Below are 115343 nucleotides of genomic sequence, written 5' to 3'. Positions count from 1 at the left end.
GTACGATCATTGCCAAGGGAGACAAGAAGGATCACGGTAACCAAATGGCTGCCCTTCTGGTCTCCCAGAAATACGGTGTCGCGCCCGACGCAACGTTATACACCTATCAAGCCGGTGGGTGGCCAGATGACACAACCGGTTGTGAAACAGCTACAGATTATCGAGCAAACCTCGATGTCCTCATCAACCAAGCCATTGATGACGGTGCGCAGATCATTTCGATTTCCGCGACCAGCGAAGATCGGTCACCAAGCCTCATGTGGGCAGTGGCTCGCGCCATGAATGAAGGAGTCATCATCATGGCAGGCGCGGGAAACAACGGAGCAGAAGACACCGATAGCTTAGGCCGCTGGTCAGGCGTCGTAGGAGTATCCGCAATCAACGCTGATAGGTCTTTTGCCACCTACTCCTCCTACGGTCCTGGTGTTACAACCGCAGCGTTCGGAGGCCCCATCAATGTTCGCAGCGTGGACACCGGTGCCATCACCACCACTCAGGGAACATCTAACGCTACCGCAATAGCTGCCGGATTCATGGCCATGGCACGACAGAAATGGCCCAACGCGAGCACCAATCAGCTGCTCCAACTCCTCGTGAAGAATAGCCTCAACCCCAACCATGACTGGAACCAGTACACCGGCTACGGGGCAATTGATGGCGCTTCCTTGATGAGAACAGACCCGTCACAGTACCCCGATGAGAACCCCTTAGCTGACAAAGGCACGGGTAGCCGTCCTACACCCAAGGAGCAATTGGATCTCGCAGACGCAGTCATTAACCCCCTCGGTGTGAACATGGCCGATTCCTACGTCTACCGCGGATTTGATGAGTCAGTTGCATACGCCTCTGCTCTATCCAACGTACCGCACATTGGAACCAGTCCCCGATACCACCAGAAGTAAACGCGTGACGCACCGAGTGCCGCGCAGCCGGATGTCCGGCCACGCGGCACTCGTGCCGTTTGTGCGGCTACTTCGCCGTGCGCAGGCGCAGCGAGTTGAGGACCACGAACACGGACGAGCACGCCATCGCGGCGCTCGCAAGCATGGGGGAGAGGAGCCCAGCGATCGCGAGCGGCACCATGAGGACGTTGTAGAAGAACGCCCAGAACAGGTTTTCCTTGATGATGCGCAGCGTCCGGCGCGACACTCGGATCGCGGTCGCCGCCGAGGTGAGTGACGAGTTCATGAGTGTCATGTCCGCGACCTCGATCGCCACGTCCGTGCCCGAGCCCATTGCGATGCCCAGGCCCTTCGCGCTGGCCTGCGCGAGGGCGGCCGCGTCGTTCACGCCGTCGCCCACCATCGCGACCGTGCGCCCCTCGGCTTGTAGATCGGCGACGGTGTCGCGCTTGCCGTCGGGCAGGACGCCCGCGATGACGCGCTCGATGCCCACCTGACCCGCGACGTGGCGGGCCGCCGCCTCGTTATCGCCGGTCAGCAGGATCGGCTCGATGCCAAGCTCGCGCAGCTGGGCGATCGCATCCGCGGAGGACTCCTTGACCGTGTCGCGCACGACGAGTGTGGCAATCGCGCGGCCCTCGACGCGCTCGGGGATCACCAGGGACGAGGCCGGGGCCCCCTCGCGCTCGCCCGCGCCCGGGGTGGTGCCGGGCTGGGTGGGGGTACCGGTATCCCCACCCGCGTTGCCGCCAGCCGCGGGTGCGCCGTCGGAGGATGCGGCCTCAGAACGGGAGGTAACCGTGCCGTGGTAGCCGGCGGCGTTCACGACGGCCTCGAGCTCTTCGTCGCTGTGCGGGGCGGTGAGCGTGATGCGCGCGGATTCGGTGGCCAGGTTGACCTCGGCCTTCACGCCGTCGAGCTTGCCGAGCTTGCGCTCGACGCGGCGCACGCAGGACGCGCAGGTCATGCCGCCCACGCTCATGGTGAGCGTCGCGAGGGGCAGCTCGGCGTCGGGGCCGGGCAGTGTGATGGATGCGGGCGCCTCGGGCGTGGCGGCTGCCGACTCCGGGGAGGAGGATGCAGCGGAACCCAGGTTTGGCGCGAGCGCCGCGACGACGGCGGAGGCACCCGAGGCCTCGGCCTCGCGTACGGCCTCGAGAAGGGAAGCGGGCACGTCGATGCCCAGGGAAGCCAGCCACGACGGGCGACCGACCAGCACGCCGCCCTGGGCGGTGATGCCGACGACGCCGAGTCCGGGCTGATTCGCGAACGCCGTCACGGGCTCCAGTGACAGGCCGCGGTCCGATGCACCCGACGTGATCGCGCGGGCGACGGGGTGCTCGGAGAGGGACTCGACGGAGGCTGCAAGGGACAGGGCCGAGTCCTCGTCCACCTCGGGGGAGCTTCCCGCGCCGGGCGCGACCGCGACCGACTCGAGGGACATGACGCCCGTGGTCACCGTGCCCGTCTTGTCGAGCAGCATCGTGTCGATTGAGCGCGTCTGCTCGAGGATTTCCGCGTTCTTGATGAGGATGCCGAGCTGCGAGGCGCGCCCCGACCCGACGAGGATTGCGGTGGGCGTGGCCAGGCCGAGCGCACACGGGCACGCCACGACCAGGACGGCGACGGCCGCCGTGAACGCGGCCTGAACGCTGCCGCCCGCAAGCAGCCAGCCCCCGAGGGTGAGCAGGGAGACGGCGATGACGATCGGGACGAACACGCCCGAAATCTGGTCCGCGAGGCGCTGGACGGGGGCCTTGCCGGCCTGGGCCTCGGCGACCATGCGCCCGATCTGCGCGAGCGTCGTATCCGAGCCGACGCGCGTGGCGCGCACCAGCAGGGACCCCCACGTGTTGACGGTCGCGCCAGTCACCGCGTCGCCGGGGGCGGCGTCCACGGGCACGGACTCGCCCGTCAGGAGCGAGGTGTCCAGGGCGGAGGAACCCTCGACGATGACGCCGTCGGTTGCCACCTTCTCGCCCGGGCGCACCGCAAAGAGGTCGCCGACCTGCAGGGATGAGGCGGGCACGACCGTTTCCGTGCGCTCGCCGGTCGCGGGATCGACGCTCACGAGCGTCGCCTCCTTCGCGCCCATGCGCAGCAGCGACCGCAGCGCGTCGCCCGCGCGGTAGCGTGCGCGTGCCTCCAGGTAGCGGCCCGTCAGCAGGAACACGACGATCATGCACGCGCCCTCGAAGTAGATTTCCGCGTGGCCGGCGTGCGCCGCGCGCGGGATCAGGCTCATGTGCATACGCATGCCGAGCATCCCGGCACCGCCCCACAGCAGCGCCCACCAGCTCCACAGAGTCGAGGAGATGACGCCGAGGGAGACCAGCGTGTCCATCGTTGTCGAGCCGTGGCGACCCGCCGCAAAGGCCGCCCGGTGGAAGGGCCACGCGCCCCACGTCACCACCGGGATCGAGGCCACCGCGACGACCCACTGCCACCCCGTGAACTGCCACGCGGGAACCATCGACAGAATCATCGCGAGGATGCCCAGCGGCGCGCAGACGATGAGGCGTCGGCGCAGGTCGGCGGCGTGGGCGCGGGTGCCCTCGCCGACCTGGGGAGCGGGGGTCGAGGCCGGGGTGGCCTCAAGGGAAGAAGGGGCGGCCGCGGAAGTAGTCGTCACGGAGTCAGTGGACATGGGTACCCTCCGGGGGTATGTATCGGGTGAAAGGAAACGAGGCCGGGGAGGTGCCCCGGCCTCGTCGGTGAGGCGTGGGAAACCTCAGAAGTCGCGCGAGATGCCGACCAGCTTGAAGCCGGCCTCGGACACCGCGTCGCTCAGCGCCGCGTCGTCCAGGGGGGTGTCGGTCAGGACCGTCACCTTGGAGGTGGCGCCCGAGTTGAGGATCACGTCAACGTTCTTCACGCCGGGGATCTCGCTCAGCTCTTCGCTGACGCTCATCACACAGTGGCCGCAGGTCATGCCGTCGACGGACAGCTCAATGGTGCGATCGATCTCGGTGGTCATGATGTCTCCTTGTTATTAGGACTTGATGAGGCGCGCGATGGCCGCGGCCGCCTCGTCGACTTTGGCCTGCGCGGCCTCGTCGGATTCGCGCGCCGCCGTGACGACGCAGTGGTTCATGTGGTCTTTGAGCAGGTTGACCGCGACCGAATCGAGTGCGGACTGGACGGCCGAGACCTGCGTGAGGATGTCGATGCAGTAGTCACCCTGCGAGATCATGCGCTGCAGGCCGCGGACCTGGCCCTCGATGCGGCGCAGGCGCGCGAGATGATTCTCGGTGTTGCCGTGGTAGCCGTGTTCGTTGCTCATGGAAATGATAGTACCCCTAGGGGGTATGGGTGTCAAGGGGGTGCCGTCAACGAGCGCTGTGGGGGTGGCGACACGCATCCCTCAATGAGGCGCGCCCAGGCCCGGCCCGCCGTAGGGTGGAGGCAGCACTAAGGTGAAGGAGGGGACATGAAGCGACGCCCGCGTCGGCGCTACCGCGCGATCCGCCGCGTCCCCCAGGCCTACCCCGGCCTCTACCTGCGCCTTAAAGTCGCCCCCGTCGTGCCCGCCCTCGCGGCCACGGTCGCCGTCGGCGCGCTCGCGGAAATCTCCGCCCTGCCGCAGGATGTTCGCACCCGCGCGCGTTCCCTCTCCGACGACATGGGCACAGCGATCAGCGAGAAATCGCAGCGCATCTTCTTCGATAACCCCGGCCTCGACACCCTCCTCATCCGCTCCCTCTCGCACGTCGCTCGGCGCACGGCGACCGTGGGGCGCGCCTGGGCGCAAGCCGTCGTCGCCGTCGGCGCGGACAGGGACGGGCGCATGGCCCGCATGCTGCCCCTCATCCCCAGGCGCGGATACGACGCCCTCATGACCGGAATGCTGACGATCGGCACGGCCGTGGGTGCCCTGCGTGGCGGCGAGGTCCATGTCGCTCTGCTGCGCGACTCCGACGCCGACCCTGCGTTCCAGGACCCGCTGCCCGGCCACCCCGAGGCCCAGATCCGCCGCGTCGATCCGCCCGCGCTTCTCTCCGACATGTGCGCCGACATCGACGAACTCTACTGGTCGCGCACGATCGGCCCGGCCGTGAAGATCACCCGCGTCGGCGAGGGCGAGGCTCGCCGTTGGCTTCTCTCCTTGGTCGGCACCGAGTCCATGACGTGGCGCTCCACGAACAACCCGGCCGACGCCGAGACGAACATCCGACTCATGCTCGGCCTGGAAAGCGCGATGAGCGTCGGCGTCGTGCGCGCCCTCCACGCCGCCATGGAACGCGACGGCGTGCCCGCCGATCGATGGGCGCGCGAACCCGTCCTCATCTGCGGCCACTCCCAGGGCGGGATCGTCGCCGCCGCCCTCGCCTCCGTCCCACCCGACGAGGCCGGGGTCAACGTCGGCGGCATCCTATCCACGGGCGGCCCGAACCGGCGCATCCGCGTGCGCCCCGACGTGGTGACCGTCGCCGTCTACCACGACCAGGACGTCATGCCGAGCCTCGACGGCTCGCCCGACCGTGCCCCCGACCGGCGCGTCACCGTCGGACGAAGCCTCGTGAGGCCTCGTACCCGCCCCCTCTACTACGCGCACTCCTCCTCGACCTACACCGAGACCGTCCGTCTCCTCGAGCGTAAGGTGCGCGTGACCCCGTGGGGTCGGCTGGCCTCGTCAATGGCGGCCCTGCAGGATTTCCTGCCCACCCCGGGCGAGGACACCCGCGTCATGCACTACGAGATCTGGCAGGACATCCTGACCCCGACCGCTGAGGGCACGTGGGACACGGTTGCCGCACTCGAACGCGCCAGCTCCTACGAATCCGCCACCTATCCGATCGACTACGCGGTCACGGCCCCCCGCCTGCCCCGCGTCGCCCGAGCCCGGCGCCGCGCGGCCCTCCCGGCGCGCATCGCTTCCGCCCTCTCCTCCCTGAGAAAGGACAGGTCATGACCGACCCCAACGCCCCCCTGCGCGAGGTGCGCCGATGGATGCGCGTCTCGACCCCCGTCAACAAGGCAGCCTCCTCCGGCCTGCGCGGGCGGCTCCCGCAGATCGCCGGTCCGCTCATGATCGGCGCGCTCGGCGTGGGCGCCCTGGGCGCGGGCATCGCGTGGCGCGCCCTGTCCTCGACGAGGGGCACCGGGCGCACACAGCGCTTCGTCGACCTGGCGACCGCGGCGCTCGACTCCGGCTTCCCTGTGCGTGCGCACGACGCCGATGCAGGTGAGGCCCGCGCGCCGCGCCGCGTCGTCCACGTCGAGGTCGGCGAGGGCTTCGGGCGCCCCTCCCTCGTATCCATCGACGTGGTCGTGGCCTCCTCCGATTTTCTGTCGGAGCATGAGGCTGCCACGCGTGCCCTCGACGCGATCACCCGCGCGACCTGGAACAATCCCGAAATGGCGCCGGTCAGCGTGCGCGCACGAGTTCTCCTTGCCCACGACGAGGCCGGCGACCTCGAGGCCCCCGGCGCGCAGACCGACACCGTCGTCGACATGAGCGCCCTCGGCTTCGCCGACGAGATCGCGCGCCCCGACGAGCTCTACGACCGCTACGGCGCGCCCGAGTGCGACCCCGCCTGGAGGCCGTGACCTTCGTTGGCCCCGGCCTCGTTGAGGTCGGGAAATAATGGAAAAGGCGGCGAGGCGCGGACCAACCGCGCACCCGCCGCCCCAACCGCTAGAGCTCAGGCCTCCCAGCGCGCCAGGCGCTCGGACAGGCCGATGTAGGTCGCGGGGGTCAGCGCAAGGAGGCGCTCCTCCACCTCGGCCGGCAGACCCAGGCCCGCGATGAACTCACGCATGTCTTCCGCGCCCACCTCGTGGCCGCGCGTCAGCTCCTTGAGGCGCTCGTACGGGTTCGCCATGCCAGTCGCGCCCGCGATCGCGGCGGCGCGCATCGCCTGTTGGACGGCCTCGCCGAGCACCGCCCAATTCGCGTCCAGGTCGGCCGCCATGCGCGCTGCGTTGATCTCGATGCCATCCAGGCCGCGCACCAGGTTGTCGTAGGCCAGCACAGCGTGACCGAACGCGACGCCCACGTTGCGCTGCGTCGTCGAATCCGTCAGGTCGCGCTGCATGCGGCTGGTCACCAGCGTCGCACCCAGGGAATCCAGCAGCGCGTTCGACACCTCCAGGTTCGCTTCCGCGTTCTCGAAGCGGATCGGGTTGACCTTGTGCGGCATCGTCGACGAGCCCGTCGAGCCCTGCGCCGCCAGGTTCTGGTGGAAGTAATCCATCGAAATGTAGGTCCACGCGTCCGTCGCCAGGTTGTGGGCGATGCGGCCCGCGCGCGCCACGTCCGCGTACAGCTCGGCCTGCCAGTCGTGCGACTCGATCTGCGTGGTCAGCGGGTTCCACGTCAGGCCCAGGCCCTCCACGAAGGAACGCGCCAGCGTCGGCCAATCCGCGCCCGGCACCGACACGACGTGCGCGGCCCACGTGCCCGTCGCGCCGTTGATCTTGCCCAGGTACTCAGTGGCCTCGACGCGCTTGATCTGGCGGGACAGGCGGTGCGCGAACACAGCCATCTCCTTGCCGACCGTCACCGGCGTCGCCGGCTGGCCGTGCGTGTGCGCCAACATCGGAACGTCCGCCCCGGCCTCGGCGAGGCCACGCAGGCGATCCAGGAGCGCGCGGATCGCGGGCAGCCACACCTGCTCGGTCGCCGCCTTGATGGTCAGCGCGTACGCCAGGTTGTTGATGTCCTCGGAGGTGCAGAAGATGTGGACGACCTCGCGCAGGGACGGCAGATTCGTGCCCTCGCCCAGCTTGCTGGCCGCAGCCTCGAGGTATTCGCCGATCAGGTATTCGACGGCCTTGACGTCGTGGCGGGTGACGGCCTCGAACTCGCCCAGGCGTTTGATGTGGTCGGCGCCGAAGTCACGCGTGAGTGCGCGCAGGTAGTCGCGCTCGGCGTCGGTCAGCGTCGGGGCGCCGGGCAGGACCGAGTTGTCGAGCAGGAAAATCAGCCATTCGATCTCGACGTGCACGCGCGCGCGGTTCAGGCCCGCCTCGGACAGGTAGTTCGCCAGGGGCGCGGCGACCGCGCGGTAGCGGCCGTCCAGCGGGCTGAGCGGTTCACCCCCGCCCGCCAGGTCCGAATAGCCGTGGGCAGTGGAGAACAGTGTCATCGTGTCGCTCATACCCCTATCTTCCCAGAACGAGGGGCCATCGGGACGCCCAGTCCGCTCGGCGGTTCGTGGCGTGGGTAACGTACGAGGCCGGGGCTGGCTAGGGGTTTAACCGGTATGCGTGAAGATCCTCGGGCGTAATTTGCTCTGACGGCACAAGCTGATAGTGTTCCTCGCGCCTGATTCGAAGCTCGCCGTCCTGAAGAGCAAGCTCGAACAAAGCAATCAAGCCGTCATCCGCAAACTGAGCAGCAATCGGACGTGCGATCATGGATGGCCACCTGTCAGCGCACACAGCGAGGTCTTGTTCCGCCTGCGTCACGCCAATCTCATCCTTGCCGCCCTTCGCCTGTACCGGCAGGATGTACTGCCTGCCGCCACCGTCGACGCCAACATAGATCTCATCAATTTCCACTTGCCCGATACCCGGCGCTGTTGTGCGTAAGTGGTTCTGGAGGGAGTAGGTAGTGATTCCCAAGAAGATATCAATGAGTCGGTTGTAACGAACCAAGGCGAGCAGAGCCTGCTCATCACCGAGCGCAGAGGAACGAATAATTTGCGGAGTTGCGTCCGGAATTTTGATGCGGGCGAGAGAAGGATTCGGAATGATGCGAACCTGTTGTTTCACGAGCTCAAACTGGTACTCAGCTCGCCCTTTTCCTCGAATAATCCACTGCATACCCTCCGGAGCCGCTGCGCGTATGCTTTCAGGAAGCGTGCGGCGATAGCGGAAAGCGTAGATGAGATCTCCGAGGTTTTTAGGTGCTCGAACATCGAGTTCGTTCGCTGCCTCAAGGAGCTCATCCCTCTTCCAGATAGAGGTTGCGCCATCGTGGAAGTGTTTGAAGAAGACCCGTTCCAAGATGAGTGAATACAGATCTGATGAGGCTTCTTTGACCATCAGCTATTTCCTATCACGTTGGGGGATGACGCGTTCTTCGATCCCGTAGTACTTTTCTGCTTCGCTGGCGTTCATTGACAGAAGCGCCGGGTCGCCGAGTTCGACGGTCGCACCGCGAGTAGGCGTGACGTTATCTGCCTTCAGAAGTGCTGAACCAATGGCCCGCCCGAGGCGTGCCGGAACAGAATTGCCGATCTCGCGGAAGCCATTCCACTTCGTGACGTGGAACCGGAACCAATCGGGATAGCCGTGAAGACGAGCCGCTTCTCGGACGGTAATGACGCGGGGATATGTCGGGTGGATCGGACGAGGCGCCGTAAAAGCGCCTCGATCAGAGGCAGTACCGGCGCGCAGCGTGTTGCAGATTCCCTCGGGGTTTAGTCGAAGGAAACGCGAGACAGGCTCAACATCGCCCGGTGTTGTCGCATCGAAACGTTCAATTGACGTGCTCGTGTGGTTCGTCCGATTCGACGAGGTCAACACGGAACGGTCGAAGCGGCGAGGGTGCGAAAAATCGTCTGCGGCAGTTGTTATGCCGCGCAGCTCTGCCGCGTAGTCCGAAGGGGTGCCGTAAACGACATTGGACGCGGTGTCTCCATCGAGGAGCTCATCGATGGAGTGAGCGTCGGGTATATCCGAGAGTGCGTCATTGACGGAGGGACCAAAGGGCAGCACAGGATCGCTCGGGAGAGGCTTGTTTCGAATAGGTCGAGGTGTGACAAGCGGTTCCGGATAGTGCGGTAGCGGCACGTCCTTGCGGGCGCCCAAAAGGATGAGGCGCTTACGAGACTGCGGCGTACCGTAGTCCGCGGCCTGCAAAACGCGATAGGGGGTGAGTACCTGATACCCACCATCAGACAGAAGATCGATCACTTCTGTGAGCAGCTGACGGTGCTTGCCGACAGTCAGACCCGCAACGTTTTCCATGAGGAAATGACGGGGCTGCAGTTCGAGAACCAAACGCACATATTCTTTCAACAGTGCGTTTCGAGGATCATCGATAGCGCGGCGGCCAATGAGGGATATTCCTTGGCACGGCGGGCCGCCGGCAACCAGGGCAATCTCCCTGTCTCCAATCTCGGATTTGCTGCGAATCTCAGTGCCGGTGATGCCTGTAACATCCCGAGCGAAGGTCTTTCCGTACGGGAAGTTGTACTCGTGGACCGCCGCGTGAATGGGATCGTACTCGACTGCGGCCGCGATTTCGTATCCGGCCTGTTCGAGGCCGAGAGATAGTCCTCCTGCTCCTGCAAAGAGGTCGACGGCGAGCGGTCGTGTGTAGTCGAGTGGCATGCTCCGATGCTACAACGGTGCACCTTCATCAGCGGTTCAGGTCGCTATCGCGTTGTTCATCTTCTGCGTGGATGTCTTGGGCGTGTCATCCACAGGGGTGCTGGGTGCTGGGTGGTTATCCACAGGGAGTGCCGCGCGGCTGGTGGTGGGGGAGTAGGGCGGCGTAGCGTGCAAGGACAACAACGCATCGTCCACCGATGGGAGCCCCTCATGATCCCCGAACCCCTCAGCCCCGGACTGTCCCTGCACGCCGCCCACGGCCTCGTCGAAACGCTACGCTCGGCCATCGCGTGCGCGTCGTGCCCGCAGTGGACTGGCGTCGCGGGAGACTCCTATCGGAACCAACACGGCGAGGTGCTCGCCTGCGCGCAGGGCGTCCTCGACCAGATCCAGGCTGCCCTGAGCCTTGTCCCCGCCTTCGACGAGGAGCGCAACCACGCCTTCGCCCGTAGCCTTGCCGAGGCCGCCGTCTCCCAGCCCGAACTCCTCGCATTGGGAGCGTGGTGATTATGGCATTCGACCCGCGCCGAGACGTCACAGTTAGCTCCGGGGCATTCAGCGTCGACGTCGACCAACTGTGCGCAGCACACACCCTCATCACCGGCGAGGCAATGATGGCGGTCGTGCCAGCGCGGCTCGCCCTCGACGCCGCCCTCGGCGAGGCAGAGGCGGTATCCGGCCTCGTCCCGGAGGCCTCCGCGCACCTTGCCTCCGCGATCACGGGCGCCCTGTCCGCCCTTGACTTTCTCGAGGGCGAGATCGACTCCCTGCGATGGAAACTGCAGGACGCGGCCCTCACCTACACGAATGCCGAGAACGGCTCTTCCCTGTGGGAGCTTGTCCCCGGCAGCCCGATGGGTCCGCAGCTGAGCGCGTCGGGGCTCGGCGCAATGGTCATGGGTCCCGGTGGCCTTGTACTCAATGGAGCCTCGGCGCTCGTACACGGTGCGCAAGACGCATCCGCGCGCGCCGGCGTGCCCTGGCTCTCCACCCTCCTCATGCCCGGCCTCTCAGCGTTAGTCGCAGACAAAGATCTGTGCGACACCGTGATCGACGGACTGCTCTTCAAGTACCACGCGGACGAGGCCTCTGGTGCCCGCTTCCAACGCGACCTCGGCAGGTTCGCCCTGGACGTCAACTCCTCGCCCGTCTACCGAGGGGTTGCAGGGGCTCTGGTGGGGCTGGGAGTCAGCCAGGACCTCAACTCGACGTCCACGCAATCAGCGTCCGGGGTGGCCGCGCTCGCTGCGCCCTTCCTCGCGTACCTGGGGCTCGTTGACTTCCACTGGGGCCACGGAGTCAGCTGCGGGGTCATCGTGCGAGGCGCGGACGGGAATGCGCACGTCCATCACAGCGAGGCCGCCGCACGTATTCCGTCCGGTGCCCTCGACGCGCGGACACAGGCCGCGCTCGCGGCCATGCCCGACGCGGCACCCGACACCCACTACACAGGCGTCACCACCAGCGCCGACGCCATCGAACACATCACGCAGATGCATGGGGGAGACGCCGACAACGGCGAGATCGCCATCGAGGAACACGTGACGCTCGGGGATGACGGGGTGACGACGCGCTCGTGGACCGTCGACATCCGGGGCACTCAGTCCTTCTCCATCGGGCAAACAGGACCCCAGGACATGACCACCAACCTGCAAGGCGTGGCCGGTATGACCTCGGACCAGCTCGACGCTATCAAGGAAGCCATGAACGCGGCGGGCATCGCACCGGGCGAGGCCGTCGAATTCGCCGGACACTCACAGGGAGGCATCATGGCGGCTCAGCTGGCCGCGGACCCTTCCGTGCGCGCCCGCTACAACGTCGTCTCCGTCGTCACCGCCGGTTCGCCCACGGCGACGATTGCGCCCAGCGATGTGCCCGTCCTCGCCTACGAAAACTCCGGCGACATCGTTCCCGGCCTGGACGGAAATGCCACGCGCGGGGACAACGTCACGACCGTCATGTTCCGCGACTACGAGGCCACGTGCCACGCCGACGATCCCGTGCCCTGCTCGCACAGCGCACCCCTGTACGTCGATGAAATCCGGAGCACCCTCGATGCGGCCCACACCTCGTCCGACCCCGGCCTCGGAGCTCTGGCAGCCGCCGAGGCCAGGCGCACCCAGGCGCTCGGCCTTACCCACAACACGCAGACCACCGTCCACCACTATCAAACGAGGCGCATCACCCAGGGGTGATACGCCTCGAGAGAGAGCGGGGATACTCAGTCTTTCTTGTCCTTCTTGTCGCGCAGAATACCCGAGACAAGCGCGGACACGATGGAGGTGATGATCGCACCCACCAGGCACGACCAGAAGCCGCCCGTCGTCATGGGGAATCCGAGCGACGTGGACAGCCACCCCGTCAGCGCGAATAGCAGAGAGTTCGTCACCAGGGCAAACAGGCCGAAGGTCAGGAGGTACAGGGGGAATGCCAGCGTCGTCACCACAGGCTTGATGATCGAGTTCACCGCAGTGAACACCAGGGCGACGACGGCCAGAACAATCACGGTTTCCGACGCCGACGAAGAGTCGATCGAAATCGACGAGACCACGTGGGTCGTCACCCACAGGCCGGCCATCGTGGCCAACAAACGTGCAATGAAATCCATTTCTTCATTCTTGCTCAGTGGGACGATGCTTGCACGGTCCAGTCCCATGGGATAGGACTACACGCATGACCAACCTGCGCATTCGCCCCGCCGTCGCCGCACTGCCGCGCTACGTGCCGAGCAAGACGGCCCCCGACGCCGTTAAGATCTCCTCGAACGAAATGCCAAGCCCGCCCAGCCCCGCGGTACTCGAGGCGATCGCCCGCGAACTCGAGACGATCAACCGCTACCCCGACCTGACGGCCGCACCCCTGCGCGAGGCCCTCGCGGGGCGCTTCGGCGTCGGCGCGGACCAGGTGTGCGTGGGCACCGGTTCCTCGGCGATCCTCGTCGCCGCACTGTCCGCCGTCTGCCAGCCCGGCAGCCAGGTCGTCTACCCCTGGCGTTCCTTCGAGTCCTACCCGATCGCCATCCCTTCCGTGGGAGGCGACCCCGTGCCCGTCGAGCTCCTTCCGGACGCCACCCACGACCTTGACGCGATGCGCGCAGCGATCACGCCCGACACCGTCGCCGTCATCGTCTGCTCGCCCAACAACCCGACCGGCCCCGCCCTCACCTACGAGGAGATCGCCGGCTTCGTCGCCGACGTCCCCGACGACGTCATGATCATCGTCGACGAGGCCTACATCGACTTCGCGACCAAGCCCGGCGTACGCACCGCGGTCCCCCTCATCGAGGACCACCCCAACGTCATCGTCATGCGCACCTTCTCCAAGGCTCACGCGCTGGCGGGCGTGCGCGTCGGCTACGCCATCGGCGATCCTGAGGTGATCGGCGCGATCCAGGCCCTCCTCGTGCCCTTCGGCGTTAGTTCTCTCGCCCTCGCCGCGGCCCTCGCCTCCCTCAAGGATGCCGAGGGCGTGCAGCGCGCGGTCGCCGAGATCATCGCCGAACGCGAGCGCATCATCCCGGCGCTGCGAGACCTCGGCTACGACATCCCCGACAGCCAGTCGAACTTCTACCTGATCCGCGGCGACGTCTACGGCCTCGTCGAGGCATGCGCGCGCGTCGGCCTCATCGTGCGTCCCTTCCGTGTGGGCGTACGCGTCTCGGTCGGCTCGCGCGAGCAGAACGACCGTTTCCTGTCCGTGGCCGCCGAGTTTGTGCGCACCGCGGGCATTGGCGCGTAGGGTTAGCATGCCAATGGGCGCGCCCGACGAAACGGACGCGCCCGTGACCCCATCGGGGTGCCGCGATTTACGGGATCAGCAGCGAGGCGATGAGGAGAAGTGACCAGCCGAGCTCGCTGAATCCGATGAACTTGGGGGAGAAGGGACGCGTGCGGGTCCGGTTCAGCGTCGGCATGACCCACGCGCGCGCGGTCAGGCACGCCCACATGAGGACGGGCCAGATCTCAAGCGCACCGAACCACCACGCCACGGCCGCGCACAGCGTGAACGCCGCGTGCAACAGCGTGGAACCTACTGCCCAGCGTGGATCCTTGCGGCCGCGGATCATCGAACGAACCAGGGGAACCGTGCCGATGTAGTGCAGGCCGAACGCGGCGCACGTCGCCCACGCCTGGAGCGTCACCGCAGCCGGTGAACCGTCCGCCGTCGCCAGCGAGAACGCCACGGGGCCCATGATGTTGCCCGCCAGGATTGAAGCCGCGCGGGCACCCAGGGAGCGCTCGCGGCCCTTCCATACGAGGTAGAGCGCCGACGAGGCGAGGGGCGCGAAGGCAATCGCCCACCACAGCAGCTGCGGGCGCACGGCCAGGAGGGTGGCGCCGGGGAGCGCCGCGAGCACGGCGTAGGTCAGGACCGCGGGGGCGATGCGGCCGCGGCGCTTGGCGGGCGTTTTGACCCATAGGCATACCGCCGAGAACATCTGGAAGGCCATCGCCCACGCCACCAGCATGAGGACGACCGTCCAGGAGAAGGTAAAGGACAGCGCCCACCCGAGCAGCGGCGGGAAAGCCATCATCGTCCACGCGCCGTGCTGGTCAGAGATCCAGCCGTCGCGGGCAAGCTTACGCATGCGGGGATTGTTGTGGTGGCGTGGCTTCGGGCGCCCCGGTGCGCGATTGGTGACGCCATCCGCGGTGCGTTCGGGCGTTGTGTGAGTCTGCGGCGCTGCACTGTGCATAGCCTTAGCTTAGTGAAGTACGCCTGTGAGGCTCAATACTGGGAGGGTCACAACGTGAGACTGAAGCGGGCATATTTCAACAATCGGTGAAATATGGTGGCATGTCCACATCAGACGCAGTTACAACTCAATCTCCCTCTCTTTCCTCGGAAGACCGCAGCGCGCGCATCGCCGTCACGGTCTTTCCCCTGCTGATCCTGGCGGCCTTCGCGATCGCCATGATCACGCCCGATACCTTTAAGCCGCTGGCTCCCGGCGTCAGCTGGGCACTTGGCGTCATCATGTTCGGCATGGGCCTGACCCTGACGATTCCCGACTTCGGGCTCATCGTGAAGCGCCCGCTACCCGTTCTCGTGGGCGTTGTCGCGCAGTACCTCATCATGCCCCTCGTCGGCTGGGCCCTGTGCTACGTGTTCCGTCTGCCCAACGAGGTTGCGGTCGGCGTCATCCTCGTCGGCTGTGCGCCCGGTGGTACCGCCTCCAACGTGATCTCCTATCTGGCGAAGGCAGACGTCGCTCTGTCGGTTACGATGACCTCGATCTCGACGCTGCTCGCGCCCCTCATGACGCCGCTGCTCACCGCCTGGCTGGTGGGGTCGCGCATGCCGGTGAACGGTGCGGCGATGGCGCAGAATATCCTGCTGATGGTCCTCGCCCCCGTGCTCGGCGGTTTTGCCGTTCGCTTCATTGCGGGCAAGTACGTGGAAAAGGTCCTGCCGATTCTGCCCTGGATCTCGGTGCTGGGTATCTGCTACGTGCTGCTGGTCGTCGTGTCGGGCTCGGTCGACAAGATCCTGACCTCCGGCGCCCTCATCATCGCCGTCGTCATCTGCCACAACCTGCTCGGCTACCTCTTCGGCTACCTGGCCGGACGTGTCGGCGGCGGCTCGGACAAGGCCTCGCGCACGACCGCAATCGAGGTCGGCATGCAGAACTCGGCGCTGGCTGCGACGCTGGCGAAAACCCACTTCGCCTCCACCCCGGAGACCGCGCTCCCGGCTGCCGTTTTCTCCGTGTGGCACAACCTGTCCGGCGCGCTGCTGGCAGCCTTCTTCCGTCGCTGGAAGAACGGCGGCCAGGCCTGAATAGGAGAGGCCGGGGCGGGGTGAGCGCTGATCCCCAGTTCCGGCCCTCGACTGAGTAGATAGTGAGGAGGGGGCGGCCCGTTGGGGTCGCCCCCTCCTCGTGCGTGCGTAGGAGCCGTCCTCTCCTCGTATCGAATGGAGCGGCTATCAGGCTCGTTCGTCATTCGTGCAGTGGATTGTGTAAAAAATGCACGCATGTTCGTTAACCGCGAGGTAATCAATGACGAAAAAATCCGATATGCTTTGCGGGTACCCATCACAAATACTCGAAGGAGTAACCCTCATGAAAAAGCGTCTTCTGACCGCCGCCCTCGTCGCGCTGCTGCCCCTAAGCCTGGCTGCCTGTGGTGGACAGTCCAAGCAGGCTGCCTGCCAGATCATCAATGACAAGGCCATCAAGGCAGTTGATGGCCTGGATCCGAGCAACACGGAAGACATGATTCAGGGCATGACCAACGTTGCGACTGTCCTGAAGTCTGACGACATTACCAACACGGAAGTGAAGGCTGCTGCGGTGGCTGCGGGCGATAATGCTCAGGCTCTCGCCGATTTCGCCAAGACGGTGGGAGGTGAGCCTTCGGCAGAGCAAATGACCGAGGCTATGAATCTGTACACGACCTTCACGACGTCGATGTCGTCGCTCGAAACGGTGTGCAACGCGCGCTGACGCACACCATCAGATTGTGTATGCCCGCGTGTGGGCATTGAAAGGTGAGGGTGGCCCCGCGGGGCCACCCTCACTTCTATCTTGACGGGTGTCGTGTGCTCGCCAGAGCGTCACTTACCGGTGCACACCGTCTGAAGACTGTTCATCGACTCCAGGTACTCTGACGTCGCTGACAGAATCCGGGAGCGCTGCTCGGCCGTCGGCTGATCGTCGGCCGCCTTGGTCGCGTCGAGGAGCTTCTGCGCGCTGTTCGCCAGGCTGTTTGCTGCGACCTTGACCTCGGGGTTGGTGATTTCGTCGGACTTCATGATGTCAATGAAGTTGGACAGGGTCTTGATGACCGAGGCCTTGTCCTTCTCGTTCAGGCTCGAGGAGATAGCGTTGGCCTTGTCGTCGAGAATGGCGCAGGCCTCTTCCTTCGTCTGGCTCGACTTCGAAGAGCTCGACGCGGAGGGCGATGCCTGCGTAGGTGTGCTGGTCGGCTCCTGCGAAGGCGCGGACGAGGACGACTGCGAGGACGTCGGGTTGTCAGTCTTCACCTGCAGGCACGCGGACATGCCGAGGGGTAGCAGAGTGATGAGGAGGGCGGCTGCAATACGACGCTTCATGGGATGCTCCTTGAAAGGTTGAAGTGTACGTTCTCGCTCAGTCTAACCCCAAAAGCATGAAATTAACATATCGGTCAGTGAGGTCGTACTGACGCGGGAAAATCGGGGGTAATCGGACGCCTTGTATCGGCGTATTGCCCCGTTAGGCGACAGGCTGCCGCACGGACTGTCAATGCGACTCAGTACTTGTAGCCGCACGTGTGAAAGAGCTCGGTCTGGTGGGTGTTGAGCTGCTCGAAGGACGCCTGGAGATCCTGTATCTTCTCCTCGTCCACGTTCTTCGGATCCTCTGACAGGGCCTGAGCCTTCTCGGCGACGGTGCGCCAGTCGGCCGCGACCTGATCGACAGAAGCCTTCACCTCTGAGTTGGCGATCTTTGCGGAAGCCGTCTCGTAGGCTTCGGCGAGCTTCGTGAACGATTCGCCCGGATTCTCCGCCTCGCCCAGGCGTGCGTTGAGGAGGGCGACGCCGGCTTCCTTCAGGGGGCCGGAAAGCTCCTCGCAGGCGGAGGTCTTCGATGCGATGGAACAGCCGGTCATGCCGAGGGGTAGCAGGGCGGTGACGAGTGCGGCGACGATGCGGCGCTTCATGGAGTGCTCCTCGATGTGTTGATGATGTCAAGCTTCTTGAGAGTATCGCGGCGATGTGCGTCACTACAGCGTGTGGTCCGTGATCCTGGGCACGGGGCTTCGTTTGCGTGTCACAAGGTGGATAGATGGGTGAGGGCGACCCTCGCAGCCGCCCTCACCCATGCCCGCATAGCGTGCCAGTCACGCGCTCATGATGGGATTACTCGTTCGCAGTGCACATCGTTCGCAGCGCACGGTAGGAGGCGGTGGAGGTGGACTGGAGCTGCTGGGCCTCTGCCTCGATCTCTTCGGTGATCTCGCTGTCACTGTTGGCGACAATGAAATCGTGGAATGCCTGTGCGTCCGCAAGGGCTTTGTCTGCGGCTTCCTTCACCTCGCTGTTCGTGATCTCGTCGGAGCTCAATGCCTTGAATAGTTGAGCGAAACCTTCCTCGCGCTGATCCGGATCCACCAGGTTGAGGTCCTGGATGGGCTTGAGGCCGGACACAATAATCCTGCAGGCTTCCTTCTTTGACTGAGTGTCCGCTTTCTGCGTGGGTGTAGCGCTGGAGGAAGCACTCGCAGAGGGGGTGGGCTTCTGCGTGCTCGAGGTGGCGGGTGCGCTCTCGGACTTCGTGTTGGCACATGCGGCCAGGCCGAGCGGGAGGGTGGCGATGAGCAGAGCTGCTGCAAGGCGACGCTTCAAGGGTTGCTCCTCGTAGTTGTGATGATGGAAGTATCTCCAGTGTAATCGGTAGCCTGGGGTGTTCGACCCGGTGGTCAGTGTTCCTATGTGCGTGAATACAAAAATCGCCGGGACCAAACGGTCCCGGCGATTACCGGTCGGGGTGGCGGGATTTGAACCCACGGCCTCTTCGTCCCGAACGAAGCGCGCTACCAAGCTGCGCCACACCCCGGTGCCGTTCGAGTATAGCCTTACCTCGACGATATTCCCAAACGGAGATCAAGCAAGCATCGTAAGTGTGTCCCACGCCGCATCGAACTGTCCGGGTGACAGCTGCGTCGTGAAGAAACGGCGGGGCATGACAGGCCTGGTTAGGCCGGGTACACATGGATGAGTGACGCCTCGGGGCGAGTGGCGATGCGGACCTTCGCGTAGGGGGACGTGCCCAGGCCCGCGGACACGTGCAGCCAGGCAGTCGATCCGTCCGGTGCCTGCCAGCGCTTCAGACCCTTCGCGTAGGGGCGCGAGATGTCGCAATTCGTGATGATCGCGCCGACCCCCGGAATGCCGATCTGGCCACCGTGCGTATGACCCGCGAGGATCAGGTCAGCACCCCTCGACGTAAGCGCGGAGACGACACGGGTGTACGGCGCGTGGGTCACCCCCAGGCGCAAGACATCGGGTGCCGCCCACGACGAGGCCGGGGCCCCCAGGCGATCACGGTGAATATGCGCATCGTCCGTGCCCAGGAGCGAGACCGTGCCCGTCGGCAGATGAAGTGTCCCGGACGCGTTCGACAGGTCCACCCAGCCGGCCTGGCGCATCTGACGCACCATCGGCAGGTAAGGAAGATCGGGAACGACGCGCGCCGGGTGCGGCTTCGAACGGGACAAGTAGCGGCTCCACCGCTTCGGAATCGGCGAATAGTAGTCATTGGAACCGAGCACGAAGGCACCCGGGTAGGACAAGAATGGACGATACGCATCCATCACCATGTCCAGAGCATCCACGGACCCGAAGTTATCGCCGGTCGCCACGACCATGTCGAAGCGCTCCGAGGCGGCCACGTCGGACAGGAAACGCAGCAGAAACTCCTGGCCCGCGAATAGGTGCAGATCCGCAATCTGCAGGATTCGAACCTCGGGGACGCGTGCGCGGACCGGGACCTCGTAGCGTCGCAGGATTGGCATGGTGCGCTCGATCGAACCCCAGGCCAGCGCGGCGCCGCCCGCTGCCAGCCCGGCAAGCCCCAGCCCACCGACGACCGCGCCGGCGGTGCGCAGGAGGCCACGGCCTCGTCGAGAGGACGAAGCCGTGGCCTCCTGAAGCAACGCTGCCGTATCAGTCGTCATCTCAGTGGCTCGGCGACGGCGACGGAGTCGGGGACTGCGAAGGAGCAGGCGTCGAGCCGCGCTGCGGGATGGACGCGCCGATGTTCGCGTTCGACACGGCCTCCACCGGGGTGCCCGCCAGCGCCCGCGTCATGTAGGGTGCCCAAATGTTCTGGCCGACATAGGTCTCACCGAAGATCTCGGAGTGGTACACGCCGTTGATGACAACGCCGGACACTTCCTGCGAGGAGTTGTCGCCGTGACCCACCCACACGGACGTCGCGAGCGACGGCGTGAAGCCCGTCAGCCACGTGTTCGCGTGCCCGTCGGTGGTACCCGACTTCGCGGCGAAGGGCCGACCGTCGCCCAGGCGCGTCGACGTGTAGTACTGGCCGGCCGAGGCCGTCAGAAGGGCCGCCGTCTTGTTCGCAAGGTCAGGGGAGATGACCTCCTTGCAGTCCGCCGCAAACTCCTTGAGAACGTTCTCGTCGCGGTCGGTCACGGACTCGATGGACTGGGGCTTGCACTGCTGGCCGGAGTTCGCGATCGTGGCGAACACGGACGCCATGTGCAGCGGGGAACTCGACACGGAGCCGAGGATGTTGGCGGGGAAGGGGGCCGGGACCTCGCCGTCCTCCGTGATGCCCATGTCGTAGGCGGTCTCGAAGATCGAGCAGAAGTCCACGCGCGACGCCATGTTCACGAACGCCTGGTTGACCGACTGGCCGGTGGCGCGCACGACGTTCATCGTGCCGGTCTTACCCGCGAGGTCGTTGACCTGGTAGCCCTCGGTGGTGATGGAGCGGCCATCGCACTTGAAGGAGCCGTTCGGGTAGAACGTGTTGGCCGACCCCACGGTCTCGTAGGCCGAGTGTCCTTCCTTGAACCACTGCAGGAGGGTGAACACCTTGAAGGTCGAGCCCACCTGGAAGTTACCGTCGGCCGAGTAGTTTGCCATGGTCTGGCCGCTCTCGATGCCGTAGGTCGTGTTCTGGGCCATCGCGAGCACCTTGCCGGTGCGCGGGTCCAGCGACACGAGCGCGTCGTTCAGGCCGGAGGCGTCGCCCACGGGGATCGCGTTCGTCAACGAGGCGTAGGCCGCGTCCTGCTTCGCGGTGTCCAGCGTCGTACGGATCGTGATGCCCTGGGTCTTGAGCAGGCGCTCGCGCTCGATGCGCGTCGCGCCGAATGTCGGGTCCTCCAGGAATTGGGACAGGACGTAGTCGCAGAAGTATGCCTTCGAGGAGTCGGCGCCCGAGCAGCCCTCCGAGGATACCGTCGGGTGCAGCATCGAATCGACCGACGTTGCGATGCCCTCGTCGTACTCTTCCTGCGTGATGACGCCCTGGTCAAGCATCGTTGCCAGGACCGTGTCGCGGCGTTCCTGGGCGGCCTCGGGGTGCGTCAGCGGATCGTACTGGACGGGGGACTGAACGAGGCCCGCGAGGAGTGCTGCCTCCAGATAGTTCAGCTCCGACGCCGACTTGGAGAAGTAGCGCTGCGAGGCGGCCTCGACACCGTAGGTGATGGGGCCGAAGGGGGCGATGTTGAGGTAACCCGTGAGGATTTCGTCCTTCGACTGGGTCTTCTCCAATGCCAGCGCGTACTTGATTTCGCGCAGCTTGCGCTCAGTGGTCTGCTCGGTCGCTGCGCTCACCTGGTCCGCGTCGCCCTCGAGGTAGCCGCGCTCTGCCAGCGAGTTACGCACGTACTGCTGGGTGATCGTCGAAGCGCCCTGGCGGCCGCTATCGCCCAGGTTCGTCACGAGCGCACGAGCGATACCCGTGGCATCGACACCGTTGTGCTCGTAGAAGCGCTTATCTTCGATCGCGACGATTGCCTTCTTCATAACGTCAGCGATGTTGGCACTGGGCACAACGATGCGCTGCTTGTCGTAGAAGTGGGCGATCACGGCGCCGGAAGAATCCAGCAGCTGCGATTCCTCAGCCGGAGCGACCGTCTGCAGATCACCGGGGAGCTCGTTGAAGACGGAGGGAACCGACTTGGCAACGAGCGCGGTGGGGCCGGCAATGGGGACGAGCATGCCTGCTCCGACGACACCCATGAGCGCGGACACGCTCAGGAATGCCATCAGCAGCGCGAGCAGCTGGGCCGGTCGGACAGCACGAGAGTGAGAGTACGACATATTCCTAGCTTACGTGGCGGCGTGCTCATCTGGCGTTTGGCGACGCGTGAGAATTGCCTGATGGGTCACGCCTGATGGCTGCAATCGTGGTCGCAGCGTTTGCACCCACAATCGTATGTGTGTATGGTCACAAGCAGGGCTCGTAATACAGTGAAGTGGAGTTCCACGATGTCAACGCAAGGCGACGACCAAAGCTGGGTCGCCCGCGCGCTCTGCGCGTCCATCGAACCGGACGTGCTGTTCGTGCAGGGTGCGTCCCAGCGTCAGGTTCGTATGCGCTGCTATGAATGCGAGGTTCGCCTCGAATGCCTCGCCGACGCTCTCGAATCCGAGGCGAATTACGGCGTGTGGGGTGGCCTGACTGAACGGGAACGCCGCGCGATCCTGCGCCACTATCCGCACGCGGACAATTGGTTGGAGTGGCTACGCACTTCTGACGAGCCGCTCGCCCGCGAGCTGCGCAGCCCACATGTCCCAAAGGTACTGTCCTTCGTGCGCCCTCAGATGGCGGGCGGGTAGTATGGGCTCATGACTAAATGGGAATACTCCACGATTCCGCTGCTCACGCATGCGACGAAAGCAATCCTCGACCAGTGGGGCGCCGACGGGTGGGAACTCGTCCAGGTGATCCCCGGCCCCACGGGCTCCGAGAACCTGGTGGCCTACCTCAAGCGTCCGATTGAGGAAACGCCCGCCGTTCAGAACTGACGCGCAGCAGCTCTGCGCATCAACGAGGCCGTGGTCCCTCGTGCGGACATCGCACGAGGGACCATGGCCTCGTTCATATCGTCAAGCAAAAGGTTGGGCCCGACACCGCGAGGTGTCGGGCCCAACCCTGTGTAGGCTGCGGTCAGCGAGCGCGACGCGCCAGGCGATCGACGTCGAGGAGGGTCACGGCGCGACCTTCCAGACGGATCCAGCCGCGCGACACGAAGTCGGCCAGAGACTTGTTCACGGTCTCACGGGAGGCGCCGACCAGCTGGGCGAGCTCTTCCTGCGTGAGGTCGTGGGGGACGTGGACGCCCTTGTCGGTCGCGGTGCCGAAGCGGTCTGCAAGGTCCAGGAGGGCCTTGGCGACGCGGCCGGGAACGTCGGAGAACACGAGATCCGAGAGGGACTCGTTGGTGCGGCGCAGGCGCTGCGCAAGGGCGCGCAGCATGTGCTTGGCCAGGGTGGGGTTGGTGTCGAGCACGTGCATGAGATCCTCGTGCTCGAGGTAGAGGAGGGACGCCGGGGAAACGGCGGTTGCGGTGGTCGAGCGCGGGCCCGGATCGAAGAGCGTGAGCTCACCGATGATCTCTCCGGGGCCCAGGACTGCGAGCAGAGACTCGCGGCCGTCGCTGGACGTGTGGCCGAGCTTCACCTTGCCCTCGGTCACGATGTACAGGCGATCGCCGAGATCGCCTTCGTCGAAGAGAGTCTCTCCGCGACGCAGGGTCGTATGACCCATCTTCTGCTGGAGGGACACCTGCTGTGCATCATCAAGGCCACCGAACAGCGGCACCTGGCTGATGAAGTTTCCGTCACCGATCATGGTGCGGAGCTCCTTCCGCTCGTGCCCGATTGCTCGGGCGTTTCGATTTGGATTGCGCAGTGGATCCCATACGTAATACCACTCACGAGGAGGTACCGCGCATCACACCATTATGCCCTATCTATCAGGTGAAATGGGCTTCATTTCGTGTTTTGTGTGAGCTGTCTAATGAAAAATGCACTAGTTGGCGTGTGCTACCACGTGTGCTGACAGAGCCTCGGCAACCGCCTGCGGTGCTTCTTCGGGGAGGAAGTGTCCGGCCTCGCGAATGACAATCTGGGTCAGCGACGCATCCACGAACTGGGCGTCCGCCGCGTGATCCAGCGCAGACCAGGCGCCGTCGTCGCGTCCCACCAGGGACAGGACGGGCACGCGCACCGGCTCGGCGAGGAGGCGACGCTCCTCGCGCGAGATCTTGCGGGCGGCGCTCAGGCCGCGCAGGGCCGTGTGTGCGGCAAAAGGTCGGCGCAGCGCAGCGCGGTACGTGCCCGATTGAGAGACGAGGCCGTCCACGTTCCCGGGCGATGCCCACGCGCGGAACACGGTCGTCACGAGGGAGCCAGATCGCAGTGCGCGCTCGCGCCCGGTGGGCAGAGCGAGGCGCCCCTGCAGGACGCGGCCACCCGCCCAGGGTGCGCGGCCGATGACGGGCTGGACGCCGAGCGGGTGGGGAGCGGACAGGACCGCGATAGAACGCAGCTCAAGGGGTGCCAGGGCACCGATCATCCACGCGACCGTGCCACCGATCCCGATGCCGGCCACGGAGAACGAGGCCACGCCGAGAGCGCGCACAACGCCGATCACGTCGTTCGCCATCTGCTGCAGATCGCAGTCTCCGCGCGTCAGGTCGGAGGTGCCGAAGCCTCGCAAATCGAGGGCGAACACGCGAGACGTGGACTCAGCGAGGGTGGGAAGCACGTCGCGCCATGCCCACCAGTGCTCCGGGAAGCCGTGCAGGAGGACGAGGGCATGATCCATGCCCTCACCCATGTCGGCGACGTGAAATGCGGCGCCGCCAGCGCTCACGTGCCGGTGGGTCCAGGGACCCTCGAGCTCGATTGCGCTGGCGGGAATCAAGGTCTTCACTTGCGGGCCGCGTCCTTTGCTGCCTTCTTGCGGGCGCGCTTGGAGTAGAAGGCGCCCGCCGGGTTGATAGCTTCAATCGAGGTGCGCAGGGCCTCCTCCTCGCGGCCGGTGCGGCGCGCCGAGTGGGACACGTACGCCAGGCCCAGGAGCGCGATGCCCAGCAGGGCGAAGCGACCCGAGTAACCGGAGGCCTGCAGGTGGTGCGACAGGTTCGCGCCCAGGGAACCGGTGTTCGTCAGTGCGGTCAGCGCGGTCAGCGCCGACGCGGCCGTGATACCGGGGGCCATAACCCACGGAAGGCCAACGACCAGAGTGACCAGGCCCATCAGCCACGCACCGAGCGAGGAGCGGCGCGCCGTCACAAACAGGATCGCGGAGATAAGGGTCGCGCCGAGGAGCTCGCCCAGCGCAACGATGGATGCGACGCCCGTGTACATGGGGGCGGCGTCCGCCAGAGTCATGCGCGCTCCCGCATCGGCGGCCAGGTACCAGCCGGCGGGCACGAGCAGGAGGAACAGCAGGAAGGACAGCCAGTGCGCGCCCGTGCGCGAAGGCATCTCCGTGACCTCGGGAGCGGCGGAGAAGAGCTCGTCGTCCAGTCGCGGGGACTCGGACTTGTCGCCGCGCGCGGCGGTCGACGCGATCGCGGCCAGGGTTGCGGCCTCGCTGTCGTTGTCGCCCTCGCCCAGCAGGGAGCGGCGGCGCGGGCGAGCCTCGTCGGCGGCGTCCTGGTCCTCAAAGGAGTACGAGGCCTGGGCGTCCTGGGTGGGCAGCTGGGTCGTCGGCTCGGTGAAGGGGGTGGCTTCCTCGGTGGGCAGGTCGAGCTCGGCGAAGGGATCCTCGGCCTCGTCCGAGGAGACCGTCTCGTCCTGCTCGACAGGCGTGAGCGCCGGGATCGACGGAGAGGTGGCATCGTCGTCATCGCCGAAAATCATTGAGCGACGCGAGGTCAGTGTGTGCTCGGCGGCGGCGCCACCGACGGCGGATTCCTCCGCCTCGTGAGCCGCATTAGCCTCGTCGGTAGCCGGTTCGTCGGTAGAATCGTCGGCTTCGGCACCTTCCTCGGCCTTCTCAGCGGCGTCGTCCGTGCTCAGACCCATCGCCGCGGCAGCCTGCGCGGGCGTCATGACGGGCGCCAGCGTGGGCTCGGGATCGTCGACGGTCTCCACCTCGTCGGACGCATCCTCGGTCTGCTCGGCCTCGGGAGCGGCATCCTGCGAAGAGGCGTTCTCCTCGTCGACCTGCTCGGACGCGGGCTCTTCGTTGGCGGGGGCGTTGTCCTCGGCGGGCTCCTCCTGCTGATCGGCGACCTCTTCGGACACCGCGTCCGCGGAGTCGTCGGAAGAAACCTCGGCCGTGTCCTCGGCCTCATCCGTCGGGGATACGATCGGAAGGTCACCCTCCGAGGCAGTGACGACGGGCAGCTCACCCGTCGAGATCTTGTCCTCGATCGTGGGCTTGAGCGGGGCAGCAGCCGGAACGCGTCCCGTCAGTCCTCCGATTGCGACCGCCTCGATCTCACCCGTGTGGATGGGCTCGCTGGACTCGCCGATGATCGCCGACGCGTCGGAATCTTCGCCCGGCAGCTCGATCTCTTCACCGGTTAGTACCACGTTCTCGCGGTCCTCCTCGGCGCGGTCGCGCTGGATGTCAAACTCGTTCTCGGACATGCTTCCTCCTTATATCTGCCCACATATTACGGTCCGCATGCGCGCTTGCGCGCATTAGCCCTCGGCAGGCCCCTCATTCGCCGATGCGTCGTGCGACGCATCCAGGTTCTTCAGGGCGCGCACCCGCGCCCACAGCACGCCCATCGACGCGCATCCCGTCGCCATGCCGAGGGCGGCCAGGGGCGGAGAGGCGAGCGCGAACTTCGTCATGATCGAGGGGCCGGGAACGATCACGTTTCCCGTCAGCGACGCCCACACCGGCAGAATCACGTAGCTTGGCAGCACGAGGATGGTCCACGTGGCGATCTGAGTGCCCGTGATCGACCAGCGCGCACTCACCACCAACAGGGCGAAAGCCAGGCCTGCCCCGAGGGCCAGCAACGGCATGAGCGTGTGCCCCTCGAGCACGCCCTCGAGCCCCATCGCGGCAACGTTCGTCGAATCAGAAGGCGCGGCGGCCACCATCAGCACACCGGCGGCGACAGACGCCGGCAGCGCGACCGTTGTGCCAAACGCGTGACGGTGTACGCGGGCGAGCGGCATGCGTGTGTCCTTGCCCGCGCGCACCCGCACCGACTTAATCGTCAGCGCGCACGCGCCCAGCATGAGTGAGAGGCACACCGGGTATAGGCACCACAGGACACCGGCGAACATGTCCTCGGCGCCCACCGAGGACTTCATGAGCAGCGGCAGACGCGCCACTCCCAGGAACTGCGCGGCCCCCACGACGAGTGACCACACGAATGTGACGACCATGCCGGCGCTCGACTCCTCGCAGTTCAAGGCGATCAGCGCGATCAGCATCGACGCCAAGGCCATGCCGATGAGGCCCTCCACTGAGGCCAGGGGCTGCCCGACCGAAGCCAAGGCCTGCACGTCGACCATCGATGAACCCAGAAACACCAGGGCAACCGGCGCGAAAATAAAAGCGAACAACCCCGAGCGCAGGCGCGCGGAGAAGTTTCGATGCTGCAAAAGCGTCATGCCCCTAGTGTAGAGGGGTGAGTATCGAAGCCCTCGTCGACCCCGCGCCCGCCGTGCTGCAGGCGGCAGCCGCCCGCCCCGACGTCGCATCCGCCATGGACGAGGCGCACGCGGCGCTCGCCGACCTGCGTTTCAGTGAGGGGCTGCGCCGAGGCTGGGAGGAAGCACGCGCGGAGGCAGCCGTGCGCGAAGCCGCCGCCCTGTCCATCATCGAGGGTGCCCGCACGAGCGTCGACGACGTGCGTGCCCTGTCTATGGCTGACGATGGGGGAGCGGGCTCGGACCCGGGAGCCGCGCTGGCGCTGGGGATCTGGCGCTCGCAGTGGAACCTGGCCTCGCGCTTCCCTGCTCTCAACACACGTTCTCAAGGGGGCGTTCGTGTCGCTCCCACGCCCATGCCCGCGCTGATCGCGGGACTGCATAGGGATGCCTGTTCCGGCCTGGTCGCCTCAGGCCTCGTCGAGTCCCGCACGGTTGCAGTCCCCACCGATCCCGCCCTGCTCGCACCCGCCCTCGCCTACACGCGCGCCGATGCGCCCGGCCTCGCCGTCGCCGCCGCCCTGACCGCCCACTTCCGTTTCCGGCGCGTCTTCGATCCGGCCTCGTCCGTCGTGGGGGGCGGACTGGCGCGGTGGATCCTCGTCACCCGAGGCGTTGACCCGACCGGCGTGTGCGTGCCGAGCGCCTACGACGCGCTCGATCCGGCGCGCGCGGGGCGCGAACTCGCCGGGTGGGTGAGCGCCGACGAGGCCGGCCTGGCCCGGTGGATCATCCACTACTGCGTGGGAGTCGTTTACGGCGCCAAAGTGGGGCGCGACGTCGCCCGCCACGTGCAGGCGGGCCGCCTCTCCTAAGGCTGTTTCTCAGCGGCGCAGCAGCATGCAGGCCGCCGCGCCCACGGCGACGCCGACGATGAACGGCACTGCGACCTTCGCGGGGGTTGGGACCTCGCGCGGTAGGACGCGCACCGTGGACGTGAACGTGAGGGTTGGCCAGCCTTCGCGCTGCGCCATCTCGCGCAGGGCGCGGTCCGGGTTGACTGCGTAGGGGTGGCCGACGAGGCGCAGGAGCGGCGCGTCCGACACCGAATCCGAGTAAGCCGAACACTCCGACAGGTCCCATCCGCGTGCGCGAGCCAGGGCCTCGCAGGCATCCGCCTTGCCCTGCGCCTGGTTGAAGTGCGTGATCTCGCCCGTGAAGCACCCGTCGTCGTCGACCGCCGCGCGCGAGGCGAGGACCTCGTCAGCCCCCAGCATCTGCGCGATCGGGCGCACCACCTGCTCGACCGACGCCGACGCGATGACGACGACGTCGCCCGCCCGCTTGTGCTGCTCGATGCGCGCGAGCGCCTGCGCGTAGCAGACGGGCTGAATCGTGCGCTCAAGCGCGTCCTCGACCGTGGCCTCGAGGAACGCGGCATTCCATCCGCGCCCCATGCGCCCCAGTGCCTGCGCCATCTGTTCCATGCGCGACTCGTCGGCGCCCGCGAGCAGGTATGGCAGCTGCACGAGGACGGAGGTGAGCGCGGTGCGACGGTTCATGAGGCCCGCCTCGATGAACGGACCGGACAGGGCCACGTTCGAGGACGTGTCCAGAATCGTCTTATCCAGGTCGAAAAAGGCCGCGCGTACCATGGCGTCTACTCCAGCGTTGGCTCAATCCACAGGGGTCCTCCATCGGATCCCTTCTGTGCACAGGGTGGCATTTTGGGTCCATGTTGTCCACAGGGGCGCGCCTGGGTGTGGACCGGTGGGGTACTCGAGGCGCATCGTGGCTGCATGACTACCCACGATACCGAGGATCCGAGCCTCGTCGCCCTCGTTGGCCTGACCCCGCCGGACCTGGAGTACGCCCGTGACGCGGTGGAGCTCGCGGGGGCGCGCGTGTCGTCGAACCCGGCGCACGCCTCGTTAGTCCTGGCCTCACCGGGCGCGCCCGTGCCCCCGGGTGCCCCATGCGTGCGCGTCGGGGATGGGGGACAGGTGAGTCTACCCGTGGATACGGCCCTCCTCGTCTCTCTGATCGCCGAGGCCGGCCGCCGGTGGGGCAGGGCGGGCGCGGTGTGGGTGGTCGCCGGGACCGCGGGCGGGGTCGGCGTTACCAGCGTTGTGCGGCTCCTGGCCCGTGAGTGTGGGCGTCGTCGAGGTGCCCGCGAGCGTTTGTGGCGTAGGCGTGCGGATCGTGAACGCGGGGATGCGCGGGAGGTCATCGTTGTCGATGCCTCCGGGTCCGTGCCCGGGTTCGCGCGAGCCTGCGAGCACGATGCACCCGGCGTGCGCTGGGCCGACCTCGATGCGGGCGAGGACTCCTATCTGCCGTCGCTGCGCGATCACCTGCCCACTGTGGGCGGAGTGCGTGCCCTCGTCGGCGATGCACGCGGCGGGGCCGGCGCGGACGACCCGCGGGTGGTGGCTGCCTGTCGATCACTACGCGCGTCCCTCATCGTGGACGCGGGACGATGGGACGCGCGAGCTGCTCGCTGTGCGTCCGTCATTCACGCCGACGCTCTCGTCCTGCTCACGCGCGCGGACCTGGAGGGCGCGTCGGCGATGGCCGCGAGCCTCGCATCCCATCCGCCTCCCTGTCCCGCGATCACGCTTGTGTCAACAGGTCGTGGGAGGCGTAGCTCGGGGCTGCATGCGTGCGCACCCCGGCCAATTCTGCGCGCCCCCACGCACCCGGGCCGGGACCTGCGTGCCCTGCGACGGGCGCTCGCATCCCTCTCTCCGGCGCGCTCTCGCGCGCGCCCCCTCGATCACGGCGACGCGCCGTATCTGGAGGTGGCCCATGCCTAACGCCTTGATGCTGCTCGCGCGCGGCGCGCCGCCCGCCCGCGCGACCGCCGACGCGTCGCGACCCGGGTGTGGTGCACGCGAAGCCGCTGGCACGCTCGAGATGCTGCGCGCACGCCAAAAGGGCATGGACCCAGCCCTCTCCGATCTACTCGACGACCCGGCCGTCACCGACGTGCTCATTAACGGTACCCATGCTTGGATTGACAGGGGAGGGGGACTCGTGCGTGTCGACGCCGGCATCCGGGACGAGGCGGACGCCCGCCACGCCGCGATACGCCTCGCGAGCGCCTGCGGGGCGCGCCTCGACGACGCCAGCCCCATCGCCGACGGCACCCTGCCGGGCGGCGTGCGCCTGCACGCGGTCCTCCCACCAGTCTCAGGATCGGGGACCCTCATCTCCCTGCGCGTCCTCGGCACCCGTCGGCTGGGCGTCGCAGACCTCGAGGCCTGCGGGACACTGCCCGGCGCGGTGGGGATGCTCCTGCGGGCGCTCGTTGTCTCGCGGGCGAACGTCCTTGTGAGTGGGGCGACCGGCAGTGGCAAGACCACCCTCCTGAGCGCCGCCCTCTCCCTCGTCCCCTCCGGCGAACGCATCGTCTGCATCGAGGAGGTCGCCGAGGTCGCGCCCGCCCACCCGCATTGCGTCCACCTCGTCGAACGCAAGCCAAACGTCGAAGGACGAGGAGGCGTCACCCTCTCTGACCTCGTGCGCGCGGCCATGCGCATGCGCCCCGACCGCCTCGTCCTCGGGGAATGTCGTGGTCCCGAAGTTCGCGACGTCCTGACGGCTCTCAACACGGGGCATGACGGGGGCTGGGCGACCATCCACGCGAACGGGGCGAGGGACGTGCCTGCGCGGCTTGCGGCGCTCGGGGCGCTCGCGGGTATGGGGGAGGGTGCCGTCGCGGCCCAGGCTTCCAGCGCCCTCGACGCCGTCCTCCACATGCGGCGCGACGCAGCTGGCCGCCGATGGGTGTCCGAGGTCGGGGTCCTCACGCGCGCTCGCGGTCCACTCGAGTGCGCGGTCGCGCTCAGCGCCTCCGCCGATGGCTGCGTCACCACGCACGAGGCCTGGGCCTCCCTCGCCCGAAGGGTCGGACTGTGAGGGTGGGCTGGGATGCGTTCGTGGACTGCCTCGGCCTCGGCGAGGTAGCGGTGGTCAGCGTGTTCGGTATATGCCTATTTGCTCTGTGTTTACGGTGTTGTATGGCCGTGTATCGGGGAGCGCATGAGAAGCGTATCGTGCGTGCGTGGATGTACCCGCGCAGCTCACGCAATCCTGCCGATGGGGCCTGGGGGCGCAGACTCCGCTGTCTCGCGGGCAACGACAACAGGGCGAGGCACCGCGGTCGCGCCATAGGTTCGCCGACGACGCGTGAGCTCTCCCTCCTGGTCGCCGAGGTCGCGACGCGCCTGCGTGCGGGAATGCCGACGGCACGAGCGTGGTCGTTGTCCCTCGCGCGCATCGGCGCGGGAGGCGCAGTGCGCGACACTGACCCATACCCGTCGATCTTCGACGAATGGGCACGCGAGCCTCCTCGCTGGAGCGTCCCGTTGCGCGCGCGATCCCCGGATGCAGACGCTGCCAGAACGGCAGCTGCGTCCATCGCTCTGGCCTGCCGCTTCAGCAACGGCCTCGGCGCGCCCCTGGCTGACATCCTGGATGCCATCGGGGACAGCGTTGACGATGCGCAAGCCGTCGAAGAATCTCGCCGCGTTGCTTCTGCCGGTCCCCTCATGTCCGCGCGCGTCCTCGCGGCGCTTCCCCTGGTCGGAATCGTGTCCGCCCTCGCGCTGGGTGCCTCACCATGGCATTTCTACACGGGCGCGACCGTTGGGAGGGTCTGCGCTCTGCTCGGAATACTCGCGTGGGTGGCGGGCATCGTTTCGTGCCGCAGGATCCTCGCGCGGGCCAGACAACCCGATGAGGATACCGATGCTGCTCTGACCTGCGACCTCGCCTCCGCCGGGCTTGCATGCGGTGCGGCGATCCCGCGCGTCCTCGATGCGCTCGCATCGGCTAGCTCATGCGAGTCTCTCTCCTGGACGGCCTGCGCATTGCGGCTTGGGTCTATGTGGGGCGAGGCCTGGGAGGAGACCCCGGCATGGGTGCACCCGCTGCGAGACGCCCTCGAATCCGCCTGGACCAGCGGCAGCGCACCGGAAACGATGCTTGCGCGCAGTGCCTCCTGGGAACGTCGAACCCGCCTGGCGGAGGCGAAGACGCGCGCAGAAGAACTCAGCGTCCGGCTCGTTGGACCGCTCGGCGCATGTTTCCTCCCCGCGTTTCTCACACTCGGAATCGCGCCCCTCCTCGCCTCCCTCACCGGTGGTATCGGCATGTAGCTCTTATCCACAGGGGTCGCTGGGGCTCGCGAGTTATCCACAGGGCTGCCAATCCGCGTGGAACCGCAAAACTACGAGCGCGCACACTAGCTCTACGCGTCGGTAGGCGCGAGAGACGAAAGGACAGATCAATGACGATCATCGACAGAATCGACTGCGCGGTGACGCGAGCCCAGCTCATCGCGATGGCGACCGTGCAGGATATGGGACGTGCCATGAGGGCCGGATCCGGTGGGGATAGCGCGGAGGGGCGTGATCCTGAGGAGGGCGCGACCACCGTCGAGTACGCAATTGGGACTATTGCCGCCGCTGGATTCGCTGGCTTGCTCATCGTGATCCTCAAATCGGACGCCGTGCGGGCAGCCCTGGAGTCCATCATCCAGGAGGCGCTCAGCACCCGATGAACAGCGATGAGCGCGGATACGTCACCGTCGAGCACGCCATTGGCTTCCTCGCGGTTACGGTCGTCATCGGCGTCATCGTCGCCGCCGCGCAGGCTGGGATGACTGGAGCCTCCCTGTGTCAGGCGGTGCGCGAGGGCGCGCGGGCCGCCTCCATCGGACAGGCTGACCCGCAGGGAGCGGCCTCAGCAGCCTATCCGCCCGGCTCCTATGCGGTCACTCGCTCGGATGGGTGGGTGAGCGTCACCGGCACTGCCCCCTACCGCGGGGCGGCCGGCTGGATCGGGGGCATCGCCCGTTGCACGGTGACGACCATCGACGAGGGGAACCTGCCGTGACGCATGTACGGATAGCTGGACGCGCGGCTGTGTCCCGACGTGGGCCTGTCGTGTATGGGCGCGCCGGCGACCGTTCCGGCGAGGAAGGATCCGGAACGGTCAACTCGGTGGGTTTGATTGTTCTTGCGCTCGCGCTCGCGGTGGTCCTCGGCGGGATTGGTGTCGCTCATCGCGAGCGGGTGCATCTGCAGGCCGTCGCCGACCTGGCGGCCCTGGCCGGGGCGGAGCAGTCCGCCACCGCCGCATGGGAGGACGTGGGGGAGAGGCCCTGCGCGGCTGCCTCCGTCGTTGCTCGCGCGAATGGTGTGGACATCCAGTCCTGCGAGGTGCGTGATTCTGACTGCCTGGTGGTCCTCACGCAGCCAGTCAGAATCGCTGGTATTTCAACGAATGTGAGCGCTCGGGCGCGCGCCGGACCGGGCGAGTGAAAAACTCACAGGAAATTGCCAGGTTCGTTCAATGGTTCCCACAGGTGGGGTTCGTACATTAATAGTCATCAAGCCAAGGGCGACACCCACAAAGGGTGAGCCAAGAAAGGGAGCGCATCGGAAGACTTGCACTGTGTTGATGGGATACTCGAAGGGGTCGGCCTTATGGCCGGCCCCTTCGAGTATCTACAGCGCGGACTTCATGCCCCCGGCGCGCGCTCCTGGAGGTAGGTAAGCAGCGTGATAGCGCCCTGTTTGGACAGGGGTTCGTTGCCGTTGCCGCACTTGGGGGACTGGACGCAGCGCGGGCACCCGGACTCGCAATCGCAGGAGGAGACGGCCTCGAGCGTGGCCGCGACCCACGACCGCGCGCTGGCGAAGCCGGCGAGTACGTGCCCGGCGCCGCCTCGGAACGCGTCGTGAATGAACACGGTGGGCGCGCCCGTGTCGTCGTGCAGCTCGGTCGACAGGCCGCCCAGGTCCCAGCGGTCACAGGTCGCGACGATGGGCAGGATCCCGATCATCGCGTGTTCGGTGGCGTGCAGCGTGCCCGCCAGATCGGCGGCCTCGATCCCCATTGCGGCCAGCGCCGCAGGGGTGAGGGTGAACCACGTGGACTTCGTGGGCAGCGTGTGGGTGGGCAGGAAGAGCTCGATGTTACGGATGAATTCGAGCCCGGGCAGGCGCAGCAGGTCGTAGTCGGTGACCCGCGTCGACACGTTCGTCGGCCCGTGATGCCAGGTGACCGTCCCGTCCCCGCACACGTAGGTCTCCTCGATCGCGCATACCTCGACGCTCGTGTGGGTCGCCGAGCGCGTGCGCAGGGGAGTGCGCACCTCCTCGACCAGGGCGACGCGCGCGTCGTCGGCCCGCGCGGGTGGGATGATGATCGACGAGGCCTGGGCCCCCTCGCGCTCCCCGCCCCCGAGGTGCTCGGTTCCCCGGGTGCCGCCCGACGCCTTGGGCAGGAGCGCGCGCGGCCATCCCTGGGCGGCGGGAGCGGTGGGCGTGGTGAGGGAGCTGAGGGAGAGCACGTGGAAGGTGCGCCCCTGGTGGATGTAGATGGCGCCGGGGAAGACCTGGGCGTCGGCGGATGCCTGGTCGATGGTGCCGATGACGGTGCCGGTGGCCGCGTCGACGATCTGAACGTCGCCTGCGGCTCCGCGCAGGTCGGTGAGGTCGCTGGGGCGCTCGGGCCTGGTGGCGTCCCAGAAGAACCCTGAGGGCCTGCGCTTGAGGTATCCGTCGGCGACGAGGCGTTCGGTGACCCCTCGCAGTTCCGGTCCAAAGTAGGTGATATCGGACGGAGTGATCGGTATTTCGGCGGCCGCGGCGGCGATGTGCGGTGCCAGCACCCACGGGTTGGAGGGGTCGATGACGGAGGCCTCGACCTCGCCGAGAATGTGTTCCGGGTGGCGCACCAGGTACGCGTCCAGCGGGTTGTCGGAAGCAATAAGCACGGAGGTTCCGGGCGCGCCCGCGCGACCCGCGCGGCCGATCTGCTGGCGCAGGGATGCGCGCGTGCCCGGCCAGCCGACCGTGATCGTCGCGTCCAGGCCCGAGATGTCCAGGCCCATTTCGAGCGCGGACGTCGTGGCGAGCGCCCGCACTCCTCCCGTGCGGATCGCCTCTTCGAGCGCTCGGCGCTCCTCGGGCAGGTAGCCGCCGCGATACGCGCCCACCCGGCCTGCGTTCGCGGAACCACACGCCGAGAGGCGGTCGCGCACCTGAGCGGCCACGGCCTCGGCCCCCGCGCGCGAGCGCACGAAGGCGAGGAGGCGCGCCCCCTCCTCGACGAAGGCGGTGGCGAGGTTGGCGGCTTCGACCCCGGCGCTGCGCCGCACGATCGGGACCTTGAGGGTGGCCGTGCCGGGCGGCGCGTCGAGGGCCTCCAGGAAGGAAGAAATGTCGACCTCAGACTCGTCGGCCATGATCGCGCCCTGCCACAGGACGAGCTCGTGCGCGCCCGCCGGCGAGCCGTCCTCGGTGATGGCGACCGCGTCGCGCCCCGTCAGCGCGCGGCCCACCGCCGCTGCGTCGCGCACGGTCGCGCTCAGCATGACGACGCGCGGATCCGCGCCCAGGTGGTGGGCGATGCGCAGCAGACGGCGAACGACCAGTGCAATGTGCGAGCCGGTCACGCCTCGCCAATGGTGGGCTTCGTCGATGACGATGAGGCGCAGCGACGCCAGGAAACGCGACCACCGCTGGTGCGACGGCAGCATCACGTAGTGCAGGAAATCGGGGTTCGACAGGATCAGGTCAGCGCCCGCGCGCGCCCACTCCTTCGCCTCGCGCGGCGTGTCCCCGTCCACGGTCGTCGCGCGCACACGGCGCAGCCTCTCATCGACGAGGCCGGGGCTTCCTTCCGGGTCCGCGCTCGCCTGTGCGTCGGCGGGCTTGTCGTCCTGGCCAAGCAGCGCCATGAGCGAGGCCAGCTGATCCGCCGCCAGAGCCTTCGTCGGAGCCAGGTACAGGGCGGTTGGGCGGCGGTGAATCGCGGAAATACGCGACGAATCCTCGGCTTCCACCAGGTCGGAGAGGATCGGCGTCCACGCGGCCAGCGACTTGCCCGAGCCGGTCCCCGTCGCGAGCACGACGTCGCGACCCTCGCGCACAGCGTCAATGGCCTCGCGCTGATGAATCCACGGGCGCTCCACGCCGCGCCGCGCCCACGCGTCCGTGACCGCGGGCGACACCCACTGCGGCCAGTCCGCGATCTTTCCTGATCGGCCCGGCAGTGTCACGTGGCCGAGCAGCCGATCATCCCCGGCGCTCATGCGCTCCAGAACATCGAGCAGGTGCGCGGGAGAAGGAGAGGACAGGCCATCGCGCGGCCGATCGGGCGAGGAAGCCCCGGCCTCGTTCGACGAAGACGTCTCAGAAGCGGGTGAGAGGTCAGCGCTCATTCGCGCCCGGATTCACCGAGCCCCAGCGCCTCGGAGGCGGACTCCTTCACGTACTGGATCGCCGCGATACCCGTCGAAATACCCGACGAAATCGCGTCGCGCAGCTGCACGTCCGACAGTCCGGCCTCCGTATCCACGACGAAATCCGCGTACACGCCCAGCGTCCCCTCCGGCGAGGTCGCCGTGTACACCGTCGGGAAATACTTCTCGCGATTCCAATTGTCGGCCGTCGCAAACAGCGCGGGCTCCGCACTTTCCGCCGGCAGATCCGACTCCCACAGCGCGCGAATCGACAGGAAACGCCCCGACGTATCGAAAGACACCAGGAACGGAACATCGTCAAAAATCGCGCCCGCCGCACGACCCTTCTCGATCACGTCCAGCGCATAGCCCATCTCGCGCACAGCCTGAACGACCCGCTCAAAATCTGCGGGGTAGGGGGTCACCTCATCCTCGGGCACCACGTACGGAACGTTCACAGCGACACCTCCCGACCCTGGGAATCCCAATCCACGAACCCGGGCAACGTCACCTCAAGATCCGCGAAGAACCCCATAATCATCGACATGGACGTCTCAAAGAAATTATCCAACTGAGCCTGCGTGAGTCCCGACATCACCACGACGTTGCACTCCGCGATCAGGCCATACTGCGTGCCGTCCTCGAGGGGAGCCACGTACGCCTTCGGGCCCGTGCGCGTCGAATTGCAGGCCGCGACCTCGCGAGCGAGCTCGCCGAACTGCTCAGGCGTGCGCGCAATTCCGCGCCACTGAGCGCGCAACTGCAAAATCTGAGGGTTCGTCGCATTCCAGAAAAAAGCGGCATTCGGCGTCAAATACGCCAGCTCGCCCTCGTTGTAGTCGCCGAAACGCACGTCCCGAGAACGCAACAAATCCCGAATGCGATCGGTGCTGACAGGTGAAGATGTAGCCACTGACAACTCCCGCGTGAAACGTACAGAATCGGACACCCCCACTGTAACCGAGGCCTCTCTCCCGCGCGCGCCCACGTTGTCCGACAAGTCTTGACATGGGGCCTCCCGTCACTCTTCGACGAGGCCAGGGCAGGTACGCGGGGCGCCCACCCGCTGTGTGCTTGCCTTCGATTTGCAAGAAAGCGAAACCAATACACGCGCCCGCGCGTCCCTCCACTACAGTGGATACGAAATATCGCATCGACACGAACGGAGGACACCATGGACGACCCCAACGCTGCCCTGCCCTCCGACCCGGCCGTCGACGAGTCCTACACCAAAGGCTCACGCCCCGTGCGCCCCCGCGCGCGCTCGTCGGCATCCGCCGAGACCGCCGGCCGCTCCTCCCGAGCGGAGCACGCCGCCGCAACCCAGCAGCCCGCCCGAGGACGCACCCCCGCACCCCAGGCCAACGGCGAGGTACCGGCGGCGAACGCACCCCAGCCTCGTCGACTCCTGTCCGACTCCTGGTACCGGCTCAAGCTCGCCCGACGCCTCGGCGGCGTGACGATCTGCCTCCTGCTGACGATGCTCATCAGCCACGTGGCGCTCGCAACCGCGCCCGGGCAGGTCCTCGACACCATCCTCATGGAAGGCACGATGCGCTCGGCGAGCCGCTACGAGTCCTTCTCGATGCTCATCACGGGTATTGTGTCCGTGCCTGTCATGGTCGCGGCCGGCCTCGTTGTCGCCGTCGTCGCCGCTGCGCGACGTCGGCCCACGCTCGCCGGACGCGCCCTCGGCGCCGTCGTCGGTGCGAACGTCACAACCCAGATCCTCAAGGACTACATCCTCACCCGCCCCAACCTCGGAGTCACGACGGGGGCCGGAAACTCCCTGCCTTCCGGGCATACGACTGTCGCCGTGACCCTGTCGCTGGCCCTTATCGTGGTCGCACCCCAATGGTTCCGCAGCCCCTCCGCGTGGATCGGGTGGGCGTGGACCTCGCTCATGGGCGTGTCCGTCATGATGGAAGGCTGGCACCGGCCTTCCGACGTCATCACCGCCGCCCTCATCGCTGGGGCGTGGGCCCTCGCGCTGTCGCCCATCGAGCGGCGTCCCCGGCACGGCGCGAAAGTTCAACGTGTCATGGTGTGGGCGAGTCTCGGGCTCATCGTCATTGCGCTGCTGGCCACCGGAGCCGCCATGTGGGGCTTCAGTATGTCCGCCGCATCCCCCGGGTCCGGGTACGGTTTCGAGGACTTCCTGCAGATACGTCCCTGGCGTTCCCGCGTCCTCGGCGTCGCAGCCGTCGGGTGGGTGAGCGCCGTGTGCGGCCTCATCATGCACGAGGTCGACCGACTCGCGGGCGAGTAATTCCTGCTGTTGTCGCTTGTTCCCCCGACAGATCTCCGGCCGCCGTGCGGCCTGCCGGCCCGCTCGCCGTCCGCGTCGCGTGTTATTGCTTGTGGCGCCGCTGGTGTTCCGGGCGCCGTTGGGCCCGGCCGCTGTGTGTGCCGGTGGGCGGCGGCCCGCCCGCGAGTCGTCCGCGCCGCGAGCTTCGCTCGGCGCGTCGTCTCGAAGCCCGGCCAGGCCCCGCCACCGCCCACCGGCACCGCGGCAGCTCCCTCCGGCGCCCTCCACACCGGCGGCGCTTGTCGCTGATCGGTGGCTCGGTTCTGTGCCTTGAAACACGGCCAGGCCCCGCCGCCTAGCAATTTCGCATGCAATTCCCTCGAATGTGTTTCATGGTTTGAAGTCTGATTGTTGGAATTCTGCGGATTCTGCGTTGAGGTGGGGTTGAGCTGAGTTGGAATTGCATGCGAAATTGAGGGAGGGGGCTCGCACAGTGCACCGCCCCTAGCGTTGCGGGGTTTGGGCAGTGGATAATGAGGAGACGGGTGGCAAGCCGTCGACGCCCGTACAACGCCCACCCGCAGTTCCGTCCCGAAAGGACTGACATGCCTCGTCCCGCATCGGCCGTCGTCACCTCCAAGCCCGCGCGCTTCGTCCTGGCCCTGCTGCGCATCGCGGTTGGCTTCATCTTCCTGTGGTCGTTCCTAGATAAGACGTTCGGCCTGCACTATTCGACGGGCCCGTCGCGCGCGTGGATCAACGGCGGCACGCCCGCGCAGAGCTACCTGACGGGTGCGACGACCGGCAAGCCCCTGGCTTCTTTCTTCGAGTCGCTGGCCATGCCCGCCATGGATTGGCTGTTCATGCTGGGCCTCCTGGGTATCGGGCTCGCCTTCCTGCTGGGGATCGGCACGCGCCTCGCGGCAGTTGCGGGCGTCGTCATGCTGGGCTTCATGTATGCGGCGGTCGCCCCGTGGGTGTGGGGCTCCCTCAATCCGGTCGTCAATGAGCACCTGGTCTACGCGCTCGTTCTCATCCTGATCCCGCTGACCAGCGCGGGCGACACACTCGGCCTGGGCGCGTGGTGGAAGGGCCTGGGGCTCGTGAAGAAGCTGCCCTTCCTCATCTGATTCGTTCAACAGTCTCGACGAGGCCGTGGCCGGGTTTCCGGTCGCGGCCTCGCTGTGTTGGCGTCGGCTTTTATGTTGTAGTTTCCCAACAATCTCGCATGTAATTCCCTCGCACATCTTTCAAACATTGAAATCCAGTCGTTGGTATTGCAATGTTTGTGGCGGTTGTTGAATTGTCAAGAAAACGAATTGCATGCGAAATTTCCTGGGCGAGGCCGGGGTGTGGCCGGGGCGAGGCCGGGGTGTGGCCGGGGCGAGGTTGGGGCGTGGGCAGGGCGGGGCTGGGGTGAGGCCGGGGCGAGGCTGGGGTGTGAATGCGCAACGGGACGTTGGTCCCCGATGGGTGTCGAAAAAAGACGCGCGTGGCGAGCGGAACTGCTCGCCGCGCGCGTCGCGCTTCTGACGCACGTATGACAGTAGATATTGTGGTCACCGTTCGTATCAAGCACTACATCTAGTGATTGATAGTCGCGTTCCCCTAGATCTAGGGGAGCCTCACGCCGGGCGGAGGGAACCACCACCACCCACAGTGCCACGGCCTCGCCCCACGAGGGCGGAGGGTCCATGACGTGTCGATCATGCGACCGAACAGCAGTACCGGCCGCCCACCGACGCGCAGGGCAAGAGGCATCCGCCGCCCCACACAGTCCCACGACACCACACATCTCCCACCCAGTGCTCAGCAGCCTGCAGCACACAACGGAATCATGACAGGACAAGGACCATGACCAGCTCGCCCCGCTACGACGTCGACGCCATCGCAACCGTGCAGGAGTACCTCGATCGCTCAGATTGGCGGGTGAACGCCAATGCGAACCAGGGGTATTCGCTCGGCGGCCTGATCCTGAACTCGGCGGGGAAGATCGTCGCAAACTACTGGCTCGAACACGTCTACACCCCCGAAATCGGCGCCCCGCACCGCGAGGGCGACTACCACATCCACGACCTCGACATGTTCGCCGGATACTGCGCCGGGTGGTCCCTCAAGCGCCTCATCCAGGAGGGTTTCAACGGCGTGGGCGGCGCGATCGCCTCGGCCCCGCCCAAGCACTTCTCGTCGGCATGCGGCCAGATCGTCAACTTCCTCGGCACCCTCCAGAACGAGTGGGCGGGCGCCCAGGCCTTCTCCTCCTTCGACACCTACATGGCACCCTTCGTGCGCCTGGACGACATGGAGTACGAGGACGTCGTGCAGTGCATGCAGGAACTCATCTACAACCTGAATGTGCCCTCGCGCTGGGGCAGCCAGTGCCCCTTCACGAACCTGACCTTCGACTGGACGTGCCCGGACGACCTCGCGGACGAGCACCCCCTCATCGGCGATGAGGTCGTCGACTTCACCTACGGCGAGCTGCAGCGGGAAATGAACCTCATCAACCGCGCGTTCATCGAGGTCATGACGGGCGGTGACGCGGACGGGCGTGTCTTTACGTTCCCCATCCCGACCTACAACATCACGCCCGACTTCGACTGGGAGGGAGAAAATGTCGACGCCCTCTTCGACATGACCGCGAAGTACGGCCTGCCCTACTTCCAGAACTTCATCAACTCCGACCTGGACCCGCACATGATCCGCTCGATGTGCTGCCGCCTCCAGCTGGACCTGCGCGAGCTCCTCAAGCGCGGCAACGGCCTCTTCGGGTCGGCCGAGCTGACCGGATCGATCGGCGTGGTCACGCTCAACATGGCGCGCCTCGGCTACCTCTACAAGGGGGACGAGGAGGGCCTCGTCGCGCGCATGGACGAGCTCATCGACCTGGCCTCGCAGTCCCTCGAGATCAAGCGCGAGACCATCCAGCACCACATGGACCACGGCCTCTTCCCATACTCGCAGCGCTACCTGGGCACGCTCGATAACCACTTCTCGACGATTGGCGTCAACGGCATGAACGAGATGGTGCGCAACTTCAGCGATGACGCCTACGACCTGACGGACCCGCGCGGCTTTGACATGTGTGTGCGCGTCCTGGACCGCGTGCGCGAGCGCATGGTTCAGCTTCAGGAGGCCACCGGCCACATGTACAACCTGGAGGCCACTCCTGCGGAGGGCACGACCTACCGCTTCGCGAAGGAGGACCGTAAGCGCTTCGCCGACATCATCCAGGCGGGAACGCCCGACGAGCCCTACTACACGAACTCCTCGCAGCTTCCCGTGGGCTATACGGATGATCCGTTCCAGGCCCTCGAGGACCAGGAGGTGCTGCAGGGCAAGTACACGGGCGGCACGGTCCTGCACCTGTACATGGGCGAGCGCGTGTCCTCGGGCGAGGCTTGCAAGGAGATGGTGCGCCGCTCGCTGACGGCCTTCAAGGTCCCCTACATCACGATCACGCCGACCTTCTCGATCTGCCCGGTCCACGGCTACCTGGCCGGCGAGCACTTCACCTGCGAGAAGTGCGCGGCCGCCCACCCCCACGCGGAGCCGCAGGCCTGCGAGGTGTGGACGCGCGTCATGGGCTACTTCCGCCCGGTCCAGTCCTTCAACATCGGCAAGAAGGGCGAGTACCACGAGCGTCAGATGTTCTCCGAGAGCGCCGCGGATGCGCACGGTGAGCTCGTCAGCGCGTTCCCTCCCGCGGGGAGCCGCTGAGGTGGGCGCCCGTCCCCATGACGACGAGGCCGGGGCGACCCGGGAGGGCACGCTGAGCCTGGGCGTCCCCGGCCTCGTCGGGGGGCGGGCTGCGCGCGAGTGGACGCCGGACGACCTGCAGATCGCCGGCCTCGTGCCGATGTCGACCGTGGACTGGCCGGGGAAATTTGCGGCGTCCCTGTTCCTGCAGGGGTGCCCGTGGGCGTGCCCGTACTGTCACAACAGCGCGATTATCGACCCGCGCATCCCGGGGGTGGTCGCGTGGAGCGCGCTCGAGGACCTGCTGGCGCGCAGGCGCGGCCTCCTCGACGGTGTCGTGTTTTCCGGCGGCGAGGCGACCCGCCAGATCGCGCTCGGGGCGGCGATGGCGCGCGTGCGCGAGCTCGGCTTCAGCGTCGGCCTGCACACCGCGGGCCCCTACCCGCGTCGTCTCGAGGAGTTGCTCGGCGCGGGCCTCGTCGACTGGGTGGGCATCGACGTGAAGGCGACCCCGGGAAATTACGAGGCCGTGGCCGGCCGAAGCGGCGCGGGCGAGCGGGCGTGGGAGTCGCTGGGCATCGTCTTGGCCCACCCGGAGGTGAACCACGAGGTGCGCCTGACCGTCTACCCAGACGGGCCCGGCGACGGCTTCGAGGTGGCGGCGCGGGCGCGCGAGATGGGGGCGAGGACCTTCGCCCTCCAGCAGGCCCGTGACCTGGGTGCCCCCGACGGTTTTTCCGCGACGAGGCCGGGGTGGGACGACCAGGTACGCTCGCTCGCGCGGGACATCGAAACGCTGGACTTTGACAGGTTTATCTTCCGTGGGGCCTGATAGAGCTTTTGTCAAGTGACAGCGCCGCATGTTGGGAAAAAATATGGTGAAGGTTTCACTTGTGACCACTGATCGCGGTATTGTGTAACAACCTCGTGACCATGAAGTCTGGAGTTTCGATGGCTGAAGAGCTGCACTTCGACGATCCTGCGGCGGCTGCCCAGGACCCGTCGACCGACGCTGAAGCGCTGCGCCAGCTGGCGTATCGCTACCCCGAGCTGCGCCCGGCCGTGGCCGCACATCCGCACGCGTACCGCGGGCTGCTCGACTGGTTGCACCAGTTCAATGACCCGCAGGTCAACGCGGCCCTCGAGGCCCGCGACGACTACGACGGCTACATCGACTCCAACGGCTACCTTGTCATGCACGGAGATGTGTCCGGCGCGGTCGCCGGCTCATCGATCCGCACCTCCGAATCCGGCATGTACGTGCTCGGCCAGGGTGGCGTGAACTCTTACTCGCAGGTCGAGCGCACGACCCCCTACTCTGCGGTCGTCGGCTCGAATGCGCCCGTCCCGAAGGTGGGCGCGCGCGAGCAGGTGGTCGCCCAGGTGCAGCGTCAGTCCATCATGGGCAGCAAGGGAGCTCAGGATCCCGAGGCGACCGCTGTCTATCCGAGCGCGTCCTCCGGCTCGTCCTACCCGAGCGCCTCGGGAACCCCCGCGCGCGTTCAACCCACGCCGCAGGCCTACCGGGGTGCTGGCGCGTCCTACCAGGTGCAGTCCACCGCCTCGCAGGGAGCGGCCCCGCAGGAAGTCAAGGAACGTCGAGGCTTCCCGTTCATGGCCGTCATCCTCGGCGTCCTTGCCATCACGGCGGCGGTCCTCCTCGCCTTCGTTATCTACGTGTTCACGCGTGGTTACGAGGGGCCCGCGGCCGGATCGAACCCGAGCTCCTCGTCGTCCTCCGCGTCGGATCCGACCCCGTCGGCAAGTGCCACGACCGAGGAACCCGTGAAGTACCCGGCGCCCGCCGGAGCCATCACCGTTGACGCCTTCTCCTCCCCGTCCGGCAACATCACCTGCTCCTTCACCGCTGACGGCGTCAGCTGCGGCATTGGCGAGTCCGATTGGGCCGAGGACGGCTACGCCTCCTGCTCCGGTAGCAAGGTCGGCGTCCTGAGCGCCTCGAAGGATAAGGCGGGCCAGTCCTGTGAGAGCGCCGCCCCCGCAGGCGGAAACGCGCTCGCATACGGAGCTGCCGCCACCAAGGGCGACTTCGCGTGCCACTCCACGCAGGACGGCATCAGCTGCTGGAATACGAAGACCGGCCAGTCTTTCGCGCTGGCTCGCGGCGGCTGGATGACCGGCACGACCGGCGAGATCGGCCCCGAGAAGTTCACGTGGAACGACTGACCTCACGCGCATAAGGGGGCGGGCCCGAGGATATCCTCGGGCCCGCCCCTGTCATCTGCGGAAGCCTACTGCGCCTTCTCAATGGGGCCCAGGATCAGGTTCGCCCACGCGGCGTGCAGGGACTCCTGATCTGAGGGCTGGAAAAGGCCAGCGAGCGCGTCGCGGTAGAGGCGTGAGAGCTCGTGCGTGTTGTAGTAGGCGCTGCCGCCGCACGCGCGCATCGCCTGCTCGACGGCGCGCAGCGTTGCCTCGGCGGCCGCGTTCTTCGCGGCGGACAGCTGCGGCATCCAGGAGCGACCGCGGTCCACGCCCTCGTCGATGTCGCGAGCGAGCTCGCGGATCTGCGGGCCGACCGCGTTCATGATGAGGGCGGCCTCGGCGATGCGCCAGCGGATGTCCGGGTCGTTGGCGTAGGTCGTCTGGTTCTTCACCGAGCGGCGCTTCGCCACGTGATCGGCGGCCACCTCGACGGCGCGCTCACCCACGCCCTGGTAGGTAGCGGCGAGCAGGATCTCGAAGTGGGAGAAGATGCCGAAGATGACGGGGTCGGCGCTCGGTCCCGGATCCGTGATCGTCAGGATGCGCTCCTCGGGCACGGTGACGCCCTCGAGCAGTGTCGTCATGGACTGGGTGGCGCGCATGCCGAGCGTGTTCCAGTCGTCCTTGATCGAGTAGCCCTCGTCGTCGCGGTGGACGATTCCGAACACGGACTTGGGCCCCTCCTCGGTCTCGGCGCGGCCGAAGATGAGCAGGCGCGTCCACACGGGGGACAGGGAGGTGAAGATCTTGGTGCCCTCGAAGGAGTAGCCGCCGTCTGCGGTCGCGGTTGCGCGGGTCGTCGAGCCAAAGAGCACGAGGTCGTTGCCCGGCTCGGAAATGCCGAAGCCAAAGACTTCGCCGGCGGCGGCGTCGCGCAGGATCTGCTCGCCGCGCGCGTTGCCGTGGGCGACCAGGTAGCGACCGAGGCCGACGATGATCTGGTGCATGTTGATGCCCAGTGCCGTGCCGGGAGCCGCCTTGGCCAGCGCCGTCTGCTCGGCGGCGATCTCGGTCAGGCTTAGGCCAGCGCCACCGAACTCGGTGGGAACGAATGCGCGGAGGTATCCGGCGTCTCGCAGGTCAGCGAGGTCGGCCTCGGGGTAGGTGTTCGTCGCGTCGGCGTCGGCGGCACGCTCGTGGATGCGGGCAAGGAGGTCGGAATCCAGGAAGCTCATCGAGGTCCTCTTTCGGGTTGGACAGGGGACGAGGCCGGGGTGCCTCGCGCGCGTCGGCGCCCATGGAGGGGTGGTGATGCGCGACATGATCCCCGTTGCTAAGGGTGACCTTACTGTAGCGCTGGGGGTGAGGTGGGGGCGAGATGTAATGTGCCTGACGGGGCGTTGTCTGGCCTCGGGCCGCTCCGATTCGATAGGCTGGACACTGTGAGTACTCCGAACGCGCCCCGCACTGCCCTCACCCCTCGCCAGCGATTCCTGCGCGAGCGCCAGCAGCGTCAAAACATGACGTTCGCTGTCATTGGTGTCGTGATGTTAGCGGCCGCGGTGGTGGCCTCCCTCGTGTTTACGGGCATTATCCCCGTTCCTTTCGGTAACGACTTCTCGGTCAAGATCAAGTATGCCGAGACCGGTGACATTCCCTGCCCGACGGTGAACGCGAAGCCCGTCGCCCCCGATCAGGTGTCTGTCTTGGTCATCAACACGACGCAGCACCAGGGCCTGGCCTCCAAGGCAACGGAGATGCTCACAACCGCCGGATTCCAGACGCAGGAGCCCGCGAACGCAGACGTCGAGTACACGGGTAAGGTGCGCATTACCGCCGGTCCGAACGCCGTGGATAACGCATACTCGGTGGCGCGTTTCTTCCCCGGCGCACACGTGCGTCTCACCGACGCGCAGGATTCCACCGTGACAGTCGAGCTCGGAACCTTCTACGACGACGCGATGAGCGCCGAGGACGTGCAGCGAGTCCTGAAGTCCACGGACCCCGTCGAACAGCCCGCGAAGTGCCGCCCGATGTCGGGTACGCAGCAGGACTGACACGCAGCGATAAATGGGAAGGCCGCCCCTCGGGGCGGCCTTGTCGTATCGGCTCCGGCTTTTCCTGATGGGGCTCAGGTGACGGGGACACCGCGCTCAGTGGCTCGCCAGTGGACCGGCTGGCCCCCGGCCTCGGATGTTCTCCAGGAGCGCCTCGCCGTCCGAGCCGTACCAGACGGGGATGGACTCGGGGACGGTCCACAGGGCGTCGGGCACCATGGCCTCGAAGCTGCCGTGTGCCATGAACTGCTCGATCTCGGACAGGGAACGGATCGCGATGCCCGCGACGCACTGCGGGAACTCGCGGGCGAACTCCGCGTAGATTTCCGGGTCGTGCTGTCCGTCGTCGCCGACGAGGAGCCAGCGCATGTGCGGGAACATACGGGCCAGGCGGCGCAGCTCGCGGCGCTTGTGCTCCGGTCCCGAGCGGAACCATCCCGTATTCGACGGGCCGAAGTCCGTCATGAGAAAGCCGCCGGCCGGGTAGCCGGAGCGCTCCAGGAAGGAACGCACCGTCGGCACGACGTTCCACGCGCCGGTGGATAGGTACATGATGGGGGCGTGGGTGCCCTCGGGCACGCCCTCCGACGAGGCCGATGACGTCGTCAGCGTCGTCAGCAGCTGCGCCATGCCGGGGACGGCCTCGCGCGAGGATACGCGGTCCACGAAGGCATGTTTCGCGGCCGTGACCAGGCGCGGCAGCATTGACACCATGACGGTGTCGTCGATGTCGGAGACGACGCCGAAATGCTCGCGATCCGACACGATGCGCACGCGTACGGAAGTGGGTCGGCCGGCGCGGATACGGCCCTTGCGGGGGCGCTCGTACATCGCCGAGGCCGGGGCGGGCAGCGGGGTCGCCGTGCGCAGGGTGGTTGCGAGCTTGGCGGCGGTATCCTCGGACAGGCCGAGCGCACGGATGTCGCCCGCGTGCAGGACCTGAATGGTCGCGTCGTGCCATCCCGGTTCCAGGCCGTGGCCGAGCACCGTCATGTCGACGAATCCGCCGCGGTCCGCGAAGGCGAGTCGGCGCGCGTTGCCGACCGTGATGAGCACAGGCTGACGGGGGACCTGCGCGTTGAAGAACTGACGCCATCCGCGCCGGTTCTGCAGCCAGGAGCGGCCGTCGTCGCCGCGCGCCATGAGGACGCGGCCGAGGATGCGGGCGCTGCGCTCAGAGCCGATGCCGCCGAATCCGACGACGCCCGGGTAATACCAGCCCTGAGACATGGCCGCGACCAGCAGAGACGAGGCGAATTCACCCACGCCTGCCGTCAGGGCGAGCGCGAGCGAAGGAGATTCGTCGTCGATGAGAGGCGGTCGGAGGCGCATGAGGGCAATCATAGGTCCTCGCGCCCGCGTGGGCGCAAGAATCGAGGGGGATTGTGTCCTCAGTCGAGGGGGAGCTCGGGCGTCGGGGCGGCCGTATTCTTACGCAGCGCGGGCAGGCCGATCAGCATGAGGAGGACCATCGCCCATCCTGCGCTGGCCATGGTGAACAGGCCGCCGCGCGCGCCGATAGCGTCGATCGCGGGTCCCGCGACCGCGGTTCCCAGGGAGACACCCAGGCTGATCGAGGTGGACATCCAGGTGAGGCCCTCGGTGAGCTTCGCGGGGGAGACGGAATTCTGGATGATGACGTTGACGTTCGTCATCGTGGGGGCGCAGGTAAGGCCCGTGATGAGGATGACGATGGCCATCGTCCAGACGTTGAAGGCCACGGGGAAGAGGCTCATGCCGATCGCCATCGCGATCACGCCGATCACGAAGAGCTGCCAGGTGGGTCGCCTCCATGTGCGTGCGCCGTACACGAGGGCGGCCGTCAGCGAGCCGATGGAGAAGAGGGCGAGGAGGATGCCGCCGAGCGCGGGGATGCCCAGCTCCTCGGTGAAGCTGACCATCGACACTTCCATCGCGCCGAACGTCGTGCCCATGCCGATGTAGGTCGCCGCCATGACGAGGACGACGGGCTTGCGGATGACGGACTCGCGCGGGGCGCTCGGATCGTGGGGGATGATCGCGGGCTCGGAGTCACGGCGTGACAGGAACAGGAAGCCGCCCACTGCCAGGCTCGCGATCGAGATGATGAGGCCGGTCGCGGGGTGCACCGCGGTGCCCAGGACGGTGGAGAGCACGGGGCCCACGATGTAGACGAACTCGTCGACGGCGGATTCGAGGGCGTAGGCGGTCGTCAGCTGGCCCGGCTTGTGCAGGATCGTCGACCAGCGCGAGCGCACGAGTGCGCCGGGTGCGCCCCACGTGGCGCCCGCGAGGGCGGCCGGGATGAAGAGCGTCCACGCGGGGGCGTGCATGATGACGGCGGCGACCAGCGCGGACATCGACAGGACCGAGATCGTCCACGCGGGGCCCATGACGCGCAGCTGCCCGTGGCGGTCGACGCGGCGCGCGAGGATGGGCGCGCAGAGTGCCATGACGATGATGCTGACCGCGGCAACGGCGCCGGCCAGCGTGTAGTTGCCGTACTCGGCGCGCACCATCAGGATCGTTGACAGTCCCACCATGGACATCGGCATGCGCAGAACAAGGCCAGCCGCGGAGAATTTCCAGGACTGGTGGTAACGCAGAATGTCAAGATAGGTGCCGAGCATCCATTCATTGTATCACCGGGGCAGCGTCCCGAAAGCCAAGCGACATGGGGCGTACGTAACCATTCGGGCCCTCCGCGAGGGGAGGGGAGACCGCGAAAATAGCCACGGCCTCGTCGACAGGGGACGAGGCCGTGGCGGGTATCGGGCAAAGGTCTAGTCGGTCACCTCGAAGACGCCGAGCTGTCCCTTTTCCGCCAGGGAGAGCGCGTGGTTGACGAAGGCGTAGTGGCCGGCCTCGAGCGGCGTGAACTCGACGAATCCGCCCTCGGCGGCGCCCAGAGACAGGACCTGGCCCCAGCCGCCCCCGCTTCCGCCGCCTCGGATCACGTAGGCGCCCTCGCGCCACACGGTGTCGAATTGGGTGCCCACCACGTGGAAGGTGGTCGCCAGGTTCGGGCCCGCGTCCATGACCCACACGCGCACGCGCTCGTTGGTCTTGATCTGGATCGGGTGCGCCTTGTACTGGAAGGGCACGCCGTTGAAGGCCATCGCGTTGGGCTGCAGGGCCGACAGGAGCGAGGCATCTGCGGGCTGACCGTCCGCGCCCAGGTAGAGCTCGGAGGCGACCATGACGTACTCGCGGTCGACCTTGTCCAGGTCGGTCGGGTCGATGATGACGGCTCCGAACATGCCGTTTGCAATGTGCATCGACATGGGTGCGGTCGAGCAGTGGTAGAGCCAAATGCCCGCGTTCTTGGCGACGAAGGTGTACTCGAGGGTCTGCCCGGGCTCGATGGAGTGCATGACGTTATCGGGGGCGACGAGGCCCGCGTGGAAGTCCAGCGAGTGGCTCATCGTCCCGTTGTTCACGAGCGTGATGTGGAAGGTGTCGCCGATGTGTCCGCGCAGGATCGGGCCGGGAGCGTCCCCGTTGAAGGTCCACGACTCGCGCGTCAGGGAGCTCGTGACGTTCACGGTCTGCTCTGTGACCGTGAAGGTGTAGTGACGCTCGGTCTCGTTCGTGGCCGGCGGCAGCACCGGGTCGCGCGCGTCGATGGTTGCCGCGTAGTCGGTGAGGGCCGTCGCGGTGGCCGGTCCCGCGGCGGCGTCCTGCCCATGGTCGTGCCCGTGGTGGGCGTGGCTATCCGAGGCCGAGGTCCCCGAGGAAGACGAGGTCGCGCCCGTGGCCTGCACGTGCAGGGTCATGCCCATCTCGCGGTGACCCGGCAGGGAACACCAGCCCTCGACGTCACCGGAGATGACGCCGAGGTCGAGTTCCTTCGTCTCGCCCGACGCGAGCGATCCGGAGGACACGCCCGTCTCGAACACCAGGTCGTGGCGCTGGTCCCCCGAGTTCGTGAAGTCGATGATGAGACGGTCACCGACCGGCACCTCGATGTGGTTCGGCGTGAAGGCCATACCGTCGACGCCCACGGACACGTGGGTCGTGTGCCCGGTCGGCGTCACGGACGAGGCCGTGGTCCCGGTCCCCGTGCCCGTGCCCTGCGTCGTGGGTGCGGACGGGTTGGAGAGGAAGATCGCCAGCGCGAGTGCGACGACGGAGACGACGCCGACGATCGCTCCGGCCGTGCGGCTCACCGGCGAGTGGTCGCCCGTCGGGCTCATGCGCAGCTTCGGCGTTTCTTTCGACGTGGACGCCTTCGGGTTCGCGCCTCCCGACGACGGCGAAGCAGACAGGTTCAGGTCAGCCACGGCGGCCTCCTTGCGTGGTGGGGGATGAAGAGGCGGCGCGCTTGGCGCGCGCCTGGGCCACGCCGCCGCGGCCCAAGAGGACGATGTCGACGACGTAGGTGGCCAGCAGGACCACCCACGCGGCGATGGTGAGGCGCTCGGCGAGGATTCCGCCCAGGGAAGCGACGGCGAGCGCAAGGACTGCGGCCACGTTGCGAGCCGCCTCCCGGATGGGGGCCCCGGCCTCGAGCACGCTGACGCCGACGCGCACCGCGGACGGGCCGCCGCCGATGACGACGGGCATCAGGTAGGTGAGCGCGCCGACGAAGAGCTGGCCCAGCCCGGCCGCGCCCAGGATCGGCATCCACGCGAGGAATGCTGCACGCAGCCCGGTCGCGTCCGCCGATTCAAAGGCGCGCAGGGATGCAGCGGCGCCCGCGACGAGGATCCAGGCGGCGCCCAGCATGAGGGACCATGCGCCGTACTCCGCCGGCCCCTTTGTCAGCGCCACGCGCACCAGCGGAACGCCCACGCCCAGGGCGGCCGCGCCCACGACGACGAGGAGACCCACGGAGGCAACGCGCATCGACCCTGCCACAGCGCCCGTGCCGCCGACGAGAAGCGCAGCCACCCACAGGGGCAGGGCGCTCGTCGCGAAGGACACAGCCCGCGGATCCATGCGCGTACGCATCGCGGTCGGCCCCAGCGTCACCAGGGTCCCGCCCATCGTCAAGCCCACCCAACCGGCGACACCCGCCAGCGCGTGGGCGACCGTCAGACGATCCCGGGCCTCGGCCAGCCACGCGGGTGCGTCCGCGTCAAACATCGCCGCCGTGACGAAACCGGCCAGCGTCGCGCCGACCACCAGGAAGAACGCCGCCGCGATGTAGTACCGGATGATCACCGCGAAACGCGAGGCCAGGCGCTCGCGGGACGCGGTGAGCAGCGCCCACCCGTGCCAGGCCGCGATCAACCCGACAACGGTCGCGCCCGTGACGGTCGCATGCCACAACCCCGACCACATACCGCCGATGAGGAGCAGCAGGGACAGATTAAACGCCGTGATGCGCACGGTGTTGTCGCGCCCCGCGCGCCGGTCGTCCGGGGCCAGGTGTGCGAGCGCGCGCGTGAAGTACCAGGACCACTGGAAGATCCCGTTCGACAGGACGCCGAGGGTCACCAGGTGGATCATCGTCCACAGGTTCTGCGGGATGCGGCCTCGGGCGACGATCGTGACCGCAGCGGCGATGGCCGCCACGCACATCCAGACGGAAGTCGCGCGGTCGGTGCGCGGGACGCGGGGCTTGTTCATCGGGCCTCCCGAGCGTTCGCGCGCGCCCGGCGAATCGTCACCGTCAGCGTCGTGGCTACGAAGAGGAGCATGCCGACGACCCCGAGGGCGCCGCCCAGGCGCCACGGGTAGGCGGCCTCGCGTGCGCCCGCGAGGAGACGCAGGAGGAGGGAGACCTGCAGGAACGCGAAGGGGACCCACATGGCGCCGTGGTAGGGGACCTCGCGCCGGGCGACCGCCGGGATGATGACGGGCGCGTGGGCCAGCAGCATCGAGACGACGAAGCCGATCGTGATCGCGTGGACGCCGGCGTCATAGCCGTATCCGTCGAAAGCGGGCGGAGCGATGACCCACATCAGCGCCGGTACAAGCGCCCACGCGTATCCGCTCAGCATGCACACGGCCGCCAGGCGAGGCAGGCCGCTCATGCGCACGGTGCCGCGCGCGACGTCGTGCCACGCGGTGTCCGCCATGAGAACGCCGAGCGAGAGCCCGATCAGTGGGTATCCGATCGCGGGGGAGTAGAGCGCGACGGTCAGGCCCACCATGAGTGCGGCGCTCTCGGCGGTGATGCGCCGCTCGGTGGAGCCGGACGCGAAGGCGAGGCGCGCGAGCTCGACGCGTTCACCGACGATTGTGACGATCAGGAAAGCGAGCCACCAGGGCACCGCGCGCGGCGTCTCGAGGCCTCGCCACCATAGGAGGATGCCGCCCAAGCCAATGAGCGCGCCCATCAGCTGGATGAGGACCGCGTGGGTGGCCTGCCGACGGGTCCATACGTAGCAGTAGATGGCCGTCAGCAGGGCCATACCGAGGGTGATGAGGAAGCCGGGCATCATCCGCTCGGGCGCGAATCCGGGCAGGTGGGCGGCCAGGTAACGCGGAATCGGCAGGTTCGCGAGTGTCGCGCGTACGCCCTCGTTCAGGGAGATGACGACCGCGCTGATGCCGCCGGCTCCGGTGAGCAGGGGAGCGGCGTACGCCCACGCGCGACGCCCGTCGGATTGTAGGGCGACCGCGCGCTCGAGGCAGATCGCGGTGCCCAGGAACCCGTAGATCATGAGGAGGCCGTGCACGGTCCCCAGGCTTGTCGAGGCCACGGGCGCGATGGCTCCCAGACGCACGAGGGAGGCGTCCAGTCCCGCCAGGAGCGCGACGCCCGCGAGGAGCAGGAACGCGAGGCGGCCGACGGGCAGTCGGGGGATGGGTAGCCTCACCGTCGTTGTCGACGAGGCCTGGGCCGGTGCATCCGGTCCCGCGGGGTGCGCGGGTGGGCGGGATGCCTCGCTCATGTGGGCTCCTGGAGGTGGTGGGCGTGAGTCGGCCCCGGTGGGGGCGACAGTGCCAAGGTAGCCGCCCTGCCAGCAATTTTCTAGGGGTGCGGGCGGTAAAAATATGTGATGCCACAACGGGCTTGCGGTGATGCTGTGTCGATGAATGGGTGCGCTATAGGTTTCCGTCCGGTAATATTGTCAAGGTCACGCATCTATGATCACAGGAGTGGACGATGGGCGATCTTTCTTTTGTTGCCGGTGAGTTCCCGCGCCTTGCTTCGACGGCGCGCGAGGCCGCAGAGGCGGTCCGTTCGGCGCGCCCAGAGGGCGGGGCCAGTGCTTTCGCTTCGGCGATGCCCGGCACGAACCTGTCGTCGAAGATGCAGGGCGTCGAAGACAAGTTCGCGGACCAGGCAACCAAGACGGGCACGAGCCTGGACGAGCACGCCGAATCCCTCCTGGCAGCCGAGCGCGATTTCATCGCCGCCGAGGAAGAGAATGGCCAGCTCATTGGCTCCATTATCGATGGCCACAGCTATGGCGCTGGTGCCGCCGCCGGCGCTAGCGAGATCATTGGCGGCCACAGCAAGGGCTCCGGTCTGACGGGCCATAGCATTGGCGGAAAGGGTGACACTGGCACCTTCGGTGATCCCGATTATGTGGTCAGCCCCCGTATTGGCTCACAGCCCGGAGACTGGCGCATCCCGGATCCGATTGCGGGAGGCCCCGCTCTGCCCCCTGACATCTCCGCCCCTATCCGCGGTGTCATCAATGACGCGGTCGAGGGCGTCAAGGAGACCATTAACGATATCGTCGAGGGCGCCGGGGATTTTGACCCGACGCGGATTGCCGGCCCGATCATGGCGGACCCCGACTGGCTGGATGACGTCAAGCGCAAGTGACAAGCCGTGGCTGGCGCTACGACTGGCGCGCGCCGTATCGGGCGCGCAGGTGGGGCCGAATGGGCATGAGGAGGTTGTGCGCTAGCGTCCTCATCCTCGCTGTTGTAGCGGATATTCCCGGACGCGTGCCGGACTGGTTCGCCGACGCGGCTGCAGGCGCGCAGTCGTGACGAGGTCCAACTCAGCAACCTGCTAGACGATGAAGGGGGGCGGCGCTCAATTGAGCGCCGCCCCCCTCGCAACCCGCGTGAGCGGGCAACGTCAGAGCGTCAGCCGTTCAGGGCGTCGGACACGACCTGCTTGGCGGCCTCCTGGACCTGCGCCAGGTGCTCGGCACCCTTGAAGGACTCGCCGTAGATCTTGTAGACGTCCTCGGTGCCCGACGGGCGAGCCGCGAACCACGCGGACTCGGTCGTCACCTTCAGGCCGCCGATGGGCGCGTCGTTGCCGGGTGCGCGCACCAGCTTGGCGACGATCGGGTCGCCGGCCAGCTCGGTCGCGGTCACGTCGTCCGCGGACAGGGCCGCGAGCTTCGCCTTCTCCTCGCGGGAGGCGGCAGCGTCGATGCGAGCGTAGGCGGAGGCACCGAAGCGCTCGACCTGCTCCTCGTGCAGCTGCGACGGGGTCTTGCCGGTCACGGCAAGGATCTCCGAGGCGAGCAGTGCCAGGATGATGCCGTCCTTGTCGGTCGACCACACGGTGCCGTCCTTGCGAAGGAACGAGGCTCCCGCGCTCTCCTCGCCGCCGAAACCGACGGTGCCGGACAGCAGGCCGGGCACGAAGTACTTGAAGCCCACGGGCACCTCGATGAGGTCACGACCCATGGCGGCCACGACGCGGTCGATGAGCGCGGAGGACACGAGGGTCTTGCCCACGGCCGCGTCGGCGTTCCAGCCGGGGCGGTGCGTGAACAGGTACTCGATGGCGACGGCCAGGAAGTGGTTCGGGTTCATGAGGCCGTCGGGGGTGACGATGCCGTGACGGTCTGAGTCCGCGTCGTTGCCGGTCGCGATGTCGTAGGGGGTGTTGCCCTCGGCGTCGGGGGTCATGGCCTCACGCAGGGACGCCATCGCGTAGGGCGAGGAGCAGTCCATGCGGATCTTGCCGTCCCAGTCCAGGGTCATGAACGGCCAGGCCGGGTCAACCTCGGGGTTGACGACGGTCAGGTCGAGGCCGTAGTGCTCGCCGATGGCCGCCCAGTAGTCGATGGACGCGCCGCCGAGCGGGTCGGCGCCGATGCGCACGCCCGCCTTACGGATGGCCTCGATGTCGATGACCTGATCCAGCTGCGAGACGTAGTAGTCCAGGTAATCGAAGGGCTTGATGTTCGGGTCGTGCAGCAGATCAGAGCCGGTGACGCGGGGAACGTTCTTCCATTCGCCCGAGTCGAGGAGCTCGTTGGCGCGCGCCGCGATCCAGCCGGTCGCGTCGGTGTCGGCGGGGCCGCCGTGAGGCGGGTTGTACTTGAAGCCGCCGTCGCGCGGGGGGTTGTGGCTGGGGGTGACGACGATGCCGTCGGCCAGGCCGTCGCCCTCGGTGCGCAGGTTAGCCGGGGCGCCGTTCGCGCCGAGGATGGCGACGGACACGGCGGGGGTGGGCGTGTAGGAGCCGCGCGAGTCGATGCGCGTGTCGATGCCGGCGGCCGCGAGGACCTCCAGGGCGGTGCGCCACGCGGGCTCGCTCAGGGCGTGCGTGTCACGGCCGATGAACAGGGGACCGTTGATGCCCTGGGAGGCGCGGTACTCGATGATCGCCGCGGTGATGGCGATGATGTGCGCCTCGTTGAACTTACCGTCCAACGAAGCGCCGCGGTGGCCCGACGTTCCGAACGCGACGCGCTGTCCCACGTCGGTCGGGTCAGGGACGATGTCGTAGTAGGCGGAGATGACATCGTCGACGTTGATGAGGTCTTCAGGTAGGGCACGTGTGCCAGCTCGTTCATGCATAGCAACAGTGTTGCACGTTACGCCCGCTTGTGGGTAGCGCCGTCCCACGGCGTGGACTTTTCCTTGTTTTCTCTTGTTCGAGGCCGTGGCAGGCCGTCTGGAAAAGGCCAGGTGAGAGCGCGCCGTGCCCCGGCCTCGTCCGTGTGGGCGGAGGGGTGTATGCACGTATTCCCAAAAAAGGCGCCGAGCGACTATCCTATGAGATGTCGGTCACCGCAGACCGTGACTGTGTTGTCAGGAGGAACATCGTGGGATGGTTTGATTCCATCGAACATAACCGTTGGCTGAGCGGCCACATGCAGGCCCTCATTGAAGAGGCAGAAGGTGCGATCGTCGCGACTGGTTTCGCGCACCTCGACGCCGATGGAAAGCCCGATCCGACCCGATCGATTGACCTGGCCGTCACGGGTCGCATGGCCTACGTGTTCTCGCTCGGTGCGCTCATGGGTCTGCCTGGCACTCGTCGCTACGCCGACCATGCCGTCAAGGCGCTCACCAACTACTTCACGGACCCCGTCAACGGCGGCATGTGGTTCGCGATCAAGCCCGAGCCCGACGAGGATGGGCACGGCGTGCCGTGGGACGAGGATGCGCGCGTCAAGTCGCAGTACCACACGGTGTACGCGCTGCTGGGCGTGGCCGCTGCGACGGTCGCGGACCGGCCGGGTGCCCACGAGCTGCTCAATCGCATGCTCGAGGAGCAGAAGGAGCTCTGGACCGACGACTACGGCCTCGTGTGGGATCAGTACGACGAGGCCTTCAATGAGCCCGTCCCCGTCCACACCCTCGGCACCCTCATCCACACGATCGAGGCCTACATGGCCGCGGCCGAGGCCACGACTGAGCCCGAATGGCTCGACCGCGCCGAGAAGATGACGGCCTTCGCCTACAAGGTCGCCTCCAAGAACGGCTGGCGCATCCCGGAATACTTCGACGAGAAGTGGGAGCCGAGCCCCGAGGCAGGCAAGCTCCTCAACGACGGACGCCGCTACTACGAGGGCTACGTGACCGGCCACTCCATGCAGCTCGGTCGCTTCGCGCTGCAGGTACGTGCGGGTCTGCGCTCCATGGGTTGGACCGTGCCCGACTACCTCCTCGAGATGGGAACCGAGCTCTTCGAGCGTGCACGCGTCGACGGCTGGCGTCGCACCGACGGCAACCCCGGCTTCTCCAACGGCGTCAACGACGAGGGCGACCCCGTGCCCGGCGAGGACGAGCATCAGCAGTGGGTCGTCTGCGAGGGCGTGTGTGCCACCGTCGCCGTGCGCCGCGCCATGCTGGACGACGGCGCCCGCGTCTCCGACGTCGAGCACTTCGAGCACTGCTACCGCTCCTTCGTCGACTACATCCACGACTACCTCATCAGCCAGCCCGGTCGATGGGTGCGTCGCCTTGGTCCCCGCAACGAGAACGTGCAGCCCGCCAAGTCCTCGCGCTGGGACGTCTACCATGCCGTCCAGGCGACGCTCGCGATCCGCCTGCCGCTGTGGCCGCCGACGGCCCCTGCGCTCTCGCGCGGCCTCCTCGACCGCCCCGAGGAACCGGCCCCCGACAAGAAGTCCTGGAACTTCTTCGGGCTGCGCGGCTGACGCGCCAAATGTCTGATGGGCTCGGGCCCGGGGATGCGAGGGTCGCATCCCCGGGCCTCGTCCTGTAGGATGATCCGCGTCTGGAGGGCTGTCTGAGTGGCCGAAAGAGACGGTCTTGAAAACCGTTGTGTCAGCAATGGCACCGGGGGTTCGAATCCCTCGCCCTCCGCCGAGCCGGCCGCCCACGGGCGTCGCTGTAGGCGCACGTTCGCGCTCGCGGCGAAAATGCCCTAAAGTAGTCGGCACTGGAGACGTCGCATAGTCCGGTCGAGTGCGCCTCCCTGCTAAGGAGGTAGGGGTGCATAGCCCCTCGCGGGTTCAAATCCCGCCGTCTCCGCGCATAACCTCCGCGCTTCCTTCGAAGCGCGGAGGTTTTCGTATTCTCCGGCGCAGTGGGCGGGGAGTCGTCCGGTGTTTGCGCGGCTTATTTGCTAGTTGGTTTGGGAAGTGTGTTGTGCGCGGACATCGCACACGCCTTGGGAATACTGAGTAATTATCTTACTGGCGGGATCTGAGTGTAATGCATCACTAAATTCTGAGACCGACTATCACCTAATCCCTATTGCAGTGGTCATAATTTGACGATGCTGAGAATGGGGTCCTGTTAATTGTTGAGAAATCTATTGTTGTCGCTCAAAACTATGTGCTGACCAAGAGTTCAGAGAAGTTGTTACATTGTCGTTATGCCCGAAATATCAACGAAATACACCGTTGTAGTTGTGGCTCAGGCGATAGTTGTTAGGCATGGTCGCGCACTCTGGTCCTTCACTAGGCTGGGACGCAAGTCCTGTCCACATTCTGACGATAGAAGGAGAAGTCGATGTCTCGACTGCGTCCGTTCCGCGCCCGTGTGGGCGTTGCGGGTGCCGCCAGCCTGGCCGCTCTCTCGCTTCTCGTCACGTCGCTGACACCCCTCGCCCTGCGAGCCAGCGCCGCCGACGAAAGCACGCAATCGCCCGACGTAGCAACCTCCCAGGAAGCTGCCACGGCCTCGTCCAACTCTGAGGCCGCAGACGCGCCTGCCGCCGAGGCCGGGGTCGAAGCCCCCGCCGCTGAGGATGGCGCCGAGGTTCCCGCCGCCGAGGTCGCCCCCGAGGATCAGCCCCGCACGCGCCGCACCCGCGCAGTTGCGGACGACCAGGCGACCCTGGCTCTGAACGTTGTGAACGACGCAGAAACCCTGCGTAGCCACGATGCGCAGATCACGACGATCAACTTCTCCTGCTCCTCGGTGACCACCCCCTGTAAGGGAGCCTTCATCGAGCTGACGCTGCCCGGCCCCATCACGCCGGACGGCCTCAAGCTCGCCGAGCGCGGCTACACGGTCGTCCCCGTGACCGGTGACAGCGTCGCCAGGACGGCGCAATATGTTGACAAGCCCGAGGATGGATCGCGCGTCCAGCGTTACCGCTTCACGCTGAAGGATCCGCTGCCCGCCGGCACGTCCGACCGTATCCAGGTCACCTGGAACTACAGCTACTACGACGCGCCGAACAACTCGACGACCACCCAGAAGGTGACCTTCAGCGCGCAGAACGCTGAGAAGCTCGAGAACGAGCTCACCACCACCTGGACCGCCGATACCGACATCGCGATCGAGAAGAGCGGCCCCACCAACAAGGCGAACTACCCCGCCGTTGGTGGTGAGACGACCTACAAGCTGCGCTACGGCTATCAGCAGATCGACCAGGACAACCCCAACAAGGTCGGTATCCGCTGGAACGGCTCCTCGCTTAAGAACGGCCTGAACGGCCTCGGCTTCGTGGGTGTCCAGAACATCAAGGTTGTGGACCCGCTGCCCGCCAAGGCCGTCTTCGTCACGGCCTCTGACGGCGGCGTCTACGATCCGGCGACCCATACCGTCACCTGGTCCTACGACAAGTGGTTCTGGCAGAACCCGATCGAGTCGACCGTCACCGTGAAGTACCCCGAGGGTACGGTCACGCTCGATGACACGGTCACCAACAAGGCGACCATCAGCGCCGAGGTCATGAACGACCCGACGAAGACCCTGACGAAGAGCTCTGAAATCACGCACGGCTTCGCCGAGCGCAAGGTCGGTGGCCGTATTGCTAAGTCCGGCAACGACTACCAGTACCAGGTTCGCAACGTGAAGACCCCTTGGCGTTTCTCCGCCAACAACACCGGTAACACGACGCTGCACATGCACTGGGACGATACCCTGCCGTGCACCTGGTCTTCCCAGGATGCTAAGGCCGCCGGCGCAGCCTGCGATACCCCCACGTTCGTCGGCCCCTACCAGTTCAACATTCTCGGCAAGTCCGGCTACGAGGAAAATGGCGGCTGGACCTTCGAGTACTGGACCAACAAGGGCAACCACGAGACCGTCAACTACACGAAGACGACCGGCCTGACCCTGCCCGAGGGCGAGTGGATCACCCGCTTCACGATCGATACCGACGTGGCACCCCAGACCAACGCGACGATCTTCTTCTATGGCACTGTGAATCCCGCCCTGCCGACGACGGAGCCTGCGGACTTCGCCTCGCACTACAACCCTGTGTACCCTCCGGAGAAGTACTACAGCTACGTGGCCTCCCCGGATTACGTGCGCTTCCAGAACTGCGCCAGCGGTACTCTGACTGATAAGGACACCGGCACCGTCGTCGCCTCGGACGACGAGGTCTGCTCCTGGATGCGCGTGCGCGACGAGTTCCCGAGCGTCCAGGCCTACAAGGCCGTGCGCACCAACCCCGTGGTCGTGGGCAAGCCCGCCACCTTCTTCATCAACGGCACCGCCAAGCCGGCCACCGAGGGTGGCACGCCCACTCCGTTCACGATCGTGGATCTCCTGCCCGAGGGCTTCGACGTCGATGACGCTTCGGGGATCGTCCCCGAGAAGCGCTCCACGCTGAAGAACCCCGACGGCACCCCCTACGACCTGAGCAAGGTCACGGTCGAGGTCGAGAAGAACTACAACAACACCGGCCGTACCCTCATCCGCTGGAACGTTCCGGATCCGGTCGAAGGGAGCCTGTACTCGACCTTCAATGTCAACGTGCTCGCGACCGCTCCGGCCGGTAAGAACACGAACGACGCCATGGCGTTCATGCCCGGCGACGGCGCGAAGGCGACCACCGAGGATAAGAGCCTGCGCAACACCAACTACTGCATCGGTAGCCGCGCGGTCGACACCTTCGACGTGAACAAGAATGGCTCGACCACCGACTACGTGTGTAACGCCGCAATCGACTTCAACGTGGCCACGACCCCCTCGATGGCCATTGCGAAGGAAGTCAAGGGCAACAAGAACCCCGACTTCGTTCCGGCCGGCGAGGTCGCCGAGATCGACCCGGGTGCCGACGGCGCCTACCGTTTCACGATCTCCAACGCGGGTAACACCCCGCTGACCAAGGTCGTTGCCTACGACATCCTGCCTTACGTGGGTGACGTGGGTGTCGGACCCGCTTCCTCGCAGGCTCGCGGCTCCAAGTGGAAGCCGAACCTGAACTCCACGGCGTGGGCGTTCGAGTCGGTGAAGGAGAAGCCGGGTCGCGATCCCGAGGTCACGGCTGTTCCGGCCTCAGACATCACGGTCCAGTACTCGACGGTTCCTAACCCCTGCCGCGGCGAGGTCCTCTCCGCGGGTGGCGCCATGAATGACGCCCCCGCCGGTTGTACCCCGAACGCGTGGGGCGACGCTCCCGCCGACCTGACGACGATCACGGGCTTCCGCCTGGTGATGAACCGCGACATCGAGCCGGGCGAGAAGATCCGCTTCATCGCGACCATGACCTCCCCGGTCAACGCCAACCTCATCGCCTGGAACTCCGTGGCCATGTCCGGCGGCTCCATGCAGAACGGCAAGGTGTCCTACCTGCTGCCCAACGAGGCCCCCAAGGTCGGCATCAACGTCTCCTCCGACGTCGAACTGAAGAAGACGGTTGCTCGGGCGAAGATGAACGGCGACGAGCCGGTTCGTGACGCCAACGGTGTCATTGAGACGGTTGAGTCTGACGATGTCATCATGCCGGGCGACTACATGCTCTACAAGGTGAACCTGAAGGCCAAGGGCCCGGCGGTTGCCTCGGGCATGAATGTTGCCGACGCTCTGCCTTCTGGTGTGGAGTACGTGTCCTCCGAGACGCGTGTCTGCCAGGATGGTGCGACGAACCCGTGCACGGGCCCGGTCTATGCGACCGCCAACTACGATGCGGCGGCCGGTACCTGGACCGCGATGGAGTCCGGCATTCTCGACACCAACCTCAACGTTGGTGGTACCGAGACGCTGTACGTCCTCGTGAAGGTCAAGCCCGCAACCGAGGGAACGACCATCACGAACACGGCGACGCTGGGTAAGTTCGATCAGATCGACTCCAACCCGGATAACAACAAGGACAGCGCGACCTTCAAGGTGGGTGGCACCCTATCGGGCACCATCTACAACGATGCCGACGCCTGGTGGACCTTCAATGACGGTGATAAGCCTTTCGAGGGTGTGACGGTCCGTCTGCTCGACGCGGACGGCAACCCGGTGAAGGACTCGTCCGGCGCTGACATCACCACGAAGACCGGTGCCGACGGTAAGTACACCTTTACCCGTCTGCCCCTGGGCTCGTACAAGGTTGAGGTTGTCCCGGGTGAGGCGAAGGTTGACGGCACCGACGTGAACCTGGCCGACTACAAGCAGACCTACGGCTACGGCTCTTCGACATCGCGCTCCCAGGTTGGTAAGGGCAAGCTCGTGACGCCCGCGCCGATCGAGCTGACCGCTGCTGCTCCCAACGTCACGAAGATTGACTTCGCGTTCGTGAAGCCGGTCTCGTTGGGTAACTTCGTGTGGTTCGACGCGAACAAGGACGGTATCCAGGATGCGGATGAGGTCGGCGTTGCCGGCGTCACCGTCACCCTGGATGGACAGCTGGACATGGATGTGGTCGTCGATGCCGATGGCAACCTCGTCAAGCCCTTGACCACGGACGCCAACGGCAAGTACGTCTTCACGAACCTGCTGCCTAGCGACTATGGCGTGACCTTCACTTTCCCGTTTGGCTACTACGAGACCGTGAGGACGGCGGGCGATGATCGATCCGTGGATTCCGATGGTGCTCAAACCTGGCTTCGTCTGAAGCAGGGTCAGGACGACATGACCGTCGATCTTGGTTTGATTGCTGATGGCACGATTGGTGACACGCTGTTCTGGGACGTCGACAACAACGGTGGTTCCGAGCCCTCGGGTGCGGACAAGCCGCTGGCCGGCGTGACCGTGAAGCTCACCTACACGACCCCCGCGGGCGTGGAGAAGACGCTGACCACGGTCACGGACGAGAACGGCAAGTACTCGTTCAAGGACCTGGCTCCCGGCGATTACGTCGTGACCGTTGACAAGGCCTCCCTTGCCACCGTGTGCCCCGAGTGCACCGCTCAGACCCACGCCCCGTCGGGCGACCTGACGGCCTCGGAGGGCCAGGAGCTCTCGCTGACCTCCAAGGTGACGCTGAGCCCCGGCGCGATGACGAACAACAACCAGGACTGGGCGTTCACTGGTGTCGCTAACACGGCGATCGTCAAGGCGATTGCGGATCCGGCCGAGGTTCCGGCGGGTGGCTTCACCCCCGGCACGTCCGTCACCTACACGCTGACCGTCACGAACGAGGGCCCGAGCCCCGCGACCGGCGTCATCGCGCAGGATAAGCTCCCGTCGGGCGTGACCTTCGCGTCCGCCGAGGGCGATGGCACCTACGATGCTGCCTCCGGCAAGTGGGACCTGAGCACTGAGGTGATCGAGAAGGGCGCGACGCGCACCCTGCGCATCACCGTCACCATCGACGCTTCCGCCGCCGGCTCGGTTGTGACCAACACGGCCACGATCGAGAAGCAGGATCAGATCGGCGACAAGAAGCCGGACAACACCTCGTCCGTGCCGCTGACCGCCGGCTACACGATCGCTGGCAAGCTCTACAACGATGCCGACGCGTCGTTCAACTCCAGCGACTCCGAGGCCCCGTACGCGGGCGTCACGGTTGCGCTCCTCAAGAAGGACGGCACCCCCGTCCTCGACAAGGACGGCAACCCGATGACGGCTGTGACCGACGCCGAGGGCAAGTACTCCTTCGTGGGTCTGCCGCTGGGCGAGTACACGGTCAGCGTCGTTGATCCGACGTCCGGTCCTCTGGCGGGCACCAAGCCCACCGAGGCCTACACCGGCCGCTACAAGACGACCGCGGACGTGACGATCAAGGCTGAAACCGGTTCCGTTATCGACGTGAACTTCGGCTTCGTCAAGCCCGCCTCTGTTGGCGACTACACCTGGATGGACGTCAACCGTGACGGCCTCCAGGACGCCGACGAGCCCGCCCTGCCGGGCGTGACCGTGACCCTGACCCGCGCCGACGGCTCTGCCGTGACCGATGCGTCGGGTAACCCGGTTGCTGCTGTCACGACGGATGCGAACGGTAAGTACGTGTTCGAGAACCTGCTGCCCGGCGAATACAAGGTGTCCTTCCAGGCGCCCGCTGGCTACGAGGCAACGACCTCGGAGGCTGGAGATGACCGCGCTGCGGACTCCAACGGAGCTTCGGCTTCGGTCACCCTGGCTCAGGGACAGACGGATGACACGATTGACTTCGGTGCCGTTGGTACTGGTGTGATTGGTGATCAGCTGTTTGTTGATGTCAACCAGAACGGTGGCAATGCCCCCGATGCTGGAGACAAGGTGCTGCCCGGTGTGAAGGTCACTTTGACTTGGACGGGTCCGGGTGGAATCACCCGCACCTACGAGACCACGACCGATGCGGATGGCAAGTACAAGTTCGAGAACCTGCTGCCCGGCGAATACAAGGTGAGTATCGATCCTGAGACTCTGCTGAAGGCTGAGCCGCTGCTTGATGTGTTGACGCATTCGCCTGCGGGTGATGTGGATGCCAAGAAGGTTGTGTCTGAGGATGCGAAGGCCGATAAGGACAAGCTGGCGCAGGCGTTCAACCTGAATACGTCGGTGACGCTGACGGGTGAGAAGAACCAGAATCTTGATCAGGATTGGGGTTTTGGTATCTCGGCTGACACTGCGATTATGAAGGCGATCACCGATCCGGATGAGGCTGCTCAGGAGTCCTTCGAGTTCACCCCGGGTCAGCGCGTGACCTACACGCTGACGCTGACCAATAACGGTCCGGGCTCGGCCACTGGTGTGACCGTTTCTGATGAGCTTCCTTCTGGTGTTTCCTTCGTGGAGGCCCAGGGCGATGGCTCATATGATGCGGCCACTGGTGTGTGGGATCTGTCTGGTCTGACCCTGGCCAAGGGTGGGGTGAAGACGATCGCGATCACGGTTGAGATCACTGGTGAGGGCGCGGGCAAGCTGGTCACCAACGTTGCTCGTATTACTCACCAGGATCAGGCAGGCGATGACCCGACCAACAACGAGTCCTCGGCCTCGTTCAAGGGCGGATACAACCTGGGTGGCACGATCTACCGTGACTCGGACGCCTCCTACTCCAAGGGCGACGACGAGCAGCGCTTCAAGGGCGTCACCGTCGCTCTGCTGAACGAGGACGGCACCCCGGTGCTCGACGCTGAGGGTAACCCCATGACTGCGACCACGGATGAGAAGGGTGCCTACCAGTTTGTGGGTCTGGCTCCCGCCTCGTACCGCGTGGTGATCGTGGATCCTGATAAGGGTGATCTGGCTGGTCTGATTCCGACCCAGGCCTACAAGGGCCGGGGCGAGACTCAGGCGTCGGTGACGATTACTGATGCGTCGGTGCAGGGTGTGGACTTTGGTCTGGTTGCTCCCGCCACGATCGGTGACCGCGTGTGGAATGACGCCGATGGTAACGGTGCGGATAACGGTGAGCCGGGCGTGCCGAACGTGACCGTGATCCTCAAGGACGCCAACGGCGTGGAGGTGGCTCGTACCACCACCGACGCGAACGGTAACTACCGTTTCGCTGGCCTGGTTCCGGGCACCTACACGGTCGATATTGAGGTTCCTGCCGGTTTCAATGCGGCGACGACCTCGATGACCGTCACGGTTGGTGAAGGTGAGGAGAACCTGGATGTGGACTTCCCGCTCACGGTGATCCCCTCCCCGACCCCGGCTACCACGGTTGCCAAGGTGCTGGCTCGTACCGGCTCGGACGCGTCCGTCCTGGGTGGTATGGCGGCCATGGCAGCTATCGCTGGCTTCGCGGCTCTGGCGGGTAAGCGCCGCCGCGACCGCGAGGACGCCTGAGCTGAGCGCGGGCTAACCCCCCACACGGGGGTGACCCCACCAAGAGGTGAGGGGGCGCGAGACCAACACAGGTCCCGCGCCCCCTCCCTTTATGTATCACTCACCCGCACCCGGCTCCCACAGCAACGCCACAATCAACCCTTGGTCAATATCTGTGTGAGCTTGGGCACTTCAGTGCCTTGTCGTTTACCTCATCATTCCTGTTGAAGCGGTCATTATTGAACGATTGTGTTGGCAGCGATTTCATGATTGTCCGATAAACCTCGGTCGCCAATGCGATTGCTTCATTAACCATCAGTTCAGCGAACTTGCTTAGAAACTGTTGAACACGATCCTCCCGACATTGCAGTCTTCAGAGCTCGCAATGCGCTGATGTGTAAGGGCTAGATAGGCGTCGGCGCCTTCACTACGCTGGTAGGCATCCTGTCCACTTTCTGCCCCATAGAAGGAGAAGTCGATGTCTCGACTGCGTCCGTTCCGCGCCCGTGTGGGCGTTGCGGGTGCTGCCAGTCTGGCCGCTCTCTCGCTTCTCGTCACGTCGCTGACACCCCTCGCCATGCGAGCCAGCGCCGCCGACGAAAGCACGCAATCGCCCGACGTAGCAACCTCCCAGGAAGCTGCCACTGCCTCGTCCGATGCGGAGGCCACCGACGAGGCCGCCGGCGCCGAGGGTGTTGCCGCCCCCGCTGCCGCTCGCGATGAGTCCGCCACCCTGGCGATGACCGTCGTCAACGACTCCACCACCCTGCGAGTCCGCGACCAGCAGATCACGACGATCAACTTCTCCTGCTCGTCGGTGACCACCCCCTGTAAGGGTGCCGTCATCGAGATGACACTGCCCGGCCCCATCACGCCGGCCGGCCTCAAGCTCATCGAGCAGGGCTACACGGTCGTTCCCGTCACCGGTGATGTTGTCGCAAAAAGCGAGAACTTCGTCGAGAACTCTGCCGACGGCGCGCGCGTGCAGCGCTACCGCTTCACCCTGAAGGACCCGCTGCCCGCCGGCACGTCGGACCGCATTCAGATTCCGTGGCACTACAACGGTAACGATGCGCCGAACAACTCCACCACCACGCAGAACGTCGTCTTCTCGGCCAACAACGCCGCCAGCGTCGAGCAGACGCTGAGCACGACCTGGACCGCTTCGACCGACGTCGCCATCAAGAAGTACGGCCCGACGAACCGCCTGTACTACCCCGCAGTCGGCGGCGAGGCCACGTACGAGCTGAGCTACGGCTACCAGCAGAACGACACGACCAAGCCGAACGAGGTCGGTACCCGCTGGGGAGGCTCGGCATACAACGGCAAGCTCGTCGGCATCGGCTTCCAGCAGGTGCAGAACATCAAGGTTGTCGACCCGCTGCCCGCGCAGGCTGTCTTCGTCACCGCCTCGAACGGCGGCGTCTACGACCCGGCCACCCACTCCGTGACGTGGTCGTACGACAAGTGGACATACCAGAACCCCCTCACCTCCACCGTGACCGTCAAGTACCCCGAGGGCACGGTGACGACCGCCGACACGGTCACCAACACGGCGACCATCACGGCCGAGGGCATGAACGAGCCGACGAATGTCGTGTCCAAGAGCTCCGAGATCACGCACGGCTTCGCCGAGCGCAGGGTCGAGGCCAGCGCTGAGAAGATCGGCACCTACAACCGCGACTACGCGCGCGGTGACGAGCTTCCCTGGCGTTTCGAGGGCAGCAACAACGGAAATACGACCGTGCACTACCGCTGGGAAGACGTCATGCCCTGCACCTGGTCCTCCGAGGACGGCAAGGCAGCTGGTGACGGCTGCGATAAGCCCGCCTTCGTCGGCCCCTACGAGTTCAAGATTTCCACCAAGTCCGGATACGAGGACATCAGCGGCTGGACCTTCGAGTACTGGACCAACAAGGGTAACCACGAGACGGTGACCTACAAGAACACCCGTACTCTCACCCTGCCGGACGGCGAGTGGATCACCCGCTTCGTCATCGAGACCGACGTCGCCCCGCTGGCCAGGCCGACCGTCGACCTGATCAGCAAGGTCTCGCGTGATGTCCCGAGGACCGAGCCCGCCGATTTTGCGAGCCACTACAACGCAGTCCTGCCTCCGGAGAAGTACTACGACACCGTGGCCTCCGAGGACTATGTCCGTATCCAGAACTGCGCGTCCGTCAAGGCAACGGATAAGGACACGGGTACCGTCGCCGTCTCGAAGGACAATACGTGTAGCTGGACCCGTATCCGCACCGAGGTGCCCGGCGTGCAGGTCCGCAAGGAACTGCGCACCAACCCCGTCGTTGTCGGTAAGCCCGCCAGCTTCATGATCGTCGCCGAGGCCCGCAAGGCCGTCGACGGCGGTGCTCCCACGCCGTTCACGGTCGTGGACCTGCTGCCCGAGGGCCTCGACGTGGACGATGCGTCCAACATTCGCGCGGAGAGCTACTCCGTCCTGAAGAACCCCGATGGCAGCGCCTACGACCCGGCCAAGGTGAAGGTTGAGGTGGAAAAGAACTTCAACAACACCGGCCGCACCCTGATTCGCTGGATCGTCCCGGATCCGGTCGAGGGCGCGTTCTTCTCGAAGTACGACGCCAATGTCCTCGCCACCGCTCCCGCCGGCGACACGACGAACACCGCCTGGGCGTTCATGCCGGGTGGCGGAGCGAAGCCCTACGATCAGGACCGCAGCGTTCGCAACCTCAAGTACTGCATGAACTTCCGCGCTCAGGACACGCTCGACCTCAACCAGGACGGTTCGACGACGGACTTCCTGTGCGACTCCAGCGTGAAGTTCAAGATCGCCACGACCGCGGGTATGACGATCGCGAAGGAAGTCAAGGGCAACAAGAACGATGACTTCGTTCCCGCCGGTGAGATCGCCGAGATCGACCCGGGTGCCGACGGCGCCTACCGCTTTACGATCGGCAATGCGGGCAATGCGCCGCTGACAAAGGTCGTGGCCTACGACATCCTGCCCTACGTGGGTGACGTGGGTGTCGGACCCGCAGCCAACCAGGCTCGCGAGTCTCGTTGGAAGCCGAACCTGAACTCCACGAACTGGACGTTCCAGTCGGTGAAGGAACGTCAGGGCCGCGACCCCGAAATCACGACGGTTCCCGCCTCGGACATCACGATCCAGTACTCCACGGTTCCCAACCCCTGCCGCGGCGAGGTCCTGGCCGTGGGTGGCGCCATGAACGACGCCCCCGCCGGCTGTACCCCCGACGCGTGGGGCGATGCTCCCGCCAACCTGGCCTCGATCACCGGCTTCCGCATCGTCATGAACCGCGACATCGAAGTGGGCGAGAAGATCCAGTTCGTCGCGACCATGACCTCCCCGGTCAACGCCAACCTCATCGCCTGGAACTCCGTTGCCATGGCGGGTGGCGTCACCGAGAACGGCAAGGTGTCCTACCTGCTGCCCAACGAGGCCCCCAAGGTCGGCATCAACGTCTCGACCGACGTCGAGGTCAACAAGACCGTGGCTCGCGTCAAGATGAACGGCAACGAGGTCGTGCGCGACGCGAACGGCCTGCCCGAAACCATCGAGTCGACCGAGGCAATCATGCCGGGTGACCACGTGCTCTACAAGGTCAACCTGAAGAACCACGGTCCGGCCGTCGCCTCGGGCATGAACGTCGCCGACAAGCTGCCCGAAGGCGTCGAGTACGTGTCCGCCGAGACGCGCATCTGCCAGGACGGTGCGACGAGCCCCTGCACGGGCCCGGCCTACGCGACCGCTTCCTACGATGCAGCAGCTGGCACCTGGACCGCGATGGAGTCCGGCATTCTCGACACCAACCTCAACGTTGGTGGTACTGAGACGCTCTACGTCCTCGTGAAGGTCAAGCCCGCAACCGAGGGAGCGACCATCACGAACACCGCGACCCTGGGCGAGTACGACCAGATCGACTCCAACAAGAAGAACAACACTGACAGCGCGACCTTCACGGTCGGCGGCACGATCGCGGGCACCATCTTCAACGATGCCGACGCCTCGTGGACCTTCGGTACCGGTGACGATAAGCCCTTCGAAGGCGTGACGCTGCGTCTGCTCGACGCGGACGGCAACCCTCTGAAGGACGACTCCGGTGCCGACATCACCACGAAGACCGACGCCGACGGGAACTACCTGTTCAACCGTCTGCCGCTCGGCTCCTACAAGGTCGAGGTCGTCCCGGGTGACGCGAAGGTCGATGGTTCCGACGTGAACCTGTCCGACTACAAGCAGACCTACGGCTACGGTTCCTCCACGGACCGTACCCAGGTCGGCCAGGGCAAGCTCGTGACGCCGACCGCGATCGAGCTGACGGCCGCCGCGCCTAAGGTGACGAAGGTCGACTTCGGTTTCGTGAAGCCTGCGTCTGTCGGTGACTACGTCTGGTTCGACGCGAACAAGGACGGCATCCAGGACGCCGACGAGCCGGCTCTGCCGGGTATCACCGCAACCATCGTGGATGCGTCCGGCAACCCCGTCGTTGACCTGGATGGTAATCCGGTTGCGGCTGTGAGTACGGATGCCGCTGGCAAGTACCTGTTTGCAAACCTGCTGCCCGGCGACTACAAGATCACCTTCACCAACCCTGTGGGTTACGAGGCGACTGTGTCGCAGGCTGGCGACGATCGCGGCGCCGACTCTAATGGCACCGAGTCTGTAGTGAGTCTTGCCCAGGGCCAGGAAGACAAGACCGTGGATTATGGTCTGGTTGGTACTGGTGTGATTGGTGATCAGCTGTTCGTGGATGTCAACCAGAACGGCGGGGGTGCCCCCGATGCTGGTGACAAGCCGTTGGCGGGCGTGAAGGTGACGCTGACCTGGACGGGTCCGGGTGGTGTGACTCGTACGTTTGAGACGGTGACGGACGCTGATGGCAAGTACAAGTTTGAGAATCTGCTGCCTGGTGAGTACAAGGTGTCGGTTGATCCCGAGACTCTTCTGAAGGCTGAGCCCCTGTTGGATGTGTTGACGCATTCGCCTGCGGGTGATGTGGATGCCAAGAAGGTTGTGTCTGGTGAGGTGAAGGCCGATAAGGAGAAGCTGGCGCAGGCGTTTAAGCTGACGGCTAACCTGACGCTGACGGGTGAGAACAACTCGAACCTGGATCAGGACTGGGGTTTTGGCATCTCGGCTGATACTGCGATTCTCAAGGAGATCACCGATCCGGATGAGGAGGCTCAGAAGTCCTTCGAGTTCACTCCGGGCGCGAAGGTGACGTACACGCTGACGCTGACCAATAACGGTCCTGGCTCGGCGACGGGCGTGACTGTCTCCGATCAGCTTCCCGCTGGCGTGAGCTTTGTGTCCTCGCAGGGTGATGGTACTTACGATGCGGCCACTGGTGTGTGGGATCTGTCTGGCCTGACCGTGGCGAAGGGTGGGGTGAAGAAGATCGCGATCACGGTTGAGATCACTGGTGATGGTGCGGGCAAGCTGGTGACGAACGTTGCCAGGATTACGCACCAGGATCAGCCGGGCGATGATCCGACGAATAATGAGTCGTCGGCGTCGTTCAAGGGCGGATACAACCTGGGTGGCACGATCTACCGTGATTCGGATGCGTCGTACTCCAAGAGTGATTCTGAGCAGCGCTTTAAGGGCGTGACGGTTGCTCTGCTGAAGGAGGATGGCACTCCGGTGCTGGACGCGAACGGTGATCCCATGACTGCGGTGACCGACGAGAAGGGTGCCTACCAGTTTGTGGGTCTGGCTCCTGCCTCGTACCGCGTCGTGATCGTGGATCCCGACAAGGGTGATCTGGCTGGTCTGATTCCGACCCAGGCGTACACGGGTCGGGGCGCGACGCAGGCTGCGGTGACGATTACGAATGCGTCGGTGCAGGGCGTGGACTTCGGTCTGCTTGCTCCCGCCACGATCGGTGACCGCGTGTGGTACGACGAGGACGGTAACGGTGCGGATAACGGCGAGCCCGGTGCGCCGAACGTGACCGTGATCCTCAAGGACGCCAACGGCGTGGAGCTGGCTCGCACCACCACCGATTCTGATGGTCGTTACCGTTTCACGGGCCTGATCCCCGGTACCTACACGGTCGACATCGAGGTTCCCGCCGGCTATAACGCTGCGACGACCTCGATGACCGTCACGGTGGGTGAAGGTGAGGAGAACCTGGATGTGGACTTCCCGCTGACGGTGCCTCCGGCTCCGACGCCGGACACCCCGGCCCCGACGCCGTCCACCACGGTGGCAAAGGTCTTGGCTCGTACCGGCTCGGACGCTTCCGTTCTGGGTGGTATGGCGGCCATGGCTGCTATCGCTGGCTTCGCGGCTCTGGCGGGTAAGCGCCGCCGCGACCGCGAGGAGGCCTAACCCCAACGCGGGCGCACACCCCACCCACACGGGGTGAGCCCACCTAGGTGAGGGGGCGCGAGACCAACACAGGTCCCGCGCCCCCTCCCGCATACCCACCCCGCCCTGACCCCATGCCCCCGCCCGGCCTCGTCAATGAACGAGGACCACAGAGCGTGTGGAACGCGCGGCGCGGGGCGCAGATGAGGGTGGGAACAACTAGGCTTGGAGGGTGACCACAGCTCTGTATCGCCGGTATCGCCCCGACACCTTTGACCAGGTGATCGGCCAGGAACACGTGACGGAGCCGCTCAAGGCGGCGCTGCGCGCGAATCGCGTGACGCACGCGTACCTGTTCTCCGGGCCGCGCGGATGCGGCAAGACCACCTCGGCGCGCATCCTCGCGCGCTGCCTGAACTGCGCGCAGGGCCCCACGGACACCCCGTGCGGCCAGTGCGAATCGTGCCGTGAGCTGGCCACCGGCGGCCCCGGCTCGCTCGACGTCGTCGAGATCGACGCGGCCTCACACGGCGGCGTTGACGACGCTCGCGACCTGCGCGAGCGCGCCACCTTCGCGCCGGTGCGTGACCGCTACAAGATCTTCATCATCGACGAAGCCCACATGGTCACGAACCAGGGCTTCAACGCGCTGCTCAAGCTCGTCGAGGAGCCGCCCGAGCACGTCAAGTTCGTCTTCGCGACCACGGAACCTGAGCGCGTCATCGGCACGATCCGCTCGCGCACCCACCACTACCCGTTCCGCCTGGTGCCACCGGACGTCCTCGGCCCCTACCTGACGGGCCTGTGCGCCGAGGAGCACATCGGAGTCGGCGAGGGCGTCCTGACCCTCGTCATGCGCGCGGGCGGCGGCTCGGTGCGCGACACTCTCTCGGTGCTCGACCAGCTGATGGCCGGCGCGATCGACGGCCAGGTCACCTATCAGACGGCCGTCGCGCTGCTCGGCTACACGGACTCCGCGCTACTGGACGAATCCGTCGACGCTCTCGCGGGCGGCGACGGCGCCGCGGCCTTCCGCGTCGTCGAGCGCATGGTCGAGTCCGGCCACGACCCGCGCCGCTTCGTCGAGGACCTCCTCCAGCGACTGCGCGACCTCCTCATCATCGCGGTCGCCGGGGACGGCGCGCGCGACGTCCTGGCGGACACCCCGCACGACCAGTTCGAGCGTATGCAGCGCCAGGCCCAGAACTGGGGGCCGCACGGCCTGTCCCGCGCAGCCGACCTGACCGACGAGGCCCTGCGCGCCATGACGGGCGCGACCTCGCCCCGCCTGCAGCTCGAGCTCCTCGTCGGGCGCATCCTTGTGCCGACTCCCACCGCCGCGCCCGCCCCTGGGCCCGTGCAGGGAACGGTCGGCATGACCGGTGGGGGAGCGCCGCGAGAGGCTTCCGCGCCGTCGTCGCATGAGGCCTCCTCGGGCCGTTTCGGCGCGCGCGAGGCCCGCGAGGCCCTGGCCCGCAAGAAGCAGGAGCGCGCCGAGGTCTCGGCCCCGGCCGCTCAGGCTCCCGCATCGTCTGCCGCGCCTGCTCCCCAGGGCATGCCCGCGTGGGGGAGCGGCCCCGACTGGTCCGCTCGCAAGCCCGCGGCCCCGGAGCCGAGCTCCGCTCCGGCGCAGTCCAAGCCGCAGGAGGCTCCGCGCCGGGAGGTCGCCCACGAAACGGCACCCGCCCGTGAGGCCGCGCCCGCCCAGGCCGAGCCGCGCCCCGCCGCGCCTCCGCAGCAGAGCAGCGAATCCGCCGCGCCCCAGCGCTCGGAGGCGCCCGCCCGCGCAGAGGCACCGGCTTCGGGCCGCGACGCAGACATGCTGCGTGGCCGCTGGAACGAGGTCGTCGAGCGCCTGTCCTCCATCAGCCGCGTCACGTGGTCGATGGTCGGCGGCAACGCCCAGCTCGGTGCCGTCGACGGCTCCCAGGTGGTCCTCCTCTTCCCCGTCGAGGCCATGGTCAACGCCTTCTCGCGCGGCCCCCGCGCGGCCGACGTCGAAAAGGCCATCAACGAGGTCACTGGCCTGACCGTGAGCGTATCCGCGCAGGTCGGGCAGGCTTCGGGCGGACCCGCGACGACCGGCCCGTCGGCGCAGGCCTCGCACCGCGGGCCTGCCGCGCAGCCGTCCCAGCCCGGAGGCTGGGTCTCGGAGCCGCCCCCTTTTGATGAGGCCGCCGCGCAGGCGGCACCCCACGGCGACCCCGAGCCGGTCGACACCGGTTGGCCGCAGCCAGCCCGTGCGCCGGAACCGGAGCCTGCGCCCGAACCCGAGGATGCAGGGTGGCCCGAGCCCGCGACGGTGACGCCGATCCGACGCGACGAGCCGATCGCGCCCGCAGCGGCACCGATCGCCCAGGTTGAGGATCCCCGGCCCGCCGAGCGTCCCGCGATGCCCGAGCGTGCCGCCCGTGCCCTCGCCCAGGCGCCTGCCGAGGCGCCCGAGGCCTCACAGGCCTCGTCCCCGAGCGGCGACGCAGCCCCGCGCAAGCACTCCTTCACGGTCTTCCGCTACCCGGGCGACCCGGAGCCCACCGAGCAGCCGGCGGGCGCACCTGCGCAGGCCGAGCCGGCCTCGTCCCCCGTCTTCGACGACGCTCCCATCGAGCCCGCCGCGCACACCCCGTCGACCCCGACCGGCTGGGGCGACCCGGTCGTGATCCCGGGCGGCGCGTCCGTGAACTTCGACGACGGCGCGGACTCGTGGACCCCGCCCGAGTCCTCGGCCCCCGCCAACGTGACCCCGATCAGCGCTGCACCGAGCGCCCCGACGCAGGCCCCGGCCTGGCTGGCCGCAGCCCCCGAGCCCACGTCGGATCCCACGCCCGGATTCGGCGCCCCGGAACCCCAGCGTGACGCCAGTCGCGAGCCCGGTACACCCCTGAGTGGGCGCGCCGCCGCCGAGGCAGCCCTGCGCGAGAGGGCCCAGCGCGAGGCTGCCGTCGTCTCCCCCCGCACCCACGCGGCCGACGACGATAGCGCCAGCATCGACGACGAAAACATTGAAAACTCGCAGACGATCGGCCTGGCAGCGGTCCTGGAGATCCTCGGCGGACGCGTCATCGAAGAGAAGATGACTGAGGGAGGATACTGACATGTACGACGGCGCCCTGGCCGACCTCATCGACCAGTTCGGGCAGCTGCCGGGCATCGGCCCGAAGTCCGCGCAGCGCATGGCCATGCATGTGCTGGATGCGGAGCCCGAGGACGTCGCGCGCCTCGTCGACGCGATCAACGCCGTGCGTGGGCGCGTGCGCCACTGCGACATCTGCGGCAACCTCACGGAAGAGGACGAGTGCTCGATCTGCCGCGACGTGCGCCGCGACCCCAGCGCGATTTGCGTCGTCCAGGAGCCCAAGGACATCCAGGCGATCGAGGGTGCGCGCGTCTTCCGCGGCCGCTACCACGTCCTCGGCGGCGTCATCGATCCGATCCACGGTGTGGGGCCCGACCAGCTCAACATCGCCTCGCTCATGAGCCGCCTCGCGGACGGCACCGTCGTCGAGGTCATCCTGGCGACCAACCCGAACGTCGAAGGCGAGGCGACGGCCGCCTACCTCGCGCGCATGCTCTCCACGATGGGCGTCGAAACTTCGCGCCTGGCGATGGGCCTGCCCATGGGCGGCGACCTGGAGTATGCGGACTCGGTGACGCTGGGCCGCGCGCTCGAAGGGCGCCGCCGCCTGTAGGCACCCGCGACCTGCGGCGTTTGTCGCGCTGCGGGCCGCGCGTCCCCCTGTTGGTGACGCACGTGTGACACAATCGTAGGGTCCATGCTGTGACAGACGAGGAGTCCATGATGGCGATGCAGGCTAGCTCAGGCGCGCCCCGAGTGCTGGTTGTTGACGACGAGGCGATGCTGGCGGACCTGCTCTCGCAGGCGCTGCGCCACGAGGGCTGGGAGACGGCCACGGCGAAGGACGGGCTGGATGCGCTGGCGAAGGCGACGAGCTTCCACCCGGACGTCGTGATCCTCGACGTGCAGATGCCGCGCATGGATGGTCTGGAGACGCTGGAGCGCCTGCGCGCTCGCGACCCGGAGCTGCCGGTCCTCTTCCTCACCGCGCGCGACGCGGTCGCGGATCGCGTGCAGGGCTTGCGTGCGGGCGCGGACGACTACGTGACGAAGCCCTTCGACCTGGACGAGGTGGCGGCCCGCGTGGAGGGCCTGCTGCGTCGCGCGGGGCGCACCCAGCAGGCGGCGTCGACGGTGCTGCAGGTCGCCGATCTGACCCTCGATGTGGACTCGCACGATGTGCGCCGTGGCGGGGAAGACATCACGTTAACGAACACTGAGTTCGAATTGCTCCGGTATCTCATGGAAAACGTTGGAATCGTGCTGTCCAAGCAGAAGATTCTGGACGCCGTGTGGAGCTACGACTTCGGCGGCCAGGTCAACGTCGTCGAGCTGTACATCTCCTACCTGCGTAAGAAGATCGACGCGGATCGACCGGCCCTCATTCGCACGGTGCGCGGCGCCGGTTACATCATGCGGGAGCCGCAGTGACGCGGCGACCGTCCCTGGCTGGGCGTCTCTCGCGCGCGCTGGCTGCGTGCGTCGCCCTCGCGCTCATCGTCATGGTGGCGGCGTCCACGTTGGTGATGCGCTCCTGGATGCTCGGCAACATGGACTCTGAGCTGCACCGTCTCTCCGAGCGTGCGGGTGAGCATCTGGATGTTGACGACGCGCCGGACGATGAGGTCGATGCGGACAACGACTCCGACGACGACGATTCTGACGATGCTGGTGCCCGCGCGGTCCCGCAGTCGGGTGGGCGTGCGCCTCGTCCCGGTGGGCCGATTGTGCCCGGTGGGCCTGTTATCCCCGGTGGGCCCAAGGGGCCGGGGTTCGGCGGTTCCGGCATCGCCGAGGGCACTCTCCAGTACGTGAGCGAGGATGGGCAGGCGGCAGGCGCGGTTGTCTCCAACTTTTCGGTGACCTACCTGAATGAGCCCGCGTTGGAGATCCTGGCGCATGTGCCCACCGATGGCGCCCCGCACACCGTGCACCTCAAAGAGTTGGGCACGTTCCGAGTGACTTCCCAGGTCGTCGATGACAAGACCGTGCTCGTCGGCGTGCAGATGGACAGCATCGATGACGTGGTCCTGATGCTTGTTGCGGTGGAGGTCGGCCTGTCCCTCGTCGTCGCGATTGCCGCCGGGTTCGCCGGTCGGGCGTGGGTGCGCCGCGAGCTGCGTCCCCTCGGTGTCGTGCGCGCGGCAGCCGCCGACATTGCGAGACGCGACCTGGCCGACGACACCGAGGAGCTGACCCGTGTCGGCGAGGAGGCCACCTCCGGTCCCGTTGAGGTCGCGGACGTCGCGGGGGCCCTGAACTCGATGATCGACGCGGTCGAAGACGGCATGGAGCGCCGCGCCCGCAGCGAGGCGAAGCTGCGCCAGTTCGTCGCCGACGCCTCGCACGAGCTGCGCACGCCGCTGGCCTCCGTGCAGGGCTACGCGCAGCTCGCGCGCCGCGACATTGACGAGGCCTCCCGGACCCAGGCGCTTGAGCGCATCTCCTCGGAGGGGGCGCGGATGGCGTCCCTCGTGGAGGAGATGCTGACGCTGGCACGGCTGGACGGCGACCGCGCTCTCAAACGCGACAATGTCGACGTTATTCCGCTGATACTGGACGCGCTGTCAGACGCCCACGTGGTCGCTCCCGACCATGTGTGGGAGCTTGGCGAGGCCGCGGACGCGCCCGTCATCGGCGACGAGGCGGCCCTGCGCCAGATCCTCACCAATCTCCTCGCGAACGCCCGCGTGCACACGCCCGCCGGCACCCGCGTGACCGTCTCCCTGACCCGCGCCACCCAGGGGACGGAATCCGACAAGGGCGCCCCGGCCTCGTCGATGGTGACCCTGCGCGTCGCGGACGACGGTCCCGGCATCCCGGCCAACATCCGCGACCGCGTCTTCGATCGTTTCGTGCGTGGGGACTCCTCGCGCACGCGCGATGGCCGCGGCTCCTCGGGCCTGGGAATGTCGATCGTCGAATCGCTCGCCCGCGCGATGGGCGGGTCCGCGCGGCTGGTCGACTCCGAGAAGGGGACCGTCATCGACGTGACATTGCCCGCCGCCTGAGCGCGCCTGCGCGGACGGCGATTCCGCGCGCTGATCAGGATCGTTGCAATTCCGGGCATTAAAGCGCTGTGTGGCCTGGGTCGCCCCGGCGCGTCCCATGTCACCTGCGCCCACATGCCGGTCTTTCGCGGCGCGATGCCTGGCGGGCCGTAGGATTGTTATGGTGGCCTGCGCCACCTGAAGACGTGCGAATCGGCACGTACAGATAGAAATGAGGCTCTAGTGGCACTGATCGTGCAAAAGTACGGCGGTTCTTCCGTCGCCGACACCGAAGCCATGAAGCGCGTCGCCCAGCGCATCGTGGACACGCACAACGCGGGACACCGCGTCGTTGTCGTCGTATCGGCGATGGGTGACACGACCGACGACCTGCTCGACGCGGCCGCAGCCCTCACGGACACCCCGCCCGACCGCGAAATGGACATCCTCCTGTCGGCCGGCGAACGCATCTCGATGGCCCTCCTCGCGATGGCCGTCAACGAACTCGGCGTCGAAGCCCGCGCCTACACCGGCGCGCAGGCCGGCATCCAGACCGACAGCCGCTTCGGAGCCGCCCAGATCGTCGGCATGGTCCCCGAGCGCGTCGCCCGCGCCATCAAGGACGGCCAGGTCGCCATCGTCGCCGGCTTCCAGGGCATCTCCAAGGACGACGACGTGACGACGCTGGGCCGCGGAGGCTCCGACACGACCGCCGTCGCCCTCGCCGCAGCCCTGCACGCCGACGTGTGCGAAATCTACACGGACGTCGACGGCCTCTTCTCCGCCGACCCGCGCATCGTCCCCAAGGCCCACCGCCTGCGCACCCTCACCCAGGAAGAAACCCTGGAAATGGCCGCGCACGGCGCCAAGATCCTCCACCTGCGCGCCGTCGAATTCGCGCGCCGCTACGGGGTCCCCCTGCACGTGCGCTCCTCGTTCTCCGAAAAGAACGGCACCTGGATCTCCGACTCCCCCGCAAACCCTGAACTCAAGGGCCTCGTGCCCGACGCAGCCCTGAAGTCTCCCGAGGAAAACGCCATGGAAAAGCCCGTCATCTCCGGTATCGCTCACGACCGCTCCCAGGACAAGATCACCGTCACCGACGTGCCGAACAGCCCCGGCGTCGCCGCCCGCGTCTTCGCCGTCGTCGCCGAGGTCGGCGCCAACATCGACATGATCGTCCAGAACCTGCCGATCTCCGACCCCACCAAGGCCAACATCACCTTCACCCTGCCCGAAGGCGACGCGCAGAAGGCCCTCGACGCCCTCGAGGCCCACCGCGACGAGATCGGCTTCAACGAGCTGCGCTACAACCCCAACATCGGCAAGCTCAGCCTCGTCGGCGTCGGCATGCGCACCAACCCCGGCGTCTCCGCGCGCCTGTTCAGCGCCCTGTCCGACGCGGGCATCAACATCGACCTGATCTCCACCTCCGAGATCCGCATCTCCGTCGTCACCCGCCTCGACGACCTCGACCGCGCCGTCCAGGCCGTCCACACCGCCTTCGGCCTCGACGCCTCCGAAACCGAGGCCGTCGTCTACGGCGGCACCGGCCGCTGACCGTTCATCGACGAGGCCCGGGCGGGCTCCGCTCATCCGCGCGGTTCCGGTGCTCCCGGAGCTTCCGAGAGTGTGCCCCGGCCTCGTCCCCATAGATTTCACCCAGCGTTCGCCCCGTCGTATGGGCGCGCGCACCAACACAAGGAGAACACCATGAGTGGATTCAATGTCGCCGTCGTCGGCGCCACCGGCCAGGTCGGCCGAGTTATGCGCGCCCTGCTGGAGGAGCGCGGCTTCCCGGTCGAGACGATTCGCTTCTTCTCGTCCGCGCGCTCCGCGGGCCAGACCCTGCCCTGGAAGGGACAGGACATCGTCGTCGAGGACGTTGCGACGGCCGACTACTCCGGCATTGACATTGCCGTGTTCTCCGCGGGCGCCACCGCCTCGCGCGAGTACGCCCCCAAGTTCGCGGCCGCCGGCGCGGTCGTCGTCGACAACTCCTCCGCGTGGCGCAAGGACCCCGAGGTTCCGCTCGTCGTCTCCGAGGTCAACCCCGACGACGTCGACAACCGCCCCAAGGGCATCATCGCGAACCCCAACTGCACCACCATGGCCGCGATGCCCGTCCTCAAGCCCCTCGTCGAGGCCGCGGGTGGCATCAAGCGCCTCTTCGTGTCCTCCTACCAGGCCGTCTCCGGGTCGGGCCGCGCCGGCGTCGCCGAGCTGACCAGCCAGATCGAGGCCGGCGTCAAGCAGGACCTGGCAGCCCTGGCCCTCGACGGCCGCGCCGTCACCCTGCCCGAGCCCGGCGTGTACGTCGCGCCCATCGCCTTCGATGTCGTGCCGCTCGCCGGCTCCATCGTCGACGACGGCTCCGAGGAAACCGACGAGGAGCAGAAGCTGCGCAACGAGTCGCGCCGCATCCTGCATACCCCGGACCTCGCCGTGTCCGGCACCTGCGTGCGCGTCCCCGTCTACACCGGCCACACCCTCACCATCCACGCCGAGTTCGCCGGCGACATCACGCCCGACCAGGCGCGCGCCCTGCTGGCCGAGGCTCCCGGCGTGCGCGTCGTCGACGTCCCGACCCCGCTCGAGGCCGCCGGCCGCGACGAGGTCCTCGTCGGCCGCATCCGTCACGACCAGGCCGTCGACGGCAACCGCGGGCTTGTGCTCGTCGTCTCCGGCGACAACCTGCGCAAGGGCGCTGCCCTGAACGCGGTCCAGGTCGCCGAGGTGGTGGCTGCGCGACTGCGCTGAGTGTTCCACTGACTGCGTGAACGCGCGGCGGCCCTCTGGGGCTGCCGCGCGTTTCCGTTGCTTGGTTGCTGTGTGGCGCCGCTGGTGTTCCGGGCGCCGGAGGGCCCGGCCGCCCGCGAGGCTAGGCGACCTCACTTCGTTCGGCGCCGCGCCTCGAAGCCCGCCCGTGCCCTCCGGTCCCTCCGGCGCCCTTCACACCGGCGGCGCTTGTGGTTCTGGTGTGCCCGGCCAGGCCCCGCCGCCGCCCACCGGCACCGCGGCAGGTCCCTTCGGTGCCCTCCGCACCGGCGGCGCTGTGTCGCTGGCGTGTGGCTTGGTGCGTGTTGTTACAAACGTCGTCAATCTGAGGTGTTTTTCGTGTGGATTTCTGATCCGTTGTTACAAACGTCGTCAATCCATCGGCTTTTTCGCTGATAATGGTGGTTTTTTGGCTTGGATTGACGACGTTTGTAACAGAGGTCCTCGTGAGGCGACTCGAATTGCGTTGGTTTGACGACGTTTGTAACGTCGGCCGTCCGCTGGTCGCTCGGCCAGGCCCCGTCGTCGCCCACCAGCACCGTGGCAGGGTCCTCCGGCGCGCTTCACACCAGTGGGGCTAGGTCGATGTGAATAGCCCTGCCAGGCCCTGCCGCAGCCAATGGGCGTCGCAGCCAGGCCTCGTCGCTACCGCACGGGTGTCGCGTCCAGACCTCACTTGCCGCATTGCTGAGACCGCACCCAATTTCGCACGTAATTCCCCTGCGACTATTTCAAATATTGAATTCAGGTCGTTGGAATTGCAACGTTTTCTGGCTTTGTTGACACTTCATCCAATCGAATTACGTGCGACTTTTCGGGCGGCTTGGCCCCACCGCCCTCAAAATTTCGCATGCAATTCTCTTGAATGTGTTTCATGGTTTGAAGTCTGATCGTTGGAATTCTGCGGATTATGGGGTCATGGTGTGGAGGGCCGATGTGGAATTGCATGCGGAATTGAGGGAGTTCCCTTTTCAGGGGCATTGCACTACTTGGGTAGGCATTGCACTGCTTAGTTGCCAGTGCAATGCTGTTCTATCTGGTGCATTGGTGCTGTATCTAGTGCACTGCTTCGTTGCGATGAAACCGGTGACACCTTTGCGGGCCTGAGTGAGTGCTGGCTTGAAACTGGTGACACCTTTGCGCGGGGAAAATGTTGGTTTTTCGGGTGTTGAGGGCTCGCAATGGTGATTGCGGTTTCATTGGTCAGCCCGGGGAGGCGAGCATTGGTGCCGGCGGTTTCACGTGGAAAATGTGAGTGCGTAGTAATGGCCTTGAACGTTTAGATTTCGAGTAGTTGCCGTGCTGGGCGTGTTCTTTCGCGCTTGGTGGCACTCCGGCCAGGTGTGCGATCCCTACGGCACCCTCCACGCCGGAAGTGGTGGGGGTTTGCACTACATGAAGCCGTCGTACAGCGTGTCGCCGGCGTGTCGGACCCCCGTGTAGTGCAATTCCCCCACGCTGCTCAGTGCTGCATCCGGTTTTGTGCGTGCACCGGGTTTCCCTCGTGTGTTCGCGGCATATCCAGCGTCGTCTGTGCCATCGGATCCGCGCCGGGACCCCAGCCCAGGGCGCGTCGACCACCTCCACCACCACACACCCATAGCCCTGTGTGATTACGCCACAACCCGGGCAGCCGGAAAAGTGATCGCAGGACTCCATGTCGAGAATCAGACCACAGGCACGTCGAGCGACAGCGATCAGATGGAAGCCCTCCAAACCGACGAGCAGATCACAACGATCAAGCGATGTAGAGCAGCAGCAGGTGGGTGAGACACCGCCCGAGGTCCTTGAAGACAGCGGGGGTAGAAGTCCGCTCATCATCAAGGACCTCGACCTCTACCCGCAACCCCCGACCAACATCCGGTCACCCATACTCAACTCGGAAGAGCCAGTTTGCCTTCGAGCGCACTCAAAGGTTTAGCGTAATAGACATGTTGGAAGAACGGTTAGAGCAAGCCCTTAGGCTCGCGATCGATCCACCCGGAGGGCTAAATACTGCGGCGTTGCGCGACCTGATCAGAGATGACGAGAACACTCAGTGGGATATCGCTACCACTGCCGAGTATTTGGGAATCAGCGCACATACGCTGCGCTATTACGAACGCGCAGGGCTGGTGAAAGTAGGACGCGACGCATCCGGCCATCGGCTTTACGATGCTGCGGCTGTACGGCGTATGGTTTTTCTTACCCGAATGCGGGTCTCTGGAATGTCGATTGCCCAACTCCAGCATTACATTTCCTTGGTTGAACAAGGTGCAGAAACAGTGCAGGAGCGTCTTGATTTGATGCTGGAGCATCGCGACATCCTTCGGCAACGAATAGAGGATCTTCAGTTATCGCTGGCAGCTACCGAATTCAAGATAGCAATGTATCAGAAAGGTTCCCGTCCATAATGAGTGATCAGTACGATATTGATTCCGTCGATAATCAGCGACGTCGTGATCTTGGATTGCAGGTTCTCTCCCGTATCGACGGAGATGCTGGTCAGAGTGTTATCGAATCACTTTCCGCGTCAAACCCTGCTTTAGGACACCACATTGCCGCATTTGCTTTCGGGGATATTTACGATAGGCCCGGTCTGGATGCACGCAGTCGCCAGCTAGTAACCATTGGCGTATTGACTGCATTAGGCGGATGTGAACCTCAACTTAAAGTTCATGTTGGAGCGGCACTCAATGTCGGGATTTCCGAAGAGGAAATTCAGGAAGCTATCCTGCACGCATCAGTGTACTGCGGCTTTCCGCGAGCACTGAACGCTACTTTCGCAGCACAGGAAGCAATTGAGTCACGGCGGAACTACGACAGGTAAGTTGATGCGGAGGTGCTGTATGCATCAATTTCCGTTTCGGTCTAGTTGGCCATCAACTTGAAAAAGAATTCTGGGTTTCCTGTCGAGTAGTACTGGTACCAGGTGTTGATTGTCTCTACCGGGTAGACGTCAAGGTACTCCAGTATGGCTTTTGCCCAGTCCAGCCCGGCGGCTGAGTTGGCGGTGATGAGGTTCTTGTCCACCCAGACGTTTTCAGTAGCGTCCCGCATAGTGGTGTAACCGTGGGTGGTCGGCCTGTTGCTTGTTATGGGTGCGCCGTGTGATCCTTCGAGAAAGCTCGAACTCGTGTGTGGAGACGATCTGTCAGTCCATTGGCATCTAGGCAAAGGTGCTCTGCGCACTCGTGGAGTGCTCTACCCGGTTCACGATGTTGCTCTACGTGCCTAACGGACACGCAGTCGTCGAGGTTGACGATGTCATTATCGATAAGTGTGCAGGCTTACCTGACTCCTTGCGTTTGTTACTGAGGTGGGACTGGGGCAGCGATCTGGCTTAGCGTGGCAAGATTGCCTCGGAGCGTGGGGTTTGATGTGTACTTGTGTGACCTGCATTGGCCCTGGCAGTGCGCAATGAACGAGAACACGAACGGGCTCCTGCATCGATTACATGCCCAAAGGCTCTGATCGTTGGCCCCCGAGCGAAGCAGCCCTGGACGTCATCGCTGACAATCGGGGTGAGCGCCCCGGCAAAACGCTCAACTGGGACACACCCAAGCAACGCCTCGAACTGCTGCTCAGGACATAACCCGTCTTGCAACCACCCCTAGAATCCGGCCTCTCCCTCCTCGAACGGGGGTGTGATAGTTCCGTGTCGGTCGATAATTCGCGCGGGCTTCAACGGCGCGTCTCGAACGACATTGAGGAGCCGGTCGAAGGTTTCCATCGCGGCGTGACGTTTGGAGGGAACGAACTCCAGAGCGGACGCGTACGGACTGATCTCGTGACCCTTACCTGACAGGGTGTTAGCCAAGCTTGCTAGCGGGTTGGCTCGTGTACCTTCTTCAATAGCTCTCACGATCCAGGAGCGACATTCGTTGACATCGTCAGCCCAGGTACGGAATACCTGCCCGGTGAGTTCTTGGTGCCAGGAGTAGTCGTCCGAACTGCTGGTTAGTGTCCATCCCGGCCACAGCGCATCGAAATCCTCCAGGTGCATGTCCCTGTCCTGGAGCGACCACCAACGCAACGAGCGTGCTTGGTAGTCCACGAATATCCCGGTGGTCGGAACATAGTCATCCGTGGTCTGCTCCCACGCATCCGATTCATCCGGTAGCCGGGAGGCGACCTCGCGAGCCAAAGCCAGGAAATTCTCAGGACCGCATCCAGTAAGGTCATCCAGGAAGCCGTAGGCGCGCCAGGTGACCATGGTGCCGTCTGCCATGCGCACGGTGATGGGATCAACTCCGTGCCACTCATCCCATGGCTCTAGACCGGGCGCGCGATCACACGGCAAACGATCAGAACGGTGTGTGAAGATGGTGGCCGGATCGACGCCCGCAGCCCAAAGAGTTCCACGGGTTCCTTCGGCTGACCAGGCGGCCGTCCACCCAGGCCAGGTGTGCTCAACGAGGTAGTTGATAAGTCGAGGCATGTAGAGTGCCTCACTCTCCTCTGCCCACACCACCAGTTTCCTGGTCTCGTCGATCAGAAGTGTGCCCTCAATCCACGTCGCCCCCTTCCAAGCATGCGGATCATCAACACCCATCGGAGACATACGACGCACACGCTCGTAGGTGGCTTCCATACCGTCGATCGCAATGTCCAGTCCGACCGTTTGGGCCGCCGAGTGGTTGTAGTAGATCTCCCAACCAGAGTAAGTCTTAAGCAAAACACCTAACCGGGAACCCATCGTGACACCTCCAAGCGGGAGAACAATTTGTCCGACACTATACGTTCCTGAACGTCCTTGCTAGCCGGTGGTGCGCTCGATCAGGGTCGTGCACGCACTGGCCTGGCCACCTGCGCCACTACCACACAAATCGCTTACACCCATGACACAGTCGACCAACATTGGTCAGATACCCGCAAACGAAAAGACTCCGGATTTATCAAATCCGGAGTTGAAATGGAGCGGGCGACGGGAATCGAACCCGCCTCTGAAGCTTGGGAAGCTTCCATTCTACCGATGAACTACGCCCGCAATTCATCGTCCCGAAGGAATCGACCCGTCGATCATATCGTCACGCCGGATGGCCGCGCAACCGGCGCCACCCGGCACTCAGCCTCCGCACCATCGACACGCGGACGTGCCCGATACACTGAGGTCGCCCAACTGATTGGAGTTCCCATGCCTCGTCCCGTGGTGGCGGCCGCGATCGTCGATTCGCTGCGTGAGCCCACGATGCTGCTCGCCTGCTCACGCGCCTACCCGGAAGAGCTGCGCGGCCAGTTCGAGCTGCCCGGCGGCAAGGTTGAGGACGGCGAGGACCCAACAGCCGCCCTGACGCGCGAGATTGCCGAGGAGCTCGGTGCCCGCGTCATCATCGGTGAGCGCGTGTGTCCCGAGGAGGGCCAGTGGTGGCCGATCTTGGGCGGGCGCGTCATGGGCGTGTGGCTCGCCGAGGTTGCGGCCGGCTCGCCCGCACCGCATGTGGGTGCGTCGCATCTTGAGGCCAGGTGGGTGTCCCTCGCGGACCTCGCCGCGCTGCCGTGGATCGTCGCTGACCTGCCGATTGTCGAGGCCGTGGTCGCCCGCTGCGCTCGCTGACAGTCCGGCGGTGCGCTTGGGGGGCGCCGGTAACGGGTGTGGGTGAGCGTCGCAACCGGTGTCGTTGCCTGAACATGCAGTTCATCCCGCATGCCCTCCCATTTGACGACACATAGGGGAAAGATGTCAGAATAAGTGCATGCCGAAGATTATTGGGGAGTCCCTCGCCTCTCACCGCGAACTGACCCGCACGCGCCTGTTTGAGGCTCTGGGGTCGCTGATGGGGGAGCAGTCCTTCGAGTCGATCACCATGAGTCAGATCGCCGAACGTGCGGGTGTTGGGCGCACGGCGGTCTACAACCACTTCGCGGACAAAGAGGTGTTGCTGCTCGCCTACATGCGCGAGGTGACCAGTGAGTTTGCGCGTGTCCTGACGCAGCGCCTCGAAGCTGAGCCGGATCCCCTCATGCGTCTGCGCATCTACATTCGCTCCCATCTGCAGATGATCGGCCGTTACCACGTGAAGGCCGGCATGGGTCTGCGTCGCCAGATGTCCGGGCAGGGTGCCTCGCACCTCCATGATCATGCGGGCCTTGTGGGTGAGGTCCTCATCGGCATTCTCGACGAGGCCATGGAATGCGGGCTGATCGCCGAGCAGAATACCCTCGGTGCGGTTCACCTGATCCACGCGACCCTGCAGGGTCAGCGCCTCCCCAAGGACCCGGACCATCGCGAATCCGCGCTTGCTCTGGTCGAGACCTTTATTTTGCGAGGCCTGGGCGCTTCGGAGGAGAATGTGTGTCAGGTCACCGCGCGCGCTCTTCCTTCGGGGGAATAGTTGGCGCACCGCGCCCGTTGAGTAAGACAGTTCATGCGAGGCCCACGGGCCCGCCCCAACGACCGTCGGATAAGCCGGCGACAATAGGAGAATCATGGCTACCGTTACCCTTACGCAGGAGAACTTCGAGCAGACCGTGTCCGCCGGCGGCATCGTCCTGGTGGATTTCTGGGCAACCTGGTGCGGCCCGTGCCGCCAGTTCGGCCCCATCTTCGAAGAGGCCTCCGAGAAGTACCCGGACATCGTGTTCGGCAAGATCGACACTGACGATCAGCAGCAGCTGGCGATGGCCGCGCAGATCACCTCGATCCCGACCCTCATGGCCTTCCGTGACGGCATCGCAGTGTTCCGTCAGTCCGGCGCCCTGCCGCTGTCCGCCCTGGAGGATCTGATCTCCCAGATCCAGAACCTGGACATGGACGACGTGCGCAAGAAGATTGCCGAGTCTGAGCAGAAGTGACGACGCGCAACTAACTGAAAGGGGCCCCGAGGCATCGCGCCTCGGGGCCCCTTTCGTCTACTAACGTTCGGTACGTATGCCTGCGCCACTGACGCGCCGCCTGTGCCGCTTACGCGCTGAGCGCTCGCGGGAGGCGTCGGGTGATGAGCTCACGGTCGGCGTGGTCGCCCACCATGAAGGAGTATTCGCCGACGATCTCAAAGCCGTGGCGCGCGTAGAAGCGCTGCGCCCCGTAGTTTTCGCTCCACACGCCGATCCACAGGGTGCGCGGGCCGTCGCGCTCGAGCCACTCGAGCGCCGTGTTGAGTAGGAGCGTGCCGCGTCCGCCGCCCTGGTGTCCCTGCAGGATGTAGAGGCGCTGGATTTCCCCATCGTCAGGCGACACGTCCGGGTGGGGCAGGTGTGCGGGGCATGCGGTCACGTAGCCGATCAGGGTGTGAGGGCCAGACGAGGCCGGGGCCTCGTCACCGGTTTTCGGTGCGCCCGGGTGGGCGGCGGGGGAGGAGTGCCCAGGCGCTGCCACGGCCTCGTTGGGTGAGTCTTCGACAAGCAGCCACGTCGCCCGGTCCGGATCTGCGAGCTCGGCGCGCAGGACATCGGGCGTGTAAGCCTCGTCGAGGAAGACCGCCAGGTCTGTGGGGTCGTAGAGGTGGCCGAAAGTCTGCGTGAAGCAGGTGCGCGAGAGGGAGGAGAGCGCCTCTGCGTCTGCGGGGGTGGCGCGGCGGATCATGGCTGCCTTTCGTTGATTCCTTACCCATCGTAGAGGCGAGGGAGCGCTCCGCCCAGCGGTCGGGATAGACCCTGAGAAAACCCTGAAAAGACGGGGATAGCGTTGCTGCGTGAATGAGGCGCACCTTACAATTGGGCGACGCCGTTCATCGAAGGAGACGCACGTGGCACACAAGACCCGCACCGCCCAGGTGCTCGACATCGTCAAGGTTCTTGCCTGGGTAGTTATTGCCGTGGCCTTGGTGAAGTTCGCGTTCTTTCCTGCCGCGCAGGAGGATAAGAGCACTGACGGCATGGACCCGGGCGGCAACTTCGGGCAGATGACGATCGAGGTGGGCCGCGCCGACATCACGAACACTGTGAGTGTGACGGGTACGATCCAGGCCGACGAGCCGGTCGTCGCCCGCGCGACCCTGGATGGCAACGTCGTGCGCACCTTCGTCAACGACGGTGACAAGATTGCCAAGGGCGACGCCATCGTCCAGATCCGCAAGGAATTCCCCGGTGAGACCCGTCAGGTCACCGACGAGGAAGGCAACGTGAGCGTCGAGACCTCCGAGCCGACCTACAAGTACGAGACCGTTGTCTCGCCCGGTGATGGAACGGTGTCGACGGGCGTGCTGGTCGGCCAGCAGTTCGCGATCGGCGACACGGTTGCGACGATTGCGCCCGCGACCTTCTCCGCGGTTGCCTCCCTGAGTGCGGACCAGATGTACCGCCTCCAGGACGCCCCGTCGACCGCGACCGTCACGATTAAGAACGGCCCCGCGCCCTTCGAGTGCTCGGGCGTCAAGCTGGTAAGCCCGACCGGCAAGGCGCAGGATCCCAAGGCGAATGCCGGGTCCGATAACGGCGCCTCGTCCTCGACGGATCTGAAGGCCCGCTGCGCGATCCCCTCCGATCAGACGGTGTTCGCGGGCCTGCAGGTGACCCTCGAGATGACGGCGGGCTCGGCGACGGGTGTCCTCGCGGTGCCGATCTCCGCGGTCGAGGGCCGCTACCAGTCCGGCACCGTCTACCTGCCGACCGACGACCCGACGAAGCCGGAGAAGCGCGCGGTCACCCTGGGCATCACGGACGGCAAGATGGTCGAGGTCAAGGAGGGGCTGACGGAGGGCGAGGAGATCCTCGAGTTCACCCCGACCTCGAACAAGGACAACCAGGACGGGCAGACCGGCCCCTATGGCGGCATGGACTCTGGCATGGCCGGGGGCTCGGGCGGCACGGCGGGCACGCAATGAGTCTCGTGTGCCTGCGGGATGTGACCCGCACGGTGACCCTGCCTGACGGGGATGACTTGCACATTCTGCGCGGCGTCAACCTGGACGTCGCGCAGGGCGAGCACGTTTCCATCGTGGGCCGCTCGGGCACCGGCAAGTCCACGATGCTCAACATTATCGGCCTGCTGGATACCCCCACGTCGGGCACGTACGAGCTGGACGGTGTGGATACGACGCGCCTGGGCGAGGGGCGCCGCGCGCGCATGCGCGGGGAAGATTTCGGCTTTGTGTTCCAGCAATTCAACATCTTCTCGGCGCGCACGGCTGCCGAAAACGTCGAGGTTCCCCTCCTGTACGCCCCCGGCCCGCAGCTGCTGCGCAGGCGCTCGATCGCCGTCGACATGCTCGAGCGCGTGGGCCTGGGCGAGCGCGCGGACTCCTACCCGGGCGAGATGAGCGGCGGCGAGCAGCAGCGCATCGCGATCGCGCGCGCCCTCGTGCGCCGCCCGCGCGTCATCCTCGCCGACGAGCCGACGGGCGCCCTCGACCCGGATACGGGCCGCGTCGTCATGGCCCTCCTTGAGGAGGTCGCCCGCGAGTCCAACGCCGCGCTCATCGTCATCACGCACGACATGGCCGTGGCCGCGCGGGCACAGCGCGCCTACGAACTCTACGACGGCACGCTGCACGAGGTCGAGGATCCTTCCGCTCTCGCGCACCGCGCGGAGGCCGGGCACGGTAGCGACGAGGCCGGGGCCGAGCAGGTGGGCACAGAACCCGCTGTGGCTGAACCTCCGCTCCCGCCCGCCGAGGGAGACCCGGAAGCCGAGCAGGCCTCGGCCCCCGCAATGTCGGAGGAGGGTGAGCAGTGAACGCCGTTAGTCAGATCCTGGGTGCGCTCATCGAGGCCTGGGGCGAGGTCAAGGTCCAGAAGGCGCGAGTCGTCCTCTCCCTCGTGGGCGTGGTCGCGGCTGTGGCCGCCATGACGATCGTCATCGCGCTCGGCGACCTGCTCCTGCAGTCCTCGCGCGAATTGGCGGAGCTCTACGAGGGGCGCTCCGTCACCCTGCGCCTGACCCCCGAAAGCTCCTCGAACGCCTCGCAAGGACCGGCGGCCGGCGGCCCCGATCAGGATGCGTCCGATCCCGCCTCGGCCACCGGCGCGCAGACGGCGAAGCGACCCGACGAAAAGGACACCATCGGCGAGGCCATGGGCACCCTGGCCGAACGCACGGACATCCGCTACTGGTCGCGCTTTTCCAGCGGGGGCGGCGACATCGTCGAAACTCGACAGGCGCGCTCCAGTGGACAATTCCGCGGCTATCCCCTGACGAAGATTGGCGACATGGTTGACGGCGTCGCGTTCCAGGGCGTGGACCCCTCCTATGCGGTCATCTACCGCACTCGTATGCTCGCGGGACGCTGGGTCGAGAGCAGCGATGCCGACCAGCGCCTGATTCCTGTCGTCATTTCGCAGACTCTCTGGGATCAGCTGGGGCGCGCCCCCATCGACCAGGTTCCGATCGTCCTGCATACGAGCGACGGTGTCGCGATGCGCGTCGTCGGCGTCACCAAGTCGAAGAGCTCCTTCGACATGCCCACCGTGTTCGCGCATTACGACGCGGCGCGCGTCTCCTTCCCGCAGATGACCTCCCCGGCCATGATCGCCTGGGTGGGCACCGAGAACGCCGACCAGGCCCGCGAGACCCTGCCGCGCGCCCTGGCCTCGATCCTCGGCGAGGGCTGGAAGGTCTCCGTCTCCGGCGGCGAACACGAGGACATCGGGGAGGAACAGCTGGGTACCATCTCCAACGTCATCATGATCATCGGCGGCATCATCGTGTTCCTGGGCGCCCTGGGCCTGCTGAATGTCGCGATCGTGACCGTGCGCCAGCGCGTGCGCGAGATCGGTATCCGTCGGGCAGTCGGCGCCTCCGCGGCACGCGTCTTCTTCGCCGTCTTCATGGAGTCCGTCGTCGCGACCTTCGTCGCCGGCGTCATCGGCGTGGGCATCGCGGTCGTCGTCGTGCGCTTCCTGCCCCTCGAGGCCCTGGGCGTCACGCTCAGCGACACCCCGGCATTCCCCGCCGGGGCCGCCATCGCGGGCGTTGCCATCTCCACGAGCATCGGCGCCCTGTGTGGCATCATCCCGGCGCTCGCGGCCGTGCGCATCAAGCCGATCGACGCGATCCGCTACTGATTCATTGACGAGGCCGTGGGTGCCTCCCGGGACCGCGGCCCTTGGGTGAAGGGTCCCCGGCCTCGTCCCTGCCTATGGGTCATCGAGGGAGGGTGACCCGATTCGTGTCCTGGTCGTAGACGATCATGCCTTCTTTGATGAGGGCGCGGTAGACGCGGGTGGGCTGGTAGCGATCCCCGCCGTCGATACGGGCGACGTCGAGCACGCGGCGCTTGGTGAGGCCTTCCTTGCCCTCGAAGTGTGCGGTGCGCAGGGCTTTCATGATGCGGCCACGTGCCTGGCGGTCGGTGCCCGCGTAGGGCTGGGGCGTGGGGCGCTTCTCGTCCTTGGGGTAGCCGGCGGCGGCCCACGCGCAGTTGTCGTGGATCGTGCACTGATCGCACGACGGGCTCAGCTGGGTGCAAACCAGGGCGCCGAATTCCATGAGAGACAAACTCACCTCGGCTGCGTCGTGCCCATTTTCTGGGAGAAGTTGCTCGGCGCGGTTATTTTCTGCTTTTGAAGGGGTTGAGTGGGGAGGGAACTCCCGACCGTCCAGAAATCTGACCAGCACGCGACGCACGTTTGTGTCCAAGACCGGCACCCGGATTCCGTGCCGGAATGCGAGGAGTGCGCTGGCGGTGTAGGTGCCGACGCCCGGCAGGAGGGTGAGTTCCTTCATGGTGAGAGGAACCTTGCCGTCGTGCTTCTCGACGATCGTCGCGGCGCAGGCTTTGAGGCGCAGGGCGCGCGACGGGTATCCGAGGTTTGCCCAGGCAACAATGATGTCTGCCGATGATGCAGCCGCGAGGTCAGCGGGAGTGGGCCAGCGTTCCATCCATTCGAGCCAGATTGGCTGGACCCTCGAGATGGGGGTTTGTTGGCTCATGATCTCAAAGACGAGGGTTCCCCAGTCAGAGACATCGGCTGTGCGCATTGGTAGGTCGCGTTTGTGCGTCGTGAACCACTGAGGCAGGTCGCAGTGGAGTGCGCGTGTGGCCTCCGCCGTTGGATTTATGAACACTCAGTCAGTCTATGGAACAAAGCTTCATTGTGACGAACGAAGGGAATTTAGCTGTGAGCTGATGCATAAAATTGGGGGATTGTTGTACAAAATCGAAAGGGTCCGCTAGTCTGACCATGTTTTTGAAAAACGCCCCTTGCGGGCCCCATCAACACATAGGAGACAACATGTCCGCTCCTCAGCAGCCCGGCTACAACGCTCCCGTCCAGGGCAAGTCCCGCATGGTCGCCGGCCTTCTCAACCTGTTCTTCGGTGGCTTCGGCATCGGTGACTTCTACCTCGGCTACACCCAGTACGCCATCTACAAGATCGTCATCTCCCTCGTGCTCGTGGTGCCGGCCGTCGTCCTGGATCTTGGCTTCATCTCGACCATCTTCAGCCTGCTCTACTACGCGTGGGGCGTCGTTCTGCTCGTCGTGGCCATCATGACCTTCCTGGGCAAGTGGATCTACGAGAAGGACGCCAACGGCGTTCCCACCGTCTGAGTTGTGCCTGTGTGCGCATTAAGCGCGCGCTAACAACGTCACGCGCGGGGCTCGGCTTCATGCCGAGCCCCGCGTTTTTTGTCCCGACTTGGCGGGTATCCGGGGGCAATCAGGGGAGATTCGGGGTGGACGCAGCTTCCGCGCCTGAGCCTGTGCACGCTAGGCTGTGTCAGTACGGCCGTTCGCGGCCCCCACGACAATCGAAAGGCTCACCCATGACGACGCCCGACCCGCAGGCCACCCCCTTCAACCCTGAGGATCCTGCGAAGGTTACCGTCCCCGAGGTTCCCTCGGCCGATTTCTCGATTCCCGATGCTCCCGCCGTCGAGGATGCCGCGCAGATCCCCGCGCCCGAGGTTCCTACCTTTGAACCTGCTGCCGAGGTCCCCGTGCCCGAGGTTCCCTCCTTTGAACCTGCTGCCGAGGTTCCCGCGCCCGAGGTTCCCACCTTTGAACCCGCCGCCGAGGTGCCCGTGCCCGAGGCGCCGAGCTTCCCCCAGGCCTCGGCCCCCTCTTTCGATGAGGCCACGGCGACCCCCGGCTCGACCACGTACGGTACGGCCTACGATGCGGCTTCCGCCCAGCCCGGCCCCGATGCCGCCGCGAACCAGGCGCCCTACGGTGCACAGCCCGGCTTCACGCAGCCCGGCTTCGAGCAGGCCGCCTACGCGGCGGGCCAGCAGGCCTACGGCCAGCCCGGTTACTCTCAGCCCGCGTACGGCCAGCCCGTCGTCGCCGGCCCGCCCAAGCAGTGGATCGTTGCCCTGCTCCTTGGCCTCTTCTTCGGCGGCTTCGGTGTCCACAACTTCTACCTGGGCTACACCAACCGAGCCATCATTCAGCTGATTCTGACGATCATCGTCATCGGTGCGCCCGTCACCGCCGTGTGGGTCCTCATCGAGCTCATCATGATCCTCATGCGTTCCGGCTCGTACGGCTACGACGCGCAGGGACAGCCCCTGCAGTGACCCGCTGAGGCTGTTGTCGCGGCGCTGAGTATGCGACAATCGAGTCATGCTGCTCAGTGACCGCGACATCAAAGCCTCCCTGGACTCCGGGCGTATCCAGCTCGACCCGCTGGACCGCGACTTGGTTCAGCCGGCCAGCATTGACGTGCGCCTGGATCGCCTGTTCCGCCTTTTCGATAACCACCGCTACCCGGTGATCGACCCCGCGGCGGACCAATCGGACCTCACCCACCTGGTGGATGTGGGCCCCGACCAGCCTTTCGTGCTGCACCCCGGCGAGTTCGTCCTGGGCGCCACATACGAGCTCGTGACCCTGGGTGATGACATCGCTGCGCGCCTGGAAGGCAAGTCGTCGCTGGGACGCCTCGGCCTGCTCACCCACTCGACCGCCGGCTTCATCGACCCGGGTTTCTCCGGCCACGTGACCCTCGAGCTGTCGAACACGGCGACGATGCCGATCCTGCTCTACCCCGGCATGAAGATCGGGCAGCTGTGCTTCTTCGACCTGTCCTCCCCGGCTGAGCACCCCTACGGCTCTCAGGGGCTGGGCTCTCACTATCAGGGTCAGCGCGGCCCGACGCCCTCGCGCACCCACGAGCGCTTCACATGCACGCGCATCGAACGGTGACACTCTATGTCGGCCATTCCTCCCCCGCCGCCGTCCCGGCTTGAACGCATGCGCGCCGAGCGCGCTGAGCGTGCGGCCCGCGAGCTGAGCTATCCGCCCGCGCCCGAGCCCGCTGACCTGCAGGCTCCGCCCCCGCCGGAACCCTCCGATCTGCAGGCTCCCCCTGCGCCGGAGTCGCCTGTGTCGACGCCCGTCATGGGGATCCCGCAGGCGAGCAGCGCCCCGCAGGGCGGCGGTAGCGCCGAGGCAGTGGCCGGCATTCCGCCGGTCGCGCCCTCCCCGACGCGCACGGGTGTTATCCAGGGTGTCGCTCTGCCGGGCATGACCCCGCGCGAGCAGGTCACCAATAGGGACGAGGCCCCCCAGGCCTCGCCGGTGAGGCGTTCCCTCAAGGAACGCATGGCCGCCGCCCCCCATTCTTTCGCCGATCCGACGCCGATGAGCGTGACGGATAATCCACTTATCCAAACCAATGTCGGCCTGACGACGATGACCTCGACGGACGCGGCCTTTCAGATCGACGCCGACGGCGAGGTGACGAGCGCCGAGGCCGCCATCCCGATTGCCGCCGCCATCGAGCTGGACGAACCCGCGGGCGTCATCGACCTCGACGACGCGCGCAGCCATCACCTCTTCCTCGTTTCGGACGCGGTCGACCCCGCCGAGCTTGAGGCCCTCGCGATCTCCATGTGGGACGAGGCCGGATGGATCGCCCCGGGTCGCCTGCGCCTCTCCTCGGACGCCGAGCTGGAGGGGCCGTGGACGCTGGACCAGCCGACGCGCACGGCGTTGGGCACCCCGGCCTCACTGTCCAACGCGTGGGTCCTGCGCTGCCCGCAGGCCCATGCCCGCCAGCAGAGCAACGGCGTGATGGGCGAGTGGGACAAGGCGTTCCCCGACGGTGTGCCCACGGGCCTGGAGTATCGCGTGCTCGAGGCGCTGCGCCGCATGGCCCGACGCCTCGCCGGTGGTCTGCGCATCGCCGGCAGCGGCTACGTGATGGTCCCCGACGCCGACTCGGCCGTGAATCTGACGGTGTACTCGCCGCGCTGGATCAACCCCGAGGACCTGCTCTCCGCGATGCGCGAGCGCGCCGGATTCGACCAGATGAAGGACGCGCGCGACATTACGCCCGAGGCCCCCAAGCCCGCCCCGCTCAGCCCCGCGCAGGTCGAGCAGATCGAAAAGCTGAAGGCCGAGCTGGGGCCGGTGCGCAAGGACATTGCCTCCAAGATCGCCAAGGCCCGCGAGGAGCTCGAGGCCCAGCACGACAAGCCGCAGGTCGTCGACGGTTACGCCCTCATGAGCCCGATCGGCCACCGCTCGGACATGATGATCGAGGTCCACGCCGTGCCCACGCCGCCGCGCGTCCTGCGCTGGGAGCCGTGGACGGCCGGAGCCATCATCGAATACCAGGTTCGCTGGCTGCCCACCTCCGCGCCGACGCCCGGTGCGGGCGCGATGAGCCGCACCGCGCGCCTCGAACGCCTGCGCTCCACCCAGGACGTGGAGAAGGCCGCCGGAATGATCGCGACCCTGGTGGGCGGCAACGTCATCGACGAGGATGGCTTCCTCGTCGGTCTTGAGGAGATTTCACCGGAGGGTGAGGAATAGGTCGCATTCGTGGAAGGCGCGTTGCATGCCCGCTAGGGTATGTGTGTTTGCAAACCACTATGAACGAAAGGGCACACCATGAAGCTCTCTGCACGCAACCAGCTCCCCGGCACCGTCGTTGAGGTCTCCGAGGGCGCCGTCAACGGCATCGTCAAGATCGAGGTCGCTCCCGGCCTGGTCATCTCCTCGTCGATTACGAACGCCGCCATCGAGGAGCTCGGCCTGACCGTCGGCTCCAAGGCCGTCGCCGTCATCAAGGCCTCCAACGTCATCGTCGGCGTCGAGGACTGATTTTCTTTCGTTAAAGGGTGGCCCCGCAGGATTTCCTGCGGGGCCACCCCTTTCGTTTGTGGCGCTTGCGTGCGCTACGTGATGCGTGGGTGCGCGCTGTGCTGCAGGGCGTGTGTGCGTTACTGCCCGCGCTTGACGGACTCGAGCAGCATGACGGCCACGTCCCGCACCTCGGGGAGCTTCGCGCCGGGCGAGGCCGTGGCGGCGTCGTTGTTCGCGCCGCCCTGGTCGGCGTCGGAGGAGACGAAGCCGGCTGATGTGCCCGAGGCGGAGCCGAGCATCTGGGAACAGAAGGGGCAGGCCGTCGCGACGACGTCCGCGCCCGTGGCCGCGGCCTCGACGATGCGGGCATCCGCGATACGGGTCCCGCGCGTCTCCTCGAACCAGGCGTGCGCGCCACCCGCGCCGCAGCACATCGCGCGGTCGCGGTTGCGCGGCATCTCGACGAGCTCCACGTTCGGCAGGGAGCCCACGAGCTCGCGCGGCGGCTCGTAGACGCGGTTGTGGCGGCCCAGGAAGCACGCGTCGTGGTAGGTGACCTTCAGGGGTGCGCCGACTGAGGGAGTGGTGCCCGCGGACTGCGCCCCGGCCTCGTCCGTGGCGTCCGTGCCCGCGGAGGCAGGCGAGGCGGTGGGGGCCACGGGCGTGAGGAGGCCGTCGCGCACCAGGCGGTTCAGGAGCTGCGTGTGGTGGACGACGTCGAAGGAGCCGCCCAGCTCCGGGTACTCGCCGGCGATCGTGTTGAAGCAGTGCGCGCAGGAGACGACGATCTTCTGGGGCTTGGCTTCCTTGAGCGTGTCGATCGCCTGGGCGGCCAGCATCTGGAAGAGCGCCTCGTTGCCGGCGCGGCGGGCCGGATCGCCCGTGCAGGACTCGCCCGATCCGAGGACCGCGAAGGACACGCCCGCGGTGTGCAGCAGCTCGGCGACGGCGGCGCTGGTCTTCTTCGCCGTGTCGTCGTAGGCGCCCGCGCAGCCCACCCAGAACAGGTAGTCGACCTCGGAGGCGTCCTCGATGTCCTCGCCGACGACGGGGATGTCGAAGTCCAGCTTCTTCGCCCAGTCCATGCGCTTGCGGGCGGGCTGGTTGTAGGGGTTCGCCTTGGATTCCATGCCGCGGAACGCGCGGCCCAGCTCGCGGGGGAACGCGCCCTCCATGAGGACCTGGTGGCGGCGCAGGTCGAGGATGTGGTCGATGTGCTCGATGTCGACGGGGCACTGCTCGACGCAGGCGCCGCAGTTCGTGCAGTCCCACAGGACCTCTTCGGAGACGACCTCGGGGACCAGGGGAGCGGTCACCGCGGAGACGCCCTCGGGCCCGGTCGCGCCCGACAGGGACAGGGCGGAGACCAGGTCGAAGGAGTGCGGCGAGGCCGGCACGCCCTTGTCGAGGAGGACCTCGCCGTCGCCCAGCTTTTGGTGGCCCTCCTCCTGCTCGACGATCTGCACGTTGGAGGCGGACTCCATGTGGTCGCGCAGGCCCATGATGAGCAGCTTGGGGGAGAGGGGCTTCTGGGTGTTCCACGCGGGGCACAGCTCCTGGCAGCGGCCGCACTCGGTGCACGAGTACAGGTCCAGGCGGGCCTTCCACGAGAAGTCCTCGATTGTGCCCACGCCGAGGACGGTGTCCTCGGGGACGTCGTCGAAGTCGTCCTCGCTGGTGACCGGCTTGCCGTCGATGAGCATGTGGTCGGCCGGTCCCAGCGACTTCGTCCCGTCGGCGTTTCGGCGCGTGTACAGGTTGAGGATCGCGACGAAGCGGTGCCAGGCGACGCCCATGCCGGTCTGGATGCCGACGACCGTCAGCCAGATTATGGAGGTGAGGACCTTGAGGGCGCTGACCAGCACGATCGCGTTCGCCAGCGAGGCGGCCGAGGAGGAAGCGGCGGCCGCGAAGAGCGCGCCGAGCCAGGCGGTGAGCGGGAAGTGCAGGGCGGTCGCGTGGGCCTCGAGGCCCGGCGTCACGCTGAACAGCGCGTATTCGAGGCCGCGCAGGGCCACGACGCACGCGCACACGATGAGGATAACCCACTCGACGAAGAGCGCCTGCCAGCGGGTCGAACCCAGGAAACGGGAGGCCAGGCCGCGCGGGGAGGAGTCGCGCGGGTGGGGCGTGGCCAGGGACGAGGGAGGGGTGCCTTCCGGGTCGGCCGCAGCGGCAGCGCCGTCGGGATCGTCGTTGGAGAGGGCCGCCTCGGCGGCCGTGCCGCGCCCGGCGCGCTGGCGCACGATCATGAGGAGAATGATGCCCGCCAGGCCGCCCCACGCGAAGACCTCGGTGAGCCACTCCCACGGCGCGAAGTGGCCGAGGAGGGGCAGCGTGAAGGTCTGGACGCGCAGCTGCGCGTAGCCCGTGACCAGGGTGAAGAAGAGGATCGGGAAGGAGACCATGACCAGCCAGTGGGCGGCCTTGATCCAGGGGCGCCCCTTGAACTCGCGGTGGGTGAGGGCCGCGGAGATGACGCCCCACGCTCGCTTGCCGACGGGGCTCAGGCGTCCCGGGTCGGGCGTGCCCGCCGAGACCGTGCGCCACATGTGTGTCAGGCCTCGCGCGAACGACAGGATGGCCAGGGCGCTCACGAGCAGGGCGAGTCCCCACATGATGGCGCTCAGCGTTGGATTGGCCACGTTTCCTCCTCAAGATTGCTGCACTCCATTGTGTCATCTCGACACTGGAGAGACCGATTCTGCCCCGCAAAGCGTGCGCAATTACGCGCTGCGTACGGGCTCCGTCGCGCTCTCGTGTGCCCGCCACAACGTGGATTCATGTCACGAGGAGGGAAAAAGTGTGGGAAAGTGAGAGCGTGCTTCCCGTCTCGCAGCCAGACATGACACTGTCCGACCAGGAAATCTTCGGAGACGATCACCCGCATGATCACTGCGGCGTCTTCGGAGTGTGGGCCCCGGGCGAGGACGTTTCCCGCCTGACCTACTTCTCCCTCTATGCCTTGCAACACCGCGGCCAACAGAGCGCCGGTATTGCGACATCGAATGGCAAGCAGATCCTCGTGTATAAGGATCAGGGCCTCGTGTCGCAGGTGTTCTCCGAGCAGTCCCTGCAGGGCCTGCGCGGCCACATCGCCCTGGGCCACGTCCGCTACGCGACGACCGGCGCGGACGTGTGGCGCAACGCCCAGCCGACGCTCGGCCCCACCCCCACGGGCACGCTCGCCCTGGGCCACAACGGCAACCTCACCAACACGGTCGAGCTGCGCGAGCTCGCTGCCGAGATCGCCGACGACGGCGAGGACTTCGAACGCGGCGCCTCCACCGATACCTCCCTCGTGACCGCGCTGTTGGGCATGGCCGACCGCATCCCCGGGCCGACCCCCTTCATCGCGTCCCCGTCCGTGACGCCTTCGAAGGCCGATGGGGACGAGGCCGCCCCGGCCTCGTCGGTGGACGACCTTGAGCCCGCGCCCCTCGTCGGCGCCGCCCTGAAGGTCCTGCCGCGTATCAAGGGCGCGTTCTCCCTGGTCTTCATGGACGAGCACACGCTGTACGCAGCGCGCGACCCGCACGGCTACCGCCCGCTCGTGCTCGGCCGCCTGGCCTCCGGCTGGGTTGTCGCCTCCGAGACCGCCGCCCTGGACCTGTGTGGCGCGACCTTCGTGCGCGAGGTCGAGCCCGGCGAGCTCATTTCGATCGACGCGTCGGGTGTGCACTCGCGCCGCTTCGCCGTGCGCCGCTCCAACACCTGCGTCTTCGAGTACGTGTACCTGGCCCGCCCCGACACGACGATCGGCGGGCGCCGCATCGTGGCCGCGCGCCACGAGATGGGTGCCGCCCTGGCGCGCGAGAACCCCATCGAGGCGGACCTGGTGATCCCCACGCCCGACTCGGGCACGCCCGCCGCGATCGGCTACGCGCAGGAGTCCGGCATCCCCTTCGCCCAGGGCCTCGTGAAGAACGCGTACGTGGGCCGCACCTTCATCCAGCCCACGCAGTCGCTGCGTCAGCTGGGCATCCGCCTCAAGCTCAACCCCCTGCGCGAGGTCATCGAAGGCAAGCGCCTGGTCGTCATCGACGACTCGATTGTTCGCGGTAACACGCAGCGCGCGCTCGTCAGGATGCTGCGCGAGGCCGGGGCCGCCGAGGTGCACATCCGCATCTCCTCCCCGCCGGTGCTGTGGCCCTGCTTCTTCGGTATCGATTTCCCGACGCGCGCCGAGCTCATCGCCTCGTCCATGAGCGTCGAACAGGTGCGCGAATCCATCGGCGCCGACTCGCTGGCCTACCTGTCGATCGACGGGATGGTCGCGGCCACCGGACAGGGCAACTCCCTGTGCCTGGGCTGCTTCACCGGCGAATACCCCGAGACGATCCCCGCCGGGACGCCCGTGCCCGGAACCCCCGAAGCCACCCCCTGCTAACCTCCACGCCCGCGACGCAACCCCTGCGCCGCGGGCGTTGCTCTCACCCCGACCACCCAGATACGGCCTCGTCGAGCGCCATCCGCGAAAGGCATCACCCATGACCGACACCCCCCTGGACTATGCGACCGCTGGCGTCGACACCGCTGCGGGCGACCGCGCCGTCGAGCTGATGAAGAGCGCGGTGGCCGCCACCCACGACTCCACCGTCCTGGGCGCGACCGGCGGATTCGCCGGCATGGTTGACGCGTCGGCGCTGCTGGGGATGGAGAAGCCGCTGCTCGCGACCTCCACGGACGGCGTGGGCACGAAGATCGCGATCGCGCAGGCCATGGACGTGCACGACACGATCGGCCAGGACCTGGTCGGCATGGTCGTCGACGACATCGTCGTGATCGGCGCGCGCCCGGTCCTCATGACCGACTACATCGCCTGCGGGCACGTCGTCCCCGAGCGTATCGCCGCCATCGTCACCGGCATCGCGCGCGCCTGCGAGGCCACGGGTACGCCCCTCATCGGCGGCGAGACCGCCGAGCACCCGGGTGTCATGGAGCCCGACGACTACGACATCGCGGGCGCCGCGACCGGCGTCGTGGACGCCTCCAAGCTGCTGGGCCCCGAGCGCGTGACGGGCGGCGACGTCGTCATCGCCATGGCCTCTTCGGGCCTGCACTCCAACGGCTACTCGCTGGTGCGCTCCGTCGTCTCCCGCGTCGGCGCCTCGCTGGAGTCCCACGTGGCCGAGTTTGGCCGCACCCTCGGCGAGGAGCTCCTCGAGCCCACGCGTCTGTACACGCGCCTCTGCCTCGACCTGGTCGAGCGCTTCGGTGTCGAGGGGATTCATGCCTACTCGCACGTGACCGGCGGCGGCCTGGCCGCAAACCTGTCGCGCGTCCTGCCGGTCGGCGCGGTGGCGACCGTCGACCGCTCGACGTGGACCGTGCCCGCCGTGTTCGACTGGGTGCGCCGCGGCGGCGACGTCACCTGGGTCGGCATGGAGGACTCCCTGAACCTGGGCGTCGGCATGGTCGCCGTCGTCTCGGCCTCCGTGGCCTCCGAGGTCCTGTCCGCGATCAACGAGGCCGGGGTGGCCGCGTGGGTCCTGGGCTCCGTCACGTCGGCGGGGATCGATGGAACCGTGGCCGGCTTCGGGTCGGTTGCCGACCTCGGTGCTGATTCCTCCGGTGTGCGCCTCATCTCCGGCACGAAGGGCGTCCAGGCGGGCGCCGTGCTGCTGCACGGCGAGTACCGCGTCGGCTGAGCGTTGCGTGGCCTGAGCTGAGCTGGGCGGCGCGCCCGTGTTGAGAGCGTTGCCGCACGAGAGGGGTCGAGGCCTGCGGGCCTCGACCCCTTATCGTGTGCGCGCATACAGATGCATGTGTGCCTGGCTTTGTCCTGTGTGGGCGTGTAATTTGCTGGGTTCTGGAGGGGGCTGTCGAGAGGCCTCCGTCACCCCGGCATCCCGCACTCGGTACGGAAGCCGCGTTCTGGCTTGTTCCTAAGTGGTGTTACACCATTTAGCTGGGTATTACACCACTTCCCAGGCGGTGTAATGCTCCCTAAGTGGTGTAATGCTCCCTAAGTGGTGCACACCTTATCGAGTATGGGCATAAAACGCGCCTCGGATAATCACGTGTGCGTGCTCAGAAATAGCGTTTCGGGTACGCCAAAGCGGCGGACCGGTTCTCGGTCCGCCGTGTGGCTGAGCCGTTACTTAGTGGAGGAACCACCCGTCCAGAAGGACTCATCGAGCTGCTCCGGATCGATGTCGTCCTCTTCCGCGGGCATCTCGGCGAAGTCGGCGTATTTCGAGTAGAGGTCGTCGTCGATTGCATCGTCCTCTTCGGGCTCGTCCGCCGGCACGTGTGCCAGGTACGAGTCCTCATCCGCCAGCTCGCGCTGAAGTGCGTTTAGGTCGGTGTCGGGGCTGAAATACTTCAGCTTCCGAGCGACTTTCATCTGCTTAGCCTTTTGACGGCCGCGCCCCATGGCGTCGACCCCCTCCGCGTCGTTCGGGTCCGCGTAAAGCGGTTCCCTGGGTGTTCAAAATGTTTCGTGGGACCATCATAGCTAATGACGGGCCTTGACCTCACCTTGGATTGCGTTTTGCGCGCTCAGCGGAGCGACTCCAGGGGCGCGGAAGCCCACGAAACTAGGGAAATAGAACCGGCGCAACCCTCGGCCGGTGTGGCCGGAGTTACGCCGGTTCGCGTCAGTTGGTGCTTACAGAGCCTCGGTCAGGTCGGACTTGAGGGCCTCGAGCGTGCGCGCGGCGGCCTCGTGGGCGGCGCGGCGGGCCTCGCGACGCGAGCGACGCGATGAGCGGGTCGCCAGCAGGACGATCGCGCCGATAGCACCGACCGCGGACAGGGCGACGATGCCGACCTTCTTCAGGGCCTCGGCGTTGCCTCCGGCGGCGTCCTGCAGGGTCAGCGACGCGGACTGCTTGAAGGACGCGAAACGGGCCGTGGCCTCGTCCTTCGCCTCCTGGGCGAGGGCGGCGGGCTGGACGCGCGCGTACAGCTGGTCGATCGTGGCGGCCAGTTCGGCGCGCTGACGCTCGAGGTCGGCGGTGATCTGAGCTTCCGTGCGCGGCTCGGCGGGGGCGGCCTCGCCGACGGTCACGTTACGAGTATCGAGGTTGGTGCTCACTTGCCCAGTCCCTTCTCGATGGCTTCCTTGGTGGCGGCGACGGACGCGGCCGGATCCGGGCGGTGCTCCTGCGCGCTCTTGAGGGAGCGGGAGCCGACCAGGGCGAGGATCAGGACGATCAGCAGGAGGATCGCGACGACGATCAGCGACGCTGCCCACGCGGGGACGACGAGCGCGAGCGCGACCTCGATCGTGTGGAAGATCCATCCCAGCAGGTACAGGGCGAAGACCGCGGCGACCAGGAGGAGGGCGATGCCCTTGCCGCTCTTGGATGCGAAGGCACGCAGCTTCGCCTTGTTGAGCTCGATCTCGCCGCGGATGATGCTGGAAAGCTGTCCGGTGACGGACGCGAAGAGGGTGCCGATGCTGGGGCGCGCCTCGCCGGAGGCGCGTGCGGGCTCTGCGGGGGGCGGGTACTGCCCGGGCTGAGGGGTGGGCTGAGTCATGGATGCTCCTGCGCGTACGGGTGAACGAGGCGAGGCCTCGCCTGATACGCCTAGTGTCTCACGAAGAATGACGGCTCGCAGTGACCGTTACGTTACTCCTGCGGGGCGATCGAGCCCGGGAGGTCGGAGAGGATCTTGCGGGCGCGCACGACCAGGTCGGAGACCTCGGGCTCGGCCATGGCCGGGTCCTCGGCTTCGACGACGGGGATGCCGCGCATCGCGGTCTCGGTGCGGGGCTCGGGCGAGGCCTGGGGGACCTCGGTCGCCTGGGTTGCTTGGGCGGGAGCTGCCTCCACGCGGGTGGGCGCTGCCTCCACGCGGGTGGTCGCGGCGTCGAGGGCGGCCTCGGCTGCTTCCTCGGGTTCGGGGGCCTGCTGAGCGTCCGAGGTCTGCGCCCCGGCCTCGTCGGCGGTGCCGAGCGGGTGCCACGCGGGGGCCGAGGCGGACCCGGTGGGGGAGATGACCTCGTCGAAGGAAGCGGGCAGGGCCGAGGGGATCGGGCCGAGGAGAGCCTTCGGGTCCTCGGGGTTGGCCTCCAGGGAGGCGGCGATGAGCGCGGCGGAGGGGCCGGGAGCGTCGAGGGTGACGCGGCCGTTCGTCAGCAGGATTGCGCGGTCCGAGGCGGCGGCGACCTCCACGGACGGGGTGGCGATGACGACCGCGCAGCCCGCGTTCGCGAGGGAACGCAGGAGCGGCTCGAGCTCGGTGCGGGCGGCCGGGGGCAGGGAGATGGGGTCTTCGATGAGGAAGACCTCGGCGCCGGACACGATCGCGCGGGCGATGAGGGCCTTGAATCGCTCCCACTCGGAGAGCTCGGAGGGGCGCAGGTCGACGCGCTGGGCGAGGCCCGTGATCTGCAGGGCGCCCACGAGGTTGTCCCAGTCGGCGACGGAGCCCGTCGCGGACAGGGGTGCGAGGATGTTCTGGCGGATCGTCAGGGACTCGTCGAGCGGGGAGTCCGCGCGGATCAGCGCGACTGAGCCGATGCGGCCCGCGAGGCGTGCGGCCAGCGAGCGCGAGGGCGCGGCGACGATGCGGCCGGCCTGCGGCTCCTCGAGGCCCGCGAGGATCAGGAAGAGGGCGCGGGCGCGGCGGCCCGTCGGGTCCAGGATCGCGCTCAGCGAGCGGGCACGGAAGCCCAGATCAATATTGGCGAGGAGGACCGCGCCGGTCACATGGTCCGTGTAGGTGATGCCCAGGCCGGCGACCTGGACGCGGCCGCCGCGGCCCTTCGCGGAGAAGGAACGACGCGAGCGGTACCAGGGGCGCGGCTCGGCGGGCGGCAGGTGCACGGGGGCGGCGACGACGAGGTCGTTGCGGGCGGCGCTGTTGGCGTTCGTTGCCGCGCCGTTGGCTGTGGTGTTGGCGCTGTTGGCCGGCGTGAGCTCCTGGGTGGGCTGCTGCGGTGCGGCCTGCGGGGTCGCGGTCTCGGGCGCGATGTCGCTGACGGTCTCTGCGGCGGTCTCCGATGCTGCCGCCGCGTCGGTGGCGAGCGCGGCGGGGGTTGCCTCGGCCTCGTCGGTGGCGACGAGGGGGGTGGGGGACACGAGTGTCTCCTGCAGGTCCTGCGCGCCGTCGTCGGCGAGCGTTTCTGCGGGGGTGTCGGCGGTGGGGGCGTCGGCCTCGTGGGTGGCGCCGCTGAGGATCTCCTCGAACGACGAGAGGGCGCTGCGCGGGGCGGGCGCCTCGTCGGAGGTGTGGGTGGGGGTCGAGGCGGCTCGCTCGGCGCCGGTGCGGGCGGCGTCGGCCGTCACGTCGGCCAGCTCCTGGCTGTCCGAGCCATGCAGGTTTTCACGCGGGTCATTCGACATGCCCCCATTGTTTCAGGATCGCGCCCCATGTGTCGCAGTGGCGCGCGGAAGTGGGTGGGGTGGCCTCGCCGAAAAGTCCTCGTGGATGTGGCTTGCATCTCCGATCGTGCCGGGGTAGCATGGTTGCAGATCAATTCTTAGTAAGAGCCGACTCGTTAGCGGCTCCGAATGCTCCACCGGGTCCTTCTCCGCGAAGGGCCCGGTAATTTTTTAAAGCGTACGCAAATGTGTGTGCGGTGTGACACTATGTGTTCCATGAATGATTTCTCAGAAAATGTCCCGGGTATCCGCTACCGTGTCGGCATCGATGTCGGCCTGAAATCTATTGGCTTCTGCGCGGTTGAGGTCGACCGCAACGATCAGCCCATCAAGCTGCTGAACTCCATGGTTTTCATTCACGACGCCGGTGTCGATCCGAACGAAAACAAGGCAGCGAAGAGCCGAAAACTGACGGCGGGTGTTGCCCGGCGAACGAGGCGCCTCTACCACACTCGCCGTCAGCGATTGGCAAATCTGGATCGTGTCATCTCCAAGGATTTCGGGTGGCCGCTGCCTGATCAGTCCACATTCAAGTATCCGACAGAGCCATGGCATGTGCGCTCGCGACTACTCGAGGGGTATATCGCCGACGACGATAAGAGAAAGACAGCGTTGTCGATCGCGCTGCGTCACATGGCTCGCCACCGCGGCTGGCGTAACCCCTACGCCAAGGTTGAGACGTTGCTGCAGTCCGCAGAGCCGAGTGAGTTTCTGAAAGGACTCAACGAGCGAATCAGTACCTCCCTCGGTAGGGATTTTCCAGCCGACACGACCCCCGGTCAGCTAGTGGATGCGTATCTCGCTCACCCCGACTATGTGAAGGCCCCTGGCACGCCGAAGCTGCGTGGCCCCGAGGGTATTCTCGAGGGTAAACTCCACCAGAGCGATAATGCGGAGGAAATCCGCCGGATCTGCGACGTGCAGCAGATTGATCCTGCTGACCGTGATCGGCTGATCCGAGCCGTTTTTCAGGCGAAGTCCCCTAAGGGGAGCGCGAAGGAGCGTGGCCTCGTGGGGCACGATGAGCTGCCGGGTCAGGGTAAGCATGTGCGTGCGGAGAAGGCACACCCTGTATTCCAGAAGTTCCGCATTGTCAGTGTGTTGGCGAACCTGCGTGTTCGTGAGGGGCGCGCGGAGCGGCCGCTGACTCCGGAGGAGCTGCAAGGTCTGACTGACTTCCTGCTGATTGCTGGCCTCAAGCAGGAGGTCACCTGGCAGGATCTGGCGGATAACTTGGGAATCGAGCGTTCGGATCTGCGTGGTACAGCGAAGGCCTCGTTCGATGGGTCGCCGGTCCTGCGTAATCCCCCGACCGACGTCACCACCGAGAAGATCATGGCCGGCAAAGTCAAGTGGCTCAAGGAGTGGTGGAAGGACGCGGATGATGAGCAGCGCGGCTACTTTGTGGACGCCTTCTCGAACTCCGGCGGCTCCGAAGATACCAGCGACGTGAACGATGAGGTCGCAGAGCTGCTCGAGCAGGCGACAGAGGGCGACCAGGTCGAATTCGAGAAGATTTCACTACCCCAGGGGCGAGCGGCATACTCGCTGGATAGCCTTCGTCGCCTGACGGACAGGATGCTGCGTGACGGCGTAGATCTCCACACTGCACGTCGCCTGGAGTTCAATGTCGGAGATGACTGGAAGCCTGCAGTGGAGCCGATCGCTGCGCCGACAGGCAACCCGGCCGTCGATCGCGTGCTCAAGCAGGTGAGCCGATGGCTGCACACTGCAACGGAGCGCTGGGGCGAGCCGACGGTCATCAACATTGAGCATGCGCGTGACGGTCTCGGGTCCGAGAAAGTTGCGCGTGAGCTCATGCAAGAAAATGAGAAGCGCCGTAAGGCGAATAAGGTAGCTGTCGCGGTTATGGCAGAGAAACTCAAGCTGTCGGGCAAGATTCATCGGTCTGATCAGATCAGGTATTTTGCGCTGCAGAGGCAGAACTGTCAGTGCCTGTACTGTGGTGCATCGATTTCGTTCGCTACGGCAGAAATGGACCACATCGTCCCGCGCGCAGATGGGTCCTCGACGAACGATCGTTCCAACCTGGCTGCGGTATGCCGTACGTGTAACCACAAGAAGGGGGCCATTCCTTTTGCCGCGTGGGCGTCGTCCGATCATACGAACGGGGGTGTCTCTCTGAAGGGCGCTCTTGATCGTGTGAAGATGTGGCAGCGTGATAACGGCATGTCGCCCAAGCAGTTCAAGCAGCTGCAGCGCGAGGTTTCGGCCCGTCTCAAGTCCCGTAAGCCGGATGAAGAGTTCGATGGTCGCTCGATGGAGTCCGTTGCGTGGATGGCTGTTGAACTGAGGACTCGTATCGAGGGCTTCTACCGTACGCGTGACGAAGAGGCTGTGCCTTCCGTGGGTGTTTACCGTGGCCAGCTGACGGCGGAGGCTAGGAAGGCCTCGGGCTTTGAGAGTCGAGTCAATCTGATCGGTGGCAGAGGCAAGACTCGTTTCGACAGGCGTCACCACGCGATGGACGCACTCGTCATCGCGCTGATGAATCCGTCGGTGTCCCGCACGCTTGCCTTGCGTGTGAACATGCGCGACGCGCAACGTCTTGCTGGCCTAGAAGAGACGTGGAAGAACTTCTATGGGAAACCGGGCGAGGCGTCGCAGCGCTTCGAATCCTGGCGTGAGTCGATGCTTCGCGGCGTCGAGCTCTTCAATATTGCGTTGAGTGACAACGCAATTCCCTTCAATGAGAACATCCGTCTCCGAATGAATTCGAGCGCCGTGCATGAAGATACGCTGTTTTCCTTCTCCCATACGAAGCCCGTGAAGAAGGGTTCAACAACCATGAAGGAAAGGGGGGTGCAATGTGCGCTTGGAGATGCTATTCCTATTGATTTGATTGACCGCGCTGAGACTCCGGCTTTATGGACAGCTCTCACCCGTTGCTCCGATTTTGATCCCGTCAAAGGCCTTCCCGAGAACCTGAATCGGACAATCGTCGTAAATGGCAGGCACGTAGGACCAACGGAGCTACTGAACTTCTTTGGTTCTCCTTCAGCGTGCTTGAAGGTGCGGGGCGGATACGTCAAGCTTGCAAACTCGATTCATCACGCAAGGATTTACCGCATTGATGGCAAGAAAACAACGTATGCGATGGTTCGAGTCTTCCAGGTGGATCTGCGCCGCATGAAGCACCAAGACCTCTTCACGACACCACTCATGCAGTCGAGCATCTCAATGCGTACTTCGGAAACTAAGATTCGCAAGGCAATCGCTGATGGGACAGCCACGCAGATTGGATGGCTAGTTGAGGGCGATGAGCTGCAGCTGAATCCATCAATGTATGGTGATGGTTCTATCGCGAAGGTGTTTTCCCGGTATCCCGAGCTCACTGCATGGCGGGTAGCGGGCTTCAAATCGGCCTCAAAGATTCGAATTAAACCCTTGTTACTCTCGAAGGAGGGGTTTGTTGATGATAAGGATGCTGCGAGGCTTGGCATCGAACCAACACCAGACGAGGTGCGTAAAGCAGTTGACGATCCCGGCTGGGTGACTGCCATAAACGTATTGCTCCAGGCAGGTGGTGTTCGAGTGATTCGGCGAAACTGCCTGGGTGAGGAGCGTTGGCGCTCATCAGCATCGTTGCCCGTATCGATGATGCTGGAGTGATGTCGGATGGCAGAGCAGTGGCGTGTGATCGACCTGTGTGGTTTCGAGGGTGAGCTTCGATCGACGCGTGGTGGGGTGGAGGTGTGCCCTGAAAAGGGAGTATCAACGACTATTCCCGTCGCTGAGGTTGCTGTTGTCCTCGTGGGTATGAAGGTCGCTCTCAGCGCCGCTGTTCTGCATCGATTAGCTGAGGCCGATGTCGCTGTGCTCTTCTGTGACTGGAGGGGTATCCCGGAAGGAGGCTGCTACTCGTGGTCAGATCATGGCCGAGTAGCAGCCCGTCATCGAGCCCAGGCGGAGGTATCGCTGCCTCGGAAGAAGAACGCGTGGGCCCGTCTGATTCGAGCAAAGATTGAGGGACAAGCCTCGGTTCTGAAAAACCTCAAGATTCGGGGAAGCGGCGAACTGCTCGCGCTCGCGGATCAGGTTCGTTCGGGTGACCCCGGAAACGTGGAGGCCCAGGCGGCTCGCCTGTACTGGTCGCGCGCCCTCGGAAAGGGTGTCGGGCGTCAACCGGCAGCCGGCCAACTGATCGGTGCGAACGCCTGTTTGGATTACGGGTATTCAGTGCTGCGTGGGCACCTGATGCGCGCTGTTCTGGCGGCGGGGCTGGCGCCCGCGCTTGGAGTCTTCCACCGCGGCCGAGGCAATGCCTTCGCCCTTGCCGACGATTTGATCGAGCCCTTTAGGCCGGCGATTGATGAGGTCGCCCTGCAGCTCCCGCCCACGGCATCTCCTTCGGATCGCCCGGTGAAGCAACTTCTAGTGGCGGCTGCCTGCCAGCGCTTTGATCAAGATGGGCACGGTATCCCGGCCGTAGCCGAAGCCCTGGCTCAGTCTTTCGGTCGTTACGTGGAGGGAGACATCGATCGCCTCAATGTGTTCTCGTGGCAGGGACCGTCGTCTGTGGGTACGGAGAACTGACATGGCGGATGACGCTATGTGGTGCTTGGTGATGTTCGATCTCCCCGTGGAGACGAAGAAACAGCGTCGCGAGGCAACGCGTTTCCGCAATGACCTTCTGGATTGGGGCTTCTGCATGGTGCAGTTCAGCGTGTACGTGAAGTACTGGCCGACCGGTGGGCAGGATCATGCGACGCTGCGGGCGATCAAGACTCATCTGCCGGAGGGTGGGCAGGTTCGGGTATTGGCACTGACGGATCGGCAGTGGGCGACGGGGCTTCGTTTTGAGAACGCGAAGCCTCGGAAGGAGCGCGGCTCGCCTGAACAGCTCATGATTTTCTAACGAAGATCCCCTGGTTTTCCGCTATTTTTCAGGGAAAACTAGGGGATCTCAGTATATCAAAGGGGATCGGTGATCAATTCTCAGCATGGCTGAGCGCATGCCATCGAAGGTGGCAGTATATCAAAGGGGATCGGTGATCAATTCTCAGCTGGCGACACGTATAAGCCGGTCTGTGAACAGTATATCAAAGGGGATCGGTGATCAATTCTCAGCCAAGGTTTTGCGCATCGACAGCGCCCATCAGTATATCAAAGGGGATCGGTGATCAATTCTCAGCACAGCTTGCCCCGCTTGAACCGGACAACCAGTATATCAAAGGGGATCGGTGATCAATTCTCAGCTTTTCGGCGCGAAGCCGCTCGGGGCGATCAGTATATCAAAGGGGATCGGTGATCAATTCTCAGCGCCCGGCATGGTCCCGACGGTGGTTTTCCAGTATATCAAAGGGGATCGGTGATCAATTCTCAGCGAGAAGATCGCAGCTCGCAGCCTCTCGACAGTATATCAAAGGGGATCGGTGATCAATTCTCAGCTCGCACGGCGAGCTGCTGGTAAGTATCACAGTATATCAAAGGGGATCGGTGATCAATTCTCAGCAGGCCGGCGAAGACCTCCTCCTCGACCTCAGTATATCAAAGGGGATCGGTGATCAATTCTCAGCGTGAATGAAGCGTGTCAGCTCACGACGCCAGTATATCAAAGGGGATCGGTGATCAATTCTCAGCAGGCTGGCCGCGTCCTGCTCGTCAACGGCAGTATATCAAAGGGGATCGGTGATCAATTCTCAGCAGCTCGTAGGTGATGAGCTTGCCGTTGTCAGTATATCAAAGGGGATCGGTGATCAATTCTCAGCACCTCGGGCGCTCGGGCGCGGGCAGCAGCAGTATATCAAAGGGGATCGGTGATCAATTCTCAGCTCATTCTGATCTCGGGCATGGTTGCCGACAGTATATCAAAGGGGATCGGTGATCAATTCTCAGCGAGCGCGGGCACGGCCGGCGCGGCCGTGCAGTATATCAAAGGGGATCGGTGATCAATTCTCAGCGACGGCGCGTGGGGATGGGAAGCCAGTACAGTATATCAAAGGGGATCGGTGATCAATTCTCAGCCCGGAACCGCTGTGCAGCTGGGCTCTACCAGTATATCAAAGGGGATCGGTGATCAATTCTCAGCGTTGTGGTTGGTAATGGTCACGTGGGCGCAGTATATCAAAGGGGATCGGTGATCAATTCTCAGCTATCGCCGTCGCTTGGTCGCGAGGTCGGCAGTATATCAAAGGGGATCGGTGATCAATTCTCAGCCCGGCTCCAAGCAGCCGCCGACCGTCGACAGTATATCAAAGGGGATCGGTGATCAATTCTCAGCACGAGCTGTAGACTGCCCATATAGGTAGGCAGTATATCAAAGGGGATCGGTGATCAATTCTCAGCATCTCGACGCCGACCGACATGTATCCGGCAGTATATCAAAGGGGATCGGTGATCAATTCTCAGCCCACCGCCCGGTGTGCGCGCCGAAGAACCAGTATATCAAAGGGGATCGGTGATCAATTCTCAGCACCCCTGGCAGGCGTGGGTGATCGACAACAGTATATCAAAGGGGATCGGTGATCAATTCTCAGCTGTAATACGCGAACTTGTAAACGCGACGCAGTATATCAAAGGGGATCGGTGATCAATTCTCAGCATGTGATCGTATTGCTCGATCGCGGCTTCAGTATATCAAAGGGGATCGGTGATCAATTCTCAGCTCTCCGCTTCGATGGTGTGGTCCCCATCCAGTATATCAAAGGGGATCGGTGATCAATTCTCAGCATGGCGGCGTCGACGTAGTCGTTGATGTCAGTATATCAAAGGGGATCGGTGATCAATTCTCAGCGTCGCCGAGTAATGGCGCAGAGCGTGCCCAGTATATCAAAGGGGATCGGTGATCAATTCTCAGCGTCAATCGGGAAAGACCGCGCTCATGCGCAGTATATCAAAGGGGATCGGTGATCAATTCTCAGCTTGTCTTTCCCTGGCCGTTCGCGCCCACCAGTATATCAAAGGGGATCGGTGATCAATTCTCAGTCGGGCGTCTACTTCAATCAACCCTTGGTCAGTATATCAAAGGGGATCGGTGATCAATTCTCAGCTCCCACAGTTCGAGTTCTCGTTTCCAGCCAGTATATCAAAGGGGATCGGTGATCAATTCTCAGCGCATCATGGACGCGCGGCGTCAACAAGCCAGTATATCAAAGGGGATCGGTGATCAATTCTCAGCCGCCTGGCTCGCGAAGAGATCGACAAGACAGTATATCAAAGGGGATCGGTGATCAATTCTCAGCCGGTCCGTGATGTCCGTGTCGAGCGGCGCAGTATATCAAAGGGGATCGGTGATCAATTCTCAGCCTGCAGCTGCTCTCCGGCGGGCGAAACTCAGTATATCAAAGGGGATCGGTGATCAATTCTCAGCGTGGCACACAGCAACATCTTCGAGAACGCAGTATATCAAAGGGGATCGGTGATCAATTCTCAGCGCACGTCCTGACGCTCCTCAATGGTGTCCAGTATATCAAAGGGGATCGGTGATCAATTCTCAGCGCGCCGCCGTGGCGCTCCTGAGCGCGCGCAGTATATCAAAGGGGATCGGTGATCAATTCTCAGCGGCGGCGGCGATGACGTCGAGGTCCTGGCAGTATATCAAAGGGGATCGGTGATCAATTCTCAGCCGAGGGTGACGGTCTTGGTGGTAGCCGACAGTATATCAAAGGGGATCGGTGATCAATTCTCAGCCGAGCATCGAAAGTCACGTGACCGCTGACAGTATATCAAAGGGGATCGGTGATCAATTCTCAGCTGGCGGGGTCGCCGGACCAGTCCAAGGCCAGTATATCAAAGGGGATCGGTGATCAATTCTCAGCCTCAAAAACGGCGCATATACCGGGAATTCAGTATATCAAAGGGGATCGGTGATCAATTCTCAGCCCAACCGCAAGCTGTACCGTTTCGCGGGCAGTATATCAAAGGGGATCGGTGATCAATTCTCAGCCGCTCGCCCCTCGGCCTGACAGTCGATCCAGTATATCAAAGGGGATCGGTGATCAATTCTCAGCCGCTCGCCCCTCGGCCTGACAGTCGATCCAGTATATCAAAGGGGATCGGTGATCAATTCTCAGCAACGGCTCGTACACGTTCCGCGTCTGATCAGTATATCAAAGGGGATCGGTGATCAATTCTCAGCTCACTATCGTCCGCCTGAAGACCTACCTCAGTATATCAAAGGGGATCGGTGATCAATTCTCAGCTCTGGCTCTGGCACCTGGCCAGGCCTGACAGTATATCAAAGGGGATCGGTGATCAATTCTCAGCCGCAAACTACGACACTGCAGCCGCCGCCCAGTATATCAAAGGGGATCGGTGATCAATTCTCAGCCCCTGCACCAGTGGCAGATCACGACCGGCAGTATATCAAAGGGGATCGGTGATCAATTCTCAGCGCCCGGGCACAAGGGTCGAGATAGAGACCAGTATATCAAAGGGGATCGGTGATCAATTCTCAGCACTTCGGTTCGCCGGTCATGAGCGGGTGCAGTATATCAAAGGGGATCGGTGATCAATTCTCAGCGTCCGCGCCCGATCGCGCGGCGTGCCCACAGTATATCAAAGGGGATCGGTGATCAATTCTCAGCAGCCTCATAAACGGACCCGTCCCCTGCTCAGTATATCAAAGGGGATCGGTGATCAATTCTCAGCACTTCGGTTCGCCGGTCATGAGCGGGTGCAGTATATCAAAGGGGATCGGTGATCAATTCTCAGCAGGTGTTGTTGTGGGCCATCCAGGTGAACAGTATATCAAAGGGGATCGGTGATCAATTCTCAGCAACACGTCGAAACCTACCAGACCCCCACCAGTATATCAAAGGGGCTCTTCATAATTGAGGGTGTAGTTGGGGTCTGAATCCTCCGGTTTCGAGGAGTGCTCGGGTGATGTAGTGGTTGAGGTTTCGGAATCCGAGTGCGGA

89 protein-coding genes, 4 tRNA genes and 1 CRISPR repeat array (1 of these 94 running past the window's edge) are annotated in these 115343 nt (G+C 65.7%); of the genes, 53 read left to right on the top strand and 40 right to left on the bottom strand.

Annotated elements, in window-relative coordinates:
* Positions 1-902, top strand: the 3' portion of a protein-coding gene (locus CYJ22_RS06240; protein ID WP_009054627.1) for a S8 family peptidase. Its footprint begins 265 nt before the window's first position; the window shows 902 of its 1167 coding nt (coding positions 266-1167); its start codon lies beyond the left edge, outside the window; the stop codon is at positions 900-902.
* A gap of 67 nt (positions 903-969) precedes the next feature.
* Here CYJ22_RS06240 and CYJ22_RS06235 read toward each other — a convergent pair whose 3' ends face one another.
* The 3 genes from CYJ22_RS06235 to CYJ22_RS06225 form a co-directional block, all read right to left on the bottom strand.
* A complete protein-coding gene (locus CYJ22_RS06235; RefSeq protein WP_101601877.1) occupies positions 970-3549 on the bottom strand; it encodes a heavy metal translocating P-type ATPase in 2580 nt (859 codons plus the stop codon).
* A gap of 84 nt (positions 3550-3633) precedes the next feature.
* Entirely contained in the window at positions 3634-3879 is a 246-nt protein-coding gene (locus tag CYJ22_RS06230) for a heavy-metal-associated domain-containing protein (protein ID WP_009054619.1), read from the bottom strand.
* A 15-nt stretch (positions 3880-3894) separates the two neighbouring features.
* The gene (locus tag CYJ22_RS06225; protein WP_009054594.1) at positions 3895-4185 is read right to left on the bottom strand and encodes a metal-sensitive transcriptional regulator; all 291 of its coding nucleotides are present in this window, start codon (positions 4183-4185) and stop codon (positions 3895-3897) included.
* 147 nt (positions 4186-4332) lie between these two features.
* Between CYJ22_RS06225 and CYJ22_RS06220 the strand changes: the two genes are divergently transcribed.
* Both CYJ22_RS06220 and CYJ22_RS06215 read left to right on the top strand, forming a co-directional pair.
* On the top strand, positions 4333-5814 hold the full coding sequence (locus tag CYJ22_RS06220) for an alpha/beta hydrolase (protein ID WP_009054608.1): 1482 nt from the start codon (positions 4333-4335) through the stop codon (positions 5812-5814).
* Complete coding sequence (locus CYJ22_RS06215) at positions 5811-6452, top strand: pyridine nucleotide-disulfide oxidoreductase (RefSeq protein ID WP_101601875.1); 642 nt, start codon at positions 5811-5813, stop codon at positions 6450-6452. Before CYJ22_RS06220 ends, CYJ22_RS06215 begins: the two co-directional genes overlap by 4 nt.
* A gap of 95 nt (positions 6453-6547) precedes the next feature.
* On the opposite strand, the gene purB is transcribed toward CYJ22_RS06215, so the two are convergent.
* From purB to CYJ22_RS06200, 3 genes are all read right to left on the bottom strand, one after another.
* Entirely contained in the window at positions 6548-8005 is a 1458-nt protein-coding gene (gene purB / locus CYJ22_RS06210) for an adenylosuccinate lyase (RefSeq protein WP_101601873.1), read from the bottom strand.
* A gap of 88 nt (positions 8006-8093) precedes the next feature.
* Entirely contained in the window at positions 8094-8894 is an 801-nt protein-coding gene (locus tag CYJ22_RS06205; protein ID WP_101601871.1) for an endonuclease, read from the bottom strand.
* Positions 8895-8897: 3 nt separating this feature from the next.
* The gene (locus CYJ22_RS06200) at positions 8898-10187 is read right to left on the bottom strand and encodes a DNA cytosine methyltransferase (RefSeq protein ID WP_101601868.1); all 1290 of its coding nucleotides are present in this window, start codon (positions 10185-10187) and stop codon (positions 8898-8900) included.
* Between the two features lie 210 nt (positions 10188-10397).
* On the opposite strand from CYJ22_RS06200, the gene CYJ22_RS06195 reads away from it, so the two are divergent.
* Together CYJ22_RS06195 and CYJ22_RS06190 are read left to right on the top strand one after the other, a co-directional pair.
* Positions 10398-10694: a hypothetical protein gene (locus CYJ22_RS06195; RefSeq protein ID WP_009054614.1), complete on the top strand. Its 297-nt coding sequence runs from the start codon at positions 10398-10400 to the stop codon at positions 10692-10694.
* A gap of 2 nt (positions 10695-10696) precedes the next feature.
* A complete protein-coding gene (locus tag CYJ22_RS06190; protein ID WP_207760517.1) occupies positions 10697-12382 on the top strand; it encodes an alpha/beta hydrolase in 1686 nt (561 codons plus the stop codon).
* A 26-nt stretch (positions 12383-12408) separates the two neighbouring features.
* Here the strand turns inward: CYJ22_RS06190 and CYJ22_RS06185 are convergent, their stop codons facing one another.
* The gene (locus tag CYJ22_RS06185) at positions 12409-12795 is read right to left on the bottom strand and encodes a phage holin family protein (protein ID WP_009054590.1); all 387 of its coding nucleotides are present in this window, start codon (positions 12793-12795) and stop codon (positions 12409-12411) included.
* 65 nt (positions 12796-12860) lie between these two features.
* Between CYJ22_RS06185 and hisC the strand changes: the two genes are divergently transcribed.
* Positions 12861-13925: a histidinol-phosphate transaminase gene (gene hisC, locus CYJ22_RS06180; protein ID WP_009054637.1), complete on the top strand. Its 1065-nt coding sequence runs from the start codon at positions 12861-12863 to the stop codon at positions 13923-13925.
* 67 nt (positions 13926-13992) lie between these two features.
* On the opposite strand, the gene CYJ22_RS06175 is transcribed toward hisC, so the two are convergent.
* Entirely contained in the window at positions 13993-14775 is a 783-nt protein-coding gene (locus tag CYJ22_RS06175; RefSeq protein ID WP_101601931.1) for a YwiC-like family protein, read from the bottom strand.
* Between the two features lie 209 nt (positions 14776-14984).
* Here CYJ22_RS06175 and CYJ22_RS06170 point away from each other — a divergent pair, with 209 nt between their 5' ends.
* Both CYJ22_RS06170 and CYJ22_RS06165 read left to right on the top strand, forming a co-directional pair.
* Positions 14985-15968: a bile acid:sodium symporter family protein gene (locus tag CYJ22_RS06170; protein ID WP_009054600.1), complete on the top strand. Its 984-nt coding sequence runs from the start codon at positions 14985-14987 to the stop codon at positions 15966-15968.
* Positions 15969-16251: 283 nt separating this feature from the next.
* Entirely contained in the window at positions 16252-16635 is a 384-nt protein-coding gene (locus tag CYJ22_RS06165; RefSeq protein ID WP_009054585.1) for a hypothetical protein, read from the top strand.
* Positions 16636-16745: 110 nt separating this feature from the next.
* Here the strand turns inward: CYJ22_RS06165 and CYJ22_RS06160 are convergent, their stop codons facing one another.
* From CYJ22_RS06160 to CYJ22_RS06135, 6 genes are all read right to left on the bottom strand, one after another.
* The gene (locus CYJ22_RS06160) at positions 16746-17243 is read right to left on the bottom strand and encodes a hypothetical protein (RefSeq protein ID WP_009054602.1); all 498 of its coding nucleotides are present in this window, start codon (positions 17241-17243) and stop codon (positions 16746-16748) included.
* Positions 17244-17422: 179 nt separating this feature from the next.
* Positions 17423-17833 (bottom strand): RNA-binding protein, encoded by a 411-nt coding sequence (locus CYJ22_RS06155; protein WP_101601860.1) that lies wholly within the window; start codon positions 17831-17833, stop codon positions 17423-17425.
* 199 nt (positions 17834-18032) lie between these two features.
* Positions 18033-18518 (bottom strand): hypothetical protein, encoded by a 486-nt coding sequence (locus tag CYJ22_RS06150; protein ID WP_101601858.1) that lies wholly within the window; start codon positions 18516-18518, stop codon positions 18033-18035.
* Between the two features lie 137 nt (positions 18519-18655).
* Positions 18656-18729, bottom strand: a tRNA-Pro gene (locus CYJ22_RS06145).
* Positions 18730-18868: 139 nt separating this feature from the next.
* Complete coding sequence (locus CYJ22_RS06140) at positions 18869-19849, bottom strand: metallophosphoesterase (protein ID WP_101601856.1); 981 nt, start codon at positions 19847-19849, stop codon at positions 18869-18871.
* A gap of 1 nt (position 19850) precedes the next feature.
* Positions 19851-21974 (bottom strand): transglycosylase domain-containing protein, encoded by a 2124-nt coding sequence (locus CYJ22_RS06135; RefSeq protein WP_101601853.1) that lies wholly within the window; start codon positions 21972-21974, stop codon positions 19851-19853.
* Positions 21975-22142: 168 nt separating this feature from the next.
* Between CYJ22_RS06135 and CYJ22_RS06130 the strand changes: the two genes are divergently transcribed.
* Positions 22143-22493, top strand: coding sequence for a WhiB family transcriptional regulator (locus tag CYJ22_RS06130; RefSeq protein ID WP_009054634.1), 351 nt, complete (start codon positions 22143-22145; stop codon positions 22491-22493).
* A 9-nt stretch (positions 22494-22502) separates the two neighbouring features.
* Positions 22503-22682 (top strand): DUF4177 domain-containing protein, encoded by a 180-nt coding sequence (locus CYJ22_RS06125; RefSeq protein ID WP_009054623.1) that lies wholly within the window; start codon positions 22503-22505, stop codon positions 22680-22682.
* Between the two features lie 142 nt (positions 22683-22824).
* Here CYJ22_RS06125 and CYJ22_RS06120 read toward each other — a convergent pair whose 3' ends face one another.
* The 4 genes from CYJ22_RS06120 to CYJ22_RS06105 form a co-directional block, all read right to left on the bottom strand.
* The gene (locus CYJ22_RS06120; RefSeq protein ID WP_003791132.1) at positions 22825-23508 is read right to left on the bottom strand and encodes a Crp/Fnr family transcriptional regulator; all 684 of its coding nucleotides are present in this window, start codon (positions 23506-23508) and stop codon (positions 22825-22827) included.
* A 180-nt stretch (positions 23509-23688) separates the two neighbouring features.
* Positions 23689-24594, bottom strand: coding sequence for an alpha/beta fold hydrolase (locus CYJ22_RS06115; protein ID WP_101601850.1), 906 nt, complete (start codon positions 24592-24594; stop codon positions 23689-23691).
* Positions 24591-26264 carry a hypothetical protein gene (locus CYJ22_RS06110; protein ID WP_101601848.1) on the bottom strand — a complete coding sequence of 558 codons (1674 nt, stop codon included), beginning with the start codon at positions 26262-26264 and terminating at the stop codon, positions 24591-24593. The genes CYJ22_RS06115 and CYJ22_RS06110 overlap by 4 nt, the downstream gene beginning before the upstream one ends.
* A gap of 54 nt (positions 26265-26318) precedes the next feature.
* The gene (locus CYJ22_RS06105) at positions 26319-27248 is read right to left on the bottom strand and encodes a hypothetical protein (RefSeq protein WP_101601846.1); all 930 of its coding nucleotides are present in this window, start codon (positions 27246-27248) and stop codon (positions 26319-26321) included.
* 17 nt (positions 27249-27265) lie between these two features.
* Here CYJ22_RS06105 and CYJ22_RS06100 point away from each other — a divergent pair, with 17 nt between their 5' ends.
* Positions 27266-28102, top strand: a complete 837-nt coding sequence (locus tag CYJ22_RS06100) for a hypothetical protein (RefSeq protein WP_101601844.1) — start codon at positions 27266-27268, stop codon at positions 28100-28102.
* A gap of 9 nt (positions 28103-28111) precedes the next feature.
* Here the strand turns inward: CYJ22_RS06100 and CYJ22_RS06095 are convergent, their stop codons facing one another.
* Complete coding sequence (locus tag CYJ22_RS06095) at positions 28112-28882, bottom strand: HAD family hydrolase (protein ID WP_101601842.1); 771 nt, start codon at positions 28880-28882, stop codon at positions 28112-28114.
* A gap of 144 nt (positions 28883-29026) precedes the next feature.
* On the opposite strand from CYJ22_RS06095, the gene CYJ22_RS06090 reads away from it, so the two are divergent.
* The 6 genes from CYJ22_RS06090 (at position 29027) to CYJ22_RS06065 (ending at position 33556) form a co-directional block, all read left to right on the top strand.
* Positions 29027-30043, top strand: a complete 1017-nt coding sequence (locus tag CYJ22_RS06090) for a hypothetical protein (RefSeq protein WP_101601840.1) — start codon at positions 29027-29029, stop codon at positions 30041-30043.
* Positions 30036-31148, top strand: coding sequence for a TadA family conjugal transfer-associated ATPase (locus CYJ22_RS06085; protein ID WP_101601838.1), 1113 nt, complete (start codon positions 30036-30038; stop codon positions 31146-31148). The genes CYJ22_RS06090 and CYJ22_RS06085 overlap by 8 nt, the downstream gene beginning before the upstream one ends.
* Positions 31149-31525: 377 nt before the next feature.
* Positions 31526-32389 (top strand): type II secretion system F family protein, encoded by an 864-nt coding sequence (locus CYJ22_RS06080; RefSeq protein ID WP_243390466.1) that lies wholly within the window; start codon positions 31526-31528, stop codon positions 32387-32389.
* Between the two features lie 131 nt (positions 32390-32520).
* Positions 32521-32793: a DUF4244 domain-containing protein gene (locus CYJ22_RS06075; protein WP_007589919.1), complete on the top strand. Its 273-nt coding sequence runs from the start codon at positions 32521-32523 to the stop codon at positions 32791-32793.
* Positions 32790-33128, top strand: coding sequence for a TadE/TadG family type IV pilus assembly protein (locus CYJ22_RS06070; protein WP_007589916.1), 339 nt, complete (start codon positions 32790-32792; stop codon positions 33126-33128). Before CYJ22_RS06075 ends, CYJ22_RS06070 begins: the two co-directional genes overlap by 4 nt.
* A 50-nt stretch (positions 33129-33178) precedes the next feature.
* A complete protein-coding gene (locus CYJ22_RS06065) occupies positions 33179-33556 on the top strand; it encodes an Rv3654c family TadE-like protein (protein ID WP_007589917.1) in 378 nt (125 codons plus the stop codon).
* A 200-nt stretch (positions 33557-33756) separates the two neighbouring features.
* Here the strand turns inward: CYJ22_RS06065 and CYJ22_RS06060 are convergent, their stop codons facing one another.
* From CYJ22_RS06060 to CYJ22_RS06050, 3 genes are all read right to left on the bottom strand, one after another.
* Complete coding sequence (locus tag CYJ22_RS06060) at positions 33757-36336, bottom strand: DEAD/DEAH box helicase (protein WP_101601927.1); 2580 nt, start codon at positions 36334-36336, stop codon at positions 33757-33759.
* A 125-nt stretch (positions 36337-36461) separates the two neighbouring features.
* Positions 36462-36944 carry a YbjN domain-containing protein gene (locus CYJ22_RS06055; RefSeq protein ID WP_007588049.1) on the bottom strand — a complete coding sequence of 161 codons (483 nt, stop codon included), beginning with the start codon at positions 36942-36944 and terminating at the stop codon, positions 36462-36464.
* Positions 36941-37399: a YbjN domain-containing protein gene (locus CYJ22_RS06050; protein ID WP_034496262.1), complete on the bottom strand. Its 459-nt coding sequence runs from the start codon at positions 37397-37399 to the stop codon at positions 36941-36943. The genes CYJ22_RS06055 and CYJ22_RS06050 overlap by 4 nt, the downstream gene beginning before the upstream one ends.
* A gap of 261 nt (positions 37400-37660) precedes the next feature.
* On the opposite strand from CYJ22_RS06050, the gene CYJ22_RS06045 reads away from it, so the two are divergent.
* From CYJ22_RS06045 to CYJ22_RS06015, 5 genes are all read left to right on the top strand, one after another.
* Complete coding sequence (locus CYJ22_RS06045) at positions 37661-38755, top strand: phosphatase PAP2 family protein (protein ID WP_101601836.1); 1095 nt, start codon at positions 37661-37663, stop codon at positions 38753-38755.
* 584 nt (positions 38756-39339) lie between these two features.
* Positions 39340-39864: a DoxX family membrane protein gene (locus CYJ22_RS06040; protein WP_007589743.1), complete on the top strand. Its 525-nt coding sequence runs from the start codon at positions 39340-39342 to the stop codon at positions 39862-39864.
* 724 nt (positions 39865-40588) lie between these two features.
* The gene (locus CYJ22_RS06030) at positions 40589-42454 is read left to right on the top strand and encodes a ribonucleoside triphosphate reductase (RefSeq protein ID WP_101601834.1); all 1866 of its coding nucleotides are present in this window, start codon (positions 40589-40591) and stop codon (positions 42452-42454) included.
* On the top strand, positions 42405-43265 hold the full coding sequence (locus CYJ22_RS06025; protein WP_101601832.1) for an anaerobic ribonucleoside-triphosphate reductase activating protein: 861 nt from the start codon (positions 42405-42407) through the stop codon (positions 43263-43265). The genes CYJ22_RS06030 and CYJ22_RS06025 overlap by 50 nt, the downstream gene beginning before the upstream one ends.
* A gap of 119 nt (positions 43266-43384) precedes the next feature.
* The gene (locus CYJ22_RS06015) at positions 43385-44620 is read left to right on the top strand and encodes a sodium pump decarboxylase (protein WP_101601830.1); all 1236 of its coding nucleotides are present in this window, start codon (positions 43385-43387) and stop codon (positions 44618-44620) included.
* A gap of 65 nt (positions 44621-44685) precedes the next feature.
* Here the strand turns inward: CYJ22_RS06015 and CYJ22_RS06010 are convergent, their stop codons facing one another.
* Positions 44686-45834, bottom strand: a complete 1149-nt coding sequence (locus tag CYJ22_RS06010) for an acyl-CoA dehydrogenase family protein (protein ID WP_007587597.1) — start codon at positions 45832-45834, stop codon at positions 44686-44688.
* Between the two features lie 207 nt (positions 45835-46041).
* On the opposite strand from CYJ22_RS06010, the gene CYJ22_RS06005 reads away from it, so the two are divergent.
* Positions 46042-46656 carry a LytR C-terminal domain-containing protein gene (locus CYJ22_RS06005; RefSeq protein ID WP_207760516.1) on the top strand — a complete coding sequence of 205 codons (615 nt, stop codon included), beginning with the start codon at positions 46042-46044 and terminating at the stop codon, positions 46654-46656.
* A 96-nt stretch (positions 46657-46752) separates the two neighbouring features.
* On the opposite strand, the gene CYJ22_RS06000 is transcribed toward CYJ22_RS06005, so the two are convergent.
* The 5 genes from CYJ22_RS06000 to CYJ22_RS05980 form a co-directional block, all read right to left on the bottom strand.
* A complete protein-coding gene (locus CYJ22_RS06000) occupies positions 46753-48000 on the bottom strand; it encodes an App1 family protein (protein ID WP_101601827.1) in 1248 nt (415 codons plus the stop codon).
* Between the two features lie 47 nt (positions 48001-48047).
* Positions 48048-49265: an MFS transporter gene (locus CYJ22_RS05995; RefSeq protein ID WP_101601825.1), complete on the bottom strand. Its 1218-nt coding sequence runs from the start codon at positions 49263-49265 to the stop codon at positions 48048-48050.
* Between the two features lie 153 nt (positions 49266-49418).
* Positions 49419-50918, bottom strand: a complete 1500-nt coding sequence (locus tag CYJ22_RS05990) for a multicopper oxidase domain-containing protein (protein WP_207760515.1) — start codon at positions 50916-50918, stop codon at positions 49419-49421.
* Entirely contained in the window at positions 50911-52209 is a 1299-nt protein-coding gene (locus tag CYJ22_RS05985; RefSeq protein WP_101601823.1) for a hypothetical protein, read from the bottom strand. Before CYJ22_RS05985 ends, CYJ22_RS05990 begins: the two co-directional genes overlap by 8 nt.
* The gene (locus CYJ22_RS05980) at positions 52206-53480 is read right to left on the bottom strand and encodes a hypothetical protein (RefSeq protein WP_101601821.1); all 1275 of its coding nucleotides are present in this window, start codon (positions 53478-53480) and stop codon (positions 52206-52208) included. Before CYJ22_RS05980 ends, CYJ22_RS05985 begins: the two co-directional genes overlap by 4 nt.
* A 215-nt stretch (positions 53481-53695) precedes the next feature.
* Here CYJ22_RS05980 and CYJ22_RS05975 point away from each other — a divergent pair, with 215 nt between their 5' ends.
* Positions 53696-54364 carry a hypothetical protein gene (locus CYJ22_RS05975; RefSeq protein ID WP_007587591.1) on the top strand — a complete coding sequence of 223 codons (669 nt, stop codon included), beginning with the start codon at positions 53696-53698 and terminating at the stop codon, positions 54362-54364.
* A gap of 269 nt (positions 54365-54633) precedes the next feature.
* Here the strand turns inward: CYJ22_RS05975 and pgm are convergent, their stop codons facing one another.
* Positions 54634-56310 carry a phosphoglucomutase (alpha-D-glucose-1,6-bisphosphate-dependent) gene (gene pgm, locus CYJ22_RS05970; RefSeq protein WP_007587596.1) on the bottom strand — a complete coding sequence of 559 codons (1677 nt, stop codon included), beginning with the start codon at positions 56308-56310 and terminating at the stop codon, positions 54634-54636.
* Positions 56311-56558: 248 nt separating this feature from the next.
* Between pgm and CYJ22_RS05965 the strand changes: the two genes are divergently transcribed.
* The 11 genes from CYJ22_RS05965 to CYJ22_RS05915 all read left to right on the top strand — a co-directional run bounded on the left by CYJ22_RS05965 (position 56559) and on the right by CYJ22_RS05915 (position 81211).
* Positions 56559-57899: an AGE family epimerase/isomerase gene (locus CYJ22_RS05965; protein ID WP_101601819.1), complete on the top strand. Its 1341-nt coding sequence runs from the start codon at positions 56559-56561 to the stop codon at positions 57897-57899.
* 82 nt (positions 57900-57981) lie between these two features.
* Positions 57982-58068 (top strand) — tRNA-Ser (locus CYJ22_RS05960).
* Between the two features lie 78 nt (positions 58069-58146).
* Positions 58147-58236 (top strand) — tRNA-Ser (locus CYJ22_RS05955).
* 483 nt (positions 58237-58719) lie between these two features.
* Entirely contained in the window at positions 58720-66093 is a 7374-nt protein-coding gene (locus CYJ22_RS05950) for an SdrD B-like domain-containing protein (protein WP_101601817.1), read from the top strand.
* A gap of 457 nt (positions 66094-66550) precedes the next feature.
* Complete coding sequence (locus CYJ22_RS05945; RefSeq protein ID WP_101601816.1) at positions 66551-72406, top strand: SdrD B-like domain-containing protein; 5856 nt, start codon at positions 66551-66553, stop codon at positions 72404-72406.
* A 211-nt stretch (positions 72407-72617) separates the two neighbouring features.
* Positions 72618-75479, top strand: a complete 2862-nt coding sequence (locus CYJ22_RS05940) for a DNA polymerase III subunit gamma and tau (protein WP_101601814.1) — start codon at positions 72618-72620, stop codon at positions 75477-75479.
* 1 nt (position 75480) lies between these two features.
* Positions 75481-76074, top strand: a complete 594-nt coding sequence (gene recR, locus CYJ22_RS05935; protein ID WP_034465224.1) for a recombination mediator RecR — start codon at positions 75481-75483, stop codon at positions 76072-76074.
* A gap of 107 nt (positions 76075-76181) precedes the next feature.
* Positions 76182-76892, top strand: a complete 711-nt coding sequence (locus CYJ22_RS05930) for a response regulator transcription factor (protein ID WP_101601811.1) — start codon at positions 76182-76184, stop codon at positions 76890-76892.
* Complete coding sequence (locus CYJ22_RS05925) at positions 76889-78472, top strand: sensor histidine kinase (protein WP_243390465.1); 1584 nt, start codon at positions 76889-76891, stop codon at positions 78470-78472. The genes CYJ22_RS05930 and CYJ22_RS05925 overlap by 4 nt, the downstream gene beginning before the upstream one ends.
* Positions 78473-78694: 222 nt before the next feature.
* Complete coding sequence (locus CYJ22_RS05920; RefSeq protein ID WP_101601809.1) at positions 78695-80011, top strand: aspartate kinase; 1317 nt, start codon at positions 78695-78697, stop codon at positions 80009-80011.
* A 153-nt stretch (positions 80012-80164) separates the two neighbouring features.
* The gene (locus tag CYJ22_RS05915; protein ID WP_101601807.1) at positions 80165-81211 is read left to right on the top strand and encodes an aspartate-semialdehyde dehydrogenase; all 1047 of its coding nucleotides are present in this window, start codon (positions 80165-80167) and stop codon (positions 81209-81211) included.
* 1221 nt (positions 81212-82432) lie between these two features.
* On the opposite strand, the gene CYJ22_RS10285 is transcribed toward CYJ22_RS05915, so the two are convergent.
* A complete protein-coding gene (locus CYJ22_RS10285) occupies positions 82433-82888 on the bottom strand; it encodes a transposase family protein (RefSeq protein ID WP_231284072.1) in 456 nt (151 codons plus the stop codon).
* Between the two features lie 272 nt (positions 82889-83160).
* Here CYJ22_RS10285 and CYJ22_RS05905 point away from each other — a divergent pair, with 272 nt between their 5' ends.
* Both CYJ22_RS05905 and CYJ22_RS05900 read left to right on the top strand, forming a co-directional pair.
* On the top strand, positions 83161-83622 hold the full coding sequence (locus CYJ22_RS05905) for a MerR family transcriptional regulator (protein WP_081493532.1): 462 nt from the start codon (positions 83161-83163) through the stop codon (positions 83620-83622).
* On the top strand, positions 83622-84038 hold the full coding sequence (locus CYJ22_RS05900; protein ID WP_101601805.1) for a carboxymuconolactone decarboxylase family protein: 417 nt from the start codon (positions 83622-83624) through the stop codon (positions 84036-84038). The genes CYJ22_RS05905 and CYJ22_RS05900 overlap by 1 nt, the downstream gene beginning before the upstream one ends.
* Positions 84039-84079: 41 nt before the next feature.
* Here CYJ22_RS05900 and CYJ22_RS05895 read toward each other — a convergent pair whose 3' ends face one another.
* The 3 genes from CYJ22_RS05895 to CYJ22_RS05885 form a co-directional block, all read right to left on the bottom strand.
* Positions 84080-84268: a hypothetical protein gene (locus CYJ22_RS05895; RefSeq protein ID WP_048677403.1), complete on the bottom strand. Its 189-nt coding sequence runs from the start codon at positions 84266-84268 to the stop codon at positions 84080-84082.
* Between the two features lie 553 nt (positions 84269-84821).
* Positions 84822-85907, bottom strand: a complete 1086-nt coding sequence (locus CYJ22_RS05890) for a hypothetical protein (protein WP_101601803.1) — start codon at positions 85905-85907, stop codon at positions 84822-84824.
* A gap of 217 nt (positions 85908-86124) precedes the next feature.
* Positions 86125-86198: transfer RNA gene (locus tag CYJ22_RS05885), tRNA-Gly, on the bottom strand.
* Positions 86199-86345: 147 nt separating this feature from the next.
* Here CYJ22_RS05885 and CYJ22_RS05880 point away from each other — a divergent pair.
* From CYJ22_RS05880 to trxA, 3 genes are all read left to right on the top strand, one after another.
* A complete protein-coding gene (locus CYJ22_RS05880) occupies positions 86346-86765 on the top strand; it encodes a (deoxy)nucleoside triphosphate pyrophosphohydrolase (protein WP_101601801.1) in 420 nt (139 codons plus the stop codon).
* Positions 86766-86904: 139 nt separating this feature from the next.
* On the top strand, positions 86905-87543 hold the full coding sequence (locus CYJ22_RS05875) for a TetR/AcrR family transcriptional regulator (RefSeq protein ID WP_101601799.1): 639 nt from the start codon (positions 86905-86907) through the stop codon (positions 87541-87543).
* A gap of 94 nt (positions 87544-87637) precedes the next feature.
* Positions 87638-88003, top strand: a complete 366-nt coding sequence (gene trxA, locus CYJ22_RS05870; protein ID WP_101601797.1) for a thioredoxin — start codon at positions 87638-87640, stop codon at positions 88001-88003.
* Positions 88004-88112: 109 nt separating this feature from the next.
* On the opposite strand, the gene CYJ22_RS05865 is transcribed toward trxA, so the two are convergent.
* On the bottom strand, positions 88113-88733 hold the full coding sequence (locus CYJ22_RS05865) for a GNAT family N-acetyltransferase (protein ID WP_101601794.1): 621 nt from the start codon (positions 88731-88733) through the stop codon (positions 88113-88115).
* Positions 88734-88896: 163 nt separating this feature from the next.
* Between CYJ22_RS05865 and CYJ22_RS05860 the strand changes: the two genes are divergently transcribed.
* Genes CYJ22_RS05860 through CYJ22_RS05850 form a run of 3 tightly spaced genes read left to right on the top strand, consistent with a single transcriptional unit; the run spans position 88897 to position 92152 of the window.
* Positions 88897-89973 carry an efflux RND transporter periplasmic adaptor subunit gene (locus CYJ22_RS05860; protein WP_101601791.1) on the top strand — a complete coding sequence of 359 codons (1077 nt, stop codon included), beginning with the start codon at positions 88897-88899 and terminating at the stop codon, positions 89971-89973.
* Positions 89970-90824, top strand: coding sequence for an ABC transporter ATP-binding protein (locus CYJ22_RS05855; protein ID WP_050980964.1), 855 nt, complete (start codon positions 89970-89972; stop codon positions 90822-90824). Before CYJ22_RS05860 ends, CYJ22_RS05855 begins: the two co-directional genes overlap by 4 nt.
* Positions 90821-92152: an ABC transporter permease gene (locus tag CYJ22_RS05850; protein WP_101601789.1), complete on the top strand. Its 1332-nt coding sequence runs from the start codon at positions 90821-90823 to the stop codon at positions 92150-92152. The genes CYJ22_RS05855 and CYJ22_RS05850 overlap by 4 nt, the downstream gene beginning before the upstream one ends.
* Positions 92153-92231: 79 nt before the next feature.
* Here CYJ22_RS05850 and CYJ22_RS05845 read toward each other — a convergent pair whose 3' ends face one another.
* Positions 92232-93068: a base excision DNA repair protein gene (locus CYJ22_RS05845; RefSeq protein ID WP_101601786.1), complete on the bottom strand. Its 837-nt coding sequence runs from the start codon at positions 93066-93068 to the stop codon at positions 92232-92234.
* A 254-nt stretch (positions 93069-93322) separates the two neighbouring features.
* Between CYJ22_RS05845 and CYJ22_RS05840 the strand changes: the two genes are divergently transcribed.
* From CYJ22_RS05840 to CYJ22_RS05820, 5 genes are all read left to right on the top strand, one after another.
* Complete coding sequence (locus CYJ22_RS05840) at positions 93323-93640, top strand: NINE protein (protein WP_101601784.1); 318 nt, start codon at positions 93323-93325, stop codon at positions 93638-93640.
* Positions 93641-93855: 215 nt separating this feature from the next.
* Positions 93856-94608 (top strand): TM2 domain-containing protein, encoded by a 753-nt coding sequence (locus tag CYJ22_RS05835; protein ID WP_101601781.1) that lies wholly within the window; start codon positions 93856-93858, stop codon positions 94606-94608.
* Positions 94609-94654: 46 nt separating this feature from the next.
* On the top strand, positions 94655-95236 hold the full coding sequence (gene dcd / locus CYJ22_RS05830; protein WP_009054237.1) for a dCTP deaminase: 582 nt from the start codon (positions 94655-94657) through the stop codon (positions 95234-95236).
* A gap of 48 nt (positions 95237-95284) precedes the next feature.
* Positions 95285-96850 carry a hypothetical protein gene (locus CYJ22_RS05825; RefSeq protein WP_101601780.1) on the top strand — a complete coding sequence of 522 codons (1566 nt, stop codon included), beginning with the start codon at positions 95285-95287 and terminating at the stop codon, positions 96848-96850.
* A gap of 78 nt (positions 96851-96928) precedes the next feature.
* The gene (locus CYJ22_RS05820; protein ID WP_021611900.1) at positions 96929-97141 is read left to right on the top strand and encodes a TOBE domain-containing protein; all 213 of its coding nucleotides are present in this window, start codon (positions 96929-96931) and stop codon (positions 97139-97141) included.
* Between the two features lie 119 nt (positions 97142-97260).
* Here CYJ22_RS05820 and CYJ22_RS05815 read toward each other — a convergent pair whose 3' ends face one another.
* Positions 97261-99768 (bottom strand): (Fe-S)-binding protein, encoded by a 2508-nt coding sequence (locus CYJ22_RS05815; protein WP_101601777.1) that lies wholly within the window; start codon positions 99766-99768, stop codon positions 97261-97263.
* Between the two features lie 176 nt (positions 99769-99944).
* On the opposite strand from CYJ22_RS05815, the gene purF reads away from it, so the two are divergent.
* Both purF and purM read left to right on the top strand, forming a co-directional pair.
* Positions 99945-101513: an amidophosphoribosyltransferase gene (gene purF / locus CYJ22_RS05810; RefSeq protein ID WP_101601918.1), complete on the top strand. Its 1569-nt coding sequence runs from the start codon at positions 99945-99947 to the stop codon at positions 101511-101513.
* Positions 101514-101613: 100 nt separating this feature from the next.
* The gene (gene purM / locus CYJ22_RS05805; protein WP_101601775.1) at positions 101614-102774 is read left to right on the top strand and encodes a phosphoribosylformylglycinamidine cyclo-ligase; all 1161 of its coding nucleotides are present in this window, start codon (positions 101614-101616) and stop codon (positions 102772-102774) included.
* A gap of 449 nt (positions 102775-103223) precedes the next feature.
* Here purM and CYJ22_RS05800 read toward each other — a convergent pair whose 3' ends face one another.
* The 4 genes from CYJ22_RS05800 to CYJ22_RS05785 all read right to left on the bottom strand — a co-directional run bounded on the left by CYJ22_RS05800 (position 103224) and on the right by CYJ22_RS05785 (position 106422).
* Positions 103224-103502: a DUF3073 domain-containing protein gene (locus tag CYJ22_RS05800; RefSeq protein WP_003790993.1), complete on the bottom strand. Its 279-nt coding sequence runs from the start codon at positions 103500-103502 to the stop codon at positions 103224-103226.
* 234 nt (positions 103503-103736) lie between these two features.
* Complete coding sequence (locus CYJ22_RS05795) at positions 103737-104165, bottom strand: DUF3618 domain-containing protein (protein ID WP_101601772.1); 429 nt, start codon at positions 104163-104165, stop codon at positions 103737-103739.
* Complete coding sequence (locus CYJ22_RS05790; RefSeq protein WP_101601770.1) at positions 104162-104611, bottom strand: phage holin family protein; 450 nt, start codon at positions 104609-104611, stop codon at positions 104162-104164. The genes CYJ22_RS05795 and CYJ22_RS05790 overlap by 4 nt, the downstream gene beginning before the upstream one ends.
* A 92-nt stretch (positions 104612-104703) precedes the next feature.
* Entirely contained in the window at positions 104704-106422 is a 1719-nt protein-coding gene (locus CYJ22_RS05785; RefSeq protein WP_101601767.1) for an ATP-binding cassette domain-containing protein, read from the bottom strand.
* Between the two features lie 255 nt (positions 106423-106677).
* Here CYJ22_RS05785 and cas9 point away from each other — a divergent pair, with 255 nt between their 5' ends.
* The 3 genes from cas9 to cas2 are packed head-to-tail and all read left to right on the top strand — an operon-like array spanning position 106678 to position 111340.
* Positions 106678-110094, top strand: a complete 3417-nt coding sequence (gene cas9 / locus CYJ22_RS05780; protein ID WP_101601765.1) for a type II CRISPR RNA-guided endonuclease Cas9 — start codon at positions 106678-106680, stop codon at positions 110092-110094.
* 6 nt (positions 110095-110100) lie between these two features.
* The gene (cas1, locus tag CYJ22_RS05775) at positions 110101-111018 is read left to right on the top strand and encodes a type II CRISPR-associated endonuclease Cas1 (protein WP_101601763.1); all 918 of its coding nucleotides are present in this window, start codon (positions 110101-110103) and stop codon (positions 111016-111018) included.
* A gap of 1 nt (position 111019) precedes the next feature.
* A complete protein-coding gene (gene cas2, locus CYJ22_RS05770; protein WP_101601760.1) occupies positions 111020-111340 on the top strand; it encodes a CRISPR-associated endonuclease Cas2 in 321 nt (106 codons plus the stop codon).
* A gap of 49 nt (positions 111341-111389) precedes the next feature.
* A CRISPR array of direct repeats spans positions 111390-115202; the repeat unit is 36 nt; unit sequence CAGTATATCAAAGGGGATCGGTGATCAATTCTCAGC.
* Positions 115203-115343 lie beyond the last annotated feature (141 nt).

Source organism: Schaalia odontolytica, assembly GCF_002847525.1.
GTDB lineage: Bacteria > Actinomycetota > Actinomycetes > Actinomycetales > Actinomycetaceae > Pauljensenia > Pauljensenia odontolytica_B.
This window is presented reverse-complemented; position numbering and strand designations above follow the sequence as displayed.

What these genes read in the sequence shown, in the direction of transcription:
- CYJ22_RS06195 (WP_009054614.1), top strand. Translation starts at nt 10,398, where the DNA reads ATGATCCCCGAACCCCTCAGCCCCGGACTGTCCCTGCACGCCGCCCAC.
- CYJ22_RS06175 (WP_101601931.1), bottom strand. Translation starts at nt 14,775, where the DNA reads ATGCGTAAGCTTGCCCGCGACGGCTGGATCTCTGACCAGCACGGCGCG.
- cas2 (WP_101601760.1), top strand. Translation starts at nt 111,020, where the DNA reads ATGGCGGATGACGCTATGTGGTGCTTGGTGATGTTCGATCTCCCCGTG.
- CYJ22_RS06140 (WP_101601856.1), bottom strand. Translation starts at nt 19,849, where the DNA reads ATGACGACTGATACGGCAGCGTTGCTTCAGGAGGCCACGGCTTCGTCC.
- CYJ22_RS05840 (WP_101601784.1), top strand. Translation starts at nt 93,323, where the DNA reads ATGTCCGCTCCTCAGCAGCCCGGCTACAACGCTCCCGTCCAGGGCAAG.
- CYJ22_RS06125 (WP_009054623.1), top strand. Translation starts at nt 22,503, where the DNA reads ATGACTAAATGGGAATACTCCACGATTCCGCTGCTCACGCATGCGACG.
- CYJ22_RS06220 (WP_009054608.1), top strand. Translation starts at nt 4,333, where the DNA reads ATGAAGCGACGCCCGCGTCGGCGCTACCGCGCGATCCGCCGCGTCCCC.
- CYJ22_RS06075 (WP_007589919.1), top strand. Translation starts at nt 32,521, where the DNA reads ATGACGATCATCGACAGAATCGACTGCGCGGTGACGCGAGCCCAGCTC.
- CYJ22_RS05785 (WP_101601767.1), bottom strand. Translation starts at nt 106,422, where the DNA reads ATGTCGAATGACCCGCGTGAAAACCTGCATGGCTCGGACAGCCAGGAG.
- pgm (WP_007587596.1), bottom strand. Translation starts at nt 56,310, where the DNA reads ATGCATGAACGAGCTGGCACACGTGCCCTACCTGAAGACCTCATCAAC.
- CYJ22_RS06160 (WP_009054602.1), bottom strand. Translation starts at nt 17,243, where the DNA reads ATGAAGCGTCGTATTGCAGCCGCCCTCCTCATCACTCTGCTACCCCTC.
- CYJ22_RS05915 (WP_101601807.1), top strand. Translation starts at nt 80,165, where the DNA reads ATGAGTGGATTCAATGTCGCCGTCGTCGGCGCCACCGGCCAGGTCGGC.
- CYJ22_RS06095 (WP_101601842.1), bottom strand. Translation starts at nt 28,882, where the DNA reads ATGGTACGCGCGGCCTTTTTCGACCTGGATAAGACGATTCTGGACACG.
- CYJ22_RS05930 (WP_101601811.1), top strand. Translation starts at nt 76,182, where the DNA reads ATGATGGCGATGCAGGCTAGCTCAGGCGCGCCCCGAGTGCTGGTTGTT.
- CYJ22_RS05875 (WP_101601799.1), top strand. Translation starts at nt 86,905, where the DNA reads ATGCCGAAGATTATTGGGGAGTCCCTCGCCTCTCACCGCGAACTGACC.
- CYJ22_RS06105 (WP_101601846.1), bottom strand. Translation starts at nt 27,248, where the DNA reads ATGACGCTTTTGCAGCATCGAAACTTCTCCGCGCGCCTGCGCTCGGGG.
- CYJ22_RS05900 (WP_101601805.1), top strand. Translation starts at nt 83,622, where the DNA reads ATGAGTGATCAGTACGATATTGATTCCGTCGATAATCAGCGACGTCGT.
- CYJ22_RS05995 (WP_101601825.1), bottom strand. Translation starts at nt 49,265, where the DNA reads ATGCTCGGCACCTATCTTGACATTCTGCGTTACCACCAGTCCTGGAAA.
- CYJ22_RS06165 (WP_009054585.1), top strand. Translation starts at nt 16,252, where the DNA reads ATGAAAAAGCGTCTTCTGACCGCCGCCCTCGTCGCGCTGCTGCCCCTA.
- CYJ22_RS06215 (WP_101601875.1), top strand. Translation starts at nt 5,811, where the DNA reads ATGACCGACCCCAACGCCCCCCTGCGCGAGGTGCGCCGATGGATGCGC.
- hisC (WP_009054637.1), top strand. Translation starts at nt 12,861, where the DNA reads ATGACCAACCTGCGCATTCGCCCCGCCGTCGCCGCACTGCCGCGCTAC.
- cas1 (WP_101601763.1), top strand. Translation starts at nt 110,101, where the DNA reads ATGGCAGAGCAGTGGCGTGTGATCGACCTGTGTGGTTTCGAGGGTGAG.
- CYJ22_RS06070 (WP_007589916.1), top strand. Translation starts at nt 32,790, where the DNA reads ATGAACAGCGATGAGCGCGGATACGTCACCGTCGAGCACGCCATTGGC.
- CYJ22_RS05895 (WP_048677403.1), bottom strand. Translation starts at nt 84,268, where the DNA reads ATGCGGGACGCTACTGAAAACGTCTGGGTGGACAAGAACCTCATCACC.
- CYJ22_RS06200 (WP_101601868.1), bottom strand. Translation starts at nt 10,187, where the DNA reads ATGCCACTCGACTACACACGACCGCTCGCCGTCGACCTCTTTGCAGGA.
- CYJ22_RS05835 (WP_101601781.1), top strand. Translation starts at nt 93,856, where the DNA reads ATGACGACGCCCGACCCGCAGGCCACCCCCTTCAACCCTGAGGATCCT.
- CYJ22_RS06230 (WP_009054619.1), bottom strand. Translation starts at nt 3,879, where the DNA reads ATGACCACCGAGATCGATCGCACCATTGAGCTGTCCGTCGACGGCATG.
- CYJ22_RS05985 (WP_101601823.1), bottom strand. Translation starts at nt 52,209, where the DNA reads ATGAACAAGCCCCGCGTCCCGCGCACCGACCGCGCGACTTCCGTCTGG.
- CYJ22_RS06120 (WP_003791132.1), bottom strand. Translation starts at nt 23,508, where the DNA reads ATGATCGGTGACGGAAACTTCATCAGCCAGGTGCCGCTGTTCGGTGGC.
- CYJ22_RS05800 (WP_003790993.1), bottom strand. Translation starts at nt 103,502, where the DNA reads ATGGGGCGCGGCCGTCAAAAGGCTAAGCAGATGAAAGTCGCTCGGAAG.
- CYJ22_RS06045 (WP_101601836.1), top strand. Translation starts at nt 37,661, where the DNA reads ATGGACGACCCCAACGCTGCCCTGCCCTCCGACCCGGCCGTCGACGAG.
- CYJ22_RS06135 (WP_101601853.1), bottom strand. Translation starts at nt 21,974, where the DNA reads ATGTCGTACTCTCACTCTCGTGCTGTCCGACCGGCCCAGCTGCTCGCG.
- CYJ22_RS06110 (WP_101601848.1), bottom strand. Translation starts at nt 26,264, where the DNA reads ATGTCCGAGAACGAGTTTGACATCCAGCGCGACCGCGCCGAGGAGGAC.
- CYJ22_RS06225 (WP_009054594.1), bottom strand. Translation starts at nt 4,185, where the DNA reads ATGAGCAACGAACACGGCTACCACGGCAACACCGAGAATCATCTCGCG.
- CYJ22_RS05825 (WP_101601780.1), top strand. Translation starts at nt 95,285, where the DNA reads ATGCGCGCCGAGCGCGCTGAGCGTGCGGCCCGCGAGCTGAGCTATCCG.
- CYJ22_RS06030 (WP_101601834.1), top strand. Translation starts at nt 40,589, where the DNA reads ATGACCAGCTCGCCCCGCTACGACGTCGACGCCATCGCAACCGTGCAG.
- trxA (WP_101601797.1), top strand. Translation starts at nt 87,638, where the DNA reads ATGGCTACCGTTACCCTTACGCAGGAGAACTTCGAGCAGACCGTGTCC.
- purB (WP_101601873.1), bottom strand. Translation starts at nt 8,005, where the DNA reads ATGAGCGACACGATGACACTGTTCTCCACTGCCCACGGCTATTCGGAC.
- CYJ22_RS05945 (WP_101601816.1), top strand. Translation starts at nt 66,551, where the DNA reads ATGTCTCGACTGCGTCCGTTCCGCGCCCGTGTGGGCGTTGCGGGTGCT.
- CYJ22_RS05980 (WP_101601821.1), bottom strand. Translation starts at nt 53,480, where the DNA reads ATGAGCGAGGCATCCCGCCCACCCGCGCACCCCGCGGGACCGGATGCA.
- CYJ22_RS05865 (WP_101601794.1), bottom strand. Translation starts at nt 88,733, where the DNA reads ATGATCCGCCGCGCCACCCCCGCAGACGCAGAGGCGCTCTCCTCCCTC.
- recR (WP_034465224.1), top strand. Translation starts at nt 75,481, where the DNA reads ATGTACGACGGCGCCCTGGCCGACCTCATCGACCAGTTCGGGCAGCTG.
- CYJ22_RS06130 (WP_009054634.1), top strand. Translation starts at nt 22,143, where the DNA reads ATGTCAACGCAAGGCGACGACCAAAGCTGGGTCGCCCGCGCGCTCTGC.
- CYJ22_RS06040 (WP_007589743.1), top strand. Translation starts at nt 39,340, where the DNA reads ATGCCTCGTCCCGCATCGGCCGTCGTCACCTCCAAGCCCGCGCGCTTC.
- CYJ22_RS06085 (WP_101601838.1), top strand. Translation starts at nt 30,036, where the DNA reads ATGCCTAACGCCTTGATGCTGCTCGCGCGCGGCGCGCCGCCCGCCCGC.
- CYJ22_RS06190 (WP_207760517.1), top strand. Translation starts at nt 10,697, where the DNA reads ATGGCATTCGACCCGCGCCGAGACGTCACAGTTAGCTCCGGGGCATTC.
- CYJ22_RS05790 (WP_101601770.1), bottom strand. Translation starts at nt 104,611, where the DNA reads ATGACTCAGCCCACCCCTCAGCCCGGGCAGTACCCGCCCCCCGCAGAG.
- CYJ22_RS05975 (WP_007587591.1), top strand. Translation starts at nt 53,696, where the DNA reads ATGGGCGATCTTTCTTTTGTTGCCGGTGAGTTCCCGCGCCTTGCTTCG.
- CYJ22_RS05820 (WP_021611900.1), top strand. Translation starts at nt 96,929, where the DNA reads ATGAAGCTCTCTGCACGCAACCAGCTCCCCGGCACCGTCGTTGAGGTC.
- CYJ22_RS06205 (WP_101601871.1), bottom strand. Translation starts at nt 8,894, where the DNA reads ATGGTCAAAGAAGCCTCATCAGATCTGTATTCACTCATCTTGGAACGG.
- CYJ22_RS06090 (WP_101601840.1), top strand. Translation starts at nt 29,027, where the DNA reads ATGACTACCCACGATACCGAGGATCCGAGCCTCGTCGCCCTCGTTGGC.
- CYJ22_RS05905 (WP_081493532.1), top strand. Translation starts at nt 83,161, where the DNA reads ATGTTGGAAGAACGGTTAGAGCAAGCCCTTAGGCTCGCGATCGATCCA.
- CYJ22_RS06000 (WP_101601827.1), bottom strand. Translation starts at nt 48,000, where the DNA reads ATGATTGCCCTCATGCGCCTCCGACCGCCTCTCATCGACGACGAATCT.
- CYJ22_RS06235 (WP_101601877.1), bottom strand. Translation starts at nt 3,549, where the DNA reads ATGTCCACTGACTCCGTGACGACTACTTCCGCGGCCGCCCCTTCTTCC.
- CYJ22_RS05880 (WP_101601801.1), top strand. Translation starts at nt 86,346, where the DNA reads ATGCCTCGTCCCGTGGTGGCGGCCGCGATCGTCGATTCGCTGCGTGAG.
- CYJ22_RS06025 (WP_101601832.1), top strand. Translation starts at nt 42,405, where the DNA reads ATGCGCACGGTGAGCTCGTCAGCGCGTTCCCTCCCGCGGGGAGCCGCT.
- CYJ22_RS05855 (WP_050980964.1), top strand. Translation starts at nt 89,970, where the DNA reads ATGAGTCTCGTGTGCCTGCGGGATGTGACCCGCACGGTGACCCTGCCT.
- purM (WP_101601775.1), top strand. Translation starts at nt 101,614, where the DNA reads ATGACCGACACCCCCCTGGACTATGCGACCGCTGGCGTCGACACCGCT.
- CYJ22_RS06170 (WP_009054600.1), top strand. Translation starts at nt 14,985, where the DNA reads ATGTCCACATCAGACGCAGTTACAACTCAATCTCCCTCTCTTTCCTCG.
- CYJ22_RS05950 (WP_101601817.1), top strand. Translation starts at nt 58,720, where the DNA reads ATGTCTCGACTGCGTCCGTTCCGCGCCCGTGTGGGCGTTGCGGGTGCC.
- CYJ22_RS06060 (WP_101601927.1), bottom strand. Translation starts at nt 36,336, where the DNA reads ATGAGCGCCGGGGATGATCGGCTGCTCGGCCACGTGACACTGCCGGGC.
- CYJ22_RS06015 (WP_101601830.1), top strand. Translation starts at nt 43,385, where the DNA reads ATGGCTGAAGAGCTGCACTTCGACGATCCTGCGGCGGCTGCCCAGGAC.
- CYJ22_RS06185 (WP_009054590.1), bottom strand. Translation starts at nt 12,795, where the DNA reads ATGGATTTCATTGCACGTTTGTTGGCCACGATGGCCGGCCTGTGGGTG.
- cas9 (WP_101601765.1), top strand. Translation starts at nt 106,678, where the DNA reads ATGAATGATTTCTCAGAAAATGTCCCGGGTATCCGCTACCGTGTCGGC.
- CYJ22_RS06155 (WP_101601860.1), bottom strand. Translation starts at nt 17,833, where the DNA reads ATGAAGCGCCGCATCGTCGCCGCACTCGTCACCGCCCTGCTACCCCTC.
- CYJ22_RS06010 (WP_007587597.1), bottom strand. Translation starts at nt 45,834, where the DNA reads ATGAGCTTCCTGGATTCCGACCTCCTTGCCCGCATCCACGAGCGTGCC.
- CYJ22_RS05845 (WP_101601786.1), bottom strand. Translation starts at nt 93,068, where the DNA reads ATGCGCACAGCCGATGTCTCTGACTGGGGAACCCTCGTCTTTGAGATC.
- dcd (WP_009054237.1), top strand. Translation starts at nt 94,655, where the DNA reads ATGCTGCTCAGTGACCGCGACATCAAAGCCTCCCTGGACTCCGGGCGT.
- CYJ22_RS10285 (WP_231284072.1), bottom strand. Translation starts at nt 82,888, where the DNA reads ATGGAGTCCTGCGATCACTTTTCCGGCTGCCCGGGTTGTGGCGTAATC.
- CYJ22_RS05890 (WP_101601803.1), bottom strand. Translation starts at nt 85,907, where the DNA reads ATGGGTTCCCGGTTAGGTGTTTTGCTTAAGACTTACTCTGGTTGGGAG.